Source organism: Spirochaetota bacterium (assembly GCA_030154445.1).
Lineage (GTDB): Bacteria > Spirochaetota > Brevinematia > Brevinematales > Brevinemataceae > Brevinema_A.
Window position 1 is genome coordinate 115,344 of record JAGUQW010000002.1, and the last position, 115,343, is coordinate 230,686.

104 protein-coding genes and 3 riboswitches (2 of these 107 cut by a window edge) are annotated in these 115,343 nt (G+C 29.3%); of the genes, 53 read left to right on the forward strand and 51 right to left on the reverse strand.

Translation table 11 applies throughout. The features are described 5' to 3' along the window. From KFW21_00690 to KFW21_00705, 4 genes are all read left to right on the forward strand, one after another. Positions 1–738, forward strand: the 3' portion of a protein-coding gene (locus KFW21_00690; protein ID MDK2817948.1) for a diphosphate--fructose-6-phosphate 1-phosphotransferase. Its footprint begins 990 nt before the window's first position; 738 of the gene's 1,728 nt are visible here — the last part of the coding sequence; its start codon lies beyond the left edge, outside the window; its stop codon occupies positions 736–738. 87 nt (positions 739–825) lie between these two features. Continuing rightward, complete coding sequence (locus KFW21_00695) at positions 826–1,248, forward strand: hypothetical protein (GenBank protein ID MDK2817949.1); 423 nt, start codon at positions 826–828, stop codon at positions 1,246–1,248. 61 nt (positions 1,249–1,309) lie between these two features. Then, entirely contained in the window at positions 1,310–2,857 is a 1,548-nt protein-coding gene (locus tag KFW21_00700) for a hypothetical protein (GenBank protein MDK2817950.1), read from the forward strand. 14 nt (positions 2,858–2,871) lie between these two features. Beyond that, positions 2,872–4,581, forward strand: coding sequence for a hypothetical protein (locus KFW21_00705; protein ID MDK2817951.1), 1,710 nt, complete (start codon positions 2,872–2,874; stop codon positions 4,579–4,581). Here KFW21_00705 and KFW21_00710 read toward each other — a convergent pair. Both KFW21_00710 and uvrB read right to left on the reverse strand, forming a co-directional pair. Next, entirely contained in the window at positions 4,564–5,025 is a 462-nt protein-coding gene (locus KFW21_00710; GenBank protein ID MDK2817952.1) for a YhcH/YjgK/YiaL family protein, read from the reverse strand. The genes KFW21_00705 and KFW21_00710 overlap by 18 nt on opposite strands. A gap of 8 nt (positions 5,026–5,033) precedes the next feature. Continuing rightward, positions 5,034–7,037: an excinuclease ABC subunit UvrB gene (gene uvrB / locus KFW21_00715; GenBank protein ID MDK2817953.1), complete on the reverse strand. Its 2,004-nt coding sequence runs from the start codon at positions 7,035–7,037 to the stop codon at positions 5,034–5,036. 109 nt (positions 7,038–7,146) lie between these two features. Between uvrB and KFW21_00720 the strand changes: the two genes are divergently transcribed. Next, positions 7,147–8,985, forward strand: coding sequence for a hypothetical protein (locus KFW21_00720; protein MDK2817954.1), 1,839 nt, complete (start codon positions 7,147–7,149; stop codon positions 8,983–8,985). Positions 8,986–9,034: 49 nt separating this feature from the next. Here KFW21_00720 and KFW21_00725 read toward each other — a convergent pair whose 3' ends face one another. Next, positions 9,035–14,521, reverse strand: a complete 5,487-nt coding sequence (locus KFW21_00725; GenBank protein ID MDK2817955.1) for a hypothetical protein — start codon at positions 14,519–14,521, stop codon at positions 9,035–9,037. 166 nt (positions 14,522–14,687) lie between these two features. After that, entirely contained in the window at positions 14,688–16,499 is a 1,812-nt protein-coding gene (locus KFW21_00730; protein MDK2817956.1) for a DegV family protein, read from the reverse strand. A gap of 363 nt (positions 16,500–16,862) precedes the next feature. Between KFW21_00730 and KFW21_00735 the strand changes: the two genes are divergently transcribed. From KFW21_00735 to KFW21_00760, 6 genes are all read left to right on the forward strand, one after another. Further along, complete coding sequence (locus KFW21_00735; protein ID MDK2817957.1) at positions 16,863–17,726, forward strand: hypothetical protein; 864 nt, start codon at positions 16,863–16,865, stop codon at positions 17,724–17,726. A gap of 52 nt (positions 17,727–17,778) precedes the next feature. Further along, positions 17,779–19,071: a PTS sugar transporter subunit IIC gene (locus KFW21_00740; GenBank protein ID MDK2817958.1), complete on the forward strand. Its 1,293-nt coding sequence runs from the start codon at positions 17,779–17,781 to the stop codon at positions 19,069–19,071. 112 nt (positions 19,072–19,183) lie between these two features. Then, positions 19,184–19,486 (forward strand): PTS sugar transporter subunit IIB, encoded by a 303-nt coding sequence (locus tag KFW21_00745; GenBank protein MDK2817959.1) that lies wholly within the window; start codon positions 19,184–19,186, stop codon positions 19,484–19,486. Between the two features lie 20 nt (positions 19,487–19,506). Then, positions 19,507–20,901 (forward strand): glycoside hydrolase family 1 protein, encoded by a 1,395-nt coding sequence (locus KFW21_00750; GenBank protein ID MDK2817960.1) that lies wholly within the window; start codon positions 19,507–19,509, stop codon positions 20,899–20,901. Between the two features lie 14 nt (positions 20,902–20,915). Beyond that, positions 20,916–22,013, forward strand: coding sequence for a DUF871 domain-containing protein (locus tag KFW21_00755; protein MDK2817961.1), 1,098 nt, complete (start codon positions 20,916–20,918; stop codon positions 22,011–22,013). Between the two features lie 19 nt (positions 22,014–22,032). After that, a complete protein-coding gene (locus KFW21_00760) occupies positions 22,033–22,350 on the forward strand; it encodes a PTS lactose/cellobiose transporter subunit IIA (protein MDK2817962.1) in 318 nt (105 codons plus the stop codon). A 62-nt stretch (positions 22,351–22,412) separates the two neighbouring features. Here the strand turns inward: KFW21_00760 and KFW21_00765 are convergent, their stop codons facing one another. Then, entirely contained in the window at positions 22,413–23,390 is a 978-nt protein-coding gene (locus tag KFW21_00765) for an ATP-binding protein (GenBank protein ID MDK2817963.1), read from the reverse strand. A gap of 119 nt (positions 23,391–23,509) precedes the next feature. After that, the gene (locus KFW21_00770; protein MDK2817964.1) at positions 23,510–24,514 is read right to left on the reverse strand and encodes an NAD-dependent epimerase/dehydratase family protein; all 1,005 of its coding nucleotides are present in this window, start codon (positions 24,512–24,514) and stop codon (positions 23,510–23,512) included. A 168-nt stretch (positions 24,515–24,682) separates the two neighbouring features. Between KFW21_00770 and KFW21_00775 the strand changes: the two genes are divergently transcribed. Both KFW21_00775 and KFW21_00780 read left to right on the forward strand, forming a co-directional pair. Further along, the gene (locus KFW21_00775; GenBank protein ID MDK2817965.1) at positions 24,683–25,345 is read left to right on the forward strand and encodes a hypothetical protein; all 663 of its coding nucleotides are present in this window, start codon (positions 24,683–24,685) and stop codon (positions 25,343–25,345) included. Between the two features lie 39 nt (positions 25,346–25,384). Beyond that, a complete protein-coding gene (locus tag KFW21_00780) occupies positions 25,385–26,155 on the forward strand; it encodes a DUF1295 domain-containing protein (GenBank protein MDK2817966.1) in 771 nt (256 codons plus the stop codon). An 82-nt stretch (positions 26,156–26,237) separates the two neighbouring features. Here KFW21_00780 and KFW21_00785 read toward each other — a convergent pair whose 3' ends face one another. Both KFW21_00785 and secA read right to left on the reverse strand, forming a co-directional pair. Then, positions 26,238–27,353, reverse strand: coding sequence for a hypothetical protein (locus tag KFW21_00785; protein ID MDK2817967.1), 1,116 nt, complete (start codon positions 27,351–27,353; stop codon positions 26,238–26,240). Between the two features lie 7 nt (positions 27,354–27,360). Beyond that, positions 27,361–29,850, reverse strand: a complete 2,490-nt coding sequence (secA, locus tag KFW21_00790) for a preprotein translocase subunit SecA (protein MDK2817968.1) — start codon at positions 29,848–29,850, stop codon at positions 27,361–27,363. Positions 29,851–30,054: 204 nt separating this feature from the next. Here secA and KFW21_00795 point away from each other — a divergent pair, with 204 nt between their 5' ends. From KFW21_00795 to KFW21_00835, 9 genes are all read left to right on the forward strand, one after another. Then, on the forward strand, positions 30,055–30,651 hold the full coding sequence (locus KFW21_00795; GenBank protein ID MDK2817969.1) for a hypothetical protein: 597 nt from the start codon (positions 30,055–30,057) through the stop codon (positions 30,649–30,651). Continuing rightward, entirely contained in the window at positions 30,648–31,730 is a 1,083-nt protein-coding gene (locus KFW21_00800) for an alpha/beta hydrolase (GenBank protein MDK2817970.1), read from the forward strand. Before KFW21_00795 ends, KFW21_00800 begins: the two co-directional genes overlap by 4 nt. A 240-nt stretch (positions 31,731–31,970) precedes the next feature. Then, positions 31,971–33,572 (forward strand): NupC/NupG family nucleoside CNT transporter, encoded by a 1,602-nt coding sequence (locus tag KFW21_00805; protein MDK2817971.1) that lies wholly within the window; start codon positions 31,971–31,973, stop codon positions 33,570–33,572. A 4-nt stretch (positions 33,573–33,576) separates the two neighbouring features. Continuing rightward, on the forward strand, positions 33,577–34,200 hold the full coding sequence (udk, locus tag KFW21_00810) for a uridine kinase (GenBank protein ID MDK2817972.1): 624 nt from the start codon (positions 33,577–33,579) through the stop codon (positions 34,198–34,200). A gap of 130 nt (positions 34,201–34,330) precedes the next feature. After that, positions 34,331–35,200, forward strand: coding sequence for a hypothetical protein (locus KFW21_00815; protein ID MDK2817973.1), 870 nt, complete (start codon positions 34,331–34,333; stop codon positions 35,198–35,200). Positions 35,201–35,215: 15 nt separating this feature from the next. Next, positions 35,216–36,202: a signal peptide peptidase SppA gene (gene sppA / locus KFW21_00820; GenBank protein MDK2817974.1), complete on the forward strand. Its 987-nt coding sequence runs from the start codon at positions 35,216–35,218 to the stop codon at positions 36,200–36,202. A 10-nt stretch (positions 36,203–36,212) separates the two neighbouring features. Next, the gene (locus KFW21_00825) at positions 36,213–36,773 is read left to right on the forward strand and encodes a hypothetical protein (protein MDK2817975.1); all 561 of its coding nucleotides are present in this window, start codon (positions 36,213–36,215) and stop codon (positions 36,771–36,773) included. A 45-nt stretch (positions 36,774–36,818) separates the two neighbouring features. Then, positions 36,819–38,267, forward strand: coding sequence for an LptF/LptG family permease (locus KFW21_00830; protein ID MDK2817976.1), 1,449 nt, complete (start codon positions 36,819–36,821; stop codon positions 38,265–38,267). Between the two features lie 15 nt (positions 38,268–38,282). Next, complete coding sequence (locus KFW21_00835) at positions 38,283–39,653, forward strand: LptF/LptG family permease (protein ID MDK2817977.1); 1,371 nt, start codon at positions 38,283–38,285, stop codon at positions 39,651–39,653. Positions 39,654–39,661: 8 nt separating this feature from the next. Here KFW21_00835 and KFW21_00840 read toward each other — a convergent pair whose 3' ends face one another. Beyond that, positions 39,662–40,822, reverse strand: coding sequence for a hypothetical protein (locus KFW21_00840; protein MDK2817978.1), 1,161 nt, complete (start codon positions 40,820–40,822; stop codon positions 39,662–39,664). Positions 40,823–40,824: 2 nt separating this feature from the next. After that, the gene (gene recJ, locus KFW21_00845) at positions 40,825–43,056 is read right to left on the reverse strand and encodes a single-stranded-DNA-specific exonuclease RecJ (protein ID MDK2817979.1); all 2,232 of its coding nucleotides are present in this window, start codon (positions 43,054–43,056) and stop codon (positions 40,825–40,827) included. 242 nt (positions 43,057–43,298) lie between these two features. Here recJ and KFW21_00850 point away from each other — a divergent pair, with 242 nt between their 5' ends. The 3 genes from KFW21_00850 (at position 43,299) to KFW21_00860 (ending at position 45,075) form a co-directional block, all read left to right on the forward strand. Further along, positions 43,299–43,754 (forward strand): polymer-forming cytoskeletal protein, encoded by a 456-nt coding sequence (locus KFW21_00850; protein ID MDK2817980.1) that lies wholly within the window; start codon positions 43,299–43,301, stop codon positions 43,752–43,754. Positions 43,755–43,769: 15 nt separating this feature from the next. After that, the gene (map, locus tag KFW21_00855) at positions 43,770–44,543 is read left to right on the forward strand and encodes a type I methionyl aminopeptidase (GenBank protein MDK2817981.1); all 774 of its coding nucleotides are present in this window, start codon (positions 43,770–43,772) and stop codon (positions 44,541–44,543) included. Between the two features lie 379 nt (positions 44,544–44,922). Further along, a complete protein-coding gene (locus tag KFW21_00860) occupies positions 44,923–45,075 on the forward strand; it encodes a hypothetical protein (protein MDK2817982.1) in 153 nt (50 codons plus the stop codon). 68 nt (positions 45,076–45,143) lie between these two features. Here KFW21_00860 and KFW21_00865 read toward each other — a convergent pair whose 3' ends face one another. From KFW21_00865 to KFW21_00875, 3 genes are read right to left on the reverse strand one after another with little or no spacing between them, the layout of a single operon-like run. Then, positions 45,144–45,785, reverse strand: a complete 642-nt coding sequence (locus KFW21_00865) for an HAD family hydrolase (GenBank protein MDK2817983.1) — start codon at positions 45,783–45,785, stop codon at positions 45,144–45,146. Next, positions 45,766–46,683 (reverse strand): DMT family transporter, encoded by a 918-nt coding sequence (locus tag KFW21_00870; GenBank protein MDK2817984.1) that lies wholly within the window; start codon positions 46,681–46,683, stop codon positions 45,766–45,768. Before KFW21_00870 ends, KFW21_00865 begins: the two co-directional genes overlap by 20 nt. An 11-nt stretch (positions 46,684–46,694) precedes the next feature. After that, entirely contained in the window at positions 46,695–47,219 is a 525-nt protein-coding gene (locus KFW21_00875; GenBank protein MDK2817985.1) for a hypothetical protein, read from the reverse strand. A gap of 338 nt (positions 47,220–47,557) precedes the next feature. Between KFW21_00875 and KFW21_00880 the strand changes: the two genes are divergently transcribed. Genes KFW21_00880 through rsgA form a run of 11 tightly spaced genes read left to right on the forward strand, consistent with a single transcriptional unit; the run spans position 47,558 to position 57,654 of the window. Beyond that, positions 47,558–47,995: an ATPase gene (locus tag KFW21_00880; GenBank protein MDK2817986.1), complete on the forward strand. Its 438-nt coding sequence runs from the start codon at positions 47,558–47,560 to the stop codon at positions 47,993–47,995. Between the two features lie 44 nt (positions 47,996–48,039). After that, complete coding sequence (locus tag KFW21_00885) at positions 48,040–48,339, forward strand: V-type ATP synthase subunit F (GenBank protein MDK2817987.1); 300 nt, start codon at positions 48,040–48,042, stop codon at positions 48,337–48,339. Between the two features lie 25 nt (positions 48,340–48,364). Next, complete coding sequence (locus KFW21_00890; protein MDK2817988.1) at positions 48,365–48,955, forward strand: hypothetical protein; 591 nt, start codon at positions 48,365–48,367, stop codon at positions 48,953–48,955. Further along, positions 48,952–50,742: a V-type ATP synthase subunit A gene (locus KFW21_00895; GenBank protein MDK2817989.1), complete on the forward strand. Its 1,791-nt coding sequence runs from the start codon at positions 48,952–48,954 to the stop codon at positions 50,740–50,742. Before KFW21_00890 ends, KFW21_00895 begins: the two co-directional genes overlap by 4 nt. Continuing rightward, a complete protein-coding gene (locus KFW21_00900; GenBank protein ID MDK2817990.1) occupies positions 50,742–52,133 on the forward strand; it encodes a V-type ATP synthase subunit B in 1,392 nt (463 codons plus the stop codon). The genes KFW21_00895 and KFW21_00900 overlap by 1 nt, the downstream gene beginning before the upstream one ends. 35 nt (positions 52,134–52,168) lie before the next feature. Then, positions 52,169–52,837: a V-type ATP synthase subunit D gene (locus tag KFW21_00905; protein MDK2817991.1), complete on the forward strand. Its 669-nt coding sequence runs from the start codon at positions 52,169–52,171 to the stop codon at positions 52,835–52,837. Further along, positions 52,827–53,276, forward strand: coding sequence for a universal stress protein (locus KFW21_00910; GenBank protein MDK2817992.1), 450 nt, complete (start codon positions 52,827–52,829; stop codon positions 53,274–53,276). The genes KFW21_00905 and KFW21_00910 overlap by 11 nt, the downstream gene beginning before the upstream one ends. Further along, the gene (locus tag KFW21_00915) at positions 53,277–53,585 is read left to right on the forward strand and encodes a hypothetical protein (GenBank protein ID MDK2817993.1); all 309 of its coding nucleotides are present in this window, start codon (positions 53,277–53,279) and stop codon (positions 53,583–53,585) included. A gap of 4 nt (positions 53,586–53,589) precedes the next feature. After that, positions 53,590–54,582 carry a V-type ATPase subunit gene (locus KFW21_00920; protein MDK2817994.1) on the forward strand — a complete coding sequence of 331 codons (993 nt, stop codon included), beginning with the start codon at positions 53,590–53,592 and terminating at the stop codon, positions 54,580–54,582. A 39-nt stretch (positions 54,583–54,621) separates the two neighbouring features. After that, on the forward strand, positions 54,622–56,565 hold the full coding sequence (locus KFW21_00925; protein MDK2817995.1) for a hypothetical protein: 1,944 nt from the start codon (positions 54,622–54,624) through the stop codon (positions 56,563–56,565). Between the two features lie 9 nt (positions 56,566–56,574). Next, complete coding sequence (rsgA, locus tag KFW21_00930; GenBank protein MDK2817996.1) at positions 56,575–57,654, forward strand: ribosome small subunit-dependent GTPase A; 1,080 nt, start codon at positions 56,575–56,577, stop codon at positions 57,652–57,654. Between the two features lie 91 nt (positions 57,655–57,745). Here the strand turns inward: rsgA and KFW21_00935 are convergent, their stop codons facing one another. Genes KFW21_00935 through KFW21_00955 form a run of 5 tightly spaced genes read right to left on the reverse strand, consistent with a single transcriptional unit; the run spans position 57,746 to position 61,732 of the window. Next, the gene (locus KFW21_00935; GenBank protein ID MDK2817997.1) at positions 57,746–58,432 is read right to left on the reverse strand and encodes a hypothetical protein; all 687 of its coding nucleotides are present in this window, start codon (positions 58,430–58,432) and stop codon (positions 57,746–57,748) included. After that, complete coding sequence (locus KFW21_00940) at positions 58,411–59,130, reverse strand: MBL fold metallo-hydrolase (GenBank protein ID MDK2817998.1); 720 nt, start codon at positions 59,128–59,130, stop codon at positions 58,411–58,413. The genes KFW21_00935 and KFW21_00940 overlap by 22 nt, the downstream gene beginning before the upstream one ends. Then, complete coding sequence (locus KFW21_00945; protein MDK2817999.1) at positions 59,109–60,710, reverse strand: motility associated factor glycosyltransferase family protein; 1,602 nt, start codon at positions 60,708–60,710, stop codon at positions 59,109–59,111. The genes KFW21_00940 and KFW21_00945 overlap by 22 nt, the downstream gene beginning before the upstream one ends. Continuing rightward, positions 60,707–61,291, reverse strand: coding sequence for a phosphatase PAP2 family protein (locus KFW21_00950; protein ID MDK2818000.1), 585 nt, complete (start codon positions 61,289–61,291; stop codon positions 60,707–60,709). Before KFW21_00950 ends, KFW21_00945 begins: the two co-directional genes overlap by 4 nt. A gap of 15 nt (positions 61,292–61,306) precedes the next feature. After that, the gene (locus tag KFW21_00955) at positions 61,307–61,732 is read right to left on the reverse strand and encodes an acyl-CoA thioesterase (GenBank protein MDK2818001.1); all 426 of its coding nucleotides are present in this window, start codon (positions 61,730–61,732) and stop codon (positions 61,307–61,309) included. Between the two features lie 105 nt (positions 61,733–61,837). Here KFW21_00955 and KFW21_00960 point away from each other — a divergent pair, with 105 nt between their 5' ends. Further along, positions 61,838–62,227 carry a hypothetical protein gene (locus KFW21_00960; protein ID MDK2818002.1) on the forward strand — a complete coding sequence of 130 codons (390 nt, stop codon included), beginning with the start codon at positions 61,838–61,840 and terminating at the stop codon, positions 62,225–62,227. Positions 62,228–62,306: 79 nt separating this feature from the next. Here KFW21_00960 and KFW21_00965 read toward each other — a convergent pair whose 3' ends face one another. Together KFW21_00965 and KFW21_00970 are read right to left on the reverse strand one after the other, a co-directional pair. Continuing rightward, complete coding sequence (locus tag KFW21_00965) at positions 62,307–62,513, reverse strand: hypothetical protein (protein MDK2818003.1); 207 nt, start codon at positions 62,511–62,513, stop codon at positions 62,307–62,309. Between the two features lie 12 nt (positions 62,514–62,525). Beyond that, on the reverse strand, positions 62,526–62,876 hold the full coding sequence (locus KFW21_00970) for a YraN family protein (protein MDK2818004.1): 351 nt from the start codon (positions 62,874–62,876) through the stop codon (positions 62,526–62,528). 198 nt (positions 62,877–63,074) lie between these two features. Here KFW21_00970 and KFW21_00975 point away from each other — a divergent pair, with 198 nt between their 5' ends. Beyond that, positions 63,075–65,219 carry a WG repeat-containing protein gene (locus tag KFW21_00975; protein MDK2818005.1) on the forward strand — a complete coding sequence of 715 codons (2,145 nt, stop codon included), beginning with the start codon at positions 63,075–63,077 and terminating at the stop codon, positions 65,217–65,219. Positions 65,220–65,275: 56 nt separating this feature from the next. Here the strand turns inward: KFW21_00975 and KFW21_00980 are convergent, their stop codons facing one another. The 10 genes from KFW21_00980 to rdgB all read right to left on the reverse strand — a co-directional run bounded on the left by KFW21_00980 (position 65,276) and on the right by rdgB (position 77,907). Beyond that, positions 65,276–67,822: an ATP-dependent Clp protease ATP-binding subunit gene (locus tag KFW21_00980; GenBank protein ID MDK2818006.1), complete on the reverse strand. Its 2,547-nt coding sequence runs from the start codon at positions 67,820–67,822 to the stop codon at positions 65,276–65,278. A gap of 83 nt (positions 67,823–67,905) precedes the next feature. Beyond that, positions 67,906–68,790, reverse strand: a complete 885-nt coding sequence (locus KFW21_00985) for a DMT family transporter (protein ID MDK2818007.1) — start codon at positions 68,788–68,790, stop codon at positions 67,906–67,908. A 61-nt stretch (positions 68,791–68,851) separates the two neighbouring features. After that, the gene (locus tag KFW21_00990; protein ID MDK2818008.1) at positions 68,852–70,417 is read right to left on the reverse strand and encodes a hypothetical protein; all 1,566 of its coding nucleotides are present in this window, start codon (positions 70,415–70,417) and stop codon (positions 68,852–68,854) included. Continuing rightward, entirely contained in the window at positions 70,410–71,402 is a 993-nt protein-coding gene (gene trpS, locus KFW21_00995) for a tryptophan--tRNA ligase (GenBank protein ID MDK2818009.1), read from the reverse strand. The genes KFW21_00990 and trpS overlap by 8 nt, the downstream gene beginning before the upstream one ends. A 135-nt stretch (positions 71,403–71,537) precedes the next feature. Next, positions 71,538–72,611: a 23S rRNA (adenine(2503)-C(2))-methyltransferase RlmN gene (gene rlmN, locus KFW21_01000; protein ID MDK2818010.1), complete on the reverse strand. Its 1,074-nt coding sequence runs from the start codon at positions 72,609–72,611 to the stop codon at positions 71,538–71,540. A gap of 137 nt (positions 72,612–72,748) precedes the next feature. Beyond that, positions 72,749–73,528, reverse strand: a complete 780-nt coding sequence (locus KFW21_01005) for a hypothetical protein (protein MDK2818011.1) — start codon at positions 73,526–73,528, stop codon at positions 72,749–72,751. A 290-nt stretch (positions 73,529–73,818) separates the two neighbouring features. Beyond that, entirely contained in the window at positions 73,819–74,325 is a 507-nt protein-coding gene (locus KFW21_01010) for a hypothetical protein (GenBank protein ID MDK2818012.1), read from the reverse strand. A 144-nt stretch (positions 74,326–74,469) separates the two neighbouring features. Next, positions 74,470–76,482 (reverse strand): primosomal protein N', encoded by a 2,013-nt coding sequence (gene priA / locus KFW21_01015; protein ID MDK2818013.1) that lies wholly within the window; start codon positions 76,480–76,482, stop codon positions 74,470–74,472. A gap of 2 nt (positions 76,483–76,484) precedes the next feature. After that, complete coding sequence (locus KFW21_01020; protein ID MDK2818014.1) at positions 76,485–77,315, reverse strand: uracil-DNA glycosylase; 831 nt, start codon at positions 77,313–77,315, stop codon at positions 76,485–76,487. Then, the gene (rdgB, locus tag KFW21_01025) at positions 77,308–77,907 is read right to left on the reverse strand and encodes an RdgB/HAM1 family non-canonical purine NTP pyrophosphatase (GenBank protein MDK2818015.1); all 600 of its coding nucleotides are present in this window, start codon (positions 77,905–77,907) and stop codon (positions 77,308–77,310) included. Before rdgB ends, KFW21_01020 begins: the two co-directional genes overlap by 8 nt. Positions 77,908–78,169: 262 nt before the next feature. On the opposite strand from rdgB, the gene KFW21_01030 reads away from it, so the two are divergent. The 5 genes from KFW21_01030 to KFW21_01050 all read left to right on the forward strand — a co-directional run bounded on the left by KFW21_01030 (position 78,170) and on the right by KFW21_01050 (position 82,998). After that, a complete protein-coding gene (locus KFW21_01030; protein ID MDK2818016.1) occupies positions 78,170–78,907 on the forward strand; it encodes a hypothetical protein in 738 nt (245 codons plus the stop codon). 184 nt (positions 78,908–79,091) lie between these two features. Beyond that, entirely contained in the window at positions 79,092–80,030 is a 939-nt protein-coding gene (locus KFW21_01035; protein ID MDK2818017.1) for a hypothetical protein, read from the forward strand. 18 nt (positions 80,031–80,048) lie between these two features. After that, positions 80,049–80,807 carry a hypothetical protein gene (locus tag KFW21_01040; GenBank protein ID MDK2818018.1) on the forward strand — a complete coding sequence of 253 codons (759 nt, stop codon included), beginning with the start codon at positions 80,049–80,051 and terminating at the stop codon, positions 80,805–80,807. Positions 80,808–80,965: 158 nt separating this feature from the next. Next, a complete protein-coding gene (locus KFW21_01045) occupies positions 80,966–82,480 on the forward strand; it encodes a glutathione ABC transporter substrate-binding protein (protein ID MDK2818019.1) in 1,515 nt (504 codons plus the stop codon). Positions 82,481–82,623: 143 nt separating this feature from the next. Further along, a complete protein-coding gene (locus KFW21_01050; GenBank protein ID MDK2818020.1) occupies positions 82,624–82,998 on the forward strand; it encodes a hypothetical protein in 375 nt (124 codons plus the stop codon). A 25-nt stretch (positions 82,999–83,023) separates the two neighbouring features. On the opposite strand, the gene KFW21_01055 is transcribed toward KFW21_01050, so the two are convergent. From KFW21_01055 to KFW21_01090, 8 genes are all read right to left on the reverse strand, one after another. Further along, on the reverse strand, positions 83,024–84,619 hold the full coding sequence (locus KFW21_01055; GenBank protein MDK2818021.1) for a hypothetical protein: 1,596 nt from the start codon (positions 84,617–84,619) through the stop codon (positions 83,024–83,026). Between the two features lie 71 nt (positions 84,620–84,690). Continuing rightward, on the reverse strand, positions 84,691–85,419 hold the full coding sequence (gene pnuC, locus KFW21_01060; protein MDK2818022.1) for a nicotinamide riboside transporter PnuC: 729 nt from the start codon (positions 85,417–85,419) through the stop codon (positions 84,691–84,693). Beyond that, positions 85,412–86,236 (reverse strand): bifunctional hydroxymethylpyrimidine kinase/phosphomethylpyrimidine kinase, encoded by an 825-nt coding sequence (gene thiD / locus KFW21_01065; protein ID MDK2818023.1) that lies wholly within the window; start codon positions 86,234–86,236, stop codon positions 85,412–85,414. Before thiD ends, pnuC begins: the two co-directional genes overlap by 8 nt. After that, complete coding sequence (gene thiM, locus KFW21_01070; GenBank protein ID MDK2818024.1) at positions 86,236–87,036, reverse strand: hydroxyethylthiazole kinase; 801 nt, start codon at positions 87,034–87,036, stop codon at positions 86,236–86,238. Before thiM ends, thiD begins: the two co-directional genes overlap by 1 nt. Beyond that, a complete protein-coding gene (locus KFW21_01075; protein MDK2818025.1) occupies positions 87,033–87,674 on the reverse strand; it encodes a thiamine phosphate synthase in 642 nt (213 codons plus the stop codon). Before KFW21_01075 ends, thiM begins: the two co-directional genes overlap by 4 nt. A gap of 69 nt (positions 87,675–87,743) precedes the next feature. Further along, positions 87,744–87,845, reverse strand: a riboswitch (TPP riboswitch). Between the two features lie 152 nt (positions 87,846–87,997). Beyond that, on the reverse strand, positions 87,998–88,513 hold the full coding sequence (locus tag KFW21_01080) for a DUF2147 domain-containing protein (GenBank protein MDK2818026.1): 516 nt from the start codon (positions 88,511–88,513) through the stop codon (positions 87,998–88,000). A 37-nt stretch (positions 88,514–88,550) separates the two neighbouring features. Further along, positions 88,551–89,459 (reverse strand): hypothetical protein, encoded by a 909-nt coding sequence (locus tag KFW21_01085; GenBank protein MDK2818027.1) that lies wholly within the window; start codon positions 89,457–89,459, stop codon positions 88,551–88,553. A 19-nt stretch (positions 89,460–89,478) separates the two neighbouring features. Then, positions 89,479–91,092: an NAD(P)/FAD-dependent oxidoreductase gene (locus tag KFW21_01090; GenBank protein MDK2818028.1), complete on the reverse strand. Its 1,614-nt coding sequence runs from the start codon at positions 91,090–91,092 to the stop codon at positions 89,479–89,481. A gap of 273 nt (positions 91,093–91,365) precedes the next feature. Between KFW21_01090 and KFW21_01095 the strand changes: the two genes are divergently transcribed. Both KFW21_01095 and KFW21_01100 read left to right on the forward strand, forming a co-directional pair. Beyond that, positions 91,366–92,319 carry a hypothetical protein gene (locus KFW21_01095; GenBank protein ID MDK2818029.1) on the forward strand — a complete coding sequence of 318 codons (954 nt, stop codon included), beginning with the start codon at positions 91,366–91,368 and terminating at the stop codon, positions 92,317–92,319. 101 nt (positions 92,320–92,420) lie between these two features. After that, positions 92,421–93,416, forward strand: coding sequence for a lactate dehydrogenase (locus KFW21_01100; GenBank protein MDK2818030.1), 996 nt, complete (start codon positions 92,421–92,423; stop codon positions 93,414–93,416). 99 nt (positions 93,417–93,515) lie between these two features. Here the strand turns inward: KFW21_01100 and galE are convergent, their stop codons facing one another. After that, positions 93,516–94,505, reverse strand: coding sequence for a UDP-glucose 4-epimerase GalE (gene galE / locus KFW21_01105; GenBank protein MDK2818031.1), 990 nt, complete (start codon positions 94,503–94,505; stop codon positions 93,516–93,518). A 384-nt stretch (positions 94,506–94,889) separates the two neighbouring features. Here galE and KFW21_01110 point away from each other — a divergent pair, with 384 nt between their 5' ends. Next, on the forward strand, positions 94,890–95,882 hold the full coding sequence (locus tag KFW21_01110) for an NAD(P)-binding domain-containing protein (GenBank protein ID MDK2818032.1): 993 nt from the start codon (positions 94,890–94,892) through the stop codon (positions 95,880–95,882). Between the two features lie 55 nt (positions 95,883–95,937). On the opposite strand, the gene KFW21_01115 is transcribed toward KFW21_01110, so the two are convergent. Both KFW21_01115 and KFW21_01120 read right to left on the reverse strand, forming a co-directional pair. After that, the gene (locus KFW21_01115; GenBank protein ID MDK2818033.1) at positions 95,938–96,888 is read right to left on the reverse strand and encodes a DNA cytosine methyltransferase; all 951 of its coding nucleotides are present in this window, start codon (positions 96,886–96,888) and stop codon (positions 95,938–95,940) included. 76 nt (positions 96,889–96,964) lie between these two features. Beyond that, positions 96,965–97,483 carry a Bsp6I family type II restriction endonuclease gene (locus tag KFW21_01120; GenBank protein ID MDK2818034.1) on the reverse strand — a complete coding sequence of 173 codons (519 nt, stop codon included), beginning with the start codon at positions 97,481–97,483 and terminating at the stop codon, positions 96,965–96,967. A gap of 168 nt (positions 97,484–97,651) precedes the next feature. On the opposite strand from KFW21_01120, the gene KFW21_01125 reads away from it, so the two are divergent. Beyond that, positions 97,652–98,596, forward strand: a complete 945-nt coding sequence (locus KFW21_01125; protein ID MDK2818035.1) for a hypothetical protein — start codon at positions 97,652–97,654, stop codon at positions 98,594–98,596. A 97-nt stretch (positions 98,597–98,693) separates the two neighbouring features. On the opposite strand, the gene KFW21_01130 is transcribed toward KFW21_01125, so the two are convergent. After that, complete coding sequence (locus KFW21_01130) at positions 98,694–99,188, reverse strand: hypothetical protein (GenBank protein ID MDK2818036.1); 495 nt, start codon at positions 99,186–99,188, stop codon at positions 98,694–98,696. Between the two features lie 122 nt (positions 99,189–99,310). Between KFW21_01130 and KFW21_01135 the strand changes: the two genes are divergently transcribed. Further along, a complete protein-coding gene (locus tag KFW21_01135; GenBank protein MDK2818037.1) occupies positions 99,311–99,850 on the forward strand; it encodes a hypothetical protein in 540 nt (179 codons plus the stop codon). 84 nt (positions 99,851–99,934) lie between these two features. Here KFW21_01135 and guaA read toward each other — a convergent pair whose 3' ends face one another. From guaA to KFW21_01155, 4 genes are all read right to left on the reverse strand, one after another. Further along, the gene (gene guaA, locus KFW21_01140) at positions 99,935–101,488 is read right to left on the reverse strand and encodes a glutamine-hydrolyzing GMP synthase (GenBank protein ID MDK2818038.1); all 1,554 of its coding nucleotides are present in this window, start codon (positions 101,486–101,488) and stop codon (positions 99,935–99,937) included. Between the two features lie 22 nt (positions 101,489–101,510). Continuing rightward, complete coding sequence (locus KFW21_01145) at positions 101,511–102,620, reverse strand: IMP dehydrogenase (protein ID MDK2818039.1); 1,110 nt, start codon at positions 102,618–102,620, stop codon at positions 101,511–101,513. Positions 102,621–102,722: 102 nt separating this feature from the next. Then, positions 102,723–103,346 carry a hypothetical protein gene (locus KFW21_01150; protein ID MDK2818040.1) on the reverse strand — a complete coding sequence of 208 codons (624 nt, stop codon included), beginning with the start codon at positions 103,344–103,346 and terminating at the stop codon, positions 102,723–102,725. Next, positions 103,327–103,458, reverse strand: coding sequence for a hypothetical protein (locus KFW21_01155; GenBank protein ID MDK2818041.1), 132 nt, complete (start codon positions 103,456–103,458; stop codon positions 103,327–103,329). The genes KFW21_01150 and KFW21_01155 overlap by 20 nt, the downstream gene beginning before the upstream one ends. 319 nt (positions 103,459–103,777) lie before the next feature. On the opposite strand from KFW21_01155, the gene KFW21_01160 reads away from it, so the two are divergent. The 3 genes from KFW21_01160 to KFW21_01170 all read left to right on the forward strand — a co-directional run bounded on the left by KFW21_01160 (position 103,778) and on the right by KFW21_01170 (position 106,721). Then, positions 103,778–105,172 (forward strand): pyridine nucleotide-disulfide oxidoreductase, encoded by a 1,395-nt coding sequence (locus tag KFW21_01160; GenBank protein ID MDK2818042.1) that lies wholly within the window; start codon positions 103,778–103,780, stop codon positions 105,170–105,172. 307 nt (positions 105,173–105,479) lie between these two features. Beyond that, positions 105,480–105,620 (forward strand): hypothetical protein, encoded by a 141-nt coding sequence (locus KFW21_01165; protein ID MDK2818043.1) that lies wholly within the window; start codon positions 105,480–105,482, stop codon positions 105,618–105,620. A 150-nt stretch (positions 105,621–105,770) separates the two neighbouring features. After that, the gene (locus tag KFW21_01170) at positions 105,771–106,721 is read left to right on the forward strand and encodes a hypothetical protein (GenBank protein ID MDK2818044.1); all 951 of its coding nucleotides are present in this window, start codon (positions 105,771–105,773) and stop codon (positions 106,719–106,721) included. Between the two features lie 119 nt (positions 106,722–106,840). On the opposite strand, the gene KFW21_01175 is transcribed toward KFW21_01170, so the two are convergent. Both KFW21_01175 and KFW21_01180 read right to left on the reverse strand, forming a co-directional pair. Next, positions 106,841–108,136 (reverse strand): NCS2 family permease, encoded by a 1,296-nt coding sequence (locus KFW21_01175; GenBank protein ID MDK2818045.1) that lies wholly within the window; start codon positions 108,134–108,136, stop codon positions 106,841–106,843. A gap of 23 nt (positions 108,137–108,159) precedes the next feature. Further along, positions 108,160–108,735, reverse strand: a complete 576-nt coding sequence (locus tag KFW21_01180) for a xanthine phosphoribosyltransferase (GenBank protein ID MDK2818046.1) — start codon at positions 108,733–108,735, stop codon at positions 108,160–108,162. A gap of 104 nt (positions 108,736–108,839) precedes the next feature. Continuing rightward, a riboswitch (purine riboswitch) is annotated at positions 108,840–108,937 on the reverse strand. Positions 108,938–109,008: 71 nt separating this feature from the next. Then, positions 109,009–109,106: riboswitch (purine riboswitch) on the forward strand. A 77-nt stretch (positions 109,107–109,183) separates the two neighbouring features. Here KFW21_01180 and KFW21_01185 point away from each other — a divergent pair. Together KFW21_01185 and KFW21_01190 are read left to right on the forward strand one after the other, a co-directional pair. Then, a complete protein-coding gene (locus KFW21_01185; protein MDK2818047.1) occupies positions 109,184–109,387 on the forward strand; it encodes a hypothetical protein in 204 nt (67 codons plus the stop codon). A 118-nt stretch (positions 109,388–109,505) separates the two neighbouring features. Beyond that, the gene (locus KFW21_01190; GenBank protein MDK2818048.1) at positions 109,506–110,828 is read left to right on the forward strand and encodes an NCS2 family permease; all 1,323 of its coding nucleotides are present in this window, start codon (positions 109,506–109,508) and stop codon (positions 110,826–110,828) included. A 94-nt stretch (positions 110,829–110,922) separates the two neighbouring features. Here KFW21_01190 and KFW21_01195 read toward each other — a convergent pair whose 3' ends face one another. The 3 genes in view from KFW21_01195 to KFW21_01205 are tightly spaced (at most 21 nt apart) and all read right to left on the reverse strand, a layout consistent with a single transcriptional unit that may run on beyond the window. Then, on the reverse strand, positions 110,923–113,634 hold the full coding sequence (locus KFW21_01195; GenBank protein MDK2818049.1) for a hypothetical protein: 2,712 nt from the start codon (positions 113,632–113,634) through the stop codon (positions 110,923–110,925). 9 nt (positions 113,635–113,643) lie between these two features. Further along, positions 113,644–114,816, reverse strand: a complete 1,173-nt coding sequence (locus KFW21_01200; protein MDK2818050.1) for a PatB family C-S lyase — start codon at positions 114,814–114,816, stop codon at positions 113,644–113,646. Positions 114,817–114,837: 21 nt separating this feature from the next. Beyond that, a protein-coding gene (locus KFW21_01205) for a peptidoglycan DD-metalloendopeptidase family protein (GenBank protein ID MDK2818051.1) crosses the window boundary here: on the reverse strand, positions 114,838–115,343 show its final stretch. Its footprint extends 565 nt past the window's final position; the window shows 506 of its 1,071 coding nt (coding positions 566–1,071); its start codon lies beyond the right edge, outside the window; its stop codon occupies positions 114,838–114,840.

A 115,343-nucleotide genomic window follows, 5' to 3' on the forward strand; every position in this document is an offset into this window, starting at 1 on the left:
CGTATACTACTTAATGAAATGGACGAGATCATGGGGCATAATTTAGATATAATTAGTACTATGGATATTAACGCTAAAAAAGAATTTATTGTTTCTAAACTAAGTGCTGGAACACGAGTGTTATATCAAGATTTACCAAGTAGTATTCAAGATATGTTATTGTTAGAGAGAGATTCTCATGGAAATCTTCCTTTATCTCAAATACCTACAGAAATTTTAGTAATAGAAATGGTTGCTACTTGTATTACAAAATTACAATTATCTTCAAGTAAAGATTCATTGTTTACAACATACAAATTTAACGCTTTAAATCATTTTTTTGGTTATGAAGGTCGATGTGGAGCACCAACACTATTTGATGCTGCGTATTGTCTTAACTTGGGATTAATAGCTGGATCTTTAGTATTGGGTGGGCATACAGGTTATATCGCTGCTATTACGGATCTTCAAAATGGAGGAGTGGCTCAAGCTATTCCACTAACAGGACTTCTAAATATAGAGCGTAGACACGGTCAGGATGAGTTTGTAATTGAAAAAGCTCTTGTAAAATTAGATTCTCCAGCTTTTGAATTCTTTGTATCTCGTAGAAAACAATGGGCAGAAAATGAATGCTTTACTTCGCCAGGACCGCGTCAATTAATGGGATCTGTAGCAAAAACACTACCTATTACAGTTGCCTTAAATAGAAAATATGAGAATTTAACATTTAATTTGGGTGCAGACACAGAGATTAAATAATTATTCGTAAAAAATATTTGTATTATTTTGTTATAAAAAATAAAAACCATCAATAATTTATTGATGGTTTTATGTAAGGATCAAATCATGGCATTAACACTATTTTTAAAAAAGAAAAATCATAATAACATCAAAATAGGTATTCTTGGATTTTCTTGGACTACTTTCTTTTTTGGATTGTTTGTTCCTTTATTTCGTAAAGATTTCAAAGTATTTCTTCCTTTTTTCTTATTGTATATAGCGGCTATTTATTTTATGCCTTATACTTATTCTAATATAAATGGAATGGTTTCTTTTCAGATGTCAGATGATCTGGGAATTTATAGTTTATTTTCAACGGTATTCTATTGGATTATTAATATTTTTGGTGCTGTTTTTTATAATAAAATATATACACAAGCATTAATAAATAAAGGATATATTCCTGTATCTGTAGAAGGTATGGCAATTTTGAAAGCTTATCGTATAAAATTGGCTGATGATTTTGATGAAGAAGATATCGCTGAGTAATATTGTTATTTTGTGGAGAATATATTATAATATAAGCAATTGATGTTAAGGAAATATAAATATGTTTAGATTCTTAATGCTTTTGCTAATATTTTCGCCTCAAATTATTTTTACACAAGTTGATGAAATTATATTACCCGAGTTAGATTTTGCTATTGATGATCAAAGTTCTCTAAATACAGCAAGTTCTGAAGTTGCTATTTTAAAAGAAAGAACACCTCAATTTCAAGAAGTCTATTTGGATGAATTGAAAACAGGGATTACAGATGCATCTTTGGGTTTGGCTTTATCTCAAAAAAATCAAAATAAAGTATCTTATATTCAATTTTCTTATGGATCTTTTTGTAATACACAAATTAATACCTTATCTCAAAATCTTGTTAAAAATTTATTTTATCGTGTTTCATATCTAGGACAATTCCGTCAAAATATAGTGTTTAATAATTATGAATATGCTAATACTGCTCTTTATAATAATGCTGTAAATACTTCTTTTATTATAGATTTAACTAATACTAGTGTGAATATTGATTTTTCTTATAATCAAAACAAAACACATTTTGTTGATAATATAGAAAATGTTCAATTTTCGCAATACATTCCTACGACAATACAGGTCAAAAAATGGTTAAATGATAGTTCTTATTTAGATATTAGAACTCATGTAGGTATTTCACTTATAGAATTTCAAAATACTCAAGGACTTAAAACCAAAAATAAAACACTAATTGATAGTGATATTGATTTGTCTTATAAGGCAAATTTTACTGATTGGAATTATTTTGAGATGCAATTTGTATATTATTTGAATGACTATTCTCAGTATCAAGAACATACAGGTTTGTTAAAAATTAAAAGTGATTTTTTATTAGGTAAAGGTTTTGGGATCAATATAGGAATGGTTCTGGTTGCTTCTTCAGTAGATAATTTTTTTGGATGGCCTGAAATTGCTATGATTTATAATTACTTAGATATTGTAGCTATTGATCTTAGTGTTTCTGGTGATTTTAATTTGTATAATGCTGAAAAATCATCGAAAGAATTACAATTATATTCTTTTATTCCAGCGCCAGAATCTCGTTGGATTTACGAATTATCTTTTAGAATAACCCCAAGTCCTTATTTTTGGATAGGTGGAGATATACAGTATAGTGATTATAAAAATAAAAGAATATATATGTACAATACAAGTGACCAATTATATTCTTTTATGACTACAGATAAAGTAACGATCTTAAGTTCTGGGCTTACTATAGGTACAGAACTTATTAATATTTTTAATATAGCCCTTTTTTATCGTTATGAAGGAATTCAAAAAGATTGGCTTTTATATACTCCACATAAATTTGATGTTTTAATGAATTTAGGATATCGTCCTGCTGGTTTCAATCTGGAAACTAGATATACAATGTATGCTCCGCGTAATTTAACTGCATTCAATAAATCAGCTATGATTCATCTTTTAAATTTCCGAATTTCACAAAAAATATATCAAATGACAGAAGTATTTATAGAAGTAAACAATGTTTTAAATCAAAATATTCAATTTATCTCAGGCACATACTACGGTGGTATTCAAGCTAATGGTGGTGTGAAATTAAATTTTTAGATAAGGGAACCATGATGAAAAAAATATTAATATTATTATTATTTGTTAATACCACATATGCACAAGAAAAAATAGAATTTTTTGATCCTTATGAATTAAAAAAAGGAATGAAAGGGTACGCTCTCACTGTAATGCAAGGATTAGAACCAGAAAAAATGGGTATTGAAGTAATTTCTTTTATGCCAAATAAACTTACTAAAAGTGGTATGATATTAGTAAAATTATTTGGTGATAATGTTGAGCGTACGCGTGTAGCTGCTGGAATGAGCGGTAGTCCTGTATATATAGATGGAAAACTAGTAGGTGCATTAGCATATACATGGGCAAATGCTATAGAATTGCTAGCTGGGGTAGTACCAATTCAAGATATGATATCTGATAAAACAAGAAGTGGTAATACTGTTTTTGTTCCTCAACATGCAACTTCTATCCAAACAGCATGGTTTATGAATGGTATAGAAGAGTCAGATATGCTTCAAAAAATACAAAATGTATCAACTATTAATACTTATAGACAAGGTATAGAAGAATTTATTACTGTTCCATCTTCTAGAAGTAATGGTATTATTCCATTAAAAGCAGGAGACGCTGTAGCAATAAAATTAATCGAAGGAGACATCAATCTTGCATCTATAGGTACTGTTACCTATGTAGATGGAGAGGATGTTTATATCTATGGACATCCTATGGATAGTGAAGGGCCGGTTAGCTTACCATTAGCAAAAGCTGAAATTTATGATATTATGTCAAGTACAAAATTATCGTTCAAATTAGGTAGAGCTCTTCCTGAGACTATAGGATCAACAATTTTTGATGGATTATCTTCTGTTTATGGACGCTTTGATAAAAAAGCTGTAATGATTCCTGTTACTATTAATGTTACAGGAAAAAAATATTCTAATTCTTATAATATGAATATGGCTCGTTCTCCTAAATATTTGCCAACATTACTTAGTGAAGGAATGGGGGCTATTCTTGAAAGAGAATTAGGGAAAAATATAGAAAAACAAGTAAAATTATCGTGGGTATTAAATTTCACCAATAATCAAGTTGTTTCTAATGATACAACATGGGTTAGAAACACGGCTTATGAACCAAAATCTATTAAAAACTACTGGAAAAATTATATTTCTATTTTGTGGTCTAATAGTTTAGTTCACTTAGTTCCTTCAAAAATAGTATTTAATATAGATGTAAAGGATGAATTTTATGAGTATTATGGTGTTGAAGGGGTAAAGTTGTCCAAAACTGCTTATTTACCTGGAGAAGATATAAATATTAATCTTATTTTGCAACAATATGTATCTAATGATATTTATACTAATATGGTATTGTCATTACCTGAAAATATTGCAGAAGGTGTATATACTCTTATTGTTGGTAGTGCAGTTGCTATAAAATCAGAATTAACTGAATTATTTCCTGAAAAATTTACTATAAGAACGGAAAAACAGTTGTTAACTGAATTAAAAAAACCTATTAATAATAATATGATAGAAGCTGTATTAATAGATGTACGATCAGGAAGTTTGATAGGTAATAAATTTTTTGACAATATTCCTCAAGCAAGACAATCTTTGTTTGAAAGTAAAACAAGTTCTGGAAGAAATATTCTAACTCCAAAATTATTTCAAAACACATTAAATATGGATGCACCTGTAATTGGTGGTAAATTTGTGACTATAAAAATCATTGTCCCAATGCCATTAAAGACTATTAGTTAATGGAATTTTAATAACACATTTTTTTATCAAAGAATTTGGGTGATAATGTATTCTGTAAGCATCTTCGGGATATAAAACAACTATATTTTTTTCTATGAGTCGTATTCTTGTTTGTGAATAACCTGAATACAAAATTTGATCACTTTTGGAATTATAGTGTTGTAATACTTGTAACTCAGAAATATCATTAATATCCATAATTTCTTCACCAGATATGATTATATAAACATAAATATATTGACGATGTGATCTCCAATGCGATGAGATATTGTCTTTATGAGTATATTCTTCAATAAAATAAGAAAAACTTTCTTGTTCTACGGTATGTGTATTTGGTATTGATTCGGTTAAAATATGACTATTCCAAGTGAAAAAATTCAAAGCTTGAACCAATTCTTTGGATAAGTTATCAACAATAATACGATCAGTTCGTGTTAAAATCATAATAATCTCTATAATATTTTTTTAATTTTATCTATTTCTTTTTTTAATTTTACAATAGCATCTCTACAAATAGCAGCTTCTACAAATAATAGTTTTTCAGAATAATCATCCATTAATTTAGAAATTTCTTTAATTTTTTTACTGCTGGTTTTTTTAGTATTTAAAATTTCTTTAATTTCATGTTTGGTTGTTTTTTTTGCATCATCAGCCATATATTTTCTTTCTAAAATTTCTGTGATATCTTTTTTTATAGTTTGCGGAGTAATATTATGCTCTTTATTATAAGAATCTTGAAGCTTACGACGACGAGATGTTTCTCGTATAGCTTCTTTCATTGCAGAGCTTATCTTATCAGCATACATCAAGACCATTCCTTCACTATTGCGAGCACTGCGGCCTATAATTTGAATCAAGGAACGAGTAGATCGTAAAAATCCTACTTTATCTGCATCTAAAATACAAACAAGAGACACTTCAGGTAAATCAATACCCTCTCTTAATAAATTAATACCAATGATCACATCATATGTACCAGCTCTTAAATCTCTCAAAATTTCTGTTCTTTTAATCGTATCTACATCACTATGGATATAAGATACCAAAAGTCCAGACTCAATAAGATGTTCTGTCAAATTTTCAGCCATTCTTTTGGTGAGAGTTGTAACAATCACTCGTTGATTTTTTTCTTTTCGTATTTTAGCTTCTGTAATAATATCTAAAATTTGCCCTTCTGAAGGTCGTATTTCTACAATAGGGTCTAATAAACCTGTAGGTCTGATAATTTGTTCAACAACAGCTTCCGAGTGTTGAATTTCAAAATCTGCGGGGGTAGCAGAAACAAAAAGAACTTTGTCTGATATATCGAAAAATTCTTCTACTTTAAGGGGTCTATGATCAATCGCTGAGGGCAATCTAAATCCATGATTTACAAGAGTTGTCCTTCTACTTAGATTACCATTAAACATACCACTAACTTGAGGAATAGCAATATGAGATTCATCTATAATAGTTAAATAATCACCTTTGGGAAAGTAATCTAATAAAGTAAAAGGACGCTCTCCTTGTTTTCTGAAAGTGAGATGTCGAGAATAATTCTCTATACCATTACAATAACCAACACTTAGCATCATATCGATATCATACTTTACACGAGCTTCCAAACGACTTGCCTCATCACCCCTACCTTCAGCCTGTAGTTCTTGCACTCTCTCAATCAACTCTACTTCTATATTTTCAATAGCTGTTTCTATTTTATTATCTGTAGTAAGAAACAATCTTGCTGGATAAATAAGAGTTCTATCAATATTTTCAAGAATAGTGCCTGTAACATATTGAATTTTTGTAATAGAAGTAATACAAAAATTTTGATCTAATGCTATTCTCAAGAGATCTTTGGAATAAGAAGCATGAATATCTAAGCAATCATTATAATAACGAAAACAAGCTCTATCTAAAGTAAACTCTCTTTCTTCATAGAGAATACGAGTAAGATGTTGGGTGATTGTTTTGAGATCAATAGTCATACCAACAGTTAGTAATAAAATTAATTCTTTATAGTCTGTTGGTGCTCCCATACCATAAATACAAGAAACAGATGCTATAATAATAGTATCCTTTCTTTCTAATAAAGAAGCAACAGCAGAAATTCTCATACGATCTAACTCATCATTAATGCGAGATTCTTTTTCTATATAAATATTTTTTTGAGGAATATACGCTTCGGGTTGGTAATAAGTAAAATTTGAAACGAAATATTCAACAGCATTTTCTGGAAAAAAATCTTTGAACTCTCTAAATAATTGTGCAGCGAGGGTTTTATTAGGAGATAAGATAAGTGTAGGAACTTGTAAATATTGGATAATACCAGCCATAGTAAAGGTTTTACCACTCCCTGTAACACCGAGTAAAGTTTGATTTTTCATTCCGAGATGATAATTTTCAGTTAATTGTTTAATAGCTGCAGGTTGATCCCCTGCAGGATCAAATTTTGAATGAAGAAAAAATTTATTCATATTATTAAAATCCTTAACATTTTCGTCGATATATTGTATAGTATACTATATATATAGTATAATTCAAAATTATACTATTAATTATACTATTAAATAAAGGAAAATCATAATGTTAAATAATAATAAAAATTTATTGCAAAATTTTTTTTATAGTATCCGTGTTAGAATTTTTCTAATTATAGGGATGATGGCTTTTTCAATATATTGTGTTGTTAGTGTTCTATCTTATCGTTCTGATACTCGTTCTCTTACTGTTTCTAGACAATTTTATCTTAATGAATTAAAATTATTAATTCAGACTGAATATAATATAGCATTAGGGCAAGAAATATCTGAGAAAGGACTAGAAGAGTTAGCTGAAAAATCAAATATATTATTAGATAAAGGACCTTTATATAATTATATTATTACATCTCGTTCTGAAGATGGCAAAAAATCAGTTGAAGAATTTAACAAAGTATTTGACTTGGCAGTATTAGTAACAAAAAATAAAGGTAATTTAGAAGAGTTGAAAAGATTAAACGAAGAAGCTGCAGCATATCCTTCATATGAATTATATTATAGAACAGTATTGTCAATTTCTAATAATATATTACAAGTAAAATTTGATAAACAAATAGTATTTTTTACTTTACTTATTACATTTATCATAAGTTTTTTATTTCTACAGGTAATTGCTGGAAGAATAGGGCTGATTACATATATGGCAAAAAAACTTATTAATGATGATGAAAGTTTACAGTTAAATGAAAGATTGAATTTTACAGCACAAGATGAAACTCAATATATTGTTACTAATATAAATGTTTTTATGGATAAATTAGAAAACTATACAGTACAATTAATTAATAATGCAAAAGGTTTAATATATCAAATTACTCAAATGTTTGAAGTATCAAAAAGTTGGACTTTGGAAACTCAAGTAATGAGACATTCTACAGAAAGAATTTCTCGTCAGATGTCAGAACAAATTTACAGCTTAAATCAAGCTGCTGCAGCTTTGGAAGAAATGGAAAGAACATTAGATGCTATTTTCAATACTATTTTACGACAATCAACGGCTATGACTCAATCTGCTGCTACTTTAGAAGAGATGGGAAGACAGGTAGAAGGTGTTGCTAAAATATCAGCTGATACTGCTGGTTTAGCAACGAGACTTACAGAGATAGCTAATAAAGGAAATGAAGCTGTAGAAGCTTCTATTGTATCTATCAAGGATGTTGCTGAATATTCTTCTCAAATATTAAAATTATTACAATTAATTTCGGGTATTGCTAAACAAACAAATCTTTTAGCGATGAATGCTTCTATTGAAGCTGCGCATGCAGGTGAAGCTGGACGTGGATTCGCTATTGTAGCAGAAGAAATAAGACGTCTTTCTGAAACTACAAATAAAAATGCGAAAGAAATAAAAACAGTAGTTGATACTATGGTTGATAAAATAGATAATTCTGTAGAACAAGCCAGAATTGCAGGTGAGGATTTAATTCAAATTAATACTTATGCTGAAAATGTATCTGAACGAATTGACCAACTAAATAATATGATGCAACAACAAAATACTGCGACACATGAAATGATAACGACAATAGAAGGCTTGGTTACTTTAGCTCAAGAAATTAAGATATCTATGGAAGAACAACAATTTGGATTACATGAATATAGTAAAACTATTGATACTTTACAAGATAATTTTGGTGAAGTAAAATCAACACTAAATGGACATATGTCCAGTGTGAATAATTTATTAGTTATTCTCACTGATATGGGAATAAGAATTTCTATTCAAAAAACTATTATGGATAATGTTCAAAAATTTCTAAATATTTATAAAGTGAATCCTGATTTACAAGTATCAGAATCTTATATCAAAAATACTCAAGATGCTATGTTTTTAGAATACAAAAAAAATACACAACAAAAAATGATGGATGAAAATAACAAATAACAAATAAAAAATAAAAAAAGCTCCTTATTGAAGGAGCTTTTTTTATTTGTTATTTAATAGTAATATTGTCTTGTGATTGAAAACCAAATACATCGGGAGAGGTGATAAATTGTACTGAGCTTGGTGGTGCTGTCCATATTCCAAAAGTTTGAGCAATAACAAGATAACGAATAATAATCTTACTTTTATTAACTTTTGTGAAAATATGAATTTTATCGTGTTTGGCAATATAAGTAGCATTTTTCAAATATTCTTTTTGCTTAGTAGGGGTATCTAATATAATTCCACCATATAAAGGATCTATAATTTCTATTTGTTGACTGCCTGAAGCTTGAGGAGTAATTTCTAATTCTATGATATATTTTTCTCCAAATATTAAGTTGTTATCAACAATAGAATTTGTAGTACTTTGATTATAAATATTTTTTTTAATTTGATAGCCACTATTGTTTTGAGTAGGATTTTTTTTGGGAATAGAACCATAAACTAAATAATAATAAATTTTTTTTTGTTCTGTATCCATAGTGATAGAAATATTTTTTTCTTTAATAGGGATAGTAATTTTATTGTTTGTATTATCTAAGGTAAATGTTTTTTTATTTATAGTAATATCAACTTTATAAGTATTATCAGAAGGATATTTCTGTAAAAAATTAACAAATACAAATATATTATCTTGTTTCTGAATATCTAATCCATTTAATATTTTAAATCCATCTTGATAGTCTCCATAATATTTAATTAATGTTGAGGCTATAAATCTTGAATTAGAATTTTTTATTAGAATAGTTGTACCTGTTTCCGTTGTTTGATTCATTAATAATAAAGTTTGTTTGGAAATATCTTGTAAAGGAAAATTTAGTAGATGCATTGTGTCTAAAATTAACGCATGAGTATTGTTATAAGAAGATAAAATTGGATAAATATTTTTAAAACTTTCTTTATCTAATAATTTGTTTGAAGCAAGTATATTAAGAGCATAAATTTGAATTAAAGCATCATTTGCTGAAGTATTCTTATTTTTTTTACTAATTTGTTGAGTAGTTTTTGTTAAATTGTTAAATAAATTACTGTCTATTTGATAGTTATGTTTATTTGCTAATTGTAAACTTTCGTACATTTGTAGTAATATCATAGGATTGGAAGTAATAATATTACCCAAAGGACTAGTTGCTATATTAGTAGAATTGATATAATAAGAGGATAGTGAGTTTAAATCATCTTGAAGTAAAGTGTTCAGCTTTTTTTTATTCCAATCTATTAGTTGATTTGTAATAAATAAGTCTTCATTTCCTATAAATAATAATAATCGTTGTAATATTTGTTCTATATACAAGCTTTCAGAAGTCAAAATTTTATTCAGGCTATTTTTCATTTGTATCATGGGCGTAGATGACAATTGAAGAGTGATCTCTTGCTCAAGATTGTTCTCAAGATCTGTCTCTAATGTAATATTAGTTGTATTATTTAAATACCCGGAATAACTAGAATATGTCCATGGATTATCAAGAATAACAGGAATATTCTTAATAAAATTATCTGAAAAATTAGTAGAATCTACTAGTATATTCCAAGATCTTTCTATATTTTTGATAGTATTTGTATTGGTAACAATAGCATATGATTTTTTAGGAATTAAAATATTTTTAGTAAAGTATGAATCAACATTATCTAAAGTTACTTTGGCATCAATAGTGCTATCAGAAAAATTACGAATATAAGCACCCCAAGTAACTTGATCATCTGGGCGTACAAAATTTGGAATAATTTCATCTATCATTAATTTTTTAGAACTAGTGAAATTATAATTTGTTTTACCAAATAATTCATTTTGATCATAGGCAATGACAGTAATATCAAATCCAGAAATATTGTCTGGTAATTGAAAAGAAATTTTTGTCTTTTTGTTTCGAGATAATTGTACAGAACTATTATAATAGATAGTATAAGGAAAATTAGATCTAACTTGAGAAGAACTTTCTATATTATCCATTAAAGAAGTACTTATAGGATTAGCAAAAGCAATGCTTTTTCTATTTAAAGAAGAAATAGGCATGGGAGATATAGCTGTAGTATTTGTTAAATTTTTAGTATCTAAAAGTTGTTTGCCACTATGCCATGTTGAAAAACCTGGATATCTAGTATTATAAAATATATCGATAGGATTCGGAATATCAGTATCTGTTTGTTCTAATACGGCTTTGTCTCTAATGATGACTACAGCTTCCCCATCAATTTGTTTGTTTTGAGCATTGTAAACCATCAAGTCTATTTCTACTAATTCTTTAGGTAAATAATTGGACTTTGAGGTGTTGATTTGAAAAGATAATTGTTTTTCATTAGGGCGTACGGTTAATGATGTATTTCCAAATAAAGTAAGAGGAATATTTTTTGTATTAGAAATGGAGGATAAAATAGCTGTAATATTTATACCTGGAATATCTTGGTGAGTTAGTGCTATAGGATAGGTAAAAATATTGTTAGATAGAATAATAGAGTGAAATTCTCTGATGGAATCTCTTTCTATAAAAAGTAATAATCGAGCTTTATCAAAAGGGTTTGAAATGTGTAAAAATGCCGTATCACCACTTTGGTATGTGGTGTTGTCTAATTCCATATAAAGTTGAGTATTATAAGACGAGGACTCCGATTTGAGAACAGAAAAAGAAGTAGACGAGCTTATTTTGGTATTATTACTATAGGTATGTACAATAACTTGATAGTTACCTTCTTGAGAAGGAATATATTGATAACTATATTGCCCATTTTTCATAGTTTTAGAGAAGATAGTTCTAGAATAATATTGTTTGAGAGGGATAATATTTGTAATAAAACTCCATTTTCCAAGAGTTAATTTTTCTATTTTATTAATAGTTAAAACACTTTGGATATTAGTAATAATTTCTTCAGTAATAGAATTTAGTGCTATTATTTTAAAAGCTATGGCTTCATTATTAAAAACTGTTGTGTTTTCAAGGTGTATTCCTAGTTGTACAGGTTGAAATACAGAAAGAGTATTGTTGTTAATTTCTGTAGATAGTGTAGAATCAGAGATAGTTTTTGCTTGAATACATAATTGATAATTTTTTCCAGAATAATCAGATAATTTTTTATTTATGATAATATCGGGTTTTTTGAGAGAGCTTTTTTGAGTATTTTTTAGTAATAATTCAGACAATTGAGGGTAAATATCTATAATAGGAGAATCATAAGGAGTAATTGGTTGAGCTGTTCCAAATTGATAGTAAGCGTATTTTTTACTGATAAAATTGAGTGGAGTTTTAGTAACAGTATACGAAATTGTTGATGGGAGTATTTCGCCGAATAAAAATTGAGGACGCAAAGAAAATACTAACTTTTCACCAAACAAAATTTTTTGTTTGGGTGCTGAAAATACGATTTCTGTATTTTTTGGAGTAAGAGGATATACATTAAAAAAAGCTTGTTTATAAAAATCACTGCTGGTATTTTTTATTTTTATAGTGTATTGTCCAGAAATAAGAGTTTGTTTTTCGTTTAAGGTTATATTCAAAGATCCGTTAGAAGACCAAGAGCTAAGGGTATTGGTAATCACTGTATTATTTGGATTTATAATAGTAATATCTACGGATTTAGTGAAAAAAGTGTTTTGACTAGTATAATAATTATTAGTTTTTGCACGAGCAATAGCATGTATATGAACTTGTTCTCCTAATTTATAAGTAGGTCTGTCTGTAAATACCATACTATAAATGTGTTGTGTTGTTGTAATATCATTATAAAATAAACGAGGTGAACTAGAAAAGAAAAAAGTAGAATTAATACTGTTGAAGTAACTATCATCACCACTAAGAAAAGCAATTTCATTAAATTTGCTTGTATCTTTAGGTATTCCTATAAATATAGGTTTTTCTAGTGCTTTTAAGGGTAATTTTGCGTTTGGAACACGAAGAAATCCATCCGATTTAGTTCTTCCTAAATCTTGAAAAGAACCTCTAATGGGATCCCAAATAGAAATCATTATATTTTCTAAAGGATTTTGAGTATCTATATCATGTGCTTGTAAAACAATATCTGATATAGATATATGAGCCATAAGACCACTCTGACTAGCTAATATTTTTGTAAAATTTGTATCTTTTGATGGCTGATCAGTATTTTGAATATTCATCAAAATAAGTGAGGTTTGATCTTCAAATATTTTAGTCAGATCGAATTCTTGCCAAGAAATTTGATCTATAGGAGAATTAATAGAAAAATTAGTTTTGTAAGTATTTACAGGCACATTTTTTCCATAAAGAGATAGTGCTGTATAATAAGCAGAATTAATTATTTGATAAGTAATAGTTATATTGGATACATTGACTGTTTGAAAAGGAACAATTGGATTTTTTCTATCTATATACAAAATATTTTTCATTTGACTAATAGCTGGTTTTTGATTTTGAATATCAAATTTGGCTGTGAAAACATTTGTTATTTTTTGACCATAAATATCAAATAATTTTTTAGGTGTAAAAGATAACAAATATTCTGTATTTCCTACAAAATCTCCATATATTTGTATATTAGATTCTTTAATACTATAAGATAGATTAGACACAGCAGGTATTGTAGTCAGTATAGAATTTGTAACAGCAGTTTTTTTGATAGGGGTGTTATGAACAAGCCAAAGATCATCATTGATAGTTTTAGAAAGTAACTTTGGTTCTCTTTGATTAAGATAAGGGGTACTATTAAGTCCTAACCATTCGGGAGATTTATAAGTATCAAATTCGTAGATAAATGGCTTTAAAATTGAATTAGTGTTTATTTTGGAATAATCAATCTCAAGCTTGTAGCTGGTGTTTTTTTTTAATCCATAAGGAAAAATATAAATTTCATTATAGTTTGTTACGATACAGAAGGTAGAAGAATTTTTTTGATTAGTTCTAATAGCATATTTTAAGCGAAATTTTATGTTTTGATATTGATCGGATAAAGTCAACCCTTTTTTTAGTTCTTGAATTTTAATGGCTCTAGAAATAGATAAGTATATAGGACTATATAAATTTTTTGATTCTAGAGAAGCATAAGAAACTTTAAATTCTTTGCCTTTTATTATGAAAGGTGAAGAAGAACTTTGTTGATAATTAATACTAAGTGATACAGGAGCACCTGTTAGAGAAGTAATATTCGTGTTGTAAGACACTATTATATCTTGATTTGGAGGTAACGGGGTATCCAAAGTATAAGTAAATTTTTTCCCACTGATAGTACGGATAGATCCTGATAAATTAGGAGTAAAGGAAAGATTCATTAGTGTTAACCATTCATAAGAACTTTCTTCGTAAGAAGAAAATTTAATAATATCTTGATCAAAACAAAAAGAAATTTCTCGTTGTCCTGATTGAAGAAGAGCTTCTTGGAAAGTAGAACCTTGGATAGTTGTGTATTTATTATGGACAATTACCAATCCTATAATGAAAATAAATAATAGACAACAAAATGTAATAAAATACATGTAATATGTACGGATCAATTTGTTGATACTAGATAAATTAGTACTAAAGCTCATTTCAAATCCTTATTGTAGTTAATTATTATATTATTTTATCATATTTGTACTTATATTACTAGTAAATTTTATACTTTATTTTGATAATAATAAAGTATAAAATATAAATTTCAATAAAAAACAAGCTCTAAAAGATAGAGCTTGTTTTTTATTTTTGATGTAGTAATTAATTATTATAAGTAATACCAACAGATACTGCACCATAACCGACATGATTGGCAATTGCTGCTGAAGCAGTATTGATTTCAAGAGGAGGGCAACCCAATATGTTTTCTAAATGTTTTAGATAGTATTCTTTTATATTTTCATTTAAGTGTGTATGAGTAACAATATAGCTTTTTATAGAGCGATTTGATGATTTTTTAGCAATTGCTTTTATGCTTTTAGCAATTGCTTTTTTAAATCCAAAGGCTTTACCAGTAATTATAACCTTTCCACCAACCATTTCAAATATAGGAAATAGGTTTAAAGCTTTAATTATTCCACCTTTAAACATCCCTAATCTTCCACTTTTAATAAAATGATCTATAGTTAAAAAGTTTAGAAAATTTGAAGTATGAGCAATCTCAGTAGAGATATTTTTAATAATATCTTCATGAGAAACTTTATTTTCAATATATCTAACAATAGAGCAAGCAATAACAGATGATCCAGCAGCTAAGCTATGAGAATCAATGATGTCAATTTTGATATCTTTTTTGGATAATATTAATTCCTTACCTTGTAGGGCACTTCTATATGTTCCACTAACTTCTGATCCCATAGTTAGAACAATAACAGATTCATAATAATTAGACAAATATCCAAATAAATCAGCATAACTTTTAGGAGAAGGTTGAGAGGTTTTTACGGAGGTATTTTTTTGAATGAAATACTGTTGAAATAATTCGAGATTCATAGTACGAAGATCTTGATAACTAACTTTATCAATTTCAATATTTGTAGGAATTAGATGAATTTGATGTTTATCCATAAATTCAGGAGAGAGAGAAACACCAGAATCTACAATAAAAGCAATAGAATTCTTTCTATGATGAGTAACATTATATTGAAGACGCATATCTTCTACTTTTTGAAAAGTGAAAGATCCAAATTGACGCAATTTGTCAAACATATCAACAGGATTGTTTGTATGAAAATGGAGACGTAATTTTTTGTCAGAACCAGCAATTACAATAGAATCTCCATCAGATTCTAAGATCTCAAGAATGGTATCACGAGAGATATTTTCACCGACAATACAAGTTTCAGTACAATATCGATTATGTAAAGACTCTTCAGTTAGATTTTCTGCTTCAGCCATAGGAAAATCATAATCATACATAAGAAGATGTTCTATATCATGATCTTCACGAGAAAAAGCACGCTTGAGCAGAGTATCTCTCATACCTTCTATAAAAAGAACAAAACCTTTAGCTCCTGCATCAACAACTTTGGCGATACGAAGTGCTTCTAATTGTTCAGTAGTACGAGCTAAAGCTTTTTGAGCGATAACTTCAGCTTTTGAAAATAGAGAATCAAAATCAGAAAAAGAATTTTTATTTGTGTGGATATACTCAGCCCATTCACGAATTACGGTAATAATAGTACCTTCTTGAGGAGATGGTATAGCTTTGTAGACATAGTCAGAAGCTTTTTTGACTATGTCTGCAAATTTTTGAGTAGAAACATTGGCACAATCTTTGATTTCGACACCAATACCGTAGAGGAATTGAGCCAAAATAACACCGCTATTACCACGAGCTCCATCAAGTGCAGCATCGCCAATACTAGCAGCAACAATATCAATGGAATCATTTTCTTTTGAATTGTAAATAATAGAAGTTGCTGTAGCAGCAAGGTTTGATCCAGTGTCTCCATCGGGGACAGGAAAGACATTTATTTTATTAATTTCTTCTTGATGCTCAATAATTTTTTTACCCCCAGAAATTATAGACCAATAAAGTTCTTTTCCAGTTAATTTTGATAGAATAGACATAAAACTCTCCTTTGAATATACTAAAATATAATAAATAAGACCATATATAGTCTATTAACTCATATTTATTCCACACTGATTATAATATAATACAACTCAAAATGCAATCTTTTCAACAGATTTTATTTTAGTAAAATATTGTTATTCTAATACTATCTACTAATAGAATATAATTAATTAATAAAATTATTATATAGAATATTACAATTTTTCTTTATTATAAATCAATATTGATAATATTAACTCATATGTACATATATATTTATATGTTTTTTTGTTTATAATGATATTTTGTATTGTAAAGTTCTGATAGTGCGGTATAATTAATAATCATATAAATATATATTTTCAAGGGGTATAAAGATGAAAAATTTGTTAATTTTTATAGTAGCAATATTTGCTATTACAGGGACAGGATTTGCACAAGATGAAGCACCTGCAGTCAATCGGTCATTAAGTTTTTATTTGGATTCTTTTACAGGGCATCTTACAGAAGCTTCTGGTGGTAAAGTTGGTGGAAGAACTCGTATTCTCACTGGTAATGAATTTGAGTTTGGGATGACTTATTCTCAGAATTTTGCTACTGTACCATGGCTTTCTATGTGGGTGAAAGCTCTTATTGTTACAGGAACAGCTCCTGGATTTAACAAAAATACAGGGGATTTTATGGGTAATCTTGGTGGAGCTTTTGTTCAACCTTATGGCCAACCTAGAGCACAAGTTGGTGTTAATCTTGGTGGACATGCTATTTTTGCAATGGATACAAGAGGTCTTTTGGCTCAAGAAAATTATTACACTATAAAATTAGGTAACGCAGGAGCATTGACTTTTCAAAGTATTTTAGAATTATGGATGGTTCCTCAAGTTAATGAAATGTTTACTACAGATGCCGATGGAAATTCTACTGGTATAGGTGCTGGATTAACTGTAACTGTTGTTGATTTATTTGAAATGCGTTTGAATTATGAAATTGGATTTGCTCCAGGATGGACTTATAGAACTAAATTAGGCTTTCGTTTTGGTGGAAATGAATCTGCAGAAGCTTTTGGTCAAAGCTTTGCAATACGTTGGGAAAATCAAGTTGTTTGGTCTGTAACACCTAGTTTCTATACATGGATACAACTTCGTTATCATATAGCTAACATGGCTAATGCTACTATGAAAACAGATAATCAACTATTTCTACAAGCAGGTTTAGGCTATGCATTTGATTTTTCAAAAAACTAGAAAAATAATAATAATTAATTAAGAAATAAAATACAAACTAAGAGGTATAAAAATGAATCTACAAGAGTTTATGGACAGTAAAATAGCACCAGCAATGAATAAATTTGCTCAAATGCGTCATATTCAAGCTATTAGAGATGGAGTAGTTCTTAATCTTGTTCCAAGTATGATAGGATCAATGTTTCTACTATTTGCTGCATTACCGATTCCTGGATATGGAGATTGGATTCGTGCTAATGGTATTTTTGATGCACTCTTAATTCCTATTGGAGCAACATTAGATTTAATGGGAATGACAGCTGTTATTGCAATTTCTTATCGTTTGGCGGAAAGTTACAAAGTGGATGCTTTACCTGCAGCAGTGATATCTTTGCTTTGTTTTTTTATGTTAACACCTTATCGTGTTTCTCATGAATTAGTAGAAGGTGGTATAGCAGGAGTAATGCCTATAATGTATTTAGGCTCTCGTGGATTATTTACAGCACTACTTGTTGCTCTAGTAGCAACAGAAATTTATGTGAAAATGGTTAAATCAAATTTAGTAATAACAATGCCTAATGGCGTTCCACCAGCTGTAGCAAAATCTTTTGCTGCTTTAATACCTGGAGGAATCACTTTAGTTGTTCTTTGGTTGGTTCGTTTGGCTATTGATGCATCTTCTTTTGAGAATATTCATACTATTTTGGCTGAGTTTGTAGTAAAACCTCTTTCTGGTATGGGTGGTAATATTTGGGGTGCTATTGGATTCATGTTTTTAGTGCATTTCTTTTGGTTCTTTGGAATACATGGGCACTTAGTAATTGGTCCCGTTTTAGATCCTATTTTCACAGTGTTTCAGGATGCAAATCGTCTTGCTTTTCAAAATGGAGAGGCAATTCCTCATATTATTACTAGATATTGGTTTGATCTATATGTAACATTAGGTGGTGCAGGAGCATCATTATCAGTTATCATTGCTATGGTATTATTTGCTCGTAGTAGACATTTAAAAGAAGTAGGTCGTTTGTCATTAGCTCCAGGAATATTTAATATTAATGAACCTTTTGTATTTGGTCTTCCAATAGTATTTAATCCTATTATTTTTATCCCTTGGATGCTTGTTCCTATAATGAATGTATGTACAGCTTATTTTGCAACAATTATTGGTTTTTTACCAAGACATAATGGTATTATTGCACCTTGGACTATGCCAATTTTCTTTAGTGGATTTTTAGTAGCAGGTTGGAGAGGGATAGTAATGCAAGTAATTAATCTTACTTTATCATCTATTGTTTGGTTTGCATTTATCAAAAAACTAGATAATATGGAATATCAAAAAGAATTAGATGAATTAAAAAAGAATTAATTTATTTGAAGATTGATACAAAACAAAACTAAGTAATATTTATTTACTTAGTTTTGTTGTATTAATTGTATTAAGTAGTTTATACTATATTATATTTTTATTGGAGTTTATTATGACTAAAATTATTTTATGCTGTAGTGCAGGAATGTCTACAAGTTTATTTGTTCAAAAAGCAAAAACATATGCTGACGAACAAGGGATAGAGATAGAAATTAATGCTATTTCTGTAGCTGAATTGGATACTTATTTGACAGATGATGTGGATGTTGTTGTATTAGCACCACAAATTCGTTTTCAATTAGATATCGTATCTTCCAAAACGGATAAGCCTATTATGGTTATTGAAATGAGAGATTATGGTATGATGAATGTTCAAAAAGTATTACCTGAAATATTAGCACTTGTTAAAAAATAAAAAATATTAAGGAAAATATAATGTTCAAAAATTTTTCTAAAGATTTTTGGTGGGGAGTTGCGTCTAGTGGTCCTCAGCATGAGGGCGGAGCTTTAGAAGGTGGAAGAGAACCATCTATATGGGACAAATATTATGAAATGAGCTCTCATCGATTTTTTAATGAGGTAGGTCCTCAAGAATGTGGAGATTTTTATCATCGATTTAAAGAAGATATAAGTCTTTTAAAAGAACTAAATCTCTCTACCTATCGTACTTCTATTCAGTGGTCTCGCTTATTACCTTATGGTACAAAAACTCCCAATCCTGATGCTGTTCGTTTTTATAATGAAGTAATAGATACTATGTTGGAATTAGGAATAACTCCTTTTATAAACTTACATCATTTTGATATGCCTTGGTCTTACCAAGAAAAAGGTGGCTGGGAAAATAGAGATACAGTAAAAGAATATCGTTATTTTGCAGAACAATGTTTCAAATTATTTGGAGATAGAGTACAACACTGGTTTACTTTTAATGAACCAATAGTAGTACCTTATATTGCTTATGTAGGTGATTTTCTTTACCCTAATGTGATGGATATGCAAAGAGCAATGACTGTAGCATATCATACATCTCTTGCACATGCAGAAGCAATGGATGCTTTCCGTCAAGGTGGTTATACAGGAAAATCTGGTATTATTTTAAATATAGCACCTTCTTATCCTAGAAGCTCTAATCTTGAAGATGTGAAAGCAGCTCATTTAGCAGATCTTTTTCATAATGAATCCTTTAAAGAGCCTTCTCTTAAAGGAGTATATTCTCAAGAATTAATTAAATTTATGCAAGATAATAAGATCCCTCTTCCTATTCTCAAAGATGATGAAAAAATTATAGCTAAGGGTAAGGTTGATATTCTGGGTATTAATTACTATGCTCCGCAACGAGTTAAAGTGAAGGAACATCTTGTAAATCCTAAAGCTCCACTATATCCTGGAACATATTTTGATAATTATGATATGCCTGGTAAAAAAATCAATCCTCATAGAGGTTGGGAAATTTATCCACAAGGTATCTATGATTGTCTTATAGATATTAGAGATAACTATTCTAATGTAGAAACATTTATCAGTGAAAATGGAATGGGCGTAGAAAATGAAGAACCATTCCGTAATACTCAAGGTTTCATTGAAGATTCTTATAGAATAGATTTTATTAAAGATCATCTTGTACAAGTACATAAAGCCATTGGTGAAGGATGTAATTGTAAAGGATACCATTTGTGGACATTTGTGGATAATTGGTCTTGGCAAAATGCTTATAAAAATCGTTATGGATATGTTGAATTACAACTACATAATGATAAAAAAAGAGTTATTAAAAAAAGTGGTTATTGGATTAAAAAAGTTATTGAAGATGGTGGTTTTGAATATCGCTAAATAAGGAGAATATAATGACTAGAGAAAAAGGAATTTCAATTTATCCCTTTCATGCGTCATTAAAAGATAATTGTGAATATATTGAAAAAGCTGCTCATTATGGTTTTACTAGAGCATTTACTTGTTTATTATCTATAGATACTTCTAAAAAAGCTGAAATTATATCAGAATTTAAAAAAACAATAGAATTTGCTGAAAAGAAAGGTATTCAAGTTATTGCAGATGTTGCTCCAAATATTTTTACAGAATTAAATATTTCTTATGATGATCTTACTTTTTTTGGAGATTTAGGGGCTTCAGGTATTCGTTTAGATCTTGGTTTTACAGGTAATGAAGAAGCTAGTATGACATTCAATCCTCAAAATTTGAAAATAGAGTTAAATATGAGTCAGAGAACGCATTACTTGGATACGATTATGGATTTCAAACCTAATCCAAATAATTTAATAGGTTCTCATAATTTTTATCCTCATCGTTATACAGGCTTGGGTCGTAAACACTTTATTGATTGTACCGCACAATTTCAACGACATCATCTGCGTATGGGAGCTTTTGTTAAAGCACCATCTGCATCTATAGGTCCGTGGCCTGTTAGTGATGGATTGTGTTCTATGGAAGAACATAGAGATCAAGTGTTATCTTATCAAGTAAAAGATATGTTTCTTAATTTAGGAATGCATACAGTTTTGATTTCTGAATGTTTTGCTTCAGACAAAGAACTTGAAATGATGGGAAATATTGATCCTTATTTATTAGAATTACAAGTAGATATAATCAAAGATATCCCTGAAGTTGAAAAATCTATTATTTTTGATGAATTACATGTTCATCGAGGAGATGAAGGAGAATACTTGATTCGTTCTACTCAAAGTCGAGTAAAATATAAAGGTCATCAATTCTCAGTATTTAATGCTCCTACAATAATCAAAAAAGGTGATATTTTGATTGAATCTTCAAAATATGGAACTTACGCAGGTGAACTACATATTGCACGACAAGATATGCCGAATTCAGGTAAAACTAATGTTGTGGGTAGAGTATCTGATAGAGAACTAGGATTGATCGATCATATAGAAGGCTGGCAACGGTTCAAATTAAAAAAACAAAACTAAGTATCAAAAGGTGGTTATAATGACAGATGAAAAAATGGAAGAAATAGTCATGAGCCTAGTTGGATTTTCTGGAGAAGGAAGAAGTTATGCTTTTGAAGCTTTAAGAGCTGCTAGAAAGGGTGAATTTATAAAATCAGATGAAGCAATGAAAAAATGTGAGGAAGCTTTGCTTGAAGCACATCACACCCAAACAGACTTGATTCAAAATGAAATCAATGGTGTACCAACAAAAGTTTCTATTTTAATGGTACATGCTCAAGATCATTTGATGAATGCATTATTAGCTAAAGAATTAATTACAGAATTGATTGAAGATAAAAAATCAATGATAAAATAAATAGATATAAAAAAAGACCTCTTTATATAAAGAGGTCTTTTTTTGTTTTAAGTAATTATAAATTAAAGATGTTTTTTTAGATCAATAGAAGTAATTTGATTTTGTGTAAATTCTGGTAAGTAAACAATACTATTATCTATAGTAATATCTGCAACACTTGTTATCATTCCATTAATAGTTAAGGCTAAAGAACGATCACTATTGAACACATAAATATGTGCTGCATTTGGATTACCACCAACACCCCAATCAGAAACAATAAGTTTACCGTTAATAAGTACTAATCCATCAAGTCCACCAGCACCTAACATATCTGTATTCCATTGTGTGATTTTTGATGCAGTAGTATAATCATTATTAAGAGTAGCTTGAAAAATATGCCCTCTTGTTGCATCTCCACCAAAAGTAGATGTTACAAAATATAGAGTAGAAGTAGCATTATCAAATGCTAAACCATTAATTCCATTTTCAGTAATACCTGTAACTACTACATAACTCAAGGTAGTCATGTCTTTAGAAATAGATATTTTATAAACAAGTCCTTTTCCTGTATCAGAAATAAGAGCTGTTGTATTATCAATTAATACTACATCATTTAGAAATCCAGGGGTATTAATAGCCAATGTAGCTAAAACAGTTCCTGTTGAAATTTGTAGAATTTTCACATTGGGATGATCGGATACAATAATAGTATCATCATTTAAGAACGCAAATCCTTTAGGATCATCAAGTAATCCTACAAACAAATGTTTAGTAGTATTATTTTTGTATTCAGTAATAAATCCTTTACCCACAGATGCTCCGGGATTACCACCAATATTAGCTATATAAATAGTATTATTACGGACGACAACACTTTCAGGTGTTGATAATCCTGTAATGTTATGTGTAGTAATAGTACCCTCAACAGTAGTCGTTCCATTATTTATAGACACTGTTTTTGTAGGTTCTATTGTTGACACTTCTTTCTTTTGCCCACAACCTGTGATATACACGATAGATAAAGCTAAAGATGTATATTTAATAAAATTATTTATCATTTTATTATCTCCTAATATATAATATATTATATTATATATGTTTTTTTTAACAATTGTCAATGTTTTTTTATAAGTATATAATTAGTATGTATTTAAGTAGCTTGACAAATAAAAAATATTTATATTTGATGTTTAGTTTTTTTCCAAAGATGTTTATTCTTCTTAGTCCAATTAATAATATCTGTCATTGTTTCTTTAAAAGGACGAATAGTATATCCAAGTTCTTTTTGAGCTTTATCACTTTTTAAATCAGCATTAGAAAAAAGAATTTCTAAAGATTCATTAGTTAAAATAGGAATAAGATTTAATGGTTTGTAGAAAGGTGATAAGAAAAAAGAACCTATATAACAGAGCAATTCTGGGGAAGAAATATAAAAATGTTTTCTGTTCAGAATTTCGTCTATAACTCTCTTTTTTTCTTGAATACTTAATAAATGCCCAGAAAGAATATAGCGTTCACCTATTTTACCTTTTTTACCAGCGAGAATAATTCCGTTAACAACATCTCTAACATCTACAAAATTATAAGCTCCAGCCATCCCTATAAAAAGACCATTAATCATAAAATTATAAACAAGACCTAATTGAGAAGGCATATAATCATAAGGTCCAATAACTCCGGCTGGTTGCACAATAACGGCTGGTAAATTATCATTTTTGACCATATCTAGGATAGCTAAAGTTGCAGCAGCTTTTGTTTTGCCATATTTTCCAATAGCATTTTTGATGCAAATAGGTACTTCTTCTGTAATTTCACTACCATGAGGATGATCAGAAATAGCGTGAACAGAACTTGTATACACTAATTTTGGAATTTTTAACTCAACACATACTTTCCCAACATTTTTGGTACCTTCTATATTAACAGTAGCTAGTTCAGGATCAATACCCGGGAAAATAGAAATAATAGCTGCTAAATGATAAACAACTTCCATATCTAAAAAAGCTTTTCGTAAATCTTCAATATTACGGATATCCCCGTATACTTTTTCCACATTTAAACCATCGAGAGGAAGTTCTGTTGATCCAGGACGAATTAAAACACGAACTTGTTCTCCTTGTTTTAATAATTCGCGAACGAGAACATTTCCAATATGTCCTGTTGCTCCAGTAACAATAACCATATAAAACTCCTATTTTATAGATCTATTAATAGAATAACCTATCTGAATATTATAACAATAGGTAATAACAATTGTCAATATATAATAATTTTAGTATATTTGATAAAACTTGCAAAAACATCAAATTTCTTTTATAATAAATATTAAATATGGAAGGAGGGTAATAATATGAAAAATAATAAAATATTTTTGTTTTTTATTTGTATATTAATCACTTCCACACAATTATTTACACAAGAATCTACTACTAAAGAACAGAAAATAAAACAAGAATTAAATGAAATAATTTTACCAGAATTACCACCAGAAAATGAATTGGCAATGTCTAAAAAAGATGTTCCTGTTCCTGTTGCTTTAAATATTGATTCTAGTGAAGTAATAAAAGAAGAACGAGTCATTCCAAATGATGGAATACCTTATTTTACACTTTCAGCTGGTTTAGCCCCTTTTCAAGTAAGTATAGGTATTCTAAAATACTTTATTCCTGAATGGTGGGGACAGTTAGATATTGATCTAACATTTTTACCTAATATTCCTGTTCCTGATTATTATAAAGCAGCTAAGTTTTATAAACCATATGTCGCTTTTAAAGTAATAACAGGTTATGCTTTTTATACTTATAGAAAATTTGAACTATCACTTATAGCACAAGTACAATTTGCGTTTATTAGCTCTGATGATATTCCTATTTTACCATCTTTAGGTATGAGATTTATTATTGATTTTTTTTATTTAGATGTTGGTGTTACCTATGCTTTTGTGGCTGGTGGAGTTGAATTCCCTATCTTTACTGGATGGTATCCAGCCATTACCGTAGGTTTTAGATTTTAAAAAATTTATAATAATAACTATTAAATATTGGGAGTATATATGTTTGATTCTATTATTTTTACTAATGCTTTATGGGTCTTTAGTTTATCATCTATTATTGTTTTTTGTGTATTAATATTTGGTAAGCTTTTTGCTCCCTATGGAAAAATGACCTCTAATGTTTGGGGATCTGTCATGATACCGGCTCGCTTAGGCTGGATTATTATGGAATCACCAACATCAATTTTATTTGTTGTATTTTTATTACTATGTGATCATTTAAATAATGGTTTGATAGTACTTTTTTTTGTATGGCAGTTTCATTATTTTTATAGAAGTTTTATCTTTCCATTTTTAACACGACATAGTAAGCCTATGCCTATTTTGATGATGATTTCAGGGATGTCTTTTCAATTAATTAATATTTATTTTCAAGCAGGATGGCTTTTTTTTGTTGCTCCTAAAGATATGTACGGAGGTGATTATTTACAATCACCTCAGTTTATTATAGGCTTTGTTATATTTTTAATAGGTTCATTTATTAATAGGCAGGCAGATTATATTTTAAAGAATCTTAGAAATCCTGGTGAAACTGAATACAAAATACCTTATGGTGGACTATATCGTTTTATTTCTTGTCCTAATTATTTAGGAGAAATTATAATATGGCTTGGTTGGGCAATTTTACTCAAATCATGGGTAGGTGTATCATTTTTTATGTGGACTGTAGCAAATCTAGTGCCAAGAGCTTTAACAAGTCATAAATGGTATAAAGAAAATTTTACTAATTATCCCTCTGAAAGAAAAGCGATAATTCCTGGAATTTTATAATAATAAAATAGAACAAAAAAAAAGAAAGTATATACTGTATATACTTTCTTTTTTTTTGTTCTATTTTATTTGATAATTCTCTCTATAGCTGATCTATATCAATCAAATATAAACCTTCAAATCCACCTAATAATATCAAATTATTTTGTTGTGCTAGTAGCTGTATGGGAGGATTATCTATAAATTCTTCTGAATAAATCATTTTTTTCAATTGTAAATCAGGTTTTTGAGTGATAATAAATAATGTACCTTTTATACCATCTATGTGTACTAAAATATCATCATTTCCTGCTAGTGGTATTCCAATTTTACTTGTATATTTGTTGGGACTAAATTCTATTTGTTTAATAGAAGTAAGTGTTTCATCAATTTTATATATAGTACCTATTTGATGTTGTCGTAACCAAATACTTGTACCTGTTACACTTAATATATTATTAGTAAAATAATCACTTTTGGAAAATAAAGTGTCATTACTATAAACTTGTATATCTTTACTTGTTGGGATAAATAAAAGCTCATCCTTAACGACTGGTTGGCGAATCACAAAATCGGATTCTGATGCTCCAAAAACAAGAGTCCTGTTTGCTTTACTTATGGGATTAAATGATTGTACAAAATTATTTAAAAATCCTAAAATAAAACTATCTTTGTATTGAATAGGTAAAGTTTTGGGAGATGAATTGAATGTTTCTACAATATTTCGTTCTAGAGTTTTTTTGTGAAATGATATTAATTGAGGACCAAGAAAAACATAAATAAGATCTTTGAATAAAATAGAATGTCTAGGTAATAATTCTGTAAACTGAAAAGCAGATTTTTTTCTAACATCATATCCAAAATTTTTTATCATCTCTCCTGTATCTGTGTTGATACGAATGAGAGCATCTGTAATAATAACTACTATTTCATTACTTTCTGTTCTATATATTTTTGCTTCAGAAAAAGGATTTTCAGCAGCTAAGCCTTTTTTCCATAATTCTTTGCCCTTTAGATCTAAAGCAATTAAATTATAAGCATTCAATACAATGATTTTATCTTCTAAAAGAATTCCACTACGCCAAAATTGTCCAGATCGAGGAGAAGGTGCGGTTTCGTCCATTGTATAACGCCATTTAAATCCTTGAGGAAGATTATTCATTCTTGTTTCGGTGTAAGATATATTAGAAAGTAAGAGAAAAAGGAGTAATAAAAACATTAGAGACCTATTTTTTTTTATTTTTGTTCTTTTTAATTTTAGGAGTACTAAAATCTCCTAAACTAGGAATTTGTTGTTCAGGTTTTATATCCAAACGACTTAAAATACTTAAAATATCTAATTGTAATTTTTCTTTTAATTCTCTAAAGGCAATAGAGGCACTCATTTTGTACTCAACAATAGGACTTTTTTGAGCATAGCCTTGTAAGCCAATACCATTTCTTAAAATATCAATATTATGTAAATGCTCTTTCCATAAATTATCTAAAGTTCGTAATGATATAAAACGAATAGCTTGATGCACTACAGAAGTAGGAGAATCAGTAAAACGATCCAATACTTGATAACGAATAATTTGAATTAATTCTTCTTTGTTGGGAGCTTGTTCAAAATGATGTTCTATAGTAAAATGTTGATTCAACCAAGTTTCTAAGGCTAATAAATCCCAAGATTCTGATCTTCCTATTTTTTCACCACGATTGTCTGCATAAATATCAAGGGAATCAGAAATTATTTGTTCAATATTATTATTTTCGTGATCTGTATCAAGTATTTTATCTCTAAGAGTATAAATATAATTACGCTGTTCATTCATTACACCATCATATTCAAGAATATTTTTACGAATATCAAAATGAAAGTTTTCTAAGCGTTTTTGGGACATTTCAATAACACGAGAGAACATTTTATCTTGTATTTCATCATCTTCAGAGAAGCCCATTTTTTGCATGAGTTCTTTGTGTTGAGATACATTCACAGCTTTCATGAGAGGATCATCGCAAGATACATAAAAGATAGAAGCACCCGGATCACCTTGACGACCAGATCGTCCTCTTAATTGATTATCAATACGACGAGCTTCATGACGCTCAGCCCCGAGTACTAATAATCCTCCAATTTCACGAACACCTTCACCAAGTTTGATATCTGTCCCGCGTCCTGCCATATTAGTTGCAATTGTTATAGCGTTTTTCTTACCGGCATCTTGTACGATTTTTGCTTCTTGAGCATGATATTTGGCATTAAGTACAGAATGAGAAATTTTTTCTTTTTTTAGTAATTTGGATAATTCTTCAGAAGATTCTACAGAACCTGTTCCCACGAGGATAGGTTGACCTGTAGCATGAATTTTTTTAATATCATGGACAAGAGCTTTGTATTTACTTTCTTTAGAAAGATACATTTTATCTTGATGATCAACACGAGTAATAGGTTTGTTAGTAGGGATTATAATAACATCTGTTTTATAAATAGAATATAGCTCTGAAGCCTCTGTTTCAGCTGTACCTGTCATGCCTGATAATTTTTCATACATACGAAATAAATTTTGAAAAGTAATTGATGCAAGAGTTTGAAATTCTTGTTTAATTTTTAGATTTTCTTTTGCTTCAATAGATTGATGGATACCATCAGACCAGCGTCTACCTGCCATTTTACGCCCTGTAAATTCATCAATAATGACGATTTCACCTTGCTCGATAATATATTCTATTTCACGAAAATATAGATGATGTGCTTTAATACCTGCTAATACAAAATGAATATATTTACTATTTTCTGGAGAATACAAATCATCAATTTTTAATAATTGTTCTATATGATGTGCACCTTGTTCTGTTAATGTCACACTTTTTTCTTTGAGAAAAAGCCCAAAATCTCCACTACCTTCAATAACTTCTTCTTTGTCATTCAACTCAGCTTTAGTTAATTTTGGAATAATTTGATTGACTTGATAATAAAGATCGGTTTTTTCTTCAGAAGGACCTGAAATAATAAGAGGAGTACGAGCTTCATCGATCAGAATAGAGTCAGCTTCATCTACAATAGCAAAGTTTAAAGGGCGTTGAGTTTTTTCATATAATTCAAAAATCATATTATCTCTTAAATAATCAAATCCAAGTTCGTTGTTTGTAATATAAGTAATATCACAGGCATAAGCTTCTTTTCGAGAAACAGGTACTAATTCTGTTTCAAAATCTTTTCCAGTAAATTGTACTCTAAAACTTATTTGATCTTGATTTATAATACCAACACTTAAATTAAGGAATAGATATATAGGAGCCATCCATTGTGCATCACGCTTGGCAAGATAATCGTTGACAGTCACTAGGTGAACACCTTTATTAGAAAAAGCATTGAGAGAAATAGCTAATGTTGCCATGAGTGTTTTGCCCTCACCTGTTTTCATTTCAGCAATATTACCTTCATGAAGTGCTATACCACCAAACAATTGTACATCAAAATGACGCATACCAAGAGTTCGTTGAGAAACTTCACGAATAACGGCAAATGCTTCAGGGAGAATATCATCTAATGTTTCACCCGCAAGTAATTGATTTTTGAAATAAGTGCCCTTTTCAGCAAGTTCTTCGTTAGATAGAGATGTAATCTTTGCTTCAAATTCGTTAATTTGATCTACACGACCTTTGATTTTTTTTAAATCACGATCTTGCTTTGTTCCAAAAAATAGTTCTAAAATTTTAGTTAATATAAACATAGATAATCCTTAGTAAATAATTTTCATAGTTCTTTAGTATAAAACTATCTACAAAAAAAATCAAATTAATCATAGTATATATATAGTATAGATACGAGATACTATTAGGTATAAATTTTTTTAGTATTTTTAGTAATTGAAATATATTAAATATTATGGTATAATATTTTGTATCTTATTTAATAGTACAAATGGAGTTTAATAATGGTTATTATTTATTTATTAATTTTATTTAGTAGTTTTTCGTTACCAATATTTTCGCAAGAACAAATAAATAAAAACAAAGATTTAACTACAAGAGTTGGATTAATTTCGAGTTTTTGGTATGAACCAGCTAATAGAGTAGGTCTTGAATTAGGCAATGATTGGGAATTTATGAATAATAAAGGGCATGGAGTAGCAGTAACTTTTCCTCAATTTAATGTGTTTTATTTTCCTAATAATTATATAGCTTTTTCTTTGTATCCGACCATATCATATCGTTTTGTTCATCCTAAAAATGGTTTTTATACTTCATTAACTATGGGTGTTGGTTTGAATATACAATGGAAAACAGTACCTGTTTATAATATAGAAGGATATTTAATTAAAGATTCTGGGTTTTATAGAATGATAGCTGTTGCTCATTGGGATATTGGCTATGACTTTGAAATAAAATATAAAGCACCCGTGAGACTTTATACATCTATAGGATGGAATGGTATTGCACCAAATAATTTGGGTATTAATAGTCATATACTATTTCAAATAGGACTTAATATCAAATTATCAGATTTAAATAATATAAGGAAAGAAAAATGATTAAAAAAAAATATTTTATGATGTTATCTAGCTTATTAATGATTTTGTTTTTTACCCAATGTTCTCTAGCACCTAATGAAGAAGTCTTATATATGAAAACTGGAAATTCTTATTTTCCTATTTATGTGCGAGGTAATCCAAAGGCTGAAAATTATATTATATGGGTTCATGGTGGACCTGGTTCTTCAGGTTTGTATTATGGTGATATTCCAGAAGTAGCAGTTCTACAAAAAACCTATAGAGTAATCTATTGGGATCAACTTTCTTCTGGTGGTACGATTGGAAATCCAACGAAGAGTGATTTTACTATTTCTAATTTTGCAGAACATTTACAAGGTATCGTGAATATTGTAAAAAATCGTTATAAGCCTAAAAATTTATTTTTATTAGGGCATAGTTGGGGTGGTTTTTTATCAGCTTATTATTTAGTAGCAGAAGGTAATCAAAAAGTATCTCAACAAAGACAAAGTCAATTTAATGGATTTATTAATTTGAATGCTGTATTAGATGTACAGGAAACTCTGACTAATGGAGTTACTTTTGTAACCAACTACGCTAGTGATCAAATTGCAAAAGGAAATAATAAAAAATCTTGGCAAAAAATGATAAATTGGTATAAAGAGAAAAATGGTATTTTTAGAGGGCGAGATGTTACAGAACATTATAATAATGTGGATGCCGCTGGTGGGATGGTCATTCAAAAAAAACGAAGAGATGAAGTTGAAGCAGAACTTACCTTAAAAATGGTCTTTAGTTCTCCTTTTGAATTTTATAGTTATTATGATAATCAAAATAATATTAGGACTTATTTGAATATAGAAAATTGTTCTTTAGTACGGGATAATGAACCTAATGTTAATGCAATTACAATACCAACATTGATTATGGCAGGAAAAGAGGATAAAATAGCCTTTCTTACTGATACAAAACGCTGGCATAGTGTTCTAACTAATGGAAAAACAGATCCTGATAATAATTTTCCTTTGATTGAATATGATAATGCAGCACACGCTGTGTTTTTAGACGCCAAAGACAAATATATTCAAGATATACATGCCTTTATCAATAAGTTTAAATAATACGAAGATATCTCTTGACAGAGATCCGAAAGAATAATATAATAGGATATAATTTTTTTATAGAGTTGGTTTGAAATGACAATTTTTCCTATTTTTTTAAATGATAACATAATAAAGTGATTTTAATTTAATCCCTAATAGATATAAGTAAGTTTTTTTTATATCTATTAGGGATTTTTTATAAAGTACCATAGATAATATTATAGAATAAGATAATAATATACGAAGTAGGGAGTGATTATGAGATTTATTGGTTTAATAGGGATTGTGTTATTTATGGGCTTAGCGTATATATTTTCTAAAAATAGAAAAGCAATTAATTGGAAAACAATCGCTTGGGGTTTGGGATTACAAGTGTCATTTGCTATGACTATTCTAGGAGATGTTAATATATCTTTTATTACCGCTGGATTTTTATCATTATTAATTACAGTATATATAGCTATAATTCGGTTTATTCCTTGGTGTCAAAATAATCATCCTATACTATGGGTAAGAAAAACACCAAGTTTTATGATTGTTTTGATGTCTGTGATCAAAATATTTATTATTGGAATATCATTAGGTTATTTCTTTGGTAAAGAATCAGAAATTCTCCTTACTAATGTAATCAATATTATTTGGGGTGTTGTCATTTTGGTATGGGTTGCTCGTAAATTTAATAATTCAGCTTTATTACAAAAAACACCTATTAATTCTATTTTAGTATTATTAGCTATTAATATGAGTTTAGGTCTTTGTATTTCTATTGCTGAAACAACACTTGGTGCACGGGGTACTATTTCTCAGAATATTCAACAATTGTCCATAGGAGTTGGTAATTTTTTATCTATTCCTACTAATGCTGGAGCAAGTATGATCTTTGGACCTTTAGCAACAATTCAAGAACCTTGGTATTTTTTATTCTTTGTACAAGTATTACCAACAATCATCTTTTTTTCTGCATTGATTTCTGTACTGTATTATATAGGTGTTATACAAGTTTTTATTGAAGAATTATCTCAATTTATGCGTTGGACAATGCAAACATCTGGAGCAGAAACACTTTCTTGTGCTGGTAATATTTTTATAGGACAAACTGAAGCTCCAATTTTGATCAAACCTTATATCAAAGATATGACCAAATCAGAGATTCATGCGGTAATGACAGGTGGATTTTCTACTATTGCTGGTAGTGTGTTTGCTGGTCTAGTGGCTATGGGAATTGATGCAAGCTATCTAATTAGTGCTAGTATTATGAGTGCTCCTGCAGCCTTGATGCTTTCTAAAATGTGGTATCCAGAAACAGAATCATCTAAAACAACAGGTGATGCACATATTCCTAAAATTCAAATTTCGGATAATATTATTGGTGCTGCAGCTCAAGGTACGGCAGAAGGACTTCAATTAGCACTCAATGTAGGGGCGATGCTACTAGCATTTATTGCATTAGTTACCGTCGTAAATATGGGACTAGGGACACTTCAAGAAGGGTTAAGTTTGGATTATATTTTTGGACATATTTTTCAATATGTAGCACTTGTTATGGGTGTTGTTCCTCAAGATGCTCAAGCAGTGGGAACATTATTAGGAAGTAAAATTGCAATTAATGAATTTGTTGCTTATGGACAACTTGCTGAATTTGTCAAAAATGGTACTATCACTCCAAGATCTCAAGCTATTGCTACTTATGCATTGTGTGGTTTTGCTAATTTTAGTTCTATAGGTATTCAAATTGGTGGTATTACACCAATGGCACCAGAAAGAAAAACTGATATTGCTAGTTTGGGATTTACGGCTATGTGGGCAGGGGCTTGTGCATCTTGGATGACAGCAACTATTGCTGGAATTTTTATAAGGTAAATATATGAAAAATATAGTAATAGGTATTGCTGGTGGAACAGCATCAGGAAAGACAACAATAGCACAAGCTATAGAGCGATCTTTTTCGAGAAATGAGGTAGTAATATTAAGACAAGATAATTATTATAATTCTCAAGATCATATTACTTTAGAAGAGCGTCTCAGTACTAATTATGATCACCCTAATGCGTTTGATTTTGAATTATTAAGAGATCATCTAAAATTATTATCTGAAGGCAAAATAATAGAGCAGCCTATTTATAATTTTACAACACATACTCGATCAAGTAATACACATAAAATAATTCCTAGTCGTGTTATTATCTTAGAGGGTATTTTATCTTTTGCAGATAATAGTCTTATGGATTTGATGGATATAAAAGTGTTTATCGATACAGAAGCTGATTTAAGATTTATTAGAAGATTGCTCCGAGATACAGTTGAACGAGGAAGAACAATAGAACAATCAATCAATCAATATCTTGCAACAGCAAAACCTGGACACGATCAATTTATAGAGCCATCAAAGAAAAAAGCTGATATTATTATTCCTTATACGGATCATAATACAGTAGCTATTGATATGCTTATAGATCATGTTCGTTATATTGTTTCTCAAAATAAATAATATAAAATATAAAAAGCCTGTAATATAAATTTACTGGCTTTTTTTATGCGTTCTTTTTATTGTAAAATATATAGATCTTTGTTATAATAGAAATACTATCAACTCAATTTTAGAGATATAAGGAAAATAAATGAATTATTTTATTCAAAATACTAAAAAAATCATATTATTATTAGTATGTTTTATTAGTAGCTCTTGTAATTCTTTTAACAGTAATTTGGTAAAAGACGGAGATGTTTATTTATTTCAAGGTAAAGAACAGGTTATTGTTTCTTTTGTTGGAATAGATCCTACAATCGAGACTCTGGATAATACAGCAAAAATCATCGCTTTTCTCAAACAAAAACAAACAAAAGAACTATCAAGTGAGTCTGTTCTTATAGAAGGATTAACGGACAATATCTTTTATAATTTCCATGTTATTGGAGAAGCTTTATTTTTTGTTAAACCCTATTATCAAAACAAAACATTAATCTATGGATATATAGCTTCGTTATATGCTGATTTTTCTTTCAAAAATAATAAAAACTTTTTTATTCCTTTACAAGAATTTCAAAAATTTATAAAAGAAAATAAAATACCTAACAAAGATGATGAATTATTAATGAAAGTCGTGGTAGATTTTGCAATAAACGAAGTGTTTTTTGTTTCTGTATTAGAATTGCTAGAAAGACCTCAGCGATATTTTTATTCACAAAAAACGCAAGAAGAGTTATATCAAACATTGATTTATCCTGAAATATTAGGATTTTGGAATTATTTAGTATTTAGATTTGGTCGAACGATGCTACTAAAAATAGCTCAAGAAAAATATACTCCAGAATCATGGCATGTACTGTTTGGTGAAGAAACAAGCGAGTTAGAAGCAGCTTATGTGAAAAATATAAAAGATTCTAAAAAAAAATTAAAAGTGTTATCTAATGAAGAAGTTTATAAAGATCTTACAAATTCTCTACAATTATATATGACAGGAACTAAAAAGTCTCTTATGACTGAATAAAAAAGGAGTATAGGAATGAACAAAAAGACAGTATTAATAATATTTATTACCTTGTATACAATAAGTGTAGGAGCATCTATAGTAATTCTTGCAACAGGAAACAAACAACAAGAAAACCAAAAACAAAATAAGATGAGCCCTTTTTCTTCTCTCACAGGTATTAATAAAAGTAGCGATATGATAGGTGTCATTAAAATTGATGAGCCTATTGCCTTTATTTCTCAAAACTCAAGTATATTTACTAAACAACAGAGAGGGGCTTCTTTTTGGTTGGAACAAATGGACTATGCTACTACTAATGAAAATGTCAAAGCCGTTATTATTCGTGTTAATAGTCCTGGTGGAACAGTAGGGGCTTCTCAAGAATTACATGCAGCTGTGCAAAGAATAAAAGATGCTGGGAAACCTGTAATTACTAGTATTGCTGATTTATCTGCTTCTGGTGGTTATTACGCTACTGTTGGATCTGATAGAATGTTTGCTAATCCAGGGTCTTTAGTAGGTAGTATTGGTGTTATTTTGGGTGGTATAGAATTTGCTGATTTGTTGGCAAAATTGGGTATTAAATACCAAGCAATCACTAGTGGGAAAAATAAGGATCTTCTTTCTCCTTATAAAAAAATGAGTGAAGAACAACGTTCTTTTTTACAAAAAATGGTAAATAATACTTATGATCAATTTCTTACAGCTGTTGCAATAGGTCGTAAGAAAGATAAAGAAGTCATCAGACCTCTAGCGGATGGGAGTGTATTTACTGGGGAACAAGCGGTTGAGAATGGCTTGATTGACGAATTAGGTAGCTTTTATGATGTGGTAGCATATACTAGGAAAAAATATGATCTACCAAAAGCTAATCTTGAATTAATAACTCCACACAGTGGTGCTTTTAATATCAAAGATCTTATCTCTGTATTAGCACCTAACGCAATGCCTACAATGAGCTTGATAGATACAACACCTGCATTGGGTTATTCTCCTGTTTTATATTTATATCAATTTTAGGAGTTAGATAATGATAGATATTTTTTGGACAAGTTTAGGATTATTTCAACATCCTAAAGATACATTTACAGAACTTAAAACTTATACAACAAAAAATATTTTTATGAATGGATTGTTTATTTCTATAATAGGAATTATTTCATTATTTTTGGGTGAAATTTTAGGACAAGGTAATATTGCACCACATACTGTTTTTTTTAAGCTAGTTGCTTATTATATAAGTTCTTATTTATTTTTAAGTGTTATTTTATTTAGTCTTAGTTTTTTTCATAATAAAATCAATACATTACAATTTTTAGGATTGTATTTGAGTACAGATTTAGTGTTATTAGCTATTTTACCATTATCTCTTTTAGGATCAGCAATACCCATATTGTCAATAGTATTTAAAATAAGTATTTATATAATAGGTTTCATATCTTGGTGTTTGAAACTTAGATTATTTATGAATTATTTCAAATTATCAATATCACAAGTTATTATTATTTATTCTTTACCTGTTCTTCTTTTAATGGGTTTAGGGATAATGGTAGGACTAGTTTTTTTTAATACAACAGTCTCATTTTTTTAATAAGTAATAATTACTGAATTTGTAATATAAGGACTGTACGGTAATATGATTTTAGAATCATTTAAAAAAATTCTCTATACTTGGTTTTATACTTCTCTTGATAGATATTTCTATTCTCAATTACTGTTAAATTACATTATTGGTGTACTATTTTTTTCATCTATTATTATGATTAATGAATTATATTATATTATACGATACTATTTTGAACAGAATGTGCCTCTTTTTCATGTAATGAGTATGATGGGAGCATTGATCCCCTTTTTAGTTTCCTTTTCTGTTCCTTTTGGAGTTCTTCCTGCTTATCTACTTTTAATGGGACAATTATCTCAAGATAGTGAGATAGTCGCTATGCGTGCTTGTGGAATTTCACAGTTTCGTATTATGTTACCTGGAATTGTTTTTGGTATATGTATTATGATTTTTGCATATAATTTTAAAAATACTATAGAAACTGCCTCTAATGCTTATTATTTACAACTTAAAGGTAAAGTTCTTTCTCAAAAACCTGTAGTTCAACTGATGGATAATGTGTTTTTGAATATTGGTTCGGTACAATTAAGTTTTGAAAGTACTTCTCCTGTAGAAGGTAGTGAAGATGTATTACATAATGTATATGCTGTAGATGTAGAGAATAGAAGAACGATTAGAGCTCAAGAAGGACGGATTTATGTGAGTCCTGATAATCCAGAACATTATATAATGAGATTTCTACGCGGTGATATAAATGAATTAACTATCAAAACAAATACTTCTACGAATGTAACTAGTGATTCTACAAATATCATCAATGAATTTAGTGATCCGGTTAATGAAAATGCTATTATAAATCCTACTGTGAATACAACTGTAAAAGAAGAATTTTATTTATCATCTTTTGGGTCTATGACTTTACACAATTATGTGTGGCTTCCTGGTGATGGGTATTATAAAGGTCCTGATACATATACTTTTAAAGAATTAAAAGAACAAATAGATATAAAAGAAATTAATATTGTAAATAGAAAAAATTATGAAATAATTGTTAGTAATAAAACAATTATTGATAAATTAGCTAATTTAGTAAAGTTCAATAAAAAATTTGTTTATAGTATGGCTGAAGATGAAGAGGATCTAAAAGCAATTTCTAATTTTATAGAAACTAATTTAGAATTATTAACCACAACTGTAAAAAATAATGCTATTGCTCAAAAAACTGCTAGAGCAGAATTACCTAATTATGATCTTATGAAATTGTATGATAAATTAGCATTACCAGCTATTGCTTTAGTCTTTGCTATATTGTCACTACCTTTAGGTATGTTTTCTGCTAGAAGTGGGCGAGGGGAAGGATTAAGTATTAGCTTGGTGGTTGTTCTTATTTTCTATGGATTCAAATCGGCTATTGAAAATATGATTAGTCAAAATAAATTGATTCCTGAATTAGTATGGTTACCCACAATATGCTTTGGGATCATAGCGTCAATATTATATATTAAAAAATTAAATGAATAATATTAAGGATGAATAGTGAAAGATAAAATAAATTTTTTATTATCTAAATATAATACTTTACCTATTTTTGAAATCATAAATGATGTAGTATATTTTTTTTATAATTTTTTTTATAGCTTGATTAATTTTTTTCATAAAGATCATATAGTTGCAAATCTGAGAACACTACGTTGGAATAAATTAGATTCTTATATTATGAGTCAATTTCTTATGGCGATGATAGGATCTATTGTTTTATTTGTTTCTATTTATGAATTAGCTCAGATTTTCCAAGATTTGAGAGGGCTTCCAGATGATGTTAATAATTATTATTTAAATCTTCACTACCTAAATACAGTTCCTTATTGGACTTTCATTTTACAACCTTTTGGTTTTTTATTTGCTACTGTATATGTATTAAGTAAATTATCATCTACTCGTGAAATAATAGCTATGGTAAGTACAGGGACAAGTATTTATCGTTTAACTTTTTATATGGTTTTAACTTCTATTTTATATTATATTTTTATTATAACTTTTTTAATGAATAATTTTATTTTACCTACTTATCAAAATTCTTATATTTATAGAAGAGTTGCCTTAAATCAAGCTAAATTAGGGGAACTCAGTTTTTTAAATGATAATAAAAAATTCACGATTTTTGGTGCTAATAATTTGTTATATCTTGGTGAATATTATAATGCCACAGAAAAATATATTGATAATGCAACTGTTATTCAATATTTATCACAAGATGAGATTCAAGAAGCGACTCAATTTATTCCTGGTGGAGAAGATTCAGAATGGCTCTATGATAATAGAATTAATATAGAATCTTTAAAAAATATTAATGTTCCAGATAGAATATCTTTTCAAAAGCGAATAGATGCAGAGCGTTTGTCATGGAATGAAGAAAAACAAGCGTGGGCGATTTCTAATGGTACTGTGAGATTAATATCAGAAGGTGGAAAATTATTTAGCCTACGAAAAACAGAATATGAAATTGATTTAAGTTTGTTAGATCCGTATTGGTTTTTTGAAAGAAATTGGTATCCTATTGATGCGATGACTGTAGAAGAAGGATTAAGGCATATTGATAAACTTAAAAGATCGGGACGATCTTATCATAGTGAATTAACAAAGTATTATGCTAAAGATGCTTATCCTATGGGATTAATTTTTGTAGTAATGGTAGGGATAGGAATTGTGAATATGGCTTCTAAAAAAGTTTCAGTACCTATTAATAGTGCTCTCAGTATGGCTCTATTTATTGTATATTATTTGATGTATACTTCTTTTTTAGGAATGGCAGGACGCGGAGATGTAACACCTTGGGTAGGTGGTTTTGGAGGAAGTCTGATATTTGGTGTATTAGCTTTTGTATTGTATTCACGAGCAACGACATAGATAAATATTTAATTTTTTCTTCGTAACAAACGAGAGATATTTAATAATAAAGTAGGTAAAAGATGATCATCTTTTATTACAGATCTAGTAATGTGTTGAAAAACTTCTTCTATGGCTATCACTAATTCTTCTAATTCTATAGTAGATATATTAATAAATAGTTGACTGTAAGGAGTATAGAGAGGATGAGGAAGTTCAAGAGATATATTTCTTATTTTGTTTTGGCGACAACGCAGACTGTTTTCCATACATTTACTTAGTTCTTCCAAAAATAAAATACTATGTCCGTTTTTACTTAATTTTTCTGAAAATTGTATAAAAAGAATACCATGTTCTATATTGGAAGTACATTGAGTGAAAAACTCAGTAATCAAATTAAATTTAATATCAGAGAGCTTATATAAGCTCTCCTTCATTATTTCTATAGAAGATGTAAGTTTTTGTGGATTAATATCAAGAAATTCTAATTCATGATAGACAGGTTTTTTGAAAGTGATTTTTAAAGTTCGTGAAAGAATAGTAGGAAGAATTTTTTTTGGGTTTTGTGCAGTAATAATTACCCAATGATGTGGATAAGGTTCTTCAATAAGTTTTAGCGCGGCATTTTGTGTTGTTGCATCAGCTGTATCAAAATCTGCGAGTATGCTTACACGACCCAAAGATTGTGTAGAATGAAATTTAATGGCTTCTCTAATAACATTAATAGGAATTCCTGTTTTTTTATTAAGAACAGCTGTAAAACTTATCAATTGAGCAATGAATTTGTTATCTTTAGGAATGTGTCTTGTTTGAATAATTTCATCAAGTTGTTCTTTGATATTTATTAATTTAATTCCTGTAGGCATAGTAATAGTCTCATCTAAAGTAGCAATCATATTAATTCTTCGTTGTAATAAATATAACCAAGTCCAAGTTTCTTCACTTATAGATGATTTGGTGAGGAAATACTCAGTTTTTAAAGCACATAAGTCATTTCGAAAATAAAAAAAATTACTACTAGATAGAGGATTTTCTTGTAAAATATATTGAGCTAGATCCAAGGCACAAGCGACTTTACCCCATCCAGAATCTCCAGTAAATAATAATGTTCGACTTTGTTTTGTATTTAATACAATACCTTGCAATAAGGCAAAGAAAGCTTCTGTGTTATTTTTTCTAAATTGATGCACAATTATTTTCCATCAATATCTATCAACTGTAGTCGTACTTCTTGAGTATTATTCCAATCATTAATCTCTGGAATTCCAACAATATCAAAAGAAGTATGGTTTTTCAACTCTTCCCATCGCTTGCTAAATCCCCATGCAATAACATTGAAAGGAGTTTTATCTTTTTGGAAAATAAAAGTCATATGTTCTTTATTTTTGCCTATATACTTCGCTTCGATGAGAGTAACATTTTTGATTAAAAAATTTGGAAATGGATTTTTACTTCCAATAGGATTAAATAATGTTTGAAGATAGTTAATATTTTTAATATTTAAGGAAGATAAATCAGTAAGTTCTATATCGATTTCTAAAGGATTTTTCAGATTAGTTGAAGTCCAATTTGTCATATATTTAGTAATATTATCTTTGAATTCAGGAATATTCTCTTGAGAAATAACGAATCCCCCAGCAGCTTTATGCCCACCAAATTGAGAAAATAAATGACTAGAGTTTTGTAAAAAATTGATTACATCAAAAGCACCTGTAGAGCGTACAGAACCAGAAGCTGTTTCTTCATCTGATGACAATGCTACAATAATTATGGGGACTTGGAATTGATTTGTTAATTTGGTAGCAATAAGTCCTGTCAATCCACGACTAATATTATTAGACATAATAAACACATGTTTTTTTGTAAGAATATCATCAAGATTGGTAGATCTGACAATTTCTTCTTCAAGAGATGTTATTAATTCTTTACGCTCTTGATCTTTTTGAATAAGTTGTTCAACAAGTTCATTTGCTTTGTGAATACTATTAGTAATTAATAATTCTACCACAAGACTAGCTTGACCCAAACGCCCAGGTGAATTAATAATAGGACCTAAAGTCCAACCTATTGCTTTTGCATTGAGAGAATCCATAATTTTTAAACGACGAAGTAGAGTGATAAGTCCAGTAGTAGTAAGTTTGATATTTTCTTGTTCTGTACCTACACGAACAATATTACGATTTTCATTAATAAGAGGCATGATATCAGCGACAGTTCCAATAGCAGCTAAAGGAAGCAACTCTGATAAAATTTGTTGAATAGGACGAGAGCGAGTGAGAGACATGCGTCTGTATACTTCAGCATTCAAAATAACATCATTCAATGCTCTATGTAATTTAGTACGATCTACATAAATTCCAAGATGTTCACCGACCGTAAGAAGTTTGTGAGATTTAAGTTGTTTGAACATTACACGAGCCATAGGTAAAGTATCAATAGGTGTGTTAGTGATTTGTTTGTTGAAATATTTTTGTAATTGAATTTGAAGAAATTTCATATCAAATCCAATAATATTATGTCCAATAATAGGTCTATCACCAATAAAATCAAGAAAATTAGTAAGAGCTTCTACTATAGGAATTCCGTTTTCTTGTAGCATTTTTTGAGTAATATTCGTAACTTCTATTATTATAGGCTCTAGTATTTTTTCTGTTTGAATAAGACATTGATATTCTTTTATTATAATACCATTTTTGGAAATAACAGCTGCAATTTCTATGATATCATCTTGTTCTGGATCAAGTCCTGTAGTTTCAATATCAAAAAAAACAAGTTCTTGATTATAATCATCTAATAAATAAGATTCACTAAGAGCTTGAGCTAATTTTAATGCAACTCCTGCTCCAGCAAGATAAGGAAAAGGATAATTATTTAATTTTGGATTAACAAGAGCAAATGCTGTAGGAAGAGTATCTAAAGGCTCGTGATGATCAGTGATAATAACATCAATCCCCAATTCTGTAGCATAACGACACTCTTCTACTGCTGTAATACCACAGTCTACAGTAATAATAAGAGTAATATTTTGAGTTTTTGCTTGATCAATTGCTGCTTTTGACATTCCATAATGATCATCACCTTCTGGTACTTTAAAAGAAATATCACCCTGAAAACGATTTATAATACGATATATAATAGCTGTAGATGTCACTCCATCTGCATCTTTGTCGCCGAAGATAAGAATTTTTTCTTTATTTGCAATTGCTTTTTGTATGCGTACGACAGATTTATCTATATCTATTAACGCAAAAGGGGATGGTAAAGATAGTAATTTTGGATAGGTAAAATCCATCATGGTAGGGTAGCTATCAAAACCTCGATTTTTAGCAATGTTAAGTATAAATTCTGGAAGAAAAAGAGCATTCTTAATATCATGATGTAATGGTACATCTGAGCGACGAAGGTTCCATTCAAAAAAAGGCATAATAGCTCCGTCTGTTTTTTTTTATTATATTTTTATCAAAAATGGGGGACTTTAGAGTCAGAGCGTATATAAAATATTGTGTATAGTATTTTCTAAAGATATATTTATATTAACATGGAACCATAAAAATGGCAATCTATTAATTCAAATGTTTTCAAAAATTTATAACTAATGATATATTGATTATATTAAAAAAATAAAGTATAATCAATATATCTAATCGATATATTGATGGAGGACACATGAGTAAAGATATCATACCTAATAGTTTAATAGGTGAAGGTGCTGAATTTAAAGGTAATTTTAAAGTTGCAGGATCTTTTCGTATTGATGGATATTTTGAAGGAAAATTAACAGTAAATGATCACTTATTTATTAGTCCAATTGGTAAATTAAAAACCGATACAGTATACACTAAAACAATTGCTATTGCTGGAATTTTTATGGGTAATGTGGATGCTTCTGAAGAAGTTCAATTATTATCATCAGGTAGAGTTTTGGGAAATATTAAAGCTCCAAAATTGATTATGGAACCAGGTGTTGTTGTACAAGGCAGTATTGATATTACAGGTTCTAAGTCACAACAACTTAATTCAATAGTAGAATCGACTTTTAAAAGTCAAAATGAACAAATCATTGTAAAAAAAATTGAAAAAAACGAAGATGAAGATAAAAACATAGTATCTGCTGAAAATTAAATAATAGAGACAAAAATGCTAAAAAATACTTTGCAATTAGATTATATGCGTAAATCTGGTAAATTAGTAGCGGATGTTTTTAATCATTTGAAAACCGTTATTAAACCAGGAGTTACGGGACTTGAAATTGATGCTATTGTAGAAGAAATGATATGTTCTCGTGGTGGGCGTCCAGCTTTCAAAAATTATACTCCTCATCCTGATATGAGTCCTTTTCCTTATTCTATCTGTTGGTCTATGAATGAGGAAGTTATTCATGGATTTCCATCAAATATTCAGGTTAAAAATGGGGATGTTATTTCTGTTGATATGGGTGTAGATTTGAATGGATATTATGGTGATTCTGCTTATACATTTTTAATAGGTGATGTTGATCCAGAAATTCGTAAGATGTCAGATTGTACAAAAAAAGCTCTTTGGGAAGCAATACAGATTTGTGAACCAGGTAATTATATTGGTGATATCGGTAAAGCAATAGAATTCACCATTAACAAACAATATGGTATTGTCAGAGATTTCTGTGGGCATGGTATAGGTACTAAACTACACGAAAAACCAAGTATTGTAAATTATTATGATCCAAAACGAAAAGGTCCTAAAATGGAAATAGGTATGGTCCTTGCTATAGAACCTATGGTTAATTTAGGTACAGAAAAGGTAAAAACAAAAGAAGATGGTTGGACTATTGTTACACAAGATAATAAAGTATCTTGTCATTGGGAACACACCGTTGCTATTACTAATAATGGTCCTGTGATTTTGACAGATAGAGGCGATTTTAATTTTTAATTAAAAATGAAGTAGATATCTACAAATAATAATATAAACAAAAAACACTCTTTCATAAGAGTGTTTTTTTTATAAAAATAATATAAATATTTGATAATAGAAAAAATAACAGGTAATACCAAATATGGTACGGAATGTGTTTGTTAAAAATATTATTGTATTTATTATCAAATATTTATAGAGAGCTAAAAAATATAATTTGAGTATTGTTAGTAAAATAATATATTTGTAGATCTTGTACAAGATAGAGTTCGTTAAAAAATATATGTAGTGTTTTTCAAACTATTAAAAATAAAATAAAATAAAATTTATGATTTCAAAGAATATTTCCGATAATTTAATTGAGCTTAATAATTATTACTAGAAAATTGGAGGAGATATGACTAAAGAAGTCGTTACAAATATTCAATCAATCAAAACTTCTATAATCCCTGCTTATAGAACTAAAAAATTAGTACATTTATTTCGTGCAATTTCTTTGTTTGCAATGCCTATCCGTTGTTCGGAATTAGGATTACGTCGTCGTAAATAATATAATATCAATGGCTAATCAATTAATAAAACAACCTCTTAAATTTTAAGAGGTTGTTTTTATTTTAATTAAATAATATCCAAGATATCTTGAGGAGTATTAAATCTCAAAATATTATCTTCCTGTTCAAATAAAGAGCTTGATCCCCAAACTGCTAAACCAAAATTAATACCACTATCTTTAGCACAAATCAAATCTGAATAAGAATCGCCTATATATATACAGTCGTGAGCTTGATGGGAAGACAAGTTAAGATATTCTAATAGTGGTGCTGGGTGTGGTTTGTGGTAAGGGGTGTCATCTGCTAATACAATATGAGTGAAAAAATCATGGATATTGAGATATTCTTTCTCTATATTATAAATATCTCTACTCTTAGAACTCACAATACCGCAAGTGATAGATTGTTTGTTCAGTTCTTCTAATAATTCAAAAACACCTTGAAACAATTCTATAGGTTTTTGGGATTCTTCATAAACAGCATTAATCCAAGCATTCAAATATTCACCCATCTCTTCTTCTGGAACACCAAAATCTTGTAAAATAGAAATGCTAGAACGCTTCATTTTGGGAGTAATATCATCTATTGTTAATTCTGTTTTATTAGCTTTGTTATGTAAAACATTTAACAATCCTAGGGCGTTTCTTTTTTCACTATTAAGTAGTGTTCCATCAAGATCAAAAATGATACTAGAGTATTTGTTTTTCATAATTATCCTCTGAAATGTTATTTTTTAATAGAATTTTTTTGATAGCTTCCCATTCACAAAACATAATACCACAAGAAATAAATGAAATTCCTAAAATTTTGTGAAGAGTGATAGTTTCCCCTAAGCTTAGTAGTGCAAAAACAAAAGCCCATGCAGGTTCTAGTGAAGTAATTAATCCTACTTTGAGAGTGTCTTTGGTCAAGTGTTGTCCTAGTAATTGTAGCCCATAACTAATAATAGAGGCAAATATTCCCAAATATAACAAGGATGCAATGTTAGTTAAATTCCAATTAGTGGGGAAAACTTCAAAATGAAAAGCAAATATCCAAGATAATAGAGCTACAAATACAGATTGTAAAAAATGAAGGGTGATAGGTGATTCACCTTTTTCTAAAAAATAATTAGAAAAAATAATATGAAAGGTAAATCCTAAAGAACACAACAAGGTTATTAAAATACTGGGAGACCAAGTGAATACAATACCTTTTTGAAAATTAAAAATAAAAACTCCAATAATTGTACAAATAATAGCAAAAATATTATATTTATTAATAGTTTTTCTAAAAAATAAAGCTCCAAAAATAGGAATTAGTACTACACTACTGTTTGTAATAAAAGCACTTATACTAGCGTCTAAATCTATAAGCCCAATTGTTTGGGTTATAAAAGAAAGTACCAACATACTTCCTAAAATAAATCCATAGAATATAGTATATTTAGTAAATTTTATTTGTTTTTTAAAGTGAAAAAATATCAATAAAATAAACGAAAATCTAAATGCAGTAGTATAAAATGGAGGAAATCCTGTTGTTATAAGAATTTTTTGAGGGATAAAAGAAAATCCCCATAGAAATGCAGCAGTATGTAATAATAAAGTACCCAAAATTTTTTTAGACATAGCCATGATAGCTATTCTTTTATGGTTACTAAAATTGTTTTGATGGAGTCTGCGTATTCATGGTCTTTTATAGCGTCTAATGTTTTTGATATAGAATAGGCATTCTCTTCTAATACAAGAAGAGTTTCAAAAAAAAACATTGTTAATGAAAAAAATTCTGCTGGATTATTAGGAGTTGAGGCATGATTTGGAAAAAATTTTTGATTTTGTTGATAATAATATTTACCTAAGGACACATAGATTTTGAGTTCTTTGTGGAGATTTTCTTGAATATTATTATCTAAGGCAATTATATCTTGTAAGGTATCCAAAGTAACAGTTAACAAATTTTTAGGAATATTTTCTCTAATATCTGTTTGAGTAGCCATAATATCTTGATCATTTTCAATAAAAGAATCCAAAGACAAATAGGACATAATTGCAATATTTGAAATCTCTTGTTGTTCATTCTGTCCGAAATTATCTAATTCTAATTGCTGTTCAATAAAAATTGAATTATACAACAAATAGGTAGCATAAATTTGATTGTTTGACATAGAATATCCTTATTATAAAATAATTATTGAATATAGTGTACTATATTTAAATATAAAAAACAAGGGTGTATGTAACTAAGTAATTAATCTTTAATAATTGATGTATTTTGGTATTTGTCCATTTATATTTATAAAGAAGGGACATTTTTAAAAAACTATTTTACAAATTATTCGTATTAAAATTATTTTTATAAAGTGTTTTAATATATTGAGTTAGATTATTATTAAATATTTAATCTTCAGTAAGATAGATATTGACTTTTTAATATTGGTATTATATAATAAATTATAGAGTATTTTGTGCTATATAATAATATTTGGAGGAAATTATGTTTTACATGTGGACTTTATTTGCAATAGTTTGTTTGACTTGTTTGGCTGGAGTGACAATTCATTGGACAAGAAATCATGTGTTGATACCCGAGGTAGTTGCCAAAAGTTTAGTTGGTGGTTTTACAGGGTTCTTTTTTATTATATTAGCGGTTGTTATAGCAAGTATTTTTAATATTTCTCCAGTATATGCTTCAGAAGCTACAGGTGCTCTTATATTATCTTCTGAAGCGTATGGCTTGGGATTTTTAGGAGCTGGTATCTCTGTTGGTTTAGCTTGTATTGGTACAGGTATTGCAACAGGGATGTCGGCCTCTGCAGCTATAGGAGCTGTTAGTGAAGATCCAAAAATGTTAGGTACTAGTTTACTCTTTGTTGGACTTTCAGAGGGTATAGCTATCTATGGATTGATTGTTGCCATTATGATTTTAGGAAGATTAGGATAAGTCCTAATCTTTTTTTTAATAGATTTATTTCTAAGGATTATATTATGAAAGTGTTAGCACTGGTTGGAGAGCAGGTATCTACTGCTTTTAGTTTAGCTGGAATGGAGACGATATCTCCATCTAATCATCAAGAATTATTAGAAGTTTTTGATAATGCTATCCATCAAAAAGACTTAGCTCTTTTGGTAATATCAGCTCGTTATGCAATAGCTTTAAAAAAAGAAATAGAAGTAGTTCGTCTATCAAAAAATACTGTTATTATCCTTGAGATTAGCTCATCTAAAGGTGATTTTAATGCTGGTGAAAAATTAATGCAGCATATAAAAAAAGCAATAGGTCAATAATAATAGTATTAATTAGGGGATCTCTATGGCGTTGAAAGATATGGTCACTTACATCCAAGAACAAGTTCGTGTAGAAATAGAAGATCAGTTTAATAGAGTAAAACTCGAAGGAACTAGATCTCTTATTGCATTAGGTGAAGAATTAGAATTAGATCAAGAAAACAAAATTTATGAAAGTACAAATCATTACTTAAAACTAGAGAGTATGCTCAAAGCAGAGCAAGATTTTGTTATAACTAACAAAAAACTTAATTTGGAACAAGAGTTTACAGATTTTTTACTTATAGAACTAAAAAAATCCTTGTTAGATTATGTACAAATGAATAGACAAGAATATCAACAAATACTACAATCATGGCTTAAAAAAGTTAATGAAGCACTGAACGGTATAAAAATAACTATTACTGTTAATGAGAATGATGTAGATTTTGTAAAACAATTATTATTATCTTTATCTATTTCAGGACATACGAAAAGCTCACAAAAAATAAAAGCTGGATTATATGTAGAAGGTGAAAGTGGAGTTGTTGTTGATTTAACTTTTGAAACATTATTTATAGAAAGAAAAGAACAATTATTGAATATTTCTATGCAGATATTGAAGGAGAGCTTGTGAAATTAATAGGAAAAATCACTCGTATCAATGGACCTCTTGTAACAATGGAAGTCCTTGATATTATCCAATTAATGGAAATGGTTTATGTTTCTCATCTCAAATTAATTGGTGAAATTTTAAGTATTGAAGAAAAATCTGCTGTTATTCAAGTATATGAAGCAACAGAAGGTCTAAAATTAGACGATGTTGTCTATGGATCAGGCTTACCTTTATCTGTAGAATTAGGACCTGGATTATTATCTCAAATATTTGATGGTATCCAACGACCTTTAAAATCAATTGCAAAAGAATCAAAAAGTATTTTCTTAAAAAGAGGGATCTATGTGTCACCTCTTGATAAAAGTAAAAAATGGGACTTTACTCCTAAAATATCTGTAAATGACAAACTAGATAAAGGGGCTATTATAGGAACAGTACCAGAAACAGAATTGGTATTACATAGTGTTATGATCCCACCAAATATGTCAGGAACAGTAAAATCTATTGTAAGTGCTGGTGAGTATACGGTAGATGAAGTTATTGGAACATTAGAGGATGAGCATGGGACTATTCACGAACTCAAATTAGCCCATCGGTGGCCTGTAAAATTAGCAAGACCTTATAAAACAAGATATTTGCCTACAGAACCATTAATTACAGGACAAAGAATTGTCGATATTTTCTTTCCTGTGGCAAAGGGTGGAGCTGTTGCAATTCCTGGTGGATTTGGCACAGGTAAAACAATTACTCAACATCAATTAGCTAAATGGTCTGATGCTAAAATTGTTGTTTATGTAGGGTGTGGAGAGCGTGGAAATGAAATTACGGAAGTATTAGAAGAATTCCCCCAATTAATAGACCCACATACTGGAAGACCACTTTTTGATAGAACAGTAATGATAGCAAATACTTCGAATATGCCTGTAACAGCTCGTGAGGCTTCAATTTATACAGGTATTACTATTGCTGAATATTATCGTGATATGGGTTATGATGTAGCTGTAATGGCCGATTCATCATCTCGTTGGGCTGAAGCATTGAGAGAATTGTCAGGACGCTTAGAAGAAATTCCTGCAGAAGAAGGTTTTCCAGCATATCTAGGCTCTAAATTAGCATCATTTTATGAAAGAGCGGGAAATGTTCAAGTGCAAAGTGGTATGAATGGATCAGTAACAATGATTGCTGCGGTATCACCTCCTGGAGGAGATTTCTCTGAACCTGTTACTCAAAACACAAAACGTTTTGTTCGTGCTTTTTGGCAATTAGACAAAGCTTTGGCATCAGCAAGACACTATCCTTCTATTAATTGGATTCATAGTTATAGTGAATATGTAGATTATGTATCTGCTTGGTGGATAAAGAATATAGATGTAGATGCAATAACGATAAGGCAAGAGGCGTATAATTTGTTATTACGGGAAGAAAAATTACAAAAAATTGTAAAATTAATAGGTCCTGATGCTTTGCCAGATAGTGAACGACTAGTACTTGAAGTAGCTCATATGCTCAAAGAAGGATTTCTCAAACAAAACGCCTACGATGATGTAGATATGTATACTGTTCCTAAAAAACAAATTGCTATTCTTAAATTAATTATATTGTTTTATAAAGAGACAGAATCTATTATTCAAATGGGTGCTCCTATTTTTGAAATTCGTGCATTACAATGTTTTCCTATGATTATCCGTGCACGCTTAGATATTAAAAATGATGAGCTTGATCAATTTGATAAACTCTCTCTATTAATAACAGATGAACTTAATAGTTTGCGTTTAAAATATGATAGAGCTATTAAGGGAGCAAACTGATGGATTTAAAAATTAAAAAATCTTATAAAGGCTTGAAATCACTTAATGGTCCTTTGATGGTACTAAAATCTATTCCTGATATTTCTTTTGGTGAATTAGCTGAAGTTACTTTAAAAGATGGGTCTACAAAACTAGCTGTCGTTATTGAAGTAAATAAAGAATCTATTATATTGCAATTATATGGACATACAGCAGGTATTGAACCAGATACGACACAAATCAAATTTTTACAACAAACTTTTCAAATGGGCGTTTCTGAAAAAATGTTGGGTAGAGTATTTGATGGTTTAGGAGCTCCTATTGATGGAATTCGTATGCCTGATGCAGAAGAATACAGAGATATTAATGGTGAACCTTTAAATCCTGTCGAAAGAGAATATCCACATGATTTTATTCAAACAGGTATTTCAGCAATTGATGTCATGAACACTCTAGTTCGGGGACAAAAATTACCTATTTTTTCTAGTGCAGGTCTTCCTCACAATCAGCTAGCAGCACAATTAACAGCTCAAGCAAAATCAAAAAGTGGAAATCCTTTTGTCGTAGTATTTGCAGCTATGGGTATCAGACACGATGATGCAACTTATTTTATTGATTCGTTCAAAGAAACAGGAGCTCTTAATACAACAGCATTATTTTTGAATTATGCAGATGATCCCGCTATAGAAAGATTAGTTACTCCAAGAGTAGCATTAACTTTGGCAGAATTTTTAGCTTATGATAAAGGAATGGATGTGTTAGTGATTCTTACTGATATGACAGCCTATGCTGAGGCATTAAGAGAAATAGCAGCAGCTCGTGGCGAAGTTCCTTCTCGTAAAGGATTTCCAGGTTATATGTATTCTGATTTTTCTACGATTTATGAAAGAGCTGGTAGGGTAAAAGGGAAAGACGGATCTGTTACCCAAGTACCTATTTTAACAATGCCTGGTGATGACATCACACACCCAATTCCTGATTTAACAGGTTATATTACAGAAGGGCAAATTGTATTAGATAGAAACTTAAATGGTCAAAATATTCTACCTCCTATTAATTTGATGCCATCTTTATCTCGATTAATGAAAGATGCTATCGGTGAAGGATTGACTAGAGATGATCATCCAAAATTATTTATGCAATTATATGCCTCCTATTCAAAATCTTTAGAAGTTCGTGCTATTGCAGCTATTGTATCAGAGGATGAAATGTCTCATTTAGATCGTTTATATTTGAAATTTGGGAGAGAATTTGAAAATGTATTTATTAATCAAAGTTTTCATGTAAATAGATCTATTGAAGAAAGTTTGAATCTTGCATGGGAAATTTTATCTATTTTTCCTAAAAGTGAATTGACAAATATAAGTACTAAAGATCTAATTCGTTACTACAAAGGTAGTAATGATGATTAATAATGTTGAATAATGATAAATTATAAAGGTATAATATGGCACAGAAAAATATAACTCCTACAAAAAGTAATTATATAACACTTACAGAAGATTTGATTTTAGCCAAAGAAGGACACGGACTTTTAGAGCAAAAGCGTGAAGTGTTGGTTATCAATCTAACACACCTTGTTTCTCAAATTAGAGAAGCTCGTACAAAACTTGATGAGAAATTATTTACAATTTTTTCACAATTATCATTAGTGCGTCTTGAAAGTGGGAGTATTATATTAGATTTGATTGTAACTAGTATAGTTCAAGATTATGAAGTAGATGTTTTGTCTTATTCTGTAATGGGCGTTGTTGCACCAAAATTGTTTTTTACAGAAAAACTATCTAAAAATAAATCTGTTGTACCTATGGGTATTTCAGGAACCAGTCCAAATTTTGATAAATTACTGCAGTTGACGAATGAAATCAAACCTTTAATGGCAGAAGTTGCTTATTTAGAAAGTACGGCATGGAAACTAATTACAGAAATCAAAAAAACACAAAGACGAATTAACGCATTAGAAAATTTTGTTATACCTGATACTCAAGATACAATAAAATTTATTAAAGAAATATTAGAAGAAAAAGATAGAGAAACATTATTTCAAATAAAAAGAATTAAAGATAAGCAACGTAAAAATCAAGCTCTTACAAAGGAGAATTTTCATGATATGTAAAATATTTGTTCCTATTACAGGATCTGATGAAAGTAAATTTTCTATTGATAAAGCAGTAGAAATAGCAGCTTCTCTTAATGCAAAAATTGTTGCTATAAATGTACTAGATCAAGACTCTTTAGCAAAATTACAACGTTATAAAATTTTTATAGAAGAAGAATCAGATGTTTTTGGTGAAAGTCTTAGACGAGATGCTGAAAAATATCTTAAATATGCACAAAATATAGCAGATTCTTTTCATGTAGCTATAGAAACAGTTCTATTAGAGGGAGAACCTTATACTGAGATTTATAAGTTCATAAAAAATGATCCATCTAGTCAAAAGTTTGTTATGATTACTTCTACTAAAAATAGTGATAGTTTTATAGAATCATTTGGAGTCTTAGAAAAGAAATTATTACGCTCAGGTTTATCTATTATGATTGCAGGAGATAAGTAAATGTCTATTATTGATCAAATTTGTGATATTGAAGAAACTCTTATCAAGATGCGTAAAGATAGTGAACAAAAAATTCTAGAAATAAATAACGATTTTTCTGTAAAAAAAGCTAAAATGAGAGAACATTTTGTCCAAGAATTAGCTCAAAAAAATACAGAACTTCAACAAGATATGTATGTGCGTGTAGAAGAATATAAAACAAATCTACTGAAATCCAGTGGAAATACTAGAGAAATATTAACTTCTGAATTTGAAAATAAAAAAGAAAACATTTTACAAATTGTTTGTAAAATGTTTTGGAAAGAGTAGAGATATGATATCAGTACAATATATACCGCTATCTGTCCGTGTTAGATCTTGGAATAAATCTTTATTTTCTCAAAAAGAATTAGAAGAATGTATCCAAGAAGATGCAACGACTTTTATGATTAAAGTTGCTAATAAAGAAAAACATCAAATACTAGATACAACATCTTCTCAAAAATTTATTTTATCTACTCAAAATTCAATTTTAGAATATTTAAAGGTTGCTATGTCAACTTCTTCTGGATCTAGTAAGCGTTTTATTAAAGAAATGTTCTATGAATTTGAAATCTATAATCTTAAAAATGTTGTTCGTATGATTATTTCTCAAAAATTTCAAAATCATTTTTATCCTTATCAATTTACGGATACTATTACTCTGAAAAAACTTTCTGAAATCAGAAGTATTAGTGAACTTATTCAATTATTAGATTATACGCCTTACAATATGTTCAGGCCTATTTTGGAACAAGTAGAACAAGAAAAAAATGCTTTATATTGGGAATTAGCCTTAGATAATTACTATATTAATCAAGTTTATCATGTTTCACAAAGTTTGGATATAGATAGTAAAAAGGCTATTAAAAAATTATTTTTAATTCCATTATTACACGAGCGTTTGGTATCTTTGTATAGATATAAATTTCATTATAATGTAGCATCAACAGAAGCGTTAAAATATGTACCAAATTTGACGGCATTGATACCTACTGATAAATGGAATGACTTAGCTTTTACAACATCACATATAGATTTTTATAAAATATTAGCTGAAATAGGTTATATAAATGAAGATTTACCTAATAATGCAATTACACTAAAAATGACATTTCAAAAAGAATTAGAGAGAAGTTGTGTTCGTTTTTTACATAAAGATCTCACTAGTATTGCCTCTTTTTTAGCTTTCATACAATTAAAAAAAATACAATATAAAAAAATAATAACGATATTAGAAGCAAAATCTTTACAAGTAAATAAAATAGATATTATGCAATTTTTATAAAATTAGAAATAAGGATATTAATTAAAGAGGGTTAACTTTATGTTTGTAACACAAAAAATGATTTTATTAGATATCTTACTTCTTCAAAAAGATGTGGAGGATGTTTCTAAATTAATTATAGAATCAAATTTTTTTGAACTTTCTGCGTATTCATCATTAGCATCAGATACTGAAAACAAATGGTCTCACGAAAATACAACAGGTAAGAAAAAATTAATTTCTGATCTTCAAAAAAGTAATCAAGAGTTAGAATTGTTTTTTCATCCCTATAGAACTGTATCTCTATTAATAACAAAGGAAACCCCTGCTTATACTATTCCTTTTATGAGTGATACTATTCGTCAATATAAAACTAAAAAAGATCAATTAGAAGAAAGATATTATCTTATTAAAAAAAACAAAGAAAAAGTTGCTATCAAAATAGCAGGACTTCGTATGTATATGGATACTCAGCGTAACAATAAAAAAGTGATTGTTAATGAATCTGCTACTATGTATTCTATTTTAGGACTGATTAATATTTCTAATTTATCTATCTTGAAACAAGAATTTAGTCGTTTTAATGGGGAATTATTAACAGAAGGACATGTTAATGATTCTGAAATTGTATTCATTACTATTCCTGAAAATCAAAAAGAAGAATTAACTACTTTATTAGAACAATTATATTTTATAAATTATGGTCTTCCTGAAGAATTTTTCGGTGAAGGTATCGCAAATATGATGAAACTAGGATTAGAGTATACTATAATTTGTGATCAAGAAGAGATGTTAGAGTTTGAAATCAAAAAAATAACGCCTGTTATTATTGATATTTTAGATAATATTGCAGATTCTTTAAAATTATATGCTAAGATATTAGAAGTGAGTCATTCAATGAAACAAGCAGGACATTTTGTACTTTTATCAGGATGGATTGCAGCAAGTAAATATAGAGAATTACAAAAAAAATTAAAAACATTATGTGGTGATATTTTTGAAATAACAGTAACAGATACAGAAACATTTAGAATAGAAGTAGATATTCCTACTAAATTACAAAATCCAAAAATATTTAAACCTTTTGAACAATTAGTAACTACCTTCGGAATTCCCAATTATAAGGAAATTGATCCTACAATTCTTTTTGCTGGATTATATGTATTTATGTATGGAGCAATGTTTGGTGATGTAGGACAAGGTGCTTTATTATTATTATGTGGTATTTTTGGAAAATTATTTAAAAAACAATCTAATTTTAATATAATTTTTGGGCTAATGATATGGGTAGGGATGTCGTCTACTATTTTTGGTGTTCTTTATGGGTCTTATTTTGGATATGAATCTACATTGTATACTTGGGTACCAGAACCTTTGTGGTTAAGTCCTATGCATAATATCAATACGATATTAATGTATGCAATTTTTTTTGGAATAGGTGTTATTTCTTTTAGTTATGTGTTAGGTATTATTAATGCTATCCGTATGAGAGAATGGGATGTATTGATTTTTTCTCATAAAGGTTTAATTGCATTTATTATTTATATTATTGTATTAAGTATGGGTTATATGATGATTAAAGGTGTAACTATTCCTATTTCTTTGTTTTATATTTTTGGAATTTTAAGCTTATTCTTAGGATTAGAAAGAATTTGGGAAGCTTTATTTTATGGACATGGCTCTATTAAAGACTGGTGGATGGGATTTTTTGATATGTTTGAATTTTTCTTATCTATGCTCACTAATACTCTTTCCTTTGTAAGAATAGGAGCGTTTGCATTGACACATACAGCTTTAATGATGGCAATATTCACACTGAGAGACCTGGCTGGAGGCGATACTTTAATGGCTTATATAATAGTAATTATAGGCAATATTTTTGTTATTGGTATGGAAGGATTCATTGTAGGTATCCAAACTTTACGATTAGAATATTATGAATTTTTTATGCGTTTCTTTAGAGGAACTGGTCGTCTATTTAAACCTATTGTGTATAAATCTTAGGAGTATTCATTGGAAAAATCATCTTTAGAAAAATTAGGCTGGAATTCTTTTTTTGAACAATATTTAGGTGTAAATGATTTTATTCCTGCTCGTATTGTTCGAAAACATAACTCAGGATACGATCTTGCTTGTCAAGAAGGCGTCTATTATGCTCGTATTAGAGGTAAACTAAGAAAAGATCTTCCTAAAGAACAATGGCCTGCTGTTGGTGATTGGGTAATGTGTACTTTAGAAAAAGAATATGCAATGATAGAAAGTATTTTACCTAGAAAAAGTAAAATATCAAGAAAGGTTTCAGGTAAAACATCTCAAGAACAAATCATAGCAGCTAATGCTGATACTATTTTTCTTGTTGTTTCTTTATTTGAAGATTTTAATCCTCGTAAAATTGAAAGATATTTGGCTTTAATCGCTGAAAGTCATGCAAAACCTGTAGTGATTCTCAATAAAGTAGATCTTATTGAAGATGCTAAACCGTATTTAGAAGAAGCTGAAAAATTAGTGAATAATACGCCTATTCTTGTAACAAATGCTCTAAAACCAGAAACTTTATCTATCTTAGAACAGTATACTAATAAGGGTCAAACTAGTGTTTTTTTGGGTTCTTCAGGAGCAGGTAAATCAACAATAGTCAATGTATTATTAGGTATTGGGCATCAAAAACAAACTGTTAATGATATAGGTAAACACAATAAAGGCAAACATACTACAACATCTCGAGATATGCTTTTTTTAGATAATGGTGGTATTTTAATTGATAATCCCGGTATTAGAGAATTAAGAGTATGGCTTGATGGGGATGAAGCACTAAACGAAAGTTTTGCAGACATAGAAGATCTAGCAAAACAATGTCGATTTAGAGATTGTCTGCATGATATGGAGCCAGATTGTAAAGTGTGCGAAGCTATAAAAAATGGCATTTTAGATCAAGAAAGAGTTGACAATTGGCGTAAACTAAGAGAAGAGTCTCTTGAATTATTAATGAAAAGACAAGAATTCGGGCGTCATGTAGATAAAAGTCAATCCAATAGATTGGCTAAATGGACAAAAAGTGCTCGTAAAAAAAGCTGTCGTCGTGGACTTCGTTAATATTATGAAAATATAAATTTGAAATAAATACAAAAACCACCTTCTATAAGGTGGTTTTTTTCTGTAATCTATTGGATGAAATTTGTTATTGTTATATAGATAATTTATCCCATAATGGAGGAATAAATTCAGGAGTAATCCAATATTCTTTGCCATCTAAAGTTCTAATAAGATAGAATTCTTGATTTTGTACAATAACTTTAACTTCTGTTCCTGCAGGTAAATCTAATAAATAAAGACTCTCTGTAGACGCTTCTTCATAAGCTTTAGTTTTTGTAAGAACAATACGCTGATCAGGAATAAAAAATAAATAGTACTGTACTGTTGCTTGAATAAAATTAATACCTGAAAAAATAAAACTAATCCATATTGCTATAATAGCTATATTTTTATGTTTGGCTATTTTGTTAAGAAGAACACAAGATAGCAATAGTGATCCTAATAAAAATAATAGTGATCCTATAAGTGCATTAGTTTGAGGTCGGAGTTGACTAAATATATTACTAAATAAAATATTACTAAAACTATCATTAGAATAAATTTGAGGAAGTCCTATGTCTTTTCTAATAGTATAAAATAATTCTCGAATATTTTTATCAGTAGGATTTAATAGGAAAGCTCTTTTAGTATGAAACATAGCGTTACCAAGATTATCTTGTTGGTAATATTTTAATGCTTTATTATAGCTATTATTAGGATGTTCATATTCTTGACTATAAGATAAAGAATATGAAGTAATTAATGTTAATAAAACAATTAATATTTTGTTAACTGACATTTTTCTGCCTCCTTGAGGATAGTAGTATTTTTTTGTTGTATGCGTTTAATAATATTCTCTTGTGTTTTAACTAGTGTATTATTTCCATCATAATCTATTTTACCATGCCCAGGAAGGATCATTTGTATATTATATTTTTGAAGTTTTTTGATACTATATATCAAACTACCATCAGCTCCTGAATTGGTTATTAATGCTGGTATACCTTGTGCAAAAACAGTATCACCACTGATAAGAATTTGTTTTTCAATGTCTAAAAGACAGATACTATCGTCAGAATGTCCCGGTGTATGAAGAATTAAAAATTGATAATCACCATTGTTATAATAATCATTTGAATCTATAGTGATAGATGGAATTCGTGTTGGTAAGGCTATTTGATATTTTAAAGCATAGATACAAGAATCATCTTGATAAAGCAGTTTTTCTTTGCATATTGGATGAGAATAAACAGTTGAGTGAGGAAAAAATTCACCAGCACCAGTATGATCGTAATGACAATGTGTATAAATTATATCATTAATATCTAAAATTGACAAATTTAACTCTTGAAGTTGATGAGAGAGATGATCATAATTTTCTCTAATACCTACATCTATTAGAGTATTTTTTTCTCCTCTTATTAAATAACAATTACAAGCTGGTTTGAGAGCTGGTAATTGGTACAAATTAGGGGCTATGAGTACTGGAGTTGACATAAAACATTCCGAATTTTTTTGTGAAATAAATTAGTTTTTCTAGGAATTTGAAAAGAATACAGAGCTTTATAATTATGTTCTTTGTAAAAAAATTCTTTACAAATAGGGTGAGAATTATCTATATTCATAGGAAGGATTTGTAATTCTTTTAATAAAGCAATAATTTTTTCTTGAGAATAGTGAGAGATTTTATAAGGCTGTTTGGAATTTGTAATAGATATATTATATTGAGATAAAGGAGTATGTATCCAATGTTGAAATAAAGCACCATTTTCAGAAGCATTGATTGCAATATCTGATAATAAAGGATTGTCTTTTAGAGTAATTTCAAACCATGATTTGAATTGAGCTAATAGGTCATCTGTATAGGTATAACTTTGATCAATAGCTAATATTTTTTTATTATGAAAAGGTATTTTTTTAAGATGTATTGTTTCTAAAGTATTAGTACGAGAGCTTTGTAAACGATATTCCATATCATAAGGTGATCCAACAGCATGTCCTCTATTATTGGTATATGCTAGATCTTGTCCCACTAATAATATTTTTTTGGCTTGATATGCTATCCCTAGATAAAATGCAGAAGTTGCTACTGAGCCACCCGTTTGGGTTTCTGGAAAACGAATATGATTGTCCCATAGATATTGTTGTAGTACGGTTCGTTTCAAAACATATTCTTGATTTTGTTTGATTGGATGGGAAGTAGATAAAAACAACACGTCTTTCCAAGGAAGATTAGTAACTTGAGGGTCTAGAGTAATATCAGCAAGTAGGGATATTTGTTGAAAAATAGAACTAGAGATCCCTCTAAAATCAGCTATGTTATGGATCTTAGCATCTACAGAATGGACAAAATCTGGAATAATGTCTGCTTGAACTAAACTTAATAAAGCGGTATCAACTGCTAATAAAGTGATTTTATCACGATTTTTTTTGAGATAAGGTAAGCTTTCTTTTAGAGAAGGACCTGCAGAACAAATAACGAGAGTTTGATTTTTGAAAATAGGATCATGTGTATATCCAATACAAGGATGAATAGATAAAGAAATATTGGTGATAATATTATAATACCAAGATTCAATTAAAGCACAATGTAGACTGTGTTGAGATAGAATAGCATTTTTACCTTGTTTGGATTGCTTGTATAATGCTGTAGGTATAGCAAGACCTAACATAGGAAGATCTATAAAATTTTGATACTGTGTTGTGTCTAAAGCAACCAAAAAATCAAAAAGCTCATTAGTAGTAGTATTAGTAATAAAACCAATCAGTTTGTCTGTAGGGAATACTTGTTGGAATATTTTTGCAATAGAAGGACGAAATTCGATAGCAAGGACATGATACCCTTGTTCGATAAGCATTTCTATATGATAACCGAGTCCTGTACCCCAAGCTATAATAAGAGTTTTGTTTTTATCATTCTGATCAATATTAGGAAGGGTATTAATTAATTTTTGAGCTTCTTTGATAGGAAATTTACTGCTATGAACATATTTATTATCATATTGTATGGTATAAGTTCCTTCTGTTGTTAGAATAAGAGGTGATCCACTCTTCGCTAATCGAGAGATTAGATTCATAACATCACGCCTGTTACTAAGTTTGAACAAATAAGAGCTATCCTTACAGAAAAGCTTGCAATAATAATACCTGCAAAGACATCAGAAGGATAATGAGCAGCGAGATAAATACGAGAAAATGCGATAATAAGAGCTACTACTAAGAAATAAGGCCAAAGAATAGGAAAGGCTAGTTTAGCTGTAAAAGCCATTGTGAAGGCAGCACAGGTATGTCCTGATGGGAAAGAATAGGGGTCTGGTGGTATATATAATGCTTCTAAGTCTAAAAATTTTTGATAAGGTCTAGCTCTTTTAATAATATTTTTTAATAATATTTGAATATAAAGCTGTATCAAAATTGCAAATTGAAAAGTAATTCCTATAGGAATATCATAAATAAAAGTCATACAAGCAAAAATTAACCAAAGTTGTCCGTTACCTAATTTTGTAAAGAAAATAGCGACTCTGGTTAGATGTTTTTTTCGTGTTTTGGTGAAGAGCTTTAAGAATATATGATCTAGATTTAAAAATGTAAGTAATGATCTTTTCTCTGTAGTATTATTTGTATAAAGAAATTTCTTTTCTTGAGTTTTTTTTTTCACAGGGCACCTTTATATTTATGATAGTATGTTTTCAAATTCAGGATGATAGAATTTTTTAAATTTATTTAATAATATGTTGTCAATACGCATAGATCTTCGTGTGGAAGTATTCATAAAAATATGCTTGGTATACCCAATGCAACATATTTTATCATCGACACATATTTTGTAATCTATTCTTGTTCGTCTATTATCTAGGAGTGTAATAGCACAGTTAGTCAAAACTTTGTTCTCATAAAATACAGGAGCTTTATATTGGAAGCGTATTTCTGTAACAGGAAGCATAATGCCAGATTTTTCAATTTCATAGTAGGAGTATCCCATAGCTTGCATTAATTCTGTTCGTGCAACTTCAGCCCAAATAGGATATACAGAATGATGAATAACACCCATCATGTCAGTTTCTGCATAACGGGCAACTGTGTGAGATTGATAAATCATAGATACTCCTTTTTATTAGTTGATAATAATACTTATATATATTATAAAAGATTAATAAAATTGTCAATTAATTATATACAAGACTATCTTCAAAAAGGAGGATATATGAAAAAAATTGTAGTATTAGTTTTTTTGTTTTGTATTAATTGTGTTGGTTCAAATTTACTATTAGAAGGAGAACAGATAGGAATTTTGTGGAATGGTAAATATACAGAAGAATTGACGGGAAATGCTTATCTTAATATAGGTATTAAACAAGTAGATATTAGAAATATCGATAATATACCAACATTTATTTATACTTTAGATTGTATAATAGAACAGAAGGAAGAGTTGAAAGTATGGTTGAAATTTGATGATTATTATTTACCTATGAAAATGACTAGAGATACCCTATCAGATTCTAGAACACAAGTATATTTTGATAAAATAACTACAGAAAAAAAACAATTTCCCACAATATTTGAAACAAATATTTTAATGATAAGATATTAAAATATTAAAAAAAAACAACTCCCCCCTCTTTCAAGGGGGGAGAGTTGTGAAAAACGCTCAAAACGATATAAAATAGTAACTAATCAGTAATATGATCTGCTAAATATCCTTCAGAGAAAGCCATACTGATATTATCAGCAAGTCTATCTATGGAAAAGTCTAAATAGGCAGGATCATTGATCTTAGCTCTTAAAAACAAAGTTCTTTCTGGAGTTAGAGATCCTGCATTAGTTTTAACTATCAAACGATTTAAGTTACGCTTTTTGTCAAATAGTTGTTCAGACACGATGTAACCTCATCATAAAAAATTTGGTTTGTGTCCAATCTCCTCAACGTTACCTGTGGTACCTAGAAGAATAAAAATAACATCAAATTGCATTTCTGTAAAAGAAACATTTTCTTTCTCAATAAAAATCTCTGCGCTAGCTCGGAGACATTTCATTTTTTGAAATCCAATGGCAATATCAAAGTCATTTTTATTTTTTCTAGTTTTGACTTCTATAAATAATAATATATTTTTATTTTGAAAGATAAGATCAATCTCACCTTTCCTTGTAAAATAATTTTCGGTAATAAATGTAAAGCCTTGATCAATTAAATATTTTTTTGCAATTGTTTCACCAAATTTACCCAATTCTTTTTTTTTCAACTACTTACACCCTTTTCTTTATAAAGCGATAATCAATTTTCGGAGAATTAATATGAATGCTTTACAGTATATTTAAAATACTTTTAAATATACTGTAAAGCATTCATATTTCATGGAATTGATTGAAAATATTTGATTGTTATGTTATAATAATTCTTATTAATAGTATAGTAAATATATTATAATATAGAGGATCTTATGAAATTATTATTTTTTGTTAGTATTATGTTAGTATCGGTGAGTTCATTTTCTCAACAATTATATCCTTTTCCACAAAATGGAAAATGGGGATATATTGATAAAACAGGGAATATTGTAGTTCAAGCTATCTATAATTCTGCAGGATATTTTGTAGAAGATATGGCAAAAGTTGCTAAAATAAACGATAGGAACGAGTATTTATATGGCTTTATAGATATATCAGGGCGAGAAGTTATTCCTCCAAAATTTATTACAGTATCAGATTTTGATGGAGGTAGTGCTCGTATAAAAATTCGAGAAAGCTATTTTTATTTATTAAAAAATGGAACAGTATTGACAAAAAATCCATTTGATGATGTTTATGCTGCTACTAATGGCATATCTATTTTTAAAAAAGATAACAAATATGGTTATGTGAGTATTGATGGAACTATTCTTTTGAATGCAGTATTTACGAGTGCATATAATTTTAGTGAAGATGGACTTGCTGTTGTTAGTACTAATGAAGGGCGTAAAATTGAATACGGTGTAATTACTAAAAATGGTTCTTTTGTAGTTCCACCTAGATATACAGGGATAAAACATTTTGTTAAAGGTTTTTCAGCGTTAAAAGAAAATAATCAATGGAAAGTTATTGATAATAAAGGGCGTCTAGTTTCTGAAACTTTTTTTGATGCTGTTGGATCGTTTTCAAATGGATTAATTAACGTTAAAAAAAATGGAAAATGGGGATATATTGATAGTGTTGGTAAAACGATTATTTCTTTTCAATATGAAGTTGCAGATAAATTTTGTAAAGGATTGGCAATTGTTGGAAATGGAAAATTATATGGATATATTAATACAGCTGGCAAATTAATAGGTTCTTTTAACTTTACTAGAGCAACAAGATTTGATGGTAATTTAGCTCGAGTTGCACAAGGTAGGCAGAATGGATTTATGAATGCCGCAGGTCGTTTTAATCTAACTGATAAAATAGCTTCTATAGGTTCTTTTCATTCAGGAAGAGCAAGAATGAGAGTGGGTTCTTATTATGGATATTATAGTAGTGATGCTAAATTAGCAATTAAACCAACATTTCTCTATGCTTCTGATTTTAGAGAAGATCTTGCTATGACAATTACCCCTATTGCAGGTGGTTATAGAGCATCTTATATTAATAATATGGGAACAATTATAAAAACATGGGATGTATTATCAAAACCAATTTTTACAAATAAAGATGTTTTCTATTCTATTATTTATCCAAGTGTTCCATTTTATAAAGATAGTGATCCTAATTCTCGAGTAATTATTAAAGCAAATTATGGAGATAGTTTTATAAAATCTCATCAAAAAACTGCAACTCCAATTAATGGGCATGGATTAGGTGGATTACTTTATACTGCTGAATATTATGCTCGTCCTGGTTATATATTTTCAGAAGTTGTATCTTTGTATTCACCACCTAAAATAGGGATGGGTGTATCAGCTTTCTTTAGAGAAAATATAGGAGTTGTTTCAGAAACAGGTTCTCCAAACTCTTTTAGAGGACCTGTCAACACAGTATTTTTTAATGGAGCAACTTTGCAAAGATCAGTAACATCTTCTATGATAGAAGATAAATATTTTGTTCCATTTATGAAAGTTAGCGAGTCTTTATTTTTATTTGCAGCAGCTTTGGGATCACCTATTGCTGAATATCCAAATAATTCAGGAAATTTACCTAATTATTTATCTTCTGCAGAAACAATTCGTTTTTCTGGTCGTAAAAAATCTGATGGTAAACCTAGTTCTTATATATTAACACAGAAAAAATCTAGAATAACTGTTTCTGAGACAAAATTTGGAATTAATATGGTTTATACATATCCGATACCAATAGTTCTTGGTCAATATGATAGAAAAGAACCTGTTTTTATTACGGATAATGCTAATTTAAAATCAATAGAAAAACCTATTGTTGAACCAATTATCACTAATAATATGCTAGATCAGACAATAGTACAAACTAATGTAAAAAATCAAACAGAAATTATTGTTGAACAAGTTAATTCAACTAACACTATAGAATTAACAGATGCATTAATTATGGATACTATTCAAAATACTAACATCACTGTAGGAAATATACTAACTAATAATAATAAAATTAATGAATAAAAAGATTATGAATTAAAAAAAAAGCTCCCTTAATAAAAGGGAGCTTTTTTCTAGAATTATATTTCAGTTATTTTTTTAGATTTAAGTGTTTTTTTTATTTCCGCAACTTTTTTTATTTTTGGTTTTTTAGAGATATGTTCTATTAATGATCTCATTGTCAGTGAAAAATTTAGAGCTTCTTTATCTTTTTTAACACTAATTTCTAAATATTCGATTTCAGGATTTGGCGGAGTATTACTTTCTAAAACTTTTTGTGTAGCAGGTATTTCAAGATACTGTGTAATTCCGCGTTTTAAAGATCGAGCACCATAAGGAACTTGGAAAGATTTTTCTATAATATATTTAATAGAGTTTTCGTCAACTACAAATTGAATACCTTGAAACTTCATCCCTTTATTCAATTCAAAAATCATATTAGTACAAATATCAACTAATGTTGTGTTATCTAGAGGATTGAAAATTATTGATTCATCAATACGATTTAAAAATTCAGGACGAAAAAAACGTTTAAGATCGGCCATAACCATATCTTTTCGTTTTTCATATTCTTGCACAGGCTCAGAAAAACCAAGAGTAGATTTTTGAGTAAGTTTTTCTGTACCTAAATTCGATGTAAATATAATTAAGGCATTTTTAAAACTAACTTTTTCTCCCATAGAGTCGGTAACATGTCCTTCATCTAAAATTTGTAAAAACATATTAAAAATTTCGGGATTTGCTTTTTCAATTTCATCAAAAAGAATAATAGAGTAAGGTTTGCGTTTAATATGTTCTGTTAATTCTCCACCATTTTCATGACCGATATATCCTGGAGGTGCTCCTAATAAACGAGATGAATTGTGTTTGTCCATAAATTCACTCATATCGATACGGATTAAGGCTTCTTCTGTTCCAAACATAATTCGAGCAAGAGCTTTAGCTAATTCGGTTTTACCAACGCCTGTAGGTCCTAAGAAAATATAACTTCCAATAGGTTTTTTAAAATCTCTGATACCTACAGCATTTTTTTTAACAGCATTACTAATCGATGCAATAGCATGATCTTGACCTTTGATAGTTTTTTGAAGATTTTTTTCTAATTCTAGGTATTTGCTGTATTCACCATCAGTATTTAATTGTTGAATAGGAATATCTGTCATGCGTGATAACACCTTACAAATTTCAGCACTATCAATCACAACATCATCTTGTCTTGCTGTTGCCAGCCACTCTTCTCGTAACTCATTAAGTTCTGTTCTTTTTGCTCTTAAAGTGTCTCGTAATTCTGCTGCATTTTCATATTGTTGTTTGTTTACAAGATCATTTTTATGATTTTCTAAACGTGATAATTCTAATTCTAATTCAACAAGATTTTCAGGTTTATCAGACAATATAGCAGCTACTTGAGCTCCAGCTTCATCAATAATATCTATTGCTTTATCTGGAAAATAACGATCTGTAATATAACGAGATGCTAGCTGGACAGCAGTTTTTAACGCTTGAGGAGTATAAGTAATATTATGAAATTCTTCATATTTACTTTTTAGTCTTGTTAAAATAGTAATTGTTTCATCTATACTAGGTTCTTCAATACGAATTGGTTGAAATCTTCGTACAAGGGCTTTGTCTTTTTCGATTCGTTTTTTATATTCATCAAAAGTAGTAGCACCAATAGTTTTTATAAGTCCACGAGCAAGTGCAGGTTTGAGCATATTAGACGCATCAAGAGCACCTTCGGCATTGCCAGCTCCTAGAATAGTATGAATTTCATCAATAAATAAAATTATATCTTTATCTTTTTCAGCTTCTGTCATAAGAGCTTTGAGTCTTTCTTCAAACTCTCCTCTATATTTGGTACCAGCGACAAGAGAACCCATATCTAATAAAAGAATCTTTTTCCCAAGAAGAGGCTCTGGAACAGAATTAGACACAATTAATTGAGAAATCCCTTCAATGATAGATGTTTTACCAACGCCAGGTTCGCCAATTAAGATAGGATTGTTTTTGGTGCGTCTACATAAAATTTGTAATACACGAGCAATTTCTTTTTTACGACCGACTACGGGATCAAGTTTACCTTCAGCGGCTTCATCTGTAATATTTTTACAAAATTTATCTAAAAATGGAGTTTTGATTTGTTTTTTCTTTTTATTCCAAGTACGAAGTTCACCATAACCAACAATATTAATGACAGCGTTTCGTAATTGATGAATATCAATATCTCTGTTTTCAATAATAAACGGTATAATTGCTTGCGGATAGTTTTCGTTAAAAATACCGAGTAATAAATGCTCTGTACCTATGTAATTATGTCCTACAAGCTTGGCTTCTTGACGAGCACTTTCAATAATTTGATAAACACGCTTAGAAATAGGGATACCACCCAATGTGAGTGTATCACTACCTTGTCCACGCAATGCAAATTCAACTTCATTTTGTAATTCTTCTATACTTAATCCTAAATTCTGTAAAGTTTTGATAGCAGCACTTTCAACTTCTCGCAACATTCCTAAAAAAATATGTTCAGGAATCAACTCTTCACTAAATAAGCGGCGAGCTTCTTGTTGGGCGATGATAGATACAACACGCTGTGCACGATGTGTAAATCCTGTAAAATCGTACATATTACCTTCCTATTGTGTAGTATTTTATTAGAGTCAATTATTATTTTATTAGATTTATACTATCGGAATTTATATTTGAAAACTTAATTTGTCTTTTTTATTTGTAACGGTGCTATAAATACAGCTGTGATAATACAAAGATAAGCAATTATTTGTATTATACTTAATTCTATTTTAAATAAAATTAAGTCGGCTATCATTGAAAAAATTATTTGAGAAGATAAAATTAATGTAGTGACAATAGGATGAGACATTTTTTGTCCATAAAAAAACAATTGATAACCTAATGTTCCAGCACCTAATCCAATAAATAAACAAGCTTGTAATAATGTTGGATTGGACCAATTTACATCACTAAAAGAATCCTTTTGCAGAAGAATCAAAGGTATACAGAATATAAGAAAAGAGAGACTTTGAAAAAATTGTAAGATTCCTGGTTCAAGATCTGCGGTAAGCATTTTGGAACATAAAATAATATAACAAGTGTATCCTATACTAGCTAAGATACATAAAAATATTCCTATATTTAAAGGCGTATTAGAGGTACCTATGGTAAGTATTACAATACCAGTAAAAGATAAAATAAATCCAATAATTAAATTTGTAGGAAGTTTTTGTTTGTGATAGAATACAAAATATAAAGGCACAAGAATAATATTAAGTGATATTAGTAATAAACCTATAGAACCATATTGAACAATACGAATTCCATAAATAGAACAAATAATAGTAAAGAAAAGAATAGAGCCAGTGAGCAAACATTTTTTGATAATGGAAAAGGGAGTTTTTATAATTTTTTTAAAATAAATGAGACCGAATATTATAAAAGGAAAAGAATATCTTATTAATAATTCTAAAAAGACACTAACATTTTGTTCGCCTAAGTAACGAGTAGGGATGTAGGCTATACCCCAAATAAAAGAAGCTCCTAAAAGAAGAACGCCTCCCAATAAAGATTGTGAATTCATAAATATTCTCCAAATTGTAATAATAATAATATTATTATTATATAATATTATGTTAAATAATTTAGTAAGGTTTAAATAAAATATTATTTTTAATTTGTATTGTTTTTCCTAATGTTAAATATTCTTTGGGAAATTCAGTTTCTTTTATAATATAAATAGTGTTTTTATGAAAATCTTTTATTAAAAAATGTTGTTTTGTTTTTATAAGATTATCTTGATATTTTGTAGGAAATCGAATGAGAGGAAATGCATTAATTAATATATTATTATTAAAAGCATAGTAAGCAAGTTGTTCATAAAGATCTGGTCGAAAAGGGATTTCTGTTAGAAAAACCCATTCGAATGCTGTTGTATTTTCAATAAATTGTGTTGTTGTAGAATCTAATGGTTCAAAATTTTTATATTTTAATGATGTGAAGTAAAAATTATCCATTATTTGTATAATACAGATCATTATTAAAAAAAAGCTACCTGCGTATTTTTTTCTTTTTTCTATACGATACACTATGGCAAGGATAAAAATAGGAAGTAGATATAAGATAGGAATAAAAAACTTAGGACCAGAGGTAAAGAAAGGATACAAATATTCTTTTCCCCATGAGTTGAGAGGTATATTTATAAACAAGGATTTTGTTATCTGGATACCTCCTAAAGAGGCACAAAATAACAAAATCAATACAGTACCTAAAAGCGCTCTATAATAATAAAAATATTTTTTCAGTTTTTTAGCATGATAAAATGCTAATATAAGACTAAGAATAAAACCTATAAAAACTCCTTTTCCAAGTTGAAAATAAGAAATATTATAAATATCATTGTTAGGAGTATTACTAAAAAAAGAAAGTGGAGGGATAACTATTGCGTTATTTTGTAAAATAGGTAAATAAAATATTCCTAAAATACTCATTGTAATGAACAGTGCAGTAAACATATAACTAAAAGAAGAGGCAACTTTATATGATGAAATACTATAATTATATATATAAAGATGTATCATATCTGAAATCATAATTAAAAAAGTAGTAAATGCAAAAAATGGATGAACAAAACTAGAAAAAATTAGTAATCCAAACCACTCATTAGAAATACAAGGTTTTTTCTTAAAATAGATAGAATATGCCCATAAAACAAGCCATTGTCCAGCAAACCAAGGAATGTAGAGTGAATGATACCATGTGAAAGGTAACATGAGAAAAAGTAATGTGCCAAAACAACGGATAATAAAATTTTCTGCAAAAATATTTTTACAAATACGATAAGCAAAAAAAGTATAAAGAAAGAAAGATATCAAAATCCAAAGTCCAAAATATTGATCTGTTTGTATATTAAAAGCTTTGTATAACATAGCCATAAAAGGGATATTATCGGTCAAACTAAGAGGAATACGAGATTCAAAACTATTAACAATAGATAGTGGAAAATTCCATGTATCAGCTCTAAAAAATAAGCTTGTGATATGTTCTTCTCTGATATTTTTGGGAAGAATTGTAAAATCTTTAGCATTCATATACATATTAAATGTAGATTGTATGGTTACAAGTGCAAATAATATAGGAATTGCTAATGATATAAATTTGATATTTTTTTTAAAAGTTTCTTTATTGAATGATGCTCTTTTACTAAGCATTCAACGCTCCTAATCCTACTGCTTTACGTACTTGATTGATTTTGGGACGGGCATACTCCTGTGCTTTGTATGCACCTTTTTTGATTAACTTGTATACCTCATCCTCATTATTATTGAGTTCTTGTAAATTACGACGAGCTTCTTCAAAATATTCTAATATTTTTTCATATAATCTTATTTTAGCATGACCATAACCATAATTTCCGTTTTTATAATTAGCTTGCATTTCTGTGAGTTCAGTAGGAGTTGCAAGAAATTTGTAAATATTGTACACAGTACAAGTATTAAATTCTTTTGCTTCTTCAAGAGGCGTGGAATCTGTAGTAATACTCATCACTTGTTTTTTTATTTCTTTTTCAGATCCAAAAATCTCAATGGTATTATTTTTGGATTTAGACATTTTTTCACCATTAGTACCAGGGATAATAGCAACAGATTCTTGTATTAGTGGCTCTGGAACGACAAAAGTATCGCCATAAATTCTATTAAATTTTTCTGCTAAATCTCTTGTAATTTCTATATGTTGTTTTTGATCTGCGCCTACAGGAATGAAATGAGGATCATACATGAGAATATCTGCTGCTTGAAGAATAGGATAAGACAATAAGCCCATATTAGGATTTTTTTCATGAGCAATAATATCTTTGTAAGCATGAGCTCTTTCCATGAGACCAACAGGCGTTAAGCTTGTAAGTAACCAACATAATTCTGTATGCTCAGGAACATCACTTTGTATAAAAATAGTACTTATATCAGTATCCAAGCCCAAAGCAATAAGAGACTTGAACATATCCAATGTTAATTGTCTTAGAGCTTTAGGATCTGGACTACTATTAAGGGCATGATAGTCTGCAATAAAATAAAAATTATTAATATCTTTTTGAGCTTGTAAATTGATAAATCCTTGAACAGCACCAAGATAATTACCAAGATGAATGTTTCCTGTTGGTTTGATACCTGATAATGATCTTTTGCAAGTATTCATTATATACCTCCACTATGTGATAGTATTTTATTATATCTAATTTTAAATTATTCGTCAAGCATATGATAAAGTAATAACAAATATAATAATAGTATATTAAAAAAAAACAACTAGTCTAGGCTAGTTGTTTTTTATTTATACTTGTTGATTTTTTAATGCTAATTGACCACATGCTGCATCAATATCTCTTCCTTTGGATATTCTTAATACATGAGGGATAGAATGTCTTTTGAGACGAGCTGTGAAGTCATTAATACAATTCTGACTAGGAGCGTCGTAAGGCAAGCTAGATACTGGATTTAATGGTATTACATTAAGATTGTATTTAATTTTATGTAATTCATGTTTTAGTGCTAATACATCTTCTTCAAGATTGTTAAATCCTTCGATAAGAATATACTCTATGGTAATACGCCTACCAGTTTTTTCTTGATAATAACGAACAGCATCAAGAACTTCTTTGGTATTTTCTTTTCTAGCGATAGGCATGATAGTTTTGCGTTTTTCATGATTTGCTGCGTGTAGTGATAATGCTAAGCGAACTTGTCCCCTAGCATAAGCTAGTCTTTGGATACCATCGATAATACCTGATGTGGAGACTGTGATTCTGCGTGTTCCAATATCAAAACATTTTTGATCATTAAGAACTTCAATAGAACCAATAACAGCATCAAAATTTAGGAAAGGTTCTCCCATTCCCATAAATACGATATTGTCAATAGCTCTATCGTGGGGATCAAGTTTGTAGGTGTTTTTGAGATAAGCATCAACAAGAAGAACTTGAGATATAATTTCGTCTCTTCGGAGATCTCTTTTGTATCCTAGTAATCCCGTAGCACAAAAAGAACATCGTAAAGCACAACCTACTTGTGATGATACACAAATAGTATAACGAGAATCATCTTCGTTAGGAATCATGACGGTTTCAATATTTTCACCATCTTCTGCAATAAAAAGAAATTTTAATGTGCCATCTTCTGAAGTTTGGACTCTTTTTTGAGTTAATGAAATTACAGTAAATAATTCTGCTAAAGCACTTCTATCTTTTTTAGAGAGATCACTCATTTCATCAAAAGTGAAAACACTTCTTTTGTATATCCATTGGAGGATAGTTTGAGCTTTGTATTTTGGGTAACCATTTTTTATGAGAAGTGCTTGTAACATTTCAAAATCGTAATCGAGTATGGATAATTTTGGAGTATCTATCATTCTGTACCTGTCCTTATTTGTAAGACATAGTATAGTATAGATCTGCTTATTTTGTCAATCAATCTTGAAATTACTTATTGTATTAATAGATAAGAAATGAGATATAATATATTTATACTTTCAATGCTTGAATATTACTATTGTTGTTTAGATTTATTTTCTGCTACTGCTATATCTATATCTTCTATTTTTTTTAGTACAGCTTTTTCATATTGTGGATAATCTTTTAATACCTCTAGGGTAATAGTTCTAATTTTATCTTCATATATCACAAAACAATTCATAGATCTTAAAACTTCCTCTTGATATTGAGTTTCATCTAGTAGTAAGAAGTATTTAATATAATTAATATTTGTAAAAAATCCAGAATGACAAATCAATAAGTTTAGCGTAGATAAATTATTGTGCTGAACAATTGTAAAAGTTAATTTTGCTAGTAACTCAAAGTATTTAATCATATAAGAATAAGATGAAATATTTGTAGTATGTATTAAAGGTTCTAATGCAGTACTACATTTTATCAGCCAAGATTTCAGGGCAAGTTTATATTTTATTTCTTCATTTTTTGTTCTTTCAATCTCGTATTCATCTAGTAATGGAAAAGGTTTCAATTCTTTTTCAATATAAGATAGTATGTATTCTTTATCTTCAGTTCTTTTATCTTTTTTATCTTTTTGATTTTCATTCTCTTCAATTTTTTTATCTTTTTTATCTTTTTGATTTTCACTGTACCAAGCCCACACAGCTAATGCGATAGGTACAAATAAAGAACTAATAGCATTGATCATCTCCCAAAAAGAAGAGTTTCCTTTAGTAGGTGAGAAAATAAATAACCAGTCATTACTAGAAATATGTTCACGAGATATAAAACCAAAACCAAATCCTATAATAAAAATCCATATTATATTTTTATTCATCTCATTCACCTTTGATATTAAGTTATAGTTCTTTAACTATATATAAATATATGATTTTAGTGAAAATAGCTATAGTTTGTATAGTAAAACAAGGTCTATACTATCTAAGTAATGTCACTTTTTTATGGGGGGGACTCATGATTAAATTATAGTTAGCTTGTTTCTATAATCTAATATAAATATTCTGTATGTATCTTATCAGAAATCAAATAATCTTCCTCAGTATTAGATCAAAAAACACCCTCTGTAATGAAGGTGGTTTTTTAACGATGATTTGTAGTATTAAATATTTATTTTTTATTAGCAATATGAGTACCAAAGATAATTAATCGACCATCTTTAACAGAGACATCTGATTCTGTGAATTCTGTTTTTGGTTTTTGATCAAGATAGATGTTATTCAGTTTTAAAGTGTAAGCATTTAAAACGCCAAGTGTTTGTTTATAATCTACTCCATCTATACTAAAAATTTTATCTTCATCAAATTTTATCTCTTGTAAAGTTTGTGTACTATCACTAGTGATGATTGAAAGAGAATATAGATTGTTAACTTGTGTAGATGTTATTGTAACATCAGAAGACATAGTCATTGAAGTTCCGTTTGCGGTCAATACTACTCCATTTATGACTGTATAAGTATCAATAGCATTTTCCATGAATATATCCTTTAGTACTAGTTGTATAGGTGTTAATCTTGATTTTGATCCAGGCTCATTAACAGAACAAGCTAGAGATATTCCTGATACTAAAGCACCAATAGCTAATAACAATTTGAGGGGGTGATTTTTATTCGTCATAATTGACTCCTTAATTATAGAGATATTCAAATAAAAATTAATACTATATAAGCTTGTAGTCAAATATTAGGAATAGAATTTTTGTATTGTCTTTGAAAAAATAGATAATATAAAAAAGCCTTCTAGTTTTAGAAGGCTTTTGGATTATAAGATTTGAGTAGGATCGACATCTATTTCGATTTTTATCTTATCGCTAGATGGAAAACTTTTGTATAATTTGTAAATAAACTTTATCATTTTGAGCATAGAGGAGTGATTTTCACTCTTCATCAAAATATGATAACGATAATGATTATTAATCCTTTCTATAGGACAAGGGGAAGGTCCTAATACTTCGAGTTGATGAGCTTGAAAATTGGGTTTTTGTTTTTTTAAAGCTTTTTTGAGTTGATAATTCAGTTGGGTAAGAATATTCTCATCGGTAGATCTAAAAACAATACGCCCCATTCTGACAAAAGGAGGATAATTGAATTCTTTTCGTACTTGTATTTCTTGTTTATAGAATTGTTCATAATCTTGGGTAATTGCTAATTGTACGGCAAAATGATCAGCAAGATATGTTTGTATAATAGCGTAGCCTTGTGTGTCACGACGACCTGCTCTGCCTATAGCTTGTGATAAAAGGGAAAAGGTACGCTCTGAGGCTCTAAAATCTGGTAAAGATAACATGATCTCAGGGAATAATGCTCCGACAAGAGTGATATTGGCGATATCATGTCCTTTTGCTATCATTTGAGTACCTACCAAAATATCAGCTTCGTGATTTTGCATTGCTCTGAGAATTTTGTCCGATCCATGTTTTTTCTTAGCGGTATCAAGATCTAATCTCAAAATACGAGCAGAAGGAAGTAAACTTTGTAGGGAATCTTCTAATTTTTCTGTACCATAGCCAATATCTTTGATATTAAAGCCCCCACATTCTGGGCAATTATTCGGAGCAGTGTCTTCAAATTCACAATAACGACATTTGACCATACCATCTCTTTTATACCAAGTCATACCTATATCACAATTAGGACACTTAAAAAAGAATCCACAATCTTGACATAACAAACTAGGAGAATAACCTCTTCTATTAAGAAAAATAAGACTTTGTTTTTTTTGAGATAATGTTTCTACTAATTTTTTGAATAGTGTTTCTGACAAAAAAGTATTGCCCGTTTTTTCTTCTTTTAGATCGACAATTTGTACTTCGGGTAACGAAATATTATTAAAACGATTCATAAGTTGTATTTTTGTAATAAGACCTTGATCAGCGGCATAGCGACTTTCTATACTAGGCGTTGCTGATCCAAATAGTAAGAGTGCTTTTTCTTTTTTTGATCTCATGAATGCCACTCCTCGTGCATGATAACGAGGGGAGTCCATAGCTTTGTAAGAGGGATCATGTTCTTCATCTAAGATAATTAATCCTAGATTTTTAACAGGAGCAAAAATAGCACTACGAGGGCCTATTACAATTTTGGCATCGCCTTTGAGGACACGAATCCACTCACTAGAACGCTCTGCTGGACTGAGCTTGCTATGAAACAAAGCAATATGACTACCGAATTCTTCTGAAAATCGTCGCAAAGTTTGATCGGTAAGTGCAATTTCTGGTACAAGAATAATACTATTTTTATTTTGAAGGAGACATTCACGAGCAAGAAGTTTGTAGACTTCTGTTTTGCCACTACCTGTAACTCCTTGTAATAAAAAAGTTGACGCTGTACCTACAGAATCTTTCATAATATCAAAAGCTAATTGTTGTTCTTCATTTGGGGTGAAATCTTTGTGTTCAGAGATATAAGGATTGGTAAAATGTTTTGGCTCTTTAAGTGGAGGGAGCATTGTGAAAATGACTTCACCTATAGGAGCGTGATAATATTCTGCTACTATTTCTCCGAGATTGATTAAATCAGATGTGAAAATAGGCTCAGCATCAATAACACTTTCTATTTCTTTAATAGATTTTAGATCTCTGAGATTTGTTGTAGTAACTTCTTCTTCTTTAAGAATACGCATGACAAAGCCAATCTCTTCTCTACGACCAAAATGAATAGCCACACGCTTGAGAGCGATATCTTGATTTTGTAATTCTTGAGGAATGATGTAATAATAAGTACTATGGAGAGGCACATTCAATACAACTTCTGCTAATAACCAAGGTTCATGCATTTTTAATCCTCTAATATAGCGTCATAACCTACATATTGTAAAGCGGTAACTACATCTTTTTCTAACAAATCAACAGGGTAGGCCCCTCTGATAATTGCGGAAGGATGTAGGGTGGGTAGTACCATTCCATAAGAAGATTCTTGAACAACTCCACGAATTTTGGTAATACCTACTTTAGTTTCTAAAATATATTGAGAAGAAAAATTTCCCAAAGTAATCAATAATTTTGGTTGTATGAGTTCTATTTGTTTTCTTAAAAAAGGAGTACAAGCACTGATTTCCGATGAGAGAGGATTTCTATTATTTGGTGGTCTATGTTTTAGAATATTTGCAATAAAAATATCTTCACGCTGGACACCGTATTTGTTTAGGAGTTTGATCAATAATTGTCCAGCACGCCCGACAAAAGGTCTTCCTTGTTCATCTTCATCAGCTCCAGGAGCTTCTCCGATCACCATGATTTGAGCTTTTGGATTACCATCACCAAATACCAAATTCAAAGCAGAATCACATAATTCACAAGCTTTACAAATAAGACAAGTGTTGTATAATTCTAATAATTGAGGATCACTGGGTATAGGAGGAGAGTAGGTAATCATTTTTTCTTGAGATTTTTCTTTAATTTTAGTATCTTTTGTAGAAGGTGATGATTTGATATTTTTTGCCATAGATGTTTCTTCCTCGTTTTCTGTATTTTCTTCTGTAGAAGAGGTGTTTGGATGAGCTTCAGTACTAGTATTTGGAAGCTGTTGTTCTGTATGTTGAGTTATATCTATAGAAGTAATATGTTCTTCAGTAAAGTGTTGTTGAATAAGTCTTTTTATATTATCCAATGGGTGCCTCTATATATTGTAAATAATCTTTCAATCCTAATAAAGCTTTGTAACGATGGGAGATACTGTTTTTTTGTTCTATTGTTAGATCAGCAAGTGTATGTTGATGATTGAATTGAAGAGGAGCAAAAATAGGATCATAACCAAAGCCTTTGTGTCCAGATTGATGCTTAGTAATAGATCCGTAACACTCTCCACGAGAAAAAAATATTTCTTGTTGGGGAGATAATAATAAAATATAAGAAACAAACAAAGCTGAACGGTCTGTAACATCGTTTAGCTCAAGTAATAATTTGTCAATATGTTCCTGATGAGTAGCATTTTTACTGGCATATTCAGCAGAAATAACACCAGGTGCATTATTGAGTGCAGCTACTTCTAATCCAGAATCATCTGCTAGGATATAGTGATCTGGATAATATTTTGCCCAAGCTTTGGCTTTGAGTAGGGCGTTTTCTATATAAGAAATATCGCCTTCTGGTATATCTAATGATTGACTAGGTATAGTGATATCAATAGAAGGAATAGATAATAAAATAGAAGATATTTCTTCTATTTTATGTTTATTTTGAGTGGCTAGCAAGATATTCATAAAAGTATCCTTAATTAATGAAAAATAAAAATGATAGTGTTTATTGTAGCATATTTTTTAAAAAAATAAAAGTAGAAAATAAATTATTAGAATGCCTTATTTATTTAAAAGAAATTACGATAATTATTGAATAAATATATAAAATATACTTGACCATTGCATTTATTCATATTATGATATTATAGAGTCATGATTCTATAATATCATAATATGAATAAAAATTGTCTGTAAAAATTTATAAATTAAATTTTAAAGAGGTTATATGCGTATTATTTCAAAAATTTTAATGCTATCTATATTAGGAACAGTTGTTATAGCTTGTGATAAAAAAAAGGATGACACAGTTAATCGGATTACAGAATCTCTTAAAAAAGATTTGAATTTAAATGAAATTAATATTACAAATGCTGTAGAACTGATATCAAATGTCAATTTACCAGAAGAATTCACTAATGATATGACGCTTGGTGAAAATTTCACCATGAATGAAATTGAAAACATACAAGAAACACCAGTATTGGTTACGAAAGTTGTAGATAATGTAGCTAGGCAAGATCCTCAATCACATTTATATAATAGTACTAGTATAAAAAATAGAGAACAACTAAATATTGTTCAGCAAGAATCTTATATAAAATTAGGAATAGATAAACCTGGTATTAGAGTTAATAGAAATAAGAGTCAAAAAATTACTGTTGTGATATTTCCTGAACAGTATGCTAAGATGGTTGATGTGTATATTTTTGCAGTGCCTACTTCAAGTTATTTAATTAGAAATAACAACACATTAATAGGATATGCTAGAGGTCTTGAGTTTATTAATGGACAAGCTCAATTTACAAGATATTGGTCAGCTAAACTTGTTAATGGTAAATTTATGAAATCAAGAAGATATAATATATATGTAGAATACCATTATAAAAACAGTAAAGGAAAGGTGATGCTGACCAAAGGTCGTTATTGGGGTGGAAATCATAGAAAGTGGAATGTTATCTTATAAATAATAATAAAAAATTGTTTATTTCCATCAAAAAGGTAATATAAAAAAAATAAAAGCCGATAAATATAAAAAAAATGCAAAAAGATGTTGCTAAAAAATATAATTTCTGTTAGAATTTAAATATATACCAAAACTCATTGGTATTGAATATTATAATAATTTTGTTAGAGAAGGAGTTCCTGATATGAAAAGGGCGAATCTTCACAGTATAATTTCTTATACTATGGTAATAATGACTGTTTTAATTGTACCAGTATATGGTCAAGACAAACAAAAGGGATCGTATGTTTCTCAAAACTTTACATTATCAGATTTTGGTGATGGTTACGATGCTGCCAAATCTTTGATTTGGAAACCTAAATTTTCTGAATTTGTAGTACAAGTTCCTAAAGAAGAAGGTACTGATGATACTGAAGTAAATAATACTGAAGCTACTCAAGATGAAATAGTAGTCCTTGGACAAAATCCAGATCCAGCACGTAATGCTGTACGCTACACAAAAAACAAACCTGATGGAGTTAGTGATCTCGTTGGTGGACCACAACAGTTTGTATTAGGTGTTAAAGCTGAGTTTACTCAACAAGGGTATAATTGGATAGAATTACATCCTTATAGAATTGAAAGTGGTAACGAAACCCCTGTAGCAGGCGAAACCCCTGCAACTGATGTGCAAGCAGAAGCATCTGCAAATTCTGAAAGTTTTCTTTTACAAACAAAAGGTGTTGTTGAAGAAGCTCCAGATACTAATGCTGAAGCTAAAATTTTTAGAATTCCATTTGCTGGAAAAGCAACAGAACTTACAATGTGGGTATGGGGTGGTTATTATGGTTGGTGGGTTGAAGCTTACTTAAGAGATTATTTAGGTTATCAGTATAGAATCCCAATGGGAGATCTATTATATACTGGTTGGAGACAAAAAAGAACTGCAATTCCTAATAATATAGTACAAAGCAGAAAACGTTTACCAGCAACTTTAACATTAGAATTTGAAATGCTTAAGCTTTGGAGTTTTCCAAGTGAAAGAGTTGATCAGTTCTATGTATATTTTGATCTTTTACAACAAGGATCTATTGTATCTACAGAAGTATTCAACGGTAAAAAGTTAGAATCAGAGCTTTGGTAAGGGATATAGGAGTTTAGCATGAAAAATAAAAAACATATAATTTTACTATTAGCTTTATTTATAACAAGTATTGCACAAGCACAAGAAGCTACAACAGAACCAGTAGAAACACAAGCACCTATTTCCCCTGAAGCACCACCTCAAAATACAGGTAATTTACCTGTTATAGCAACGGATCCAGAAGCTGAATCAATAGGATTACCAAGAGTGGCTGATGAAAAATTAACTACAGTATTAATTGATGATTTTGAAGTTCCTCAAGGGTGGTTATCAAGTATTCCTTTAGATTTTGGTCTTTCAAAGATTTTATATAGAGACGGTGCACCTCAAGAAATAGCAACTGATGTTAATAAAACAGTATTAGGTGTGAAAACAGTATTCTTCCGTCGTAATTTTGGTTGGATGAGTATTGACAAACCATATCCATTAAGTTTGAAAAATATAGTAAGAAGTTTCTCTGTATGGATTGCTGGTAGAAATAGACGACATGTATTTTTTGTTAAAGTTCGTGATATGTCTTATAATAAAATGCGTTTATCTGGTGGTGAAATGAGATTTCAAGGTTGGAAGAAAGTACTTGTTCCTGTCACTGAATCAGTTGATCAATTTAATCCAATACGTAATAATAATGGTTTAGATTTATTAGGTTTTCATATAGCTTTTAATGCCGAAGATATTAATATTTTAGAACCATATTATATATATTTTGATCAATTTACAGCTAGTTTAAATATGTCAGCAACACAAAAGTCTGATGATATCCGTGATGATTGGTAAGAAATATAAATAACAAAAACTAAAAAAATCCCTTTACTTGATTTGAGTAAGGGGATTTTTTATATTGACAATAGTGATTAAATAAGTTATAATAATGTATTAAAAATATACATTTTATAAAAAATGATTTAATTTCAATCATTCCATGGGGGTTTATGATGTTAAAAGTAGCATTATTATTTGTGAGTGTGTTGTCAGTAATGTCATGCGCTCAATCAGAAGTTCTAACGAATAAAGATTTAATTAAAATAGGAGTACCAATAGAAGCAGTAACACTGTATCCTTATGGTTCTAATGATAATGCTACTGCAAGAGTATTAGTCAATATCTTTGATCGTCTGATTGAAAAAGATAGTAAAGGTGAATTCCAACCAGGTTTAGCAACTTCATGGAAAATAGAAACGCCTACTTCTATTAAATTAAATCTTCGTTCAAATGTCACTTTTCATAATGGAACACCATTTACAGCGAAAGATGTGAAATATAGTATTCAAAAAATGATGAAAGCTCCTGAAATTGAACATATTGCTAGTCCTATGAAAAATGTAGATATCATAGATGATTATACAGTAGTAATAAATTTACACAAACCTTTTGCTCCTATTCTATCTCATTTAGCGCATATAACTATGTCTATTATGAGTAAAGATTATACAGAAACTGCTGGTGTAGATATTGATCAAAAACCAATAGGTACAGGACCTTATAAATTAAAAACTTGGAATAGAGGGCAAAATTTACTATTAGAAGCTAATACTGAATATTGGAATGGAGCTCCTAAAATTGCTAATATTGAATTTAGAAATATACCAGAAGCAACTGCAAGAACTATTGCATTAGAAACTGGAGATATTGATATAGCCTATGATATAGATGCTATTGATAGAGAAAGAGTTCAAAATAGCCCTGATTTACAATTGATTGAAGAGTCTATTGCTCGTATTGAATATCTAGGATTTAATATTAATAAAGGTAAAAATCCTATATGGAAAGATAAAAGAGTCAGAGAAGCTGTAGCACTTGCATTAGATTATGAGGGTATTATCAATTCCGTATTATTTGGTACAGGAACTCTTACTGATTCTATTCTTTATAAGTCTGTAATTGGACATTACGATGGATTGAAAATTCGTGTTAGAAATATAGCAAAAGCAAAAGAATTATTAGCTGAAGCTGGTATTGCACCTGGTACAAAAGTAACCATGTGGGCTACAGAAGGTCAACGGCAAAAAATATTAGAGATTGTACAAGCAAATTTAAGAGAAATAGGTATTGATGCTAGTATAGAAATTTATGAATGGGCTCGTTTTATAGATAGTACAGCAAAAGGTGAGCATGATATGTTTATTCTAGGTTGGACTACTGTAACAGGAGATGCTGACTATGGTATTTATAATTTAGTTCATTCAAAAGCTTTTGGACCTGGTGGTAATAGAAGTTTTTATTCTAATTCAAAAGTTGATACTTTATTAGAATCAGCAAGAATTGAATTAGATCCTATAAAAAGAGCTGATATGTATAAAACTATTCAAGAAATTTTATATGAAGATTTACCACTTATTCCTCTTTATTATAAACTATCTAATATAGGTGCTTCAAAATTTGTAAAAGGATTTGAATTTGATTTATCTGATGCTCATAGACTTAGAACAGTGTATTTTGAAAATAAATAAGTAAATAAATTAAAAAAGCTATTCTTAGGAATAGCTTTTTTTTTGATATAATATTATGCATTAGATTACATACAATGATAGTAATTGACAAAATTATAAATAATAACTAATTTATATATAATATATTAAATTAGGATGTTAACATGTTCATTGAAATAGCAAAAAGTTTTATGGAAAAATCAGAGATACTAAATGAAACTATAGAAACTATTATTATTATGATATTAATTCCTTCATTTTGGATCTTAAGAGGAATAGCAATATTTGGTTTAATGTATCCGATAATGAGAGTATTATTTATTACTAAAGTATCACCTCAATTAATTTGGAAATATAATTTTGCTATATTTTGGTTAATAGCTAATATATTAATATTATGGAGTAGTATTGATCTTTATTGGAAGTGGGTTTGGGTAGATGTAATTGGTGTTTTTATTGCTATTACGACATTATTTTCATGGAATAGTGATATAATACATGAACAGTATAAAAAACGAAGCTATAGTAAAATTAAATAAAATAGAGAGCATTAAAATTCCTATTTTATTTTTCGATTTGTTGATCAATATCTATAATAATATCTTCAACTTTTTTTATAGAATATTTATATTCACGATATTTTTTTTGAGCAGTTCTACTAGAATTAATAATAGTATTAGTTGTTTGATTTAATTGAGAAACATTATTTTCAAATATATTTGATAATGATGTGATATCTGACATCTTTGTTTGACTACCTTCTATAGAATGGATAGTTTTTTCTAATGTATTTTGAACTTCACCAATTAAAGATAAAGTATTCTTTGTTTCAATAGACATATGATAATTAATTTGTGTTAAATCTGTGATTTTAATAACAATTTGATCAATAGCTGTTGAAAAATCTATAATATTCTTATTTAAATAAGAAAAAGATTGACCAACATTTTTAATAACTTCAACAGTTTCGGTAATTGATTTGAGATTGTTTTGTAAAGATTGATTCAATATATCTGCATTTTGTGTAGTTTCTGTTGATAATAGTTTGATTTCTTTTGCAACAATAGCAAAACCACCACCATATTTACCAGCTCTAGAGGCTTCAACAGCAGCATTGAGTGCTAATATATTTGTTTTTTCGGCAACTTCCATAATCAATGTTATCATATCAAGTACATTTTTAGAATTTTCAGCAACTTTTTCTATAGCAACAATTGATTCTTGCATATCAACGCTACCCTTTTCAGTTAATTCAATTAATTCATTCATTTGTACTTTCCTATTTTGAATAATAAGATTGATTTCTTGAGATGTATCAGAAATAGTCTGAGTTTTATTTTTATATTCTATTATATTTTCTTTATGATTATTAAAAACTGTTAAAATATTTGAACTAGAGTGTATAAGATTTTCGTTTCGCATTTGGCTAGCTTTTAACAATTGATTAAATTCATGCATATCAGAGGTGAATTTTTGAATATGATCGTTTAATTGTCCTGCTAGAGTATCATTATCAATATTAAATACTTCTAATTGATGGTCGGATTGTTGATTTTCTAAATATACACGAATAATATTTTGTAATAAAATATCTTTGTTTTTAGATATATCACGCTCTTCGTTGAATCTATTCATAATATTACCAGTTAAGTTGTATATCTGATTGCTAAGAATAATCATAATTATTAGAGAAACATAAGAACCTACTATAGGAATAATATGATCTACTCCTATTATAGATTTTTGTATTATAAAAATATAAATACTGAGCATACTAAAAGAAATAAATCCCATAGTAATAGATACAAATTTATGTTGAGCTAATATCCCAGTTAAAGTAAGTGGAATCATTTGAAATGATATAAGCAGATATACTAATTCAGGAATGATGATAGGACGACTGTATGTAACAGAAAAAGAAGCAATAGATAATATAATTATAGTAATATATAATGCTATAGAATAATAATTAAATTGCTGTAAAATTATTGATATCATTAAAAAGAAAATTGCTACAATAGAAATGATTGTAGTTGGAATAGCCCCTTGAATGAAAGTCATTATTCCTAATCCAGTCATGGCACTTAATATAGATAAATTACAAATAAATAAAATGTTGTCTTGTAGTTGTTGTTGAAAGGTTTTATGAAATTTTTGCATTATTATGAACTCTCATACATATTTCCAGTATTGTTATATTGAGTATAATGATATGTACACTATCTTCGGAATTATTCATAAGAAACTTTATTTTTAATAATCGATATCTTATATTTCCAAATATATAATCCATAAAAAGACATCACTAAGTAATAAATATAAACCATCACATAGATATAGGAATGAATACTGATATAAAGAGGTATACTGATAATATTTACTAATATCCAGATATACCACATTTCAAGATATTTTTTAGAGACGAACCACTGAGCTAGAATTGCTAAAATAGTAGTAGTTGCATCAGTAACAGCTTGCAAATTGGAACTGTATTTTCCCAAAGATACCCCTAGATAATACAAAATGATAATTCCTATTATACATAGTACTAGATATTTATACCATTCTGTTGATGTTAATGTTTTAGTATTGAGTGTATTATTAATTTTTTGTCTATGTTTTTTTGGATGAGTCCAATAGTAGATTCCATAAATATTTAAAATAATATAAACTATGGCAATAGACATATCCCATAATAAAGGAGACCAAAAATATAAATAAAGAACAGAAGATAATGATCCAATAATACCTATAATAAACATAGATTTTTTTTCTTCAACTTCTAAGACAATGAAGATTATACCCATAATAGATGAGATAAAACTTAACACTAATCCTAATAAATCTTTAGAAGAAGGATTATTAAAATTAGAAAAATCGATAAATGTTCCATAACTTATTAATAATAAACCTATAAATATAGAAATTAATAAAATCCAATGATGTTTGCTTTTAGTCATATAATTTTCCCGAACAAGCTTCATCTAAAAACCATAAATGATCTGTAGGACCTGCACCATTACCTACACTTTGTTGAGAAGCTGATAAAATAGCATTAGTAAGATATTTTTTAGCATATTTTACACTATCAGACAAACTATATCCTTGAGCAATAGCCGCTGTAATAGCTGCTGATAAAGTACATCCTGTACCGTGAGTATTTTTGGTATTTATTCTTTTGGTACTAAATAATTCAATTTTATCATCATGTAAAAATAAATCAGTGGCATCTTCATGATGGTAGTGACCACCTTTTATTAATACAGATTTACAACCTAATTTTAATATTTCATGAGCTATCTTCTCTTGAGAAGGTGAAGGTGTTATGCTTCCTATTAATTCAAGTGCTTCAGGAACATTAGGCGTAATGATTGTTGCTAAAGGAACTATTTTTTTGATTAGACTCTGTCTTGCTTCTGGTAATAATAATTGATCACCACTTTTTGCAAGCATAACAGGATCAAGAATAATAGGAATATCTAGTGCATTCTTTATTAAAAATTCATAGACGGTATTAATAATTTCTTCATTGAAAAGCATTCCAATTTTAATAGCTTGGGGTGGAATATCTTCAAAAATACTCTCTAATTGTTCTTTAATAACAGAACAAGGGATTATATGGCAACTTTTAACACCCATAGTGTTCTGTACCGCTAGTGCAGTAAGTACTGTCATACCATAACATCCAAAAGAAGAAAACACTTTAAGATCAGCTTGTATGCCTGCTCCACCTGAATTGTCAAACCCAGCAATAGATAAAACAGGATTTTGTATCATTATATATTCCTTGGTAATTCTAATGAATTGATTTTGTTTTGTATGTAATCATAATCAGGTTGATAGATCATATCGATAAAGTTGTTTTTGAAATAGCCTAAAGAATTTTGTTTTGCATAAGCTAGTTCACCACACAAATTATAATAAAGATGTGCTAAAAAAGTAGCTTTAAAAGGATTGGATTCGACGCTATTGAAAACAGCGATAACACTAGATAAGACACATCCCATCCCTGTAATTTTAGGCATGAGAAAATTTCCAAAGGGGCAGGATTGATATAATTTATTATATATAATATAATCAATTTCTCCAGAAATAGCTACAGTAATATTTTGTTTTTGACTGATGTTAAGTGCATTATCAAGAGCTATTTCTGATGTAATGCAAGTATCAACACCTTTAGGTTTGTAAATAGAAGAATTATGTATCGTATTAATTTCACTGGCATTTCCTCTAAGTATAGTACAGTAAGGCAATAACATAGAAACTGCTTGAGCTCTTATACTACTAGCACCTATGCCTACAGGATCTAATATCATGGGTTTTTGTTTGTTGTTAGCTTTAACTATACTTAAAGTCAATTCTAAAAAATCATGATCGAGTGTTCCTATATTAATATTAATAGCATGAGAAATTTGTACTAATTCAAGAGCATCAATCTTATTGTTACTCATAATAGGGGAAGCTCCTAAAGCTAGCAGAGTGTTTGCAATAAAATCCATAGTAACAAGATTTGTGAGGTTTAATATCAATGGATTGAGTGTTTCAATTTTGTATTTAATTTCTCTGATATCAATCATATGTGTTCCTGTAATAAATCATCTAGTAATGTTCTAAATTCTTTAGTTGTTTTATAGGGATCTTTAGCATTGTGAACAGCTCCAATAAGTGCTATTCCTTGAGCTCCATGTTGAATAATACTCGTGGTATTTTGCAGAGTAATTCCACCAATTGCAGTAATAGGGTGTTTACTAATAGATGATAATAATTTTAATCCATTTAATCCCCAAATAGTTGAGAGATTAGATTTGTTTTGTGAAGGAAATACAGCACTAGCAGTAACATAGCTAAGATTATTTTCTTTATTGGCACTGTGTAAATTTTCTAAACTTTCTATAGAGATACCAATATGTCCTTTTGGAAATTTTGTTAGAACTTTTTGAATAGAATCGTCTTTTTGTCCTATGTGAATGTAAGGAGTCGTCAGTTGTTGTGCAATAGTAGAATAATCATTGATAACTAAAGGAATATGATAAGGAGTTAATATTCTTAGTAATTGTTCTCCCAAGTCTAAAAGTTCTTCTTGAGAAAGTGATTTTTCTCTTAACTGTAATGAAGTTATCCCACCATCAGCACATTTTTTGATAAAATCAAGATATTTTGGTGTAGGAATATTATTTTTTTGACTAATCAACATAAGTCTGTAAAAAGGGATCATTATTTTTTCCTTTAAAATAATACACAACAAAATAAGCTCCCATTAAAGAGAGCTTATTTATCGTTTTTATTTGATAAATAATTTACTCCCTACGCTAGTATAAACTAGATCAGGTTCTATCGGTGGTTGTTATTACAACCTCTCAGCTCTTAAGCACCCGAGTAATTATTAGTTCAGTATAATACAATATAATTTATAAGTCAACTAAAACAAGATAACATTGTAATATTTGTGGAAGTAGTAGAAATATATTTAGTTGAAAAGTACTTATTAAAAATAAAGGGCTTTCTCTATATAGAGAAAGCCCTTTATTTTTAATATATTTATTGTTTTTGTCTTATAGGAATAAGAGAGTTTAGCTCACTAGGGCTATGTAAAGAATTAGTAAAAGGTGTAGGATCTTCAACTTTTGTCCAAATTAATGTTTTACCAAAAAGACCTGCTTTATCGATAGTAGCTTTCCAAGTAATAGTTTTTTTGTCATTAGATAGAGTTCCGTTAAGATAATAATATTTACCTGCTTCTGGATTATAAATTTCGCCATTAGCTAATTTATTATTTTTGATCTCAATACCATTTACAATCATACTATTACGAATCAGACGATCTCTTAATGTTGGATCAGGATTGTTAATATCTTTATTAGGATTAACCGTACCATCACTATATTTAAATCCTATACCATAAAATTTATTATCTTTTTGAAATAAATTTGCAACTGCTATAAGACCAGCATCATCTTTAGGGAGATACCACATACCTGTTAGATCTGTCGCTTCTAATGCGAAAGTAGAAGTACTGAGTACTAATATAACTAGTAATAATTTAATATTTTTCATAATATAACTCCTTATTATTAATAATATATAAAATATTTTAGAACTTGAATTTAACCCCAGTATCAACTTGGATAGCAAAATACTGTGTCATATATCTATCTTTTACCCAAGTACCAACTTGTCCACGAAAATAAGGTACAATATTAGGATATTTAATAGATGCTTTTTCATAACTAAAAGAACCAAAAACCCCAGCCCTAAAAATACCTTTTACAGATTGGACATGTTGAATAATTGATGTTAAAGCAACACTCATTCCTGTACCAGTGATATTGTAACCCAATTTGATATCATGATTCCAAAAGATATCCTGAGCTTTTAAAACGATACTTTCTCTATTATTAAGATAATACTGATTAGGATTCATACCAAAATTATGTATGTAAATTAAGGTAGGATTATAGATTAACGCTATCATACCAGGTCCTGCTGGACCACCAAAAGTAAAAGTTGGTGAAAATTCAATTTCTAGAGTATCTGTATCTAAATAAACTGGCTTTCTATTCAAAGGGTTTAATCCTGTAAAAGGTGGTAAAGCGTGATTGTAATTATCTCCGGATCCTGTAAGAAGAGCTGGTTTAGTAAAATCTTTAGAATAACCTATTTTTACAAGAAAATTTACAGCGATAACTGGTTGCCAGAACAAAAAGAGAGATGTTCTTGAATAAGAAGCTATAGCTTGTTCTAATCCAACTTCAAAACTAGAATTAGCAAACCAAAAGCTATTTTGACCTCTTAGCAAAGCTCCTCTATAGTAAAGTTTTGTGCGATAACAAGCTCCAAATGCATTCCATCTACCTCTAAAAGAATTATCCCAATAAAAACCTTGATCTATAGTAGAATTATTTGGGCGAGATGTTATGGTACCTTCAGTTGTAGTGGTTTGAGCGAAATTTATACTTACAAAAGAAATAACAGATAACATTAAAAATAATATTTTTTTCATAAAAAATCCTGATATATAATTATATTGCTACAAATGTTTTAATTAAAAAAATAAGTAGTTCGATAGAGAAGAAACATCCTAATGTTCCAAGGATAATTCGAATAGGCATAGGTAAAATAAGATCTATAGCTGTATAATATCCAGCTAGAATAGCTCCAGTAAAACCACCTCCTGGTAGACACCAAGCTCCAGTAAAATGTAGATTTTTAACTTTATGAGCCTGACGAGGAGCTCTAGATCCAGGGAAACAATATCCTATTTGTTTGTACCCAAAAACAGCACCTTTTGGAGTTTTCATATAACGCTCTATTGTCTTAGGAGTAGATACTTCAAAATATTCAATATTTTCAGTAAATCCTGGGTAATGTTTTTCTACTACAGTAAATAAATGTTTTGCAAAATTTTCTTTTTTAGCTTTGTATTCTTCTTTGTTTATATTGCTTTCCCATTCTTCAATATGTGAACAACCACATAATACTCCAAATCCTCTTGGATCACCTTCTGGAACTAAACCTGAATCAATTGCAGAATAATCAACCATGACAAAACCTCTATCTTCAAGAGCTTTTTTGGTATTTTCATGTAATAATGTATTTTGAGGAGAATTTAGTTGCTCTTCTGTCTGAAAGAATGTAGAGTACGCTGTTCCAGGGAATTTTTTGGATAAAGCTTCTTTATATGTAATATAAATAGTCCATAAAGAGGTAGATACTTTTTTTGATTCAATTTGTTCTTCACGAAATTCAGTTGGTATCATATTTCCATTGAAAACACTATCAGGACTACAGTTTGCTATAATCTTTTTACCAGTGACAGTGATAAGTTCTTTAGTTTTACGATCTTGGTATGTTACACCAGTAGCTTTATTTCCCTCTAATTCAATTTTTTTCACATCTGCAAAGTAACGAATTTCTCCACCATTTTCAGTGATTTTATCAGCTAATTGATTAGACAAAACTTGACTTCCACCTTTAATGTACACAGATTTATGATAATAACTATATTGAGCAGAAGCATGATAATACCATGAAAGTTCGTAAGGATTATCTGTAAAATATACATGATTAATATTTAAAATACTCTTTAATCTATCAGATTTGAATAATTTATCTAATTTATGACCTGTACTGATATTTTGCCACATTCCGTAAAGAACACTAGGAAATGTCATAATTGGATAAAGTAAAAACTCAATTGGGTGAAAATCATTTGGAAAACATTTATTAGTTGCTGTTATATATTTCATATCAGCAAAATATTTTTTGACCCCAGCTTTTTCTGCTGGAAATTTTTCTGATAAGTAGTTAATTACATTTTGTCTTCCGTGAGGAATAGTATATTCTTCTTTTTCAGTTTTAATACGCCATGTCTGTGGAAGTTCTACCAGCGGTAGAGTATCTAGAATACCTAGTTTTTTGAAAACAAGAGCTTTCATATCTCTGTTAGGCGTACCCCAATCCATTTCATGGAGACCCACTTCAAAATTAATACCTTTTCGTATATAAGTAGTTGCAGCCCCACCAGGAATATTATGTTGTTCTAATACTAGAACTTTTTTACCTTTTTTAGCAAGAGTTGCTCCGGTTGTCAGACCTCCAAGTCCTGCACCAATAATTATAATATCATATTTCATATATGTGTCTCCCTGTATAATAAATTATTATATTAATATTTGTTATATAGTATAGTATCATAAAACAAAAAAAAATGCAAGCGTTTTTATTAAAAAAAATCTTATATATTAATATAAAACTATATATTATTTAATTAATTAATTTAATTATATTACTTTATATTTTTTTTAATCATAAGCGTAATCTTTATTTTGTAATTTATTTGTTGACAAAATATCTTAAATATGACATTATATATTAGAGATATAATAAAATTAAAGGATTTCAAATTTATGAATTTAGTACAAAAAATGCAAGATTTGTACACGGTACCTGTGTTACAAGAGTTAAATAAATGTTGGCAAAAATTCTCTAATCTGAGAGCTATTTGTTATACTTTTCCTCATTCAGATATGTTTTTAAATATATTAGTAACCAAAGTTCCTAATGATCAAATAATGACAGAAGAACAGTTAATTCAAATAATGAGTTCAGACAATACTGTAGATGTTACTACTGTGAAACAATTATGGGGGCATAATTTTGATTCTGATTTAGTAGAATCTTGTATAAAAATGATGGGTAGACCAGAATTTATTTTTACTGCTATTGAAAAATTACAATTACAAAGAGATTTGACAAATAATATACACTCTGATCATGATCCTCTTATTAAGAATATCTTAATGATGTATAGAATTAATATGATTACGAAAGATTATTCAAATAATACTAATATTTTAAGAATACTAAGTGTTGTTTTTGCACAGTATTTAGGTATATTAGAACACCCAATTCTTTATCATAGTATGTTTTTAGATACTATCGTCGAAATTTTAACATTAGATGAAAATACAAAGTTTGATGAAATGAATTTATTATTTATCTTACAAAGTTTTGGAACTTTGTGCTATTTAGGGACTTTTGTGTTATCTATTTATCATACAAAGATCGCTGAAAGCCTAGAGAAAATACAAGAAGATGTCTATTTATCTAAAATATTCCAACAAGAAAATATTTCTACCTATTTATTTCAAAATATGATTATAAATATTCCTAGTATTATGAGTAAAATGAATTGGAAAAGAGATAAAAGTGCTCGCTTTTTAACACGATTGAAGTTCTTAGACCTATTAATAGAAAAGAAACAAGGAAAGGACAAATACTTTATAAATAGTACTATTCGTAACACATTTATAGAATTACGCGGTAATTTGGAAATTCAAAAAATGATAAAAAAGATATAAATTTTATATTTTATAGTTGATTTAATTTCAAATTTGTAATATGATTTTTTATGTAAATAGTTATATAGAATATAACTTTTATGAAAATATAGGGCGTGTATATGAAAATCGTATCTTATGGAGTTAGACCTATTGAAGAATCATTTTTTCACAAACTCAATACTTTTTCGTATATACTGGATTTAGTACCAGAATTATTAACAAATGACAATATACATCTCTGTCAGGGTGCTGATGTTGTAATGCTTCGTAGTAATTGTAACGCAGATAAAAATAATCTTATCAAAATGAAAGAATTAGGTATTAAATATATTTTAACACGAACAGTTGGATATGATCATATCGATCTTAAGATGGTTAAAGAATTAGAGTTTGAATTATGTGCTAGGATACCTTCTTATTCACCAACGGCAGTTTCTGAATTAGCAGTATCAATAGCTTTAGGATTGAGTAGAAAAACTATCGCGATGACGATGAACACATCTCATAAAGATTATAAAATTTATAATAATTACTTTTCAAAAGAAATTAGACATTCTACAGTAGGTGTTATTGGTACAGGTCGTATAGGTATCTGCTCAGTTAAAGCTTTCTTAGGACTTGGGGCAAAAGTTTTAGGATATGATCCTTATCCTTCTGAAGAAATAAAAAGTATAATAGATATAGTAGATTTAGATACTTTATTACAAGAATCTGATATTATTTTATTACATACTCCTTATTTCAAAGATTCTAATTATCATTTTGTAAATGAACAATTTATTAATAAAATGAAAAATAATTCTATATTAATTAATACAGCTAGGGGTGAATTAGTAGATCTCAAAGCTATCCTAAAAGGTATAAAATCAGGGAAGCTTGCTGGCGTGGGCTTGGATGTTTTAGAAAATGAAAATATGTGTTTTTTTAGAGATAATACAGATCAAAAACTACAAGATCCTATTATTGAAGAATTATCTTCTTACTATCCTAGAGTTATTATAACACCACATGTAGGATCTTTTACAGAAGTTGCTTTGACAAATATGATAGAAATTTCTTATCAAAATCTAGATCAATTTCTCAAATATGGTTTTTGCGATAATACTTTGATTTAATTTTGTCATAAAATAATAATAACAATATAAACAAAAAAACACCTCTAATTTAGAGGTGTTTTTTAATAGTATATTCAGTATATAAATCTTTTTTTGCTTTTAATAAGTTTTATTTTGCTCCCAATACCAAGCTGTTTTGACCATATCTTCTAATTGATATTTGGTTTTCCAATTCAAAATTTTAGCAACCTTACTTGGATTTGCTACTAAAAGGGCAGGATCACCCTCTCTTCTGGTAGTTTCTTCTACTTTGAAATTAATACCTGTAATCTGTTTACACATAGTAATAACTTCTCGTACTGAATTACCTTTACCTGTACCTAGGTTGTAAGAATCACTGACTTTTTCCTTAACCATTCTTTCCATTCCCAAGATATGGACTTGAGCCAAATCAACAACATGGATATAATCTCTTACACCTGTACCATCTGGAGTGGCATAATCAGTACCAAATATTTTGATAGAAGGTCTTTTACCATTAGCTGCTTGTAAAGTAGCTGTAATCAACAAAGTAGCGGGATTATAAGAAGGGCCAATAAGACCATCAAAATCAGCCCCACAAGCATTAAAATAGCGTAAAATACAATAGTTAAATTCAGGAAAAGCATGAGAGTAATCTCGTAAAATCCATTCCACCATGAGTTTGGAACTTCCATAAGGATTGATAGGTAATTGAGAGTGAGTTTCTGATATGAGGTCTTCTTGAGGATTTCCAAATGTCGCTGCAGTACTACTGAATACAAAGTTATTAACATTATGCTTTCGCATTGTATTCAGTAAAGTTAGTACTTTACACACATTATTATCATAATAAATATCAGGATTAAAAACAGATGTCCCAACTTCTATTAGTGCTGCAAAATGCATGACTGTATTAATATTATATTTTGTAAAAATATCTGATAAAACTTTCTCATCACCTAAATCACCAATAATTAAAGGAATAGAAGGGTCAATGGCATTGAGAGAAGCTTTGTATCCTTTACTTAAATTATCAAGTACAATTACCTGGTAGCCTTGTTGAAGTAGTTGTTTGACAGTATGAGAACCTATATATCCAGCTCCACCAATTACGAGAATATTTTTCATATTTCACCTCTTATATGATATAAGTAATAATTATATAATATCTTATATACAAAACTTTGTCAAATAAAAAATCATCTATACTTTTTATTTTTAGTTAGTATACTCTATTTTATATAGTTAATTTTTTAAATATCTATGTTTTAAAACATAGATATTGGACAAACTGCTTAGATATATTTATTTTGTGACTTAGTAAAATTATCAATGATTATGATTTGGCATAGATAAATATATAGGAAAATATTCATACTTTGTGGTGAGTCTATGAAGTTGTCAAAGATGTTAAATAGTATAGGTAGTCATTAATATTCTATAGAGATCTATTGATTATTATTTTAAATATGCTATACTTATATATAACAAAAAAATAAAAAGGATATATTTATGTTTAAAGTTGCTATTATAGGTGCAGGCCCTGCTGGAATTTCTATGGGTGCAGAACTCGTACAGTCTGGTATCCCGTCAGATCAAATACTAATTTGTGAAAAATCAGAACATGATAATGCCTCAGTTAGACAATTTTATCCAGCTACAAAAGACATTAATTCAGTTTATAAAAATATAGAGGTGCCAATTAATGGTGTTGTAGGATTTTCGGGATTGATTTCTCTTACAGAATATCACAGTATGATAGATAACATCATCACAGATAATAAACTAAACTTAAAACTTAAAACAGAAGTTCAAAAAGTAATTAAACAAGATAAAGGATTCCAAATAGAAACTTCTCAAGGTGTTTTTGAAGCAGAATATGTTGTTTTGAGTAGTGGTGTTTTTTCAAAACCACGCAAACCTGATTATCCTATTCCTTCTATATTACTACCGAAAATATCTTATGATATTTTAAAACTTCAAAAACAGGATACAAGAGAATTAGATATTCTTGTTGTTGGCGGTGGAGATTCAGCATCAGAATATGTACAAATTCTTACACAGATGAAAAACAAAGTAACGCTTTCTTATAGACAAGAGAAACTATTTAGAATGAATCAGCTGAATATGGATCGTTTAAATACTTTAGTTGATATAAACAAAGTAACAACATGTTTTGGAACTAATATTTCTTCTATTGAAGCAGATGAGGATAGAATCAAAATTCACTTTGAAGAAAGAGAAGATATGATAGTAGATCGTATTGTATATACTCTTGGTGGTGCGTCACCTAGTGCGTTTATGGCACAATGTGGTATTGACTATGATGACACAAATGTCGTCCTCCGTGATAATAAAGAGACTGATATTGACGGTTTATTTATGATTGGAGATCTTGCTACAGGAAGAAAAGGCGGATCATTGATGCTAGGATTTAAAGGTGCTAGAGAAGTTATGGAAGCTCTTCATAAAAAATATAATTTTAATGCTCCAAAATCTATTTAATTACAGATAATTATAAAAATAAAGCCCATCACAATATTAGTAGTGGGCTTTTGATTTATAATACTTTCTTGATATTTTCAGCAATTCGAGCAATAACAGGAACTACCACAGAATTACCTGCCTGTTTGTATAAATGTGTATTGGCTACATCTTCGGGTAATACAAAGTTTGTTGGATAACCTTGTATACGGAAACACTCTTTAGGAGTCAATTTTCTAATTCCTGTATCAGTTAATACCAAAGGTACATTATGACCACCTGTCCCCATATTAGCTGTGAGGGTAGGACAAACAGTGTTTTTGTTCTCTCTAACATAAATTCTACGCCATTGATAGACAGTATTCTTTGAAGTCATTGCTTCAATTAATTTATCATAAAAAGAACATGTGTTTGTGTAATAATATCTTGAATCAACTTGTTTTTCATAATCTATGACATCAGAAAGTTTTGTAGTTAATTCTTGTGGGTTAGGAAATTCAAATTTTTGGTATTGTTTTTTATTCTTAAATGCTATAATATAAATTCGTTCACGATTTTGGGGTATGTTCCCATAGTGTATGGCGTTTAAAACTTGATATTTCACATAATAGCCTGTTTTATCTAACTTTTCTAAAATGGCTCTAAATGTGTTTCCATTGTCATGTCCTACAAGGTTCTTAACATTTTCAAGAAAGATGATCTTTGGTTTTTTTATTTTAAAAATTCTTTCTAATTCAAAGAAAAGTGTTCCTCTACCTTTTTTATCCTCAAATCCTTGTCTATATCCTGCTAACGAAAATGCTTGACAAGGAAAACCAGCTAACATAATATCAAAATCAGGTATCTCATTATCTTTTACTATATTTATATCTCTGTTATCTACCTTTAAATCAAAATTAGCTTCGTATGTCTTACAGGCAAGTGGTTCAATTTCATTAGCATATATGGTATTAAACCCTTGTTGCTCAAAAGCTAAATCAATGCCACCAACTCCTGCAAAAAAAGATGCACATGTTAAATTTTTCATATGGATACTCCCTCACTAAATTGCAGCATGGTGCAATTTAGTGATTATAAAAAAGTGAGATATGCACTCACTCTCCTTACGATAGTTTTATAATTTTTTTACTTCGAATATCTACCTTAGCAATTGCTGCAAGTTCTTTAGGTTCAATAATAAAATTAATTATACTGAATCTAGGTCTTCGTCCAGAAGCTTGTTGCTGTGCAAAGCTTTCATTCTTGTTAACTTTAATTTTTTTTAACTCATCAGAGTTCATTCCTGTATCATAAATATACAGTTCATCATTTTTCTTATCTAGTCTTAAAAAATAAAGTTTATCAAATTTTTCTGACGGTGAAAAGCTCGAAGTATCTAATCCCCAATTACTTGTGGCTTTAAACTCAATAATTTCATTACCATTTATAGCATCGCCACCACTACCTTTATTCCATTGAAAGCCTAGTGCGTAACACGCCATAGCTTCGCTAATGGTTTCGGGGAAATTAATACCCCTTGTAGCAGATGTTCGTATCCTTTGGTCTAGCTCTTTCCAAAGAAAATACATTTCGATCGCATCATAAAATATTGCTTTATCTACAGTTACTAAATCTAATGCCATTTAATTATGTGGAGTGCATAGTCCCACAAATACAGTGTAGCATAAAATAATAAAAAAATATAGATCATAAATAATAAAAAACGATTTATATATTAGGTCGTTTTTTATTTGTCAATTATACAATATATAACTATATTTAGTTATATAAATATAATATAGGGCGTAAGTATGTTCAAAAATTTTTTTTTAATATTTGGTATCATATTATTTGGTACAGTAAATTTAGTATATGGACAAGATGCTACTGTTTTTAACCCCGATCCAGCAGTTGGTATTAGAAGTGATAGAGATTTTGATTCTGTAGACGATCAGGGATGGTATTGGTTGAATTCTATGTATTTTAGATGGTCTTATTTTGGAGCTTATTATCAAACTCGTCTTTATTATCGATTACCAATTTTTAGAGATCAAAATTCTTTTTGGTTTGCTGATTCAGCTTTTATGGTGGGTATAGAACAGGATATAGGTCCATTTGAAAGAACGAGTTTATATCTATTTTGGCAGCCTGTTATTGCTCTTGCTTTTGAAATGAGAATGGGTTATGAACAGGATGTGGCTAATTATTTAAAACCTGTGGAAGTAGATGGGGCACATGCTGATTATAATTTTGCATTACCACCTTTTACAGGTCAAAATCCAAATAATAAAACACCAAATTATCAAGGAGGAAAAGCTTTTGTTCTAGAATTTACACCAACTTTAACTATGGGTGGATCTATAGGTGATGGAATGTTAGCGCTTATTTATTCTCCTATTATGACATATGTTAAAAATTTTCAATTACATAATGATAAATACTATTTCTATGGAAGAGATATTGTTGTTATGTTACCTACAGATATTTATTGGAAACATAATATTAAATTAGGATACAACTTTACCGGTACAGGAATGTCTATGGCAGTAATAAGTATTATTGAACATGTACAATCGTCTGGAAGATTAATGAGAGCAGGTTTATTCGGTGGATTTAATTTTGAAAAACAATTGAAAAAATATCCTAATTTAATTCCTTTTTTTAGAGCTCAAGTAGGATCATGGTTGTCAGATGAATATCTAAAAGGAGATTTTGCTATAGGAATTAATGGAGGATTGATTTGGAAATTTACATAGAATTTTATAAAAGAAATTAAATTACTATAAAAAAGCACGATTACATATTAATCGTGCTTTTTTAATACACCTTATTATAAGGATATATTAAATAGTGTTATTGTATTGCTAGCGTTGTGCCTGTATGTGTGAAAATATTACTCTCTTTGTAAGTCTCTGTATACCATGTTTTTTTTTCTTCTATAGTCGCAGAAGGTAAAATTGATGGTGGAATTTTTTTAAAGGATCCTTGGTAAATAATAGGTTTTTGTGCAATGTTATTAAATCCTATACCAACACCTATAAATAACTTTAACACTTCTTTATTAAGAGTATATTCAAAGGTGTAATAAGCAAATGTAGAATGACCTACGGTATTTATTTTGTGAACAAGAGGTGTTGTAACCCCATCTATATCTGTAAAATTATAAGTAAAAGAACCATCGGTATTAAAAATTAAAGGAATAGAAGATGCTATATTTATATCTGCAGGATCAGGTAAGTACCAAGTATTTTGGGTTAATTGATTGATAAAAGTAGTATTTTTTTCAGATTTTGTAGAACATTGAGTAAAAGAGAAGATAACTAATATTGGATATAGATAATATTGCATGACAATTCCTTATTAAATAGAATAACATATTTAGAGACTATAGTCAATTCATATGTCTTGACATTATGTTCATATTATATTATAATAGTATAAATTCAATACATTTAGGGAGAATTCTTAATATGTACAAAAAAATAATATTATTTATTTTTGTTATGATACCAAGCTTAGGATTTTCATTTTTTGGTCATGATGATGATTTGACTGGTTGGGTTGGTTACGATCAACAATTCGGAATTTTAAATGATAAATTTATTACTTATGGTGGAGCTTCAGCTGGTGTTTCAATATTTGGCATATCATTAGGAGCTGCAGTATATGGTAATTATGGGCATAATGTGTATGTTTCGTCTTTACCACCAATGAGTGCAACTATGATTTATGGTGGAGTTATTATAGGTTATAAAAGCCCAGAAATTGAATTTGTACGCTTTAGACTTAATACTCTTTTAGGATATGGTACTGTTGAATTAGGTGCTCATAAAACAGGACATTTTGTAGTATCGCCAACATTCTATGTAGATTTCGAAGTATTTGATCAAGTGAATTTCAGTGTTGGTGTTACTTATCGTTATTTCCATGAAGTAGATAATACTATTGGACTAAATAAAGCTGAAAATAGCTTTGCTGGATCTATTTCTTTTTCATGGATTGATAATTAATAATTATAAAATATATAAAAAAAACTCCCTAATTTAGGGTGTTTTTTTATGGGTTATTATTAGTAATTAAAGAATAATTATTTTTTACTCCCATTCAATAGTAGCAGGCGGTTTTGATGATATATCATAAACAACACGAGCTATTTCTGGAACTTCATTAGTAATACGGGAAGAAATTTCTCTGAGATCTTTCATCTTAAATTCATAAATATCAGCACTAATACCATCAACAGAACAAACAGCTCTTAAGGCAATAGTATAACCATATTTTCTAATATCGCCTGCTACACCTACAGATTTGATAGGTAAAAAGACGGCAAATGCTTGCCAAATTTTTGAATAAAGTCCACGCTTGTGTAATTCTTCTATATAGATAGCATCGGCATTTTGAAGAATACGACATTTGTCAGCATCTACTGCACCTAAGATACGCACGCCTAATCCAGGTCCAGGAAAAGGGTGTCTAAAAATTAATGTTTCGGGTAATCCTAGGTGAAGCCCCAAAGATCTAGCATTATCTTTGTATAATTCTTTTAATGGTTCTACTAATTTTCCAGATTCTCTTTTTTCTACAATTAAAGGAGAATTAACATTGTGATGACTTTTTATAGTATTAGCTTTAGTACCAACTCCTTTACCAGATTCGATAAGATCTGTGTAAAGAGTACCTTGGGCCAAATAAAAGTCTTCAGGGAGACCTATCTTTTTCACTTCATCTATAGTAACAGTAACAAATAAATCGCCAATAATATGACGCTTACTTTCAGGATCATTAATATCTTTTAAAGCATCAAAAAAACGAGTCTTAGCATCAATAATATGAAGATACTTTGCGTTAAGTTGTTGAAGAATATGGCGAATCTCATCTGTTTCATTTTTTCTCATTAATCCTGTATCAATATACATGAGATGAATTTTTTCTGGATTTAGAGTTTTTAGAAGTACTGCTGCGGCAACACTAGAATCCACTCCACCAGATACTAATAATAATACAGTATTGTCTTGTACTTGTGTTTTGATAGAATGGGAAATATTTTGAAAAGTATTTTCTATAGATATTCCCTCTGGAGTGAGATTGGAAATATATTTAGCGAAATTATTTAAAATTACGCTTCCTTTCTGAGAATGAGCCAATTCAGGATGAAATTGCAATCCCCAAAAATGAAATTCTTTACAATATGCAGCGGCTGGGTGAGCATGAGACTCAGCAATAAGAGTAAATGTTTCTGGTAATTTAGTGATACTATCCCCATGAGACATCCATGTGATAAAATCTTTGTCAATATCTTTGAAAAGAGGGTCTTCATGAATAATAGATACAGAACATTCTCCATATTCGCGTATGAGAGATGCTTCTACTTTTCCTCCAAGATTATGGATAGTACATTGAAATCCATAACAAATGCCGAGTTTGGGTAGAGGAAGTTTTAGAATATTGATATCATAGTTAGGGGCTTTTGTTTCATATACAGAAGAAGGAGATCCTGAAAAAATAATTGCATTTGGATTTTTTGCAAGAATATCTGCAGCAGTAGTATTAGTTGGTAAAATTTCAGAAGTGTATCCCAGATCTTGTAATCGGCGTTGAATAAGATGTGTTGATTGACTACCAAAATCTAAAATAATAAATTGACTCATAGGGACTCCTTATAGAATTATTTTATTTATGATAATTAGGGGCAGATTTGATACTAAGAAGATCATGAGCATGAGACTCATTAAGTCCAGCTGGGGTTATTTCTATAAATTTTTTATAATTATTCATGTGGGTAATAGTTTGTTGACCACAATACCACATTCCTTTTTTAATACCGGTAACAATTTGGTGAAAGACTTCATCCAAATATCCACTACAAGGAACTAATCCTTCTACCCCCTCTGGTACGATAGCTTTATTTTGTTCACTTTGATAACGAGCTGATCCGCCATTAGTCATAGCATCCATAGAACCCATCCCTCGGTATTTTTTGAATGATTTGTTATTTTGAATGATGTTTTCTCCAGCTGATTCTATTGTAGTAGCAAGCATATTGCCAAGCATTACTACATTAGCACCAGCACCAATAGATTTGACAATATCTCCAGAATAACGAAGGCCGCCATCAGAAATACACGGGATAGAATGTTTTAGACATTCTTCAGAACACAGTAAGGTCGCCGATAGTTGAGGGATCCCTATACCACAAATAATACGCGTAGTGCAGATAGATCCTGCTCCGACACCTATTTTTACAGCGTCTGAACCAGCTTCTATCAATCTTCGTGTTCCATCTACTGTTGCCGCATTACCACCCATAATAGGGATAGAAAATTGTTTTTTACATTCTGTAATAGCGTTAAGAGTGAAGGTACTATCCCCATGAGCAACATCAAATACAACAAAATCAACACCAGCTTCTACTAATAAAGGCATTCTAATAAGATAATCTTGTGGGGCAACAGCTGCTCCAACAAGGAGTTTTTGATTTTGATCTAAGGAAGCTAAAGGATATTTTGTAAAATCTACGGGAGTTTGTTTGAGTTGTTTAATTTGGAAAGCTTGATTTTCAGGAGTTATGTTCCTATGAATAACACCAACTCCACCAAGTTTTGCCATTTGGGTAGCCATAAGTAATTCAGTAACGGTATCCATCGCTGCAGAAATAATAGGAATATTTAAAAAAATATTACTAATCAAACGTGTTCGGAGAGATATTTCCTCTAAAGAGAATGAAGCTAAATTAGGGACGAGAAGCACATCATCGTAGCTATAGAATTTTTGAAAAGTCATAATGAATCCTTATATGTAGATTATAATATCTGTCTATAATTAGGAAATTTTCCTTTATGATTATTTTTCTGAGCTAAGACTATTAATATTTTTAATATAGTTTTAGGGATAATAAAAAATAGTGTATATATTATCTTTTATAAATCTTATAATGTGATTATCTAACAAAATACGACATTCATTTTTCAACCCTTTTTGAATTAATATATTTTTTAATATATTTTTAAACAAACAAAATATTTTTGGATCTTTAATAGATCCTAAATCATATGAAGGAAGTAGTAGCCAATCTTTTAAAGAGTCTTTATGTTTTTCTACTGGTATATAAATAGTATTATTAATTTCTAGTGCTATTGGAATTAGAGTGTTTAGGTTTGTATTTTTAGAAATAGATAATAATTTTATGTCAGGATAATGTTTTTGAATTAAGTTAATAATAGCCTTCTCAATATCTATAGCATGATTGATTGTTGAGATTGTGTGACTATTTACACCAAAATATTTATGCCTAATAAAGGAAAATTGTGGTCCAATCATAAAAGGATAAGGTGTTTTTAGGTCAGGGTAGAAATCGATTTCTGTAATAAAAATAGTTTTATATCCAAGAGTTATCGCTGTTAAAATAGCTAGTATTCCTGCAGTAGGAACTTTTTTGTTATAAAATAAGTGATATTGTAAAAAATCATGTATAATAGGACTAATTTCTTTATAGGTAGTAAGTAATATCTTTTCCTAAATAATATTTATCTTCAAAATAAAAATTATTTATACGCATAGTATGATATTTTTCAGGTAAGCATTTATAATTAATTTCTGTGAAAGAATGTCCATTACCAATCCTTAATTATGAAGCTTCATAAAATTTTAGCATATTATAAAAGTATTGTCAATATAATGTGTTGTCAATAAATATTTATAAAATAAATAAAAGTACTAAATACTTGTATTCAATATAATAATTTTATGAAAATTTTTTCTAACTTAGATAGTATACTACGCTATATTGAATGACACATGAAAACAAATTATAATAAATATTATGTTGAAACTATTTATAGACACTTGAATTTTGATGATAAATTATGTATACTATCTAGTATAATATTGACCTAGCTTTAAGCTAGGTTTTGTATTGGATATTTTATTGAGGAATATATATGTATGATATAATTTTTGTTGGAGCAGGACAATCCGCTATTATGGGATCTTACGAAGCTTTGAGGTTAAATCCGAATTTAAAAATATTGTTGATTGATAAAGGATTAATGTGGGAAGATCGTTTGGAAGCTGTTACCTCTAAAAACAAAAACACAATGTCACCCATTGTTTATGGAGTAGGTGGTGCTGGAGCTTTTTCTGATTGTAAATTTAATTTAGACTATAGAGTGGGTGGGGATGTTTTTACTATTGCTGGAAAAACAGCAGTTGATTCATTAATTCAACATACCGTAGATTTGTATAAAGAATTAGGTTGTACTGTTGAACCTGTCGGTGGTACTACAAATACCGAAGTATCAGCTATTAAAAAATCTTGTATAGAAAATAATGTGCAATTAGTAGATACGCTTACTATGCATTTAGGTACAGATGGAGCAAGAGATCTCTATACTTTATTAATTAATTCTATTAAAGAAAAAAATGTAAAATTTGCAACTTCTGCAGAATGGGAAGATTTGATTATAGAAAATGAACAATTAGTAGGCGTTGAGTATTCTCAAAATGGTGAGATGAAAAAAGCTATGGGAAATAAAATTGTCATAGCGGTTGGTCGTAGTGGGGCTAGTAAAATGCAAGAAATAGCCAAAAAATATACCATCAATTTTGAACAAGGTGGTGTTGATGTTGGAGTTCGTGCAGAAATCCCAGACATTGTTATGCAATCTATTAACGAACATTTTTATGAAGCTAAAATGATCTACTATACCAACAAATACAAAGATAAAATGAGAACTTTTTGTAGTAATCCTAGCGGATTTGTTGCCGTAGAAAAACATACAGATGGGATTGTTTTAGCGAATGGTCATGCTTATAAAAATCGTAAATCTACTAATACTAATCTAGCGTTACTATGTACTCAGAGTTTTACAGAACCTTTTAACGAGCCTTTTGAATATGCCAAATCTATTGCTAGAATGAGTGCTATGTTGACAGGAGGGAAAGTTCTTTGTCAATCTTATGGAGATCTTGTGACACATAGAAGATCAACAGAAGAACGGCTTGCACGATTGAATATTACTCCGACGACTACAGATTATATAGCTGGTGATATTTCTTTGGCTTGTCCCAAACGAATTTTAGATAATATTATTGAATTCATTGAAGTCCATGGTAAGATAGCTCCGGGATTTGCGTCTTCAGATTTATTATTGTATTTTCCAGAAATTAAATTTCGTAGTGTGCGTTTAAAAATCGATCAAAATATGGAAACAAGTATGAAAGGATTGTATGTCGCTGGGGATAGTTCTGGCTATGGTAGTGGACTCAATCAAGCTGCTGTAATGGGCATACTTGCTGTAAGACATATTTTGGGATATGAGGCTGAAACAGTTTGATTAAATTTAACAAAAATAGTAATGGATGCTTAATTTACTTATTATATATGTAAACAAAAAACTCCATATTTTGAATTCTTATGAAGATATCATTTTGTATCTGTTGAAATCACTTCTTATTTTGAATATAAAATAATTCTATCTTCTACTTTAATAAGTAGCAATAAATAATATTATTAATGATTTTATAGATCCTGATAATTATAAAAATAACTCAGAATAGTAAAAATTTGTTATAAAGATCATCGCAAATTTTTTTTGAATAAATATTCAAAATTAAAAAATTAATTAACACGATGGAGATACTATGCCACTACAGGATAAAAATAAAGAAACACAAAAACCAGATCAAATAATAGATATCTTAAAAAATCATCTCAAAAAACCCTATTGTTCTGTATGTAGTGGTGCTAAGAAGCCTGTACCCTATAAAAAACCACCTTATTAAATATAAAAATTACACTCTCATGCTTATGCTAGGGTGTTTTTTTTATAGAATAGATATTGTTTTGATTGAGATAATTGATAGATGTATTGACAAATACTGAAAAAAGATACATAATATTCACAAATAAAATCAAATAGTGGAGATAAATAAATGGTTTTTGGACACAGAATAGGATGGAGAATGTATCTATTTGTTTTGATTTTTATTACTAATATAATATTTACACAAGAATTAGTTAATGCTGAAAATAAGCAAACAAATAGTTATTTTTCCTTTCGTCATTATGATTCTGATAAGTATTATATAGCTTGGATGAATCCGCGCTCTTTTGTATCCCGTGCTTATATCAAACATAATTTTGATCTAAAATCTGCATTATTATATCGAAATCCTCAATCTGAAGTTGCTTGGAATTTTAATACTATCACGGCTGTATTAGAAGGACGGATCGCTACAGAAATTTATTTGTTCCGTACGCCTAAGTTTGCAATAGGTGTTGGTGCTGCATTTGAAGTACCTCTAATTATTCGTAAAAAATTAGAATTGACAGAAAGTAAATTAAATATTCTTAATCTCTATAGTATTATAGGTCAAACAGCTGCTTTTATCGATGTGTATTTACCTTATGAGATGAAATTGAGAATAATACCTGTTTTTCATGAATCTGTGCATATCGCTGATGGTTATGTAGGGAATTCAAAAGATTTTAGTTTTATTAGTTATGAATTTGTGGCTTTGGAGTTATATAGTAAAATAAAATGGGCAACATTGTATACAGGGATTGAAGTGACCTTTCATGCCTCTGCTGAGTCTGAACGTTTGTTACGAACTAGAGTGCATTTTGGAGCTGATCTTAGATATCCTATATGGAAAGATACAATTAGTGTTATTATGGGATTTAATATAGCAGCTTTATATGATGAAAAAAACACGAAATTTCTAGAAACTAGCGGGTGGCATCCAGCTGTTAATTTTGGGATGGGTATAGAATTTGATAGAGTTATTACATCTTTTAAAATATCATATCAAAGAGGATTTGAGTCTGTTACTTATCAAACAATGCAAACAAGTTTGGGGATGGAAGTAACGGTATTATTTTAAAAAATTAAATCAAAATATTGATAAATTAATGGTAAATTAAAAATAAATATATATTGGTTTATAAAGACAGTTAGAAAAAGCACACTCTTAAAGGTGTTTTTTTTTATAAAATTATGGACTTATGCTATGAATAAAAATATTACAGACAGTATTCCTATAATCCATAATACAGGAGATATTTTTTTAAAATCATTATCAATAATATGCATAATAATATAAGAGATAAAACCAAAACTGAGGCCTATAACAATATTGTAAGATAGAGGCATAAGAACAATTGTCAAAAAACTTGGTATAGCGGTCTTCATGTTTGAAAAATCCATATGTACAATATTTTTGAACATATAAACTCCTACCATAACTAATGCAGGGGCTGCAATAAATAAAGGAACAATAGTTACAATAGGTGTGAAGAATAATGCTAAAATAAATAATAATGCAGTTATTACAGAAGCAAAGCCTGTTTTGGCTCCAGCTGTAATTCCTACTGTAGATTCACTAAAGGTAGAAATAGTACTTGTTCCCATACAAGCACCTGCTAGTGTTGCGATAGAGTCAGCATAAAGCATTTGATTGATATTTTTGATACGGCCATCAGATTCTTCTAAACCCAACTGTTTGCAACATGCAATTACAAATGCTAAAGAGTTAAATAAATCGATGAATAGAAATGAAAAAATCGCACCAGCTAGAGACCATTTGAATGCACCTAAGATATCCAATTTCATAGCAATAGGAGCTATACTTGGGGGCAGAGATATAAATTTGGTAGGTACTTCAACTATACCTAAGATAATACCAATAACAGTAGTAATGATAATACTAAATAGCATCCCACCTTGAACTTTTTTGACATCAAATAAAACCATTAAAAAAAGACAGAATAGAGAAAGAGCAACTTTCGGATTGAAATCTCCTAATGCTACTAGTGTAGCTGGATTAGCGACAATAATATTCATTCCTCTTAAACCAATAAAAGTAATAAACAAACCAATACCAATAGAAGCAGCTAAACTGATTGGAATAGGAATAGCAGAAGCAATTTGTTTTCTGATACCTGTTAGCGTTAGTAATAAATAGAAAAATCCTGATAAAAAAACTACTCCTAAGGCTATTTCCCAAGAAACCCCTTGTCCTTGAACAATGGAAAAAGCAAAAAAAGTATTTAATCCCATTGCAGGAGCCAAAACAATAGGTATATTTGCAAAGAAAGCAACTAATAAAGTCCCTATAGCAGTAGCAATACAAGTCACAGTGATGAGTGCATTTTTGTCCATACCTGTACTAGATAGAATAGAAGGGTTTACAAAAATAATATAAGACATTGCTACAAAAGTAGCTATACCACCTATGATTTCTTGTTTGATGGAGCTTTGTCGTTCTGATATTTTGAATATCTTTTCTAATATACTCATGCATAACTCCTAATAGTATTGATTTATTCTGTGATAAATTGAATGTTATGCGGTGGGGAAACACTTTTTAGACGAACAAGACTTTCTAAATGAATACCTTGATCTACAAGAGTTTGTCTACCAGATTGGAAGCTTTTTTCGATAACAATACCGACACCAATACAATTGGCTTTACCCATAATAATGAGCTTTTGCATACCAAGAACAGCATGCCCCATAGCTAGAAAGTCATCAATAATGAGAATATTTTCATCTTTTTTGATATATTCTTTAGATACAAAAATATCATAATCTTTATTTTTTGTAAAAGAATATATTTTGGTATTGTAACCTTCTGCCATAGTAGAGGGAAGAGACTTTTTGGCAAATAATAAAGGTACATTCAACTCCAAAGCTACACCAAGAGCTGGTGCAATTCCAGAAGCTTCTAAAGTGAGAACTTTGTCTATTTTACTGTCTTTGAATCTCAGAGCAAGTTCTTTTCCTATTGCTAGCATTAATTGAGGATCGATAATATGATTGAGAAAATTATCAACTTTGAGAATTCCTTCTCTAGGAACAGTAGATAGTTCAAGAATTTTTTCTTGTAATAATAGCATAGGTACTCCATGGGATAATTATAGACAAATAAAAAAGTTTCATATAAAAATATAAAGAATGTGATAAAAAATAAACAAAGATGATACGAATAAGGAAGAATTGAAAAATAACTTTATATAATCAAAGTAAAGCTTTTACGGAGCTTTGTAGAAACGCTTGTCCATATTACAAACATATAGGATTAAATATCATTTATTTATTGTAAATGATATTTAAGTATTTGTCAAGAGTGATTTTGGTGATAAATAAATCTTGACAAATAAATTTTTATGGTTATAATAGGATTATACTTTTATATATATCTGTAATACGGTCAGATGTTTCTACGACCCACCACAAATGGGACACTATAATAGTATAAAGTTTTATCTTTCTTTTATTTCTAACAATATCCTCACTTTCTTAATGATTAATATATAATATTATATATTAAATTCATGTGATGTTATGAAGGTCTTATATTTCTTAAGATCTATTTCAGGTAATTCTTTATCTATTTTGTGTGTCTGTATTTTGTCAATTTTTATGGAAAGTGCATCTGTAGCACATGTAGTGATTATTAGAGCGATGAGTAATAGTACAAAAGGTGATGACAAAGAACAATATCTAAAATTCTTTAAAGAGGCTGTAAAAAATCAGCAAATGTTTTGATTAATATAATAAATTCTGTAGAATTTCCATACTAAACTATACCATTAATTTCTTATCTATTTTTTTGAAAGAAATATAATAATAACGATATTCAGATAATAAATCTTAGGAGAGTATTATGAAACAGAATAGCAATAATCAATTATTATTATCTATAGATAATTTCTTCACTATCTCAAAAAGAAACAGTTCTTTTAAGCAAGAAATTATAGGAGGGGTAACAACTTTTTTAACAATGTCTTATATTATTTTTGTTAATCCTTCTATTTTATCTTTAGCAGGGATGGACAAAGGAGCTTTGATCACGGTGACTTGTTTAGTTAGTGCTTTCGGCACTTTATTAATGGCTTTTATGGCTAATGTTCCTATGGCATTAGCTCCGGGAATGGGATTGAATGCATTTTTTACTTTCACATTAGTGTTAGGGCAGGGAGTACCATGGGAAGTGGCTTTAGGGGTGGTTTTTATTTCTGGATTGTTTTTTATGTTATTATCTCTTTCTGGAATTAGAAAAAGAATAGCTTCTACGATTCCCACTTCTTTGATCATAGCAGCTTCTGCGGGTATAGGTCTATTCATTACTTTTATAGGATTACAAAATATGAAACTTATTGTAGCAAATGAGGCAACATTAGTATCATTAGGTGAATTTACTGTTCCAACATTGTTATCTTTATTTGGTCTTGTACTGATGATAGCGTTGGAAGTCACAAAAGTCAAAGGTAGTATTCTGATAGGTATAGTAGCTACTACAATTATGGGAATGATATTTGGTGAAATACCGATTCCTAGTTCTTTTGTTTCTATGCCTCCAAGTATAGAACCTATAGCATTTAAACTTGATATTTTTGGGGCACTTAAATGGTCTTTAGCAAGTGTAATTTTTTCTTTTATGTTTATTGATATGTTTGATTCATTAGCGTTGCTCTTATCTTGTGCTAAACAAATTGGTATCAAAGAAAAAGATGGAGAGATTTTAGGGATTGGTAGGATGCTATATGCTGATGTTGGAGCAACATTAGTAGGATCTGTGTTGGGGACAAGTACTGTTACTTCTTTTGGAGAATCTGCAGCTGGTATGGCAGCAGGTGCTAAGACAGGTTTTGCGTCTGTGATTACAGCTATCTTATTTTTATTAGTATTATTTTTCACCCCTATTGTATCTATTGTTCCTGTATTTGCGGCAGCTCCAGCTCTTGTAATCGTAGGGGTGTATATGTTTAGATCTATTGTAGAGATTGATTTTTCTGATATAAAAATAGCAATACCCGCTTTTGTAATGATATTGTTGATGCCTCTTACTTATAGTATTAGTGTTGGATTAAGTTTTGGATTTTTAACATATATCTTAACGCATGCCATTGTTAAAGAATTTAATAAAATTTCACCAGCAATGTGGTTTGTAGGTTTATTATCTATCCTTCATTTTATTCTAGGATAAGATAATAATATGATAATTAATAATATTTAAAAAGAAAAAAGAGTAAGTTATGTTACTCTTTTTTTTTGTGAATAAAATACAAGATACAAGCTTGTTAGTAGGATAGAGAACTTTGAAAATAAAAATTATAACCCCATGTTTTGGTAGTAATGGCATAATTACCTTCTACAATGATAGAAAAAGGAACAGTCCCAAATAAAATAGACATATCAAGATTAGATTTGAAGTATACAGAATGTAGATAAGGATACTGATCTCCCCAGTAGGCAGCTCTATACCCTGTAAAAAAAGCCCATCTATGAAAAAATAATTCTCCAAATCCAGATCCGTTTTGTATCTCCCAAGAATAAAGCATAAGATCAATACTACCATATAATACGAGATCATTAAATATATTATAGGTACTATATTCTTTGTATTGAGGTACGGAACTACTGCCAAGAGCAGACATTCCTAAAATAGAAAAGGAAGAGGTATCATAAACAGCGTAGAAGCTGATATCTATAGGAAGTATAGGAGGAGATAATTTGATAAGCCCAACTACTCGTTGCCATTTTATATTTAGATAATCTAATTGATGTTGAAAAGAAATACTTAGATTTCTATAAAATCCGTAAGAACCTTCTGAGGCATATTGACGCCAAGATATACCTGTACGACCTATTAATTGTTGAAAGGCTAGATGTCCCCATGTATAAGTAAATTTATCTGGATTACCAGTGAGTCTACCCTGCCATGATAATATACTTGAAAAAGAAAAAGTGCCTGCTAATTGATAAGAATCATGACTGTATGAGGTGCTGATCCCTGAGCTTAACAAATGATGTTCTTTTAATTGAAAGATACCATTAGCTTGAATAAAATAATTATTAAAGAATAAATTAAACTCTATAGGAAATTCTGTGTTTTGCCAATTAAATTTGAATTCGGGAGTAGCTTTGGTATATTCAATAGCTAGCCCAGTAGTCAATACATTTGCTCCAACAGAATCAATGGTGATGTTTTGAATACCTGCTTCACGAGCAGAAATAATAGGAATCCAAAATAAAGGAGAGAGATCTCTTGAGACCTTATAAGGAGTGATGACCCCATCATAATAAAGATCATTCTTTGGGGTAGGTGTAAGGTTGTTAAAATTGATTTGATAGGTAGATATATTCAACTGAGAAAGAGGAGTACTCATGATATTATCATGTTGTGAAAAAGAAGATCTATAATAAAGAATTTCATTATCTAATATAGAATCAAAAATTTCACCTTTAATATTATCATTAATTAATCGCATACTATTATTAGAAATAATAGCTCTTGAATAAAAAGAATTAGTGTTAGGAGCAAACGAAACACTAATACTATTATTATTTGCTGTAAGAAAACGGGGAAAATTGAGATTAGTTGTATTTAAGCTAGCGACAGTATTATTTAGTCTATTAATACGAGAAACTCTTTTGTTACCATTATAAGAATGTAAAAAATAAATAAATTGATCGTCTATACTAACAGGAGAATCAAAATAATTAATAGCACTACCTTGATAGATAGAATTAGTAGTGTCATTTTGGAAGATTACTAATTCTGGATAAACAGAATTTCTATCTATAGCAACAAATTTTGGATTGTTTATTGTTGTGTCAACCAAAAAAGATGCATCATCAAAGCCTATATATGATTTTGATAAAGGGAGTAATGTTTTGTTTCGAACTAAGATCACAAAAGTTTTTTGATTAGCAAATCCTGATACAAGTAGTTGTTTTTCATCAGGAGACACTACTACTTTACGCCAATTATAGTTAGCAAAAACAACATGAGTATCTTTGTTGCTAGTGAGATCATAAGTACGAAGTTCTTTGTTTTGTTGGTTGAAATAATAAATTTTATTTTTTATTTTTTGTATAGAATTGATACGCCTATCTTTTGTAGATAATAGAGCGTTAGTATTTGTTATAAACGCTACAGAAGGGGTGAGACTGTCTTGAAATTCTGACCATAGTGCTTTTTGTTTTTTTTGAGTAACCGTGTTTAAACTCCAACTAGAGATTTTCCAATTACCAGCTTCAGTCCAATATGATTTGTCTATATCAGTATCAATATTTTGAGATAAGTATTGATTAAATAATCCTCCATAAGTATAAGATAGAGAACCTTTTTCATAACCTGTATGGGCTCCACTAATTTGAGCAAAAGAAGGAAATACATTATCTAATAAATCTCTACGCATTTGATGATAAATAAAAGGATCTTTCAGTCTACCATAGTCACCATCACTTTCACGAGCAATAGCAGAGCCTTCCATAAATGATCGAGCCGTAAAAACAACAGTGGGATTAATAATATGAGAAATACGATTAAAAAGAGGATCTTTTTTAGCAAATTTACGAATGGCCAGTGTTATCACATGGGTTAATTCATGTCTAAACAATGATCGAAGGTGTTCTGCTTGAGTATAGGAATGAGATTCTGACATAGCTGGAGGTATTTTGGCGTACAAGTGTATAGTAGGGATTTGGAGTAAGCTAGCAAAACCATTTGCTAATTGATAGTCTGAAGATATAATAATACGGATCTTTTGATTAGGAATAAAATTTCTAAGTTGAAAGACCCCATAATAATTTGTTAGTGAATCAAACTCTTCTTCTGCAAAAGAAGCTATCTTAAAAGCTTGTTGTTCAGAAGAAGCAGAGTAGATAATAGTAAAGTTAGAAGTATTGAGTTCTTTTAAGTGAATTAATGAATTATCAAAAGGATAGGTATAAAAAGAAAGAGTTGATACAGGCAGTAAAGAAAATAATATTAATAATAAAACCATAGTACCCCTTTATTGTGTTAATAAAGCTGTTTTTAGTTGAAAAAGAGCTTTTTTAATTTGATCTAATGGAGCACCTATATTAAGACGGATAAATCCTTTACCACCTTCACCAAAAGTATGTCCAAAAATCACATGAATCTTTGCTTTGTTAAGTATAAAGTCTTCTAATTCTGTGTTTGTCATATTGAGAGCTCTCATATCAATCCATGCCAAAAAAGTAGCCTGAGGGGGTATTAATGTAATATGGGGCAAATTAGATTTTAAAAATTGATCTAAATAATTGAAGTTATGTTCTATATAATTCATTAAAATAGGTGTGTAATTTTTGGGAGCATGAGTAAGAGCAGTTTCATAAGCGATAAGACCAAAAATATTAGGATCCATATTGTTTGTTACAAAATTAATATGAGATCGTAATTCATCATTTGGTATGATAGCTGCTGAAATTTTTAATCCTGCAATATTGTACCCTTTACCAGGTGAGATAAGCGTAATAGTCTTTTGTTCTATTTCTGAAGATATTGAAGCTATAGGAGTATGTTTGTATTTTGGTAATATAAGATCTGAATGTAACTCATCAGAAATGATAAAACAATCATTTTGAACACACAAGTTACCTAAAGTTAGGAGATCGTCTCTTAACCATACTCGTCCTATAGGATTGTGTGGATTACATAGAATTAAACTGTGGATAGATTTGTTATTTTGAAAAAGAGTGTGTAAATTCTTAAAATTCATAGAATATAAGATATCTTGTAACAATAGAGGATTTGATATTGCTTGTAAATTTGCTCTTTTAATATCATTAAAAAATGATCCAAATACAGGAGGTTGTAATATTACTTGATTTTGAGAAGTTTTTTGAAGTTGATTTTTAATTCCAGTAAAGATAAAATATAGAGATGTTGTTGCATCTGGATAAAAAATAATCCATTCTTTTTGTATAGTCCAAGCATGTTGTGTTTGGAGGTGTTGTACTATTAATTCTTTAAGATCATCAGTAGGATAAGTATACCCAAAACAAGGATGTTCTAATCTTTTTTTGAGAGCTACTACTATTTCAGGAGGACATGAAAAATCCATATCAGCAATACCCATAGCTATCATATCAGAAGATAAAGTATCCCATCGTTTGCAATTGGTATTTTTACGATGTAAAAAATTATTAAAATTAATAGACATTATCTCCCCTTTATGAATATATTATATTTGCAATCCATTATATAGAGGATTTTTAGCTTGTCCATATTTACGAATTTCAAAATGTAAATGAGGACCTGTGGATCTACCTGTATTACCTATAGAACCAATTCGTTGACCTGTAGTAACCCATTGCCCAGCTTTAACAAACAATTTAGATTGATGAGCGTATAATGTTGTTAATCCATTGTTATGACGAATAACAATGGTGAGCCCAAAACTACCATTCCATCCAGATGAGATCACACGACCTTCTTTTGGAGCGTATATTGGGGTACCAATAGATCCTGCAAAATCAATACCTTTGTGGAGAATTCGTTGTTTGAGGATAGGGTGTCTTCTCCAACCAAAATGAGAAGAAATTCTTCTATATCCAGGGACAGGATTGATAAACTGGAAGCCAAGAATCTCGGCCATCGCTTTGAAAGAAAGATTTGCATTTGGTAAAAATAAAGTAGTACCTTCTTCGATTTTTGTACTAGATAGTGCATTAACTAGAGATATTTCTT

What these genes read in the sequence shown, in the direction of transcription:
- KFW21_00695 (MDK2817949.1), top strand. Translation starts at nt 826, where the DNA reads ATGGCATTAACACTATTTTTAAAAAAGAAAAATCATAATAACATCAAA.
- KFW21_00700 (MDK2817950.1), top strand. Translation starts at nt 1,310, where the DNA reads ATGTTTAGATTCTTAATGCTTTTGCTAATATTTTCGCCTCAAATTATT.
- KFW21_00705 (MDK2817951.1), top strand. Translation starts at nt 2,872, where the DNA reads ATGAAAAAAATATTAATATTATTATTATTTGTTAATACCACATATGCA.
- KFW21_00710 (MDK2817952.1), bottom strand. Translation starts at nt 5,025, where the DNA reads ATGATTTTAACACGAACTGATCGTATTATTGTTGATAACTTATCCAAA.
- uvrB (MDK2817953.1), bottom strand. Translation starts at nt 7,037, where the DNA reads ATGAATAAATTTTTTCTTCATTCAAAATTTGATCCTGCAGGGGATCAA.
- KFW21_00720 (MDK2817954.1), top strand. Translation starts at nt 7,147, where the DNA reads ATGTTAAATAATAATAAAAATTTATTGCAAAATTTTTTTTATAGTATC.
- KFW21_00725 (MDK2817955.1), bottom strand. Translation starts at nt 14,521, where the DNA reads ATGAGCTTTAGTACTAATTTATCTAGTATCAACAAATTGATCCGTACA.
- KFW21_00730 (MDK2817956.1), bottom strand. Translation starts at nt 16,499, where the DNA reads ATGTCTATTCTATCAAAATTAACTGGAAAAGAACTTTATTGGTCTATA.
- KFW21_00735 (MDK2817957.1), top strand. Translation starts at nt 16,863, where the DNA reads ATGAAAAATTTGTTAATTTTTATAGTAGCAATATTTGCTATTACAGGG.
- KFW21_00740 (MDK2817958.1), top strand. Translation starts at nt 17,779, where the DNA reads ATGAATCTACAAGAGTTTATGGACAGTAAAATAGCACCAGCAATGAAT.
- KFW21_00745 (MDK2817959.1), top strand. Translation starts at nt 19,184, where the DNA reads ATGACTAAAATTATTTTATGCTGTAGTGCAGGAATGTCTACAAGTTTA.
- KFW21_00750 (MDK2817960.1), top strand. Translation starts at nt 19,507, where the DNA reads ATGTTCAAAAATTTTTCTAAAGATTTTTGGTGGGGAGTTGCGTCTAGT.
- KFW21_00755 (MDK2817961.1), top strand. Translation starts at nt 20,916, where the DNA reads ATGACTAGAGAAAAAGGAATTTCAATTTATCCCTTTCATGCGTCATTA.
- KFW21_00760 (MDK2817962.1), top strand. Translation starts at nt 22,033, where the DNA reads ATGACAGATGAAAAAATGGAAGAAATAGTCATGAGCCTAGTTGGATTT.
- KFW21_00765 (MDK2817963.1), bottom strand. Translation starts at nt 23,390, where the DNA reads ATGATAAATAATTTTATTAAATATACATCTTTAGCTTTATCTATCGTG.
- KFW21_00770 (MDK2817964.1), bottom strand. Translation starts at nt 24,514, where the DNA reads ATGGTTATTGTTACTGGAGCAACAGGACATATTGGAAATGTTCTCGTT.
- KFW21_00775 (MDK2817965.1), top strand. Translation starts at nt 24,683, where the DNA reads ATGAAAAATAATAAAATATTTTTGTTTTTTATTTGTATATTAATCACT.
- KFW21_00780 (MDK2817966.1), top strand. Translation starts at nt 25,385, where the DNA reads ATGTTTGATTCTATTATTTTTACTAATGCTTTATGGGTCTTTAGTTTA.
- KFW21_00785 (MDK2817967.1), bottom strand. Translation starts at nt 27,353, where the DNA reads ATGTTTTTATTACTCCTTTTTCTCTTACTTTCTAATATATCTTACACC.
- secA (MDK2817968.1), bottom strand. Translation starts at nt 29,850, where the DNA reads ATGTTTATATTAACTAAAATTTTAGAACTATTTTTTGGAACAAAGCAA.
- KFW21_00795 (MDK2817969.1), top strand. Translation starts at nt 30,055, where the DNA reads ATGGTTATTATTTATTTATTAATTTTATTTAGTAGTTTTTCGTTACCA.
- KFW21_00800 (MDK2817970.1), top strand. Translation starts at nt 30,648, where the DNA reads ATGATTAAAAAAAAATATTTTATGATGTTATCTAGCTTATTAATGATT.
- KFW21_00805 (MDK2817971.1), top strand. Translation starts at nt 31,971, where the DNA reads ATGAGATTTATTGGTTTAATAGGGATTGTGTTATTTATGGGCTTAGCG.
- udk (MDK2817972.1), top strand. Translation starts at nt 33,577, where the DNA reads ATGAAAAATATAGTAATAGGTATTGCTGGTGGAACAGCATCAGGAAAG.
- KFW21_00815 (MDK2817973.1), top strand. Translation starts at nt 34,331, where the DNA reads ATGAATTATTTTATTCAAAATACTAAAAAAATCATATTATTATTAGTA.
- sppA (MDK2817974.1), top strand. Translation starts at nt 35,216, where the DNA reads ATGAACAAAAAGACAGTATTAATAATATTTATTACCTTGTATACAATA.
- KFW21_00825 (MDK2817975.1), top strand. Translation starts at nt 36,213, where the DNA reads ATGATAGATATTTTTTGGACAAGTTTAGGATTATTTCAACATCCTAAA.
- KFW21_00830 (MDK2817976.1), top strand. Translation starts at nt 36,819, where the DNA reads ATGATTTTAGAATCATTTAAAAAAATTCTCTATACTTGGTTTTATACT.
- recJ (MDK2817979.1), bottom strand. Translation starts at nt 43,056, where the DNA reads ATGCCTTTTTTTGAATGGAACCTTCGTCGCTCAGATGTACCATTACAT.
- KFW21_00850 (MDK2817980.1), top strand. Translation starts at nt 43,299, where the DNA reads ATGAGTAAAGATATCATACCTAATAGTTTAATAGGTGAAGGTGCTGAA.
- map (MDK2817981.1), top strand. Translation starts at nt 43,770, where the DNA reads ATGCTAAAAAATACTTTGCAATTAGATTATATGCGTAAATCTGGTAAA.
- KFW21_00860 (MDK2817982.1), top strand. Translation starts at nt 44,923, where the DNA reads ATGACTAAAGAAGTCGTTACAAATATTCAATCAATCAAAACTTCTATA.
- KFW21_00865 (MDK2817983.1), bottom strand. Translation starts at nt 45,785, where the DNA reads ATGAAAAACAAATACTCTAGTATCATTTTTGATCTTGATGGAACACTA.
- KFW21_00870 (MDK2817984.1), bottom strand. Translation starts at nt 46,683, where the DNA reads ATGTCTAAAAAAATTTTGGGTACTTTATTATTACATACTGCTGCATTT.
- KFW21_00875 (MDK2817985.1), bottom strand. Translation starts at nt 47,219, where the DNA reads ATGTCAAACAATCAAATTTATGCTACCTATTTGTTGTATAATTCAATT.
- KFW21_00880 (MDK2817986.1), top strand. Translation starts at nt 47,558, where the DNA reads ATGTGGACTTTATTTGCAATAGTTTGTTTGACTTGTTTGGCTGGAGTG.
- KFW21_00885 (MDK2817987.1), top strand. Translation starts at nt 48,040, where the DNA reads ATGAAAGTGTTAGCACTGGTTGGAGAGCAGGTATCTACTGCTTTTAGT.
- KFW21_00890 (MDK2817988.1), top strand. Translation starts at nt 48,365, where the DNA reads ATGGCGTTGAAAGATATGGTCACTTACATCCAAGAACAAGTTCGTGTA.
- KFW21_00900 (MDK2817990.1), top strand. Translation starts at nt 50,742, where the DNA reads ATGGATTTAAAAATTAAAAAATCTTATAAAGGCTTGAAATCACTTAAT.
- KFW21_00905 (MDK2817991.1), top strand. Translation starts at nt 52,169, where the DNA reads ATGGCACAGAAAAATATAACTCCTACAAAAAGTAATTATATAACACTT.
- KFW21_00910 (MDK2817992.1), top strand. Translation starts at nt 52,827, where the DNA reads ATGATATGTAAAATATTTGTTCCTATTACAGGATCTGATGAAAGTAAA.
- KFW21_00915 (MDK2817993.1), top strand. Translation starts at nt 53,277, where the DNA reads ATGTCTATTATTGATCAAATTTGTGATATTGAAGAAACTCTTATCAAG.
- KFW21_00920 (MDK2817994.1), top strand. Translation starts at nt 53,590, where the DNA reads ATGATATCAGTACAATATATACCGCTATCTGTCCGTGTTAGATCTTGG.
- KFW21_00925 (MDK2817995.1), top strand. Translation starts at nt 54,622, where the DNA reads ATGTTTGTAACACAAAAAATGATTTTATTAGATATCTTACTTCTTCAA.
- KFW21_00935 (MDK2817997.1), bottom strand. Translation starts at nt 58,432, where the DNA reads ATGTCAGTTAACAAAATATTAATTGTTTTATTAACATTAATTACTTCA.
- KFW21_00940 (MDK2817998.1), bottom strand. Translation starts at nt 59,130, where the DNA reads ATGTCAACTCCAGTACTCATAGCCCCTAATTTGTACCAATTACCAGCT.
- KFW21_00945 (MDK2817999.1), bottom strand. Translation starts at nt 60,710, where the DNA reads ATGAATCTAATCTCTCGATTAGCGAAGAGTGGATCACCTCTTATTCTA.
- KFW21_00955 (MDK2818001.1), bottom strand. Translation starts at nt 61,732, where the DNA reads ATGATTTATCAATCTCACACAGTTGCCCGTTATGCAGAAACTGACATG.
- KFW21_00960 (MDK2818002.1), top strand. Translation starts at nt 61,838, where the DNA reads ATGAAAAAAATTGTAGTATTAGTTTTTTTGTTTTGTATTAATTGTGTT.
- KFW21_00975 (MDK2818005.1), top strand. Translation starts at nt 63,075, where the DNA reads ATGAAATTATTATTTTTTGTTAGTATTATGTTAGTATCGGTGAGTTCA.
- KFW21_00980 (MDK2818006.1), bottom strand. Translation starts at nt 67,822, where the DNA reads ATGTACGATTTTACAGGATTTACACATCGTGCACAGCGTGTTGTATCT.
- KFW21_00985 (MDK2818007.1), bottom strand. Translation starts at nt 68,790, where the DNA reads ATGAATTCACAATCTTTATTGGGAGGCGTTCTTCTTTTAGGAGCTTCT.
- KFW21_00990 (MDK2818008.1), bottom strand. Translation starts at nt 70,417, where the DNA reads ATGCTTAGTAAAAGAGCATCATTCAATAAAGAAACTTTTAAAAAAAAT.
- trpS (MDK2818009.1), bottom strand. Translation starts at nt 71,402, where the DNA reads ATGAATACTTGCAAAAGATCATTATCAGGTATCAAACCAACAGGAAAC.
- rlmN (MDK2818010.1), bottom strand. Translation starts at nt 72,611, where the DNA reads ATGATAGATACTCCAAAATTATCCATACTCGATTACGATTTTGAAATG.
- KFW21_01005 (MDK2818011.1), bottom strand. Translation starts at nt 73,528, where the DNA reads ATGAATAAAAATATAATATGGATTTTTATTATAGGATTTGGTTTTGGT.
- KFW21_01010 (MDK2818012.1), bottom strand. Translation starts at nt 74,325, where the DNA reads ATGACGAATAAAAATCACCCCCTCAAATTGTTATTAGCTATTGGTGCT.
- priA (MDK2818013.1), bottom strand. Translation starts at nt 76,482, where the DNA reads ATGCATGAACCTTGGTTATTAGCAGAAGTTGTATTGAATGTGCCTCTC.
- rdgB (MDK2818015.1), bottom strand. Translation starts at nt 77,907, where the DNA reads ATGAATATCTTGCTAGCCACTCAAAATAAACATAAAATAGAAGAAATA.
- KFW21_01030 (MDK2818016.1), top strand. Translation starts at nt 78,170, where the DNA reads ATGCGTATTATTTCAAAAATTTTAATGCTATCTATATTAGGAACAGTT.
- KFW21_01035 (MDK2818017.1), top strand. Translation starts at nt 79,092, where the DNA reads ATGAAAAGGGCGAATCTTCACAGTATAATTTCTTATACTATGGTAATA.
- KFW21_01040 (MDK2818018.1), top strand. Translation starts at nt 80,049, where the DNA reads ATGAAAAATAAAAAACATATAATTTTACTATTAGCTTTATTTATAACA.
- KFW21_01045 (MDK2818019.1), top strand. Translation starts at nt 80,966, where the DNA reads ATGTTAAAAGTAGCATTATTATTTGTGAGTGTGTTGTCAGTAATGTCA.
- KFW21_01050 (MDK2818020.1), top strand. Translation starts at nt 82,624, where the DNA reads ATGTTCATTGAAATAGCAAAAAGTTTTATGGAAAAATCAGAGATACTA.
- KFW21_01055 (MDK2818021.1), bottom strand. Translation starts at nt 84,619, where the DNA reads ATGCAAAAATTTCATAAAACCTTTCAACAACAACTACAAGACAACATT.
- pnuC (MDK2818022.1), bottom strand. Translation starts at nt 85,419, where the DNA reads ATGACTAAAAGCAAACATCATTGGATTTTATTAATTTCTATATTTATA.
- thiD (MDK2818023.1), bottom strand. Translation starts at nt 86,236, where the DNA reads ATGATACAAAATCCTGTTTTATCTATTGCTGGGTTTGACAATTCAGGT.
- thiM (MDK2818024.1), bottom strand. Translation starts at nt 87,036, where the DNA reads ATGATTGATATCAGAGAAATTAAATACAAAATTGAAACACTCAATCCA.
- KFW21_01075 (MDK2818025.1), bottom strand. Translation starts at nt 87,674, where the DNA reads ATGATCCCTTTTTACAGACTTATGTTGATTAGTCAAAAAAATAATATT.
- KFW21_01080 (MDK2818026.1), bottom strand. Translation starts at nt 88,513, where the DNA reads ATGAAAAATATTAAATTATTACTAGTTATATTAGTACTCAGTACTTCT.
- KFW21_01085 (MDK2818027.1), bottom strand. Translation starts at nt 89,459, where the DNA reads ATGAAAAAAATATTATTTTTAATGTTATCTGTTATTTCTTTTGTAAGT.
- KFW21_01090 (MDK2818028.1), bottom strand. Translation starts at nt 91,092, where the DNA reads ATGAAATATGATATTATAATTATTGGTGCAGGACTTGGAGGTCTGACA.
- KFW21_01095 (MDK2818029.1), top strand. Translation starts at nt 91,366, where the DNA reads ATGAATTTAGTACAAAAAATGCAAGATTTGTACACGGTACCTGTGTTA.
- KFW21_01100 (MDK2818030.1), top strand. Translation starts at nt 92,421, where the DNA reads ATGAAAATCGTATCTTATGGAGTTAGACCTATTGAAGAATCATTTTTT.
- galE (MDK2818031.1), bottom strand. Translation starts at nt 94,505, where the DNA reads ATGAAAAATATTCTCGTAATTGGTGGAGCTGGATATATAGGTTCTCAT.
- KFW21_01110 (MDK2818032.1), top strand. Translation starts at nt 94,890, where the DNA reads ATGTTTAAAGTTGCTATTATAGGTGCAGGCCCTGCTGGAATTTCTATG.
- KFW21_01115 (MDK2818033.1), bottom strand. Translation starts at nt 96,888, where the DNA reads ATGAAAAATTTAACATGTGCATCTTTTTTTGCAGGAGTTGGTGGCATT.
- KFW21_01120 (MDK2818034.1), bottom strand. Translation starts at nt 97,483, where the DNA reads ATGGCATTAGATTTAGTAACTGTAGATAAAGCAATATTTTATGATGCG.
- KFW21_01125 (MDK2818035.1), top strand. Translation starts at nt 97,652, where the DNA reads ATGTTCAAAAATTTTTTTTTAATATTTGGTATCATATTATTTGGTACA.
- KFW21_01130 (MDK2818036.1), bottom strand. Translation starts at nt 99,188, where the DNA reads ATGCAATATTATCTATATCCAATATTAGTTATCTTCTCTTTTACTCAA.
- KFW21_01135 (MDK2818037.1), top strand. Translation starts at nt 99,311, where the DNA reads ATGTACAAAAAAATAATATTATTTATTTTTGTTATGATACCAAGCTTA.
- guaA (MDK2818038.1), bottom strand. Translation starts at nt 101,488, where the DNA reads ATGAGTCAATTTATTATTTTAGATTTTGGTAGTCAATCAACACATCTT.
- KFW21_01145 (MDK2818039.1), bottom strand. Translation starts at nt 102,620, where the DNA reads ATGACTTTTCAAAAATTCTATAGCTACGATGATGTGCTTCTCGTCCCT.
- KFW21_01160 (MDK2818042.1), top strand. Translation starts at nt 103,778, where the DNA reads ATGTATGATATAATTTTTGTTGGAGCAGGACAATCCGCTATTATGGGA.
- KFW21_01165 (MDK2818043.1), top strand. Translation starts at nt 105,480, where the DNA reads ATGCCACTACAGGATAAAAATAAAGAAACACAAAAACCAGATCAAATA.
- KFW21_01170 (MDK2818044.1), top strand. Translation starts at nt 105,771, where the DNA reads ATGGTTTTTGGACACAGAATAGGATGGAGAATGTATCTATTTGTTTTG.
- KFW21_01175 (MDK2818045.1), bottom strand. Translation starts at nt 108,136, where the DNA reads ATGAGTATATTAGAAAAGATATTCAAAATATCAGAACGACAAAGCTCC.
- KFW21_01180 (MDK2818046.1), bottom strand. Translation starts at nt 108,735, where the DNA reads ATGCTATTATTACAAGAAAAAATTCTTGAACTATCTACTGTTCCTAGA.
- KFW21_01185 (MDK2818047.1), top strand. Translation starts at nt 109,184, where the DNA reads ATGAAGGTCTTATATTTCTTAAGATCTATTTCAGGTAATTCTTTATCT.
- KFW21_01190 (MDK2818048.1), top strand. Translation starts at nt 109,506, where the DNA reads ATGAAACAGAATAGCAATAATCAATTATTATTATCTATAGATAATTTC.
- KFW21_01195 (MDK2818049.1), bottom strand. Translation starts at nt 113,634, where the DNA reads ATGGTTTTATTATTAATATTATTTTCTTTACTGCCTGTATCAACTCTT.
- KFW21_01200 (MDK2818050.1), bottom strand. Translation starts at nt 114,816, where the DNA reads ATGTCTATTAATTTTAATAATTTTTTACATCGTAAAAATACCAATTGC.